Raw genomic sequence first — 92,777 nt, 5'->3', positions numbered from 1 at the left:
CCATTGCCATTAAATACAATTCTTTTATGCTTATTATATCTATCTTTTACAAGAGATATAACAACTTCCTTAATAGATTTATTTTTTAATTCTTTTACTATTGACTCACATTCTTCTTTACTTGTAAAAGTTTTAAAAACGATGTCATTAGAGATTATTTTAGCAAGATTTACTAAACTTTCAGGTGCTTCAATATAATCAACAAAAGCAACTTTATTATTTTTTACATCAATTTCTTTTAAAAGTTCTATATAGTCAGAAATATTATTTTCAATTTTTTTGAATCTATTTTGCGTTCAGTTTCAAGTACATTTCCACATATAGTGTGTTTTTCTAAAATATATGATTTAGATTGCATGAAAATAATTCTCCACTTAATCTTGTCACTATAAAAAAAGGATTAAGCAACGTCAATCACTTAATCCCTTAAAAATTTGAAAACTCAAACTTTCCTTCCTTATATACAAAAATCCCGAAATTCACTGATGAGAATTTCGGGATTTTGCTTTTCTATTGCTTGTTTTGTTTTAATTTGTAGGTCGCATATGCTTTTAAAGAAATCGTTCCAAAAATAGCGACGGTTAATAAATTTAGAATACTTGCTATCCAGCCTTGAGTAAATACAATGGTTGTAGAAGACTGATAGAATAAAACATCTAAGGTTGGGGCAATCAACCCAAAGATTGCAATATTCACTGCCGCTTGAACCACGTTAAATCGAATCATATCGTGTTTTGAAAACACTCCTTGTCGAAGGCTACTTCTTCGAATCGCAAAACCAAATATAAAACCTAACGCCGCTGAACTTATAGCCCATGAAATCCATAAATGATCCGTATAGATTAAATCAAACAATACATGCCCAGTGAAACCGACAATGGCTGCTGGAATCGCGCCTGCAACACCTGCAAAGAGCGCAAGGTAGCCATATGCCAATTGTATATATACTCCCTCAATTGGTGTTGTAATCGATGTTAATGTCATTAACGCTGTCATAATTCCAATCCCAAGAATGGTATAGAGAATCGTTTTAAACAGTCCGTCTTTCACAATAACCCTCCTTTGCCTATTTCGATGTTGGCTCTTCTCCAATAATACGTACTTCTGGCTCTAGAGCAACACCGTCTTTTTCTAAAATCACTTTTTGAACATAACGGATTAAATCCATATAGTCCGTTGCTGTTCCGTTATCAATATTCACCATAAATCCAGCATGCTTTTTAGAGACTTGCACGCCACCGATTTGATGGCCTTGAAGTCCAGCGTCTTGGATTAGTTTTCCTGTAAAATGCCCTTGGGGACGTTTAAACACGCTGCCGCAAGAAGGATACTCAAGCGGTTGTTTAGTCTGGCGTAAATGCGTTAATTCCGCTACTTTTTGGTCAATCTCTTCTTGAACGCCCTCTGTTAATCGGAACCCTACTTCAATCACTAGATCGCCTGTTTTTTGAACAAGGCTATGACGATAGCTGAAGTCTAAGTCTTCGTTGGTATAAGTTTTGAATTCCCCATCCGGAGTAATCACTTCCACGTACTCAACGACTTCACTTACTTCACCGCCGTATGCCCCAGCGTTCATGAAAATCGCTCCACCGACACTTCCTGGAATGCCACAAGCAAATTCCAAGCCTGTTAATCCATTTTTTGCCGCTTCTTTTGACACATCAATTAAGGCTACTCCGCCTTCAGCGACGATTTGTGTACCCGATACCGTTAAATGAGACATATCGTTTAACATAATCACAGCACCGCTAATACCGCCATCTTTAATAATGACGTTCGATGCGTTTCCTAGAATCGTCGTTGGAATATTTTTTTCGCGAAGCCAATGCATCACTGCGCTTGCTTCTTTTTTATTTTTTGGAAAAATCAGAATGGCAGCACGGCCACCTGTTTTTGTAAATGTATAATTTTTAAGTGGTTCGTTGTAAAAAACTTTTACATTCGGAAACTCTTTTGAAAATATTGTATAGTCCATACTATTCTCCTTAATCGTAATCCTTTTAATACTACTATTCTAATGAGTTTACGTCAAATGTTAGGAAACCTTGAGGAGCTTTTGCCGTAACGATTTTTTCGCAAATTAAGTGGCTTAACAAGCTACTGTTTGCCGAAACTGGGTTTTCTGATTTTGTCTGAACTGCAATGATAAAGCTATGAATAATCGTCTCAAATCCACGTTTGTACAATGTAGAATCCCAACTCGTAAATCCATCCAGAACATCATCTTGACCTTGCGTAATTACTAAATCAGTTAAGTTTCTGAGAGAATAGGTTCCGCTAGTACTTTGCACTTCAATTCTTTCTAAGTTTGCTCCTGAAGTTTCGTTAAATTGAACCAATGCTGTTTCATTTTCATTTTCTAGGTAGACAGTACATTGTTCTAATACCCCGTCTTTTTTCTTATAGAAATAAGTACCATTCGTTGGAAGAGAATCCATTAAGTATAGTGCTGTATCTAAAGGATGAATAAAAACATCAAAGACTCTAGTTCTTGTATCTTGAGAAGCAACCGTACAGTTCTTTTCTGCAATAATTCTCTTCTTGTCTTCTACACTTTTTAAGACTTCTACTTTAGGAGCAAAACGTCTATTAAATCCAGCCATGATGAAGGTATTGTGTTTTTTTGCTAGTTGATATAATTCCATCGTTTTTTCATAACTAGGAGATACTGGTTTATCGATATAAACAGGAATTCCTTTTTCTAAAAATTGTTTTGCCACCTCAAAATGAGCTTTCGTAGACACATGAATAAAGACTCCATCTAAAGGAAATTGCAATAATTCTTCAATCGTATTGCAAGGAATACATCTCCCTAACAATTTAGATTCTCGATTCAACACTTCTTGATTTCGAGTACACATATACCATTTGACATTCCCAATCGAACGCATCACAGGTAAATACGCTTTTTGACTAATCGCTCCAACACCAACAATCCCAATATTTAACATTCTTTATCCTTCCCATTCTTGTAGTAATTGATGAACCATTTGAGCAGAACGTTTCCCTGCTTGAACGATAAATGTATCAAAATCAACAGCAGAGGTCCCACGCTCTGGAATATCTGAAATCGCACGAATCACAATAAATGGAACTCCAAATGCGTGACACGCTTGTGCGATTGCGGCTCCTTCCATTTCAGACGCCATCACATCTGGGAAGTGCTTTAAAATATGTGTTCTTTGCTCACGAGTATGGATAAAGCTGTCAGAAGAAACGATAAGGCCAGTATGGCTCTTTAAATCCACCTTAGCAATCGCTTGTTCAATGGACGGTAAGAAGTCCTGGTTCATGGCAAAACGCGCTGGCATGCCCGGCATTTGCCCGTAAACGTAATTAAAGGCTGTTACGTCAGCATCGCAGTATGCCAGTTCCGTTCCAATGACGATATCTCCGATTTCAAGAGAAGATCCAAACCCACCGGCAGAACCCGTATTCATCACCAAGTCAACTCCGAAACGGTCAATTAAGATTCCTGCAGCAAGAGCTGACATCACTTTTCCAATTCCAGATTGGACAAGTACGATTGACTTTCCAACAAGTGTCCCTTCAATAAACTCCCAATTGGCAACGGTTGTTTTCTTCTCAATGGTCATCTCTTCTTCGAGCAGACGTTTTTCTTCTTCCATTGCCGCAATAATTCCAAATTTCATTCTTTCACCTCATCATTATCGTTCAATCATCTTCGCCATCAAGATAATATCTTCATATCCGTCACCGATTTTTACACCGTTCTTAAGTTGCCCTTCTTCTTCAAATCCACACTTCTCATAGAGGCGACGGGCCTTTTTATTGATAGCTACGACCTCAAGTTCAACACGAGAAAGAGTTGAATAATCCCTCACCCAATCAAGCATTTCTTCCATCATGACGGTCGCAATTCCTTGGCCCCAGTATGATTTCAGTACACTGATTCCTAACTCTCCCCGGTGTGAGAATTTAGGATGTAAGCTACCCGCAATGGAACCGACAGCGATAATGGCTTCTCCATCTTTTGCCAGTAACATATATTGGTTTTCGTTCTCATAGAGCGATTCGATAAATAGTTCTTCTTGAGCGACAGAATACTTCAATCCCTCTGGCCCAAAGGAAAGAAAATCTGTTTCACTCCCTACTTTTTTACTATAATCTAGTAGCGCTTTAGCATCGTCTTTAACCGGAAGCGCAAATGTAATTTCTCGTTCTTTACTCATTACTGGCCTCCAATGTTTGAATAAATTCCTCGTACTCTTTTCCATGTGGGACTAAGCGAATCACACGTTTGGACTCGTCGTCTTCTACACGGTCGATTTGAACCTTTAAGAATGTCGAAGGAAGTTCATCTTCGATATACTGCGCCCATTCAACGACACACACACCGCCCGCATAGAAGTACTCTTCGAGGCCTACTTCACTGGCACCGCCACTTTCTTCAATACGATACATATCCATATGAAATAGCGGAAGTCGCCCTTTACGGTATTCGCGAATCAATGTATAGGTTGGGCTCTTAATGACACGGTCGATGCCTAACCCAAGGGCAATTCCTTTTGTAAGAGTCGTCTTTCCAGCTCCTAAATCTCCTTCTAGAATGACGCAGCTATTTTCAAATAACAGTTCTCCTAGACGCTTGCCTAGTTCCATTGTCTCCTCTTGTGATGTTGTATGTATTTCAAACATGATGATACTCCTTCAAACTTGATTCGTTTGTCATGCATAAAAAAAGAGCCAAGACAAACTGTCTTAGCTCATTATAGCATATTTCGCTTATTTTAGAACGCGTCCTAAAAATTCTTTTGTACGGTCTACTTGAGGATTTTCAAAGATTTGTTCTGGCGTTCCTTCTTCTGCGATAACTCCTTTATCCATGAAGACAACACGATCACTCACTTCTTTGGCAAATCCCATTTCGTGTGTTACAACGATCATCGTTAGCCCTGTGTGCGCTAAGCTTTTCATTGTTTCTAATACTTCGTTAACCATTTCTGGGTCAAGTGCTGAAGTTGGTTCGTCGAAAAGCAATACATCTGGTTGCATCGATAATGCACGCGCGATAGCCACACGTTGTTTTTGACCACCTGATAATTGACGAGGTTTTGCATTAATGTACGCAGACATTCCTACTTTTTCAAGGAATTCTTTTGCGATTTTTTCTGCTTCCTCTTCTGATTTTTTCAACACTTTCATAGGTCCAACGATACAGTTTTCTAACACGTTTAAGTTGTTAAATAAGTTAAATTGTTGGAATACCATTCCTACGTGTGTACGGTATTCGTAAATGCTCTTGTCATGTTCAAGAATATTTTTGCCATTGTAGGAAATTTTTCCTGAAGTTGGTTTTTCGAGTAAGTTGACACAACGCAAGAGGGTTGATTTACCAGAACCACTTGATCCGATAATCGTTACTACTTCGCCTTGTTTTACTTCAAAAGAAATATCTTTAAGAACTTCATTAGTACCAAAAGTTTTACTTAAGTTTTGAATGGAAATTACTGCTTCGCTCATTATACATTTCCTTTCTGTCTAGTTTTTTCTTCGACTGCTGACATTGAATTTGAGTTCAATGGATCTGAATAAATCACTTCATAGTTATCTGGACCGTCTAATTTACGCTCGAAGTAACGTAAAATACGAGTCACCGTGAATGTCATGATGAAGTATAAAATTAGTGTGACAAAGAATGTATCGAAGTAACGGAAGTTTTGACCCGCAACTGTTTTTGTCGCAAAGTACAATTCTGAAACTGAAATTACGTTCAATACAGAAGTATCTTTGATGTTGATAACGAACTCGTTCCCTACTGCAGGAAGGATGTTACGAAGTACTTGTGGGAAAACAACATAGCGCATTGTTTGCCAGTGTGTCATCCCGATAGCTTGGCTGGCTTCAAATTGTCCTTGATCGATAGAAATAATCCCACCGCGAACGATTTCTGACATATAAGCCCCTGTGTTAATCGATACGATGAAAATCGCAGCGAATGTGACATCTAAGTTGATTCCAAACATTAAAGCTGTTCCATAATAAATTACCATCGCTTGTACGATCATCGGTGTTCCACGGAAGAATTCTGTATAACAGTTTAAAATGATAACTGCAATTTTTAAAAGGATGCGTTTAGATCCTTTTTCTGGAAGTGGAATTGTTTTAACAAATCCGATAAACATCCCGATTAATGTCCCAATAATTGTACCAATAATTGAAATATATAGTGTAATCCAAGCACCTGTTAAAAACATTTGCCAGTTCTGTTGAATGATTTTTACAATCCAATCAATACTCATTTATTTTCCTACTTTCTATAAATTGTATGTATACGCCACACGAGGTGGCGGTGTGTTATGTTTGTTTTCTGTATTCTGCGATTTCCTTGGCGCAGTTTTGTAGTTGAGCTCGCCATCGCAGAAATGGCGTGCGTTTCCCGAAACGTCCGAAGAACGTTTCACGTTCCTTCCGGCGTTCCGGTCCAACGTTCCATTTCTGAGCGCGATGTCTCACATCCTACTCAGCAGCAGGTTGATTCTTAATTGCTTCTTGCATGATTTGTTGACGTTCTTCACTAGAAATTGTTTTTAATGCTTCGTTAATTTCTTTTGTTAGTGAGCTATCTTTTCTCACACCAACAGCTGTTTGTGTGTCTTCTGGTGATGTTTTGAATCCATCTGATAATTTAACCATTACGAAGTCGCTGTTTGCTGCTTGAGCAGAAATTGCTTCTGGTAATTCAGAAACGTAAGCGTCAATTGTTCCAGATTGTAAAGCTACACGCATTGCTGGGAAGTTATCCATCGCAGTTTGTTTGTCGACACCAGGAATTTGGTCAATTACTGAGTAATGGAAAGTATTTAATTGAGCCGTTACTTTAGCACCAGAGAAATCTGCTAACGAAGTAGCATTTGCATATTTAGAACCTTTTTTAACGACTAATACTAATTGTGAATCATAGTAAGAATCTGTGAAGTCGATTGTCGCTTTACGTTCTTCAGTAGGACTCATACCAGCAATGATTGCATCTATTTTACTTGAAACAAGAGCTGGTGTTAAGCCATCCCACTCAGTTTTAACAATAACTAATTCTTTTCCTAATTGTTTAGCTACACGTTTTGCGATTTCAACGTCATAACCACCAGCGTATTGGTCTGTCCCTTGAATTTTTACCGCACCGTTTGAATCGTCGTTTTGAGTCCAGTTGAATGGTGGGTAACCAGCTTCCATCCCAACCACTAATTGGTTTTGATTTGCTGTCCCTTGACTAACAGGTGTTCCACACGCTGCTAATCCTACTGTCATTGCCAAAGCTGCAATTGCGCCTAAAATTTTTTTCATTTTCTTTCTCTCCTTCTCGATTATCAAACTGGTTCACTCATCACACAAAAAAAGGAACCACGAACAAAAGCCGTGATTCCCCATAAAAAAGTCATAAGTAGTCATTCTTTTGCCCGGTAATTGATTGCACTTCATGAGTATCTGGGCAGATATCATGACAGTGACTGACCTATTATGACCAGCCCCCAACGTTTTCACGTTTCGGCGAAATCCCCTTTCCAGTTTCCTGTACTCTTGTCATCCGCACCTCAGTTCAATAACCATTTGATTTAATTGTTGAACATAAATTAACACATATTTTTTTGAAAGTCAACCATATATTTTCATTTTTTTGAAAATATCTATCAAAACTCCTTTTTATCTCCTCCACCTTCTCTAACATTATGCCTCAGAAAAGCATTATATATTAGTCGATGAAGCAACAGATATATTAAATCCGCAAAGATTTAGAGTAATTATTTCCCCTTTTCCTCCTCCACTGACAGGCTACCTTAGAAATGATTATTTTTTGCACTATAAAATAAATGATTACGAAGGAACTTCGAGTTTCTATAATCGCAGTGGTGGGAATCGTATTAAATGCGAATTAGTAGGAGTTAGGAATTTATTCCTTACTCCTACTTTGAGGCTTTAAAGGTGAGAGACCTTAGGCTCGAACCAGTACCCCACTACAGCGATTATTACAGAAACCGAAGGTTCCGGAGTAATTATTTATTATATTTTATATTCTTCTCAGCACAAAAGGAGTGCCTCATTTCTGAGGCACCCTGTTAGATGAATTATTTATTCACATTTTCCCATTGCCAGCTCACAACTTCAGGAATATCTTCCCCGTGTTCACGGATGTAGCTGTGGTGGAATTCCACAGTCTCGTCCATTTTCGCAGCAAATTCGCTAGCTTTGTCACCGTAAACAGCAACAGCAGCGTCTTTAGCAACGTGGAATCGGTCCATTTCAGATAATACACGCATATCGAATGGAGTTGTGATATCTCCGTTTTCACGGTATCCGTGGATATGAACGTTATGGTTGTTGCGATCAAAGAATAAGTCACGAATCATACCTTCATAACCGTGGAAGCAGAATACAACTGGTTTGTCAGCAGTAAATAATTTATCAAATTCTTCGTCAGATAAACCACGTGGGTCCACTTTTGGAGAACGTAATTTCAAGATATCTACTACGTTGATGAAGCGAATCTTCAATTCTGGGAATTGTTTGTGCAAGATTGAGATACCTGCTAATGCTTCTAAGTTTGGTTCAGTACCTGCAGCAGCGATCACTACGTCTGGTTCTTCTCCTTCTTTCACCGTTGAAGCCCAATCAATTACTTTGTAACCTTCACGTACCAACTCTTTAGCTTCTTCTACAGAATAGAATTGTGGACGTGGGTGTTTTGAAGAAACGATTAAGTTAATTTTATCTTCTGAACTTAAAGCTTCAGCCATAACAGCCATTAAACTGTTTGTATCCGCTGGTAAGTATTCACGTACGAATTCAGGTTTTTTCTCAGCTAAGTGTGTTAATAAACCTGGATCTTGGTGAGTATATCCATTGTGGTCTTGTTGGAACACTGTTGATGTTGCAATCAAGTTTAATGATGGATAGTTTTTACGCCATGGAGCGTGAGTTTTAGCTTTACGTAACCATTTGAAGTGTTGAGTAATCATTGAGTCCACTACACGTAAGAATGATTCGTAAGATGCGAAGAATCCGTGACGACCTGTTAATACATAACCTTCTAAGAATCCTTCAGCTTGGTGTTCTGATAATTGTGAGTCGATAACACGACCAACTGGTGAAATCCATTCATCATAGCTTTCGTCACGACGACCAACCCATTGACGGTTCGTTGCTTTGAAGACTTCATTTAGACGGTTAGATTTAGTTTCGTCTGGTCCGAAGATACGGAAGTTATCTGGGTTTGCTTTTACTAAGTCAGCAGCAAATTTACCAAATTCAATCATATCTTGTTTTTGGATAGCACCTGGTTTAGAAGTATCAATTGCATGTTTAGTCCAATCAGTAATTTCCATTGGTTTTACAACCCCTGCGTTAGTGATTGGGTTCATGCTCATACGACGTGGGCCTTTTGGAGAAATTGCAGCAATTTCTTCTACTAATTTACCATTTTCATCGAATAATTCTTCTGGACGGTATGATTTCAACCAGTCTAATAAACTATCGATGTGTTCCATAGTTTCTCCAGATACTGGAATTGGAACTTGGTGAGCACGGAATCCTCCTTCGATTGGTTCATGGTTCCATTCTTTTGGACCTGTCCAACCTTTAGGAGTGCGTACTACTAATACTGGCCAATGTGGCATTGTAGCTTCTTCAGCGCTCTTAGCACGAGCTTCTTTTTGAATTGCTTGAATTTTTTCAATTGCTTCATCTAATTTAGCAGCCATTAATGGGTGAACTTTTTCAGGATCTGTTCCTTCTACGAAGATTGGATCCCATCCTAAACCATTGAAGAATTGTGTTAACTCTTCATCCGTACGACGAGCTAAAATAGTTGGGTTGTGGATTTTTCCACCGTTTAAGTAAAGGATTGGTAAAACGGCACCATCGTTTACTGGGTTGATGAATGTGTTAGAGAACCAACCTGCTGCTAAAGGACCAGTTTCTGCTTCTCCGTCACCGATAACTGCCGCTGCAATTACGTTTGGATTATCTAGGATTGCACCTGTAGCATGTGATAATGAGTAACCTAATTCTCCACCTTCGTGAATTGAACCAGGAGTTTCTGGAGCCGCGTGAGACGCAATTCCTCCAGGGAATGAGAAGATTTTACATAATTGTTTGAACCCTGCTTCATCTTGAGTGATTTGTGGGTATAACTCTGTGTAAGATCCATCTAAGTAAGAGTTAGAAACCATTACTTGTCCACCATGACCTGGTCCTTCAATGTAGAACATATCTAAGTCATATTTATTAATAGCACGGTTTAAGTGCGCATAAATAAAGTTTTGTCCTGCGATTGTTCCCCAGTGTCCGATTGGATGAAGTTTAACGTCTTCTTTTTGGATTGGACGACGTAAAAGTGGGTTATCTTTTAAGTACATTTGAGCTACTGAAATGTAGTTCGCTGCACGCCACCAAGCATCCACCTTTGCTAAGTATTCTGGTGTATCAAATTGTGTCATGTATTTTCTTCCCTTCTTGTTTTTGGTTTCCTAAAAAATCAGAAAAGCCGATTCAAAAAATTATCATTTTTTAATCGACAAGTATTTACCATAGCCTGTAGCCTCTGTCAAGAAGAAGCATGATATCTTATAGTAATTACGTTATTTATCTTTACTTTTTAGGAAATATTCCTGTTTTCGAAACGGATATTAAAAATCGAAAACGTTCATAACCACATTTATTTGACTGTTTTTATCTCGATTTTTTGATCATTTAATTCATCGAGCACTCTATATTACCATTTTTTATGTTCATTCCGCAATAAAACATTCATAAAAAGTATGATAGGATCAAAAAAATCCGAGGTTTCCACCCCGGATTTTCCATATAATAAGGAGCATACAGATCTTTATTTAAAATATTGAAGAAACTCTCCGTATCCTTCCTCTTCGAGTTTATCAACTGGGATAAAGCGAAGAGACGCTGAATTAATGCAATAACGTAGTCCACCTAATTCTTTTGGACCGTCTTCAAAGACGTGTCCTAAATGTGAATCTGCTTTTCCACTTCTTACTTCAGTTCTTTTACGGCTTAGTTTGTAATCTTCTTTCTCCGTTAGAGTTGTATTTTCAATTGGTTTTGAAAATGATGGCCAACCACATCCTGCATCAAATTTATCTTTTGAGCTGAAAAGTGGTTCTCCACTGACGATATCTACATAGATTCCTTCTTCGTAGAAATCATCATATTCTCCGGTGAATGGCCTTTCTGTGGCTTCATTTTGAGTCACTTCATATTGAATTTCTGTTAAACGTTTTTTTAATTCTTCTTTTGAAAATTCCATCGTGGTCTCTCCTATTCAAATTGTTGTCGTTTCGATTGATGTGGATCTTGAATTCTCTTGAAGAGATGTTCCAAATCCTTATTCGTTAAATGAACGAGTACAGGTCTGCCGTGCGGACAGTTATAAGGATTTTTACATTTGGCTAAATCCACTAATAACTGGCGTGCTTCCCATTCACTTAAGTGGTGGTTGGCTTTAATCGAACCTTTACAACTCATCATAATGGCTGTAGCTTCTCTTAATTTAGCAACCGTAATCTTCTCGTCGGCTAGAATAAAGTCGATAATTTCTTCAATAATCGCCTTCTCCTGTCCCTTCTTAATCCACGCTGGATGTGATTGAATTTGGAACGTATTTTGCCCAAATGGTTCCATCTCAATTCCAAACTCTTCAACAAAAGATAAACGTTCTTCCAATTTCACACTATCTTTTTTCGAGAACTCTAGTAATATCGGAACCATTAGTGGTTGACTCACTCTTCCTACTTGACCGATTTCCACTTTGAACTGTTCATATTTAATCCGTTCTTGGGCGGCATGTTGGTCAATCATATACAAGCCTTTTTCGTTTTGTGCAAATAAGTAAGTTCCATGCATTTGTCCAAAATAATGTAATTCTGGGAATTCTTTTTCAAATGGTTGAGCGTCGATTTTCTCAGCCAATTTCAAGTAGTCTGCATGGTCATCGTGGCTGTCCACGAGTTTTTCTTGAAGGACAGGTTCAACTACTTTCCTTACTTGAATAGGCGCATCATCGACCGGTAGAACTTCCACTTCTTCTCTTACATTTTCTGAATAAGAAGGTGTTTCTACGCGAGTAGGCTCCACAATAGGTGTCTTCAATTGCCACTCCAAAGTTTGTTGGACTGGTTTTGGTGCCTCTATGCGATTTTCTTTGCGTTTGAAGGATAAGTCTTCGATTGACTCAGGAATCCGTTGTACACCCTGTATTGCCTCTCTAATCGCCTTTTGAATGACCTGTGAGAGTTCTTGTTCTTTACTAATTCGAACTTCTTGTTTCGTTGGATGCACGTTCACATCGACGAGTTGTACGTCCATTTCAATCGAAATAATCGTAATCGGGAATCGTCCCACCATCAATGTTGAGCCGTATCCTAATGTAATGGCCTTTGCGATAGCCATGTTTCGGATTGGTCGTCCATTAATGAAAATTGATAAGTAATTGCGGTTCGAACGTGTGAGTTCTGGGAGCGACGTATATCCAGAAACTTTGAAATCTTCGTCTTCTCCACTAAAAGGTAACATCTTACGCGCATTTACGGGTCCAATATTTCCAGCAACAGCTTGTAGTAAATCCCCTTTCCCAGAGGTTTGCAGTAACAGATTGCCATCATTTTTTAACACAAAGGCAATTTCTGGGTGACTAAGGGAAGCCTTACTCACCACATCGGTAATATGCGCTAATTCCGTTTGCAATGTGCGAACGAATTTCAACCTGGCTGGTGTGTTATAAAACAAATCTTCAACAAGGAAAGTCGTTCCTTTTAATGGCGGAACGGTCTTCTCTTCTTTGATTTCACCAGACTCAATCGTCAACTCCACGCCGCTGTCCTCTCCGGTTGAAGTCGTTAGCGTCACTTTCGATACAGCCGTAATACTCGCCAAGGCTTCCCCACGGAACCCAAGCGTACGGATTCTAAAGAGTTGTTCCGGCGAATAGAGTTTACTCGTTGTATGACGTTTAATCGACATACGAGCGTCCTCTTTCGTCATCCCGATTCCATTATCTTGAATGCGGATTTTGCGAAGTCCACTCTCTTCGATGTCAATCTCGATACGAGTACTCCCAGCGTCGATCGCGTTTTCGAGTAATTCTTTCACCACAGAAGCAGGTCGTTCAATCACTTCCCCTGCTGCAATTTGGTTTGTCAGTAATGGATTTAATTCTTTAATTGTTCCCATACACTACTCACCCTTTTCCATTTGTTGCCATTTATACAGGATGTTCATCGCATCCATTGGCGTCATGCTCATTAAGTTTAATCCTTTAAGCTCGTGAACCCATTCAGGAACCGTCGCTGTTTCCTCTTCAAAGAGCGATACTTGTTCCACATAGGTGCTATTTTCATTTGCAGCCCCTTTAGCTTCTAAATGATTTAAAATCGTGCTGGCATTTTCTAGCAGCTCACTTGGAAGTCCAGCCAGTTTAGCCACATGAATTCCGTAGCTCTTATCGGCAGGTCCTTCTAATACTTTATGCAAGAAGACCACTTCGCCATTTTCTTCAACGGCTCCTACATGCACATTGCGTAAATCTGCATATTTTTTGCTGAGTCTTGTTAACTCGTGATAGTGCGTTGAGAATAATACTTTTGCAGATAAATGCTCATGAATATATGTGATAATCGCTTCAGCAAGTGCCATTCCATCATACGTAGCTGTTCCACGTCCGATTTCGTCAAATAATAATAAGCTTGTTTCGTCTGCATTTCTTAGTGCGTGGTTTGTTTCCATCATCTCTACCATGAATGTACTTTGGCCAGAAATTAAATCATCGGCTGCCCCAATACGCGTAAAGATTTTCGTGAAGACTGGAATCGTTGCACTCTTAGCAGGTACAAAACATCCGATTTGCGCTAAGATGACCGAGAGTGCTAACTGTCTCATGTAAGTTGATTTACCAGACATATTTGGACCTGTAATGAGAAGAATGTGTTCCTCTGGACTCATTGAAATACTATTAGGTACATATGTTGATTGTCCCATGACCTTTTCAACGACCGGATGGCGACCATCTTCAATCCAAAGTCGACGGTTCTTCATCGAAATGGTAGGTTTCACTAAGTGATAACGTTCGCTCACCACACTGAAGGCTTGTAAGACGTCGATGGTTGCGACCGTTTTTGCCAATTGTTGCAACTGGGCGGTATAGTGTTTCACCTGTTCACGCACTTCTACGAATAATTGATATTCCAGTGCGCTTGATTTTTCTTCCGCTTCTAAAATCAGCGTTTCTTTTTCTTTTAACTCAGGCGTAATAAAACGTTCCGCATTCGCCAGCGTTTGTTTACGCTCATAACGACTGCTATCGAGTTTCGATAAATTCGATTTTGTGACTTCGATATAGTATCCAAACACCTTGTTGAAACTAATCTTTAATGAACTAATGCCTGTTTGCTCCCGTTCTTGTTGTTGCAATGCGGCAATCCATTCTTTCCCATGTTTCATCGTATCGCGGTACGTATCCAAGGTAGCGTTATACCCTGAACGGATAATATTTCCATCTGAAATCGTCAGTGGCGCATCCTCATCGATGGCACGGTCGATTAAATCATATAACTCAGGAATATCGAATAAGTTTTCTCCAAGAGCACTCCATTCTTTAGAGTCCAAGCTATCGACAATCGATTTAAAGATGGGCACTTGTCCAAGTGTTTGTTTGAGTTGTAAAAGGTCACGCGCATTGGCGGTTCCAAATGACACTTTCCCAACAATGCGTTCTAAGTCGTACACACGTTTCAATGTTTCGATAAAGTCTGTACGTTCGAAGTAATGTTGGTTCAATGTTTCCACAAGTGCATGGCGTTTTTGAATTGCTCCTTCTAATACTAGAGGTTTTTCAAGCCATTGTTTGAGGAGACGTCCGCCCATAGCTGTTTGCGTCTCATCTAAAAACCAGAACAGCGAGCCATGTTTTTGATTAGCACGAATCGTCGTCGTTAATTCTAAGTTCCGTTTTGTCTCATAATTCATTGAGAGATAGAACTCGCTTTGATACGCCTTGGCCTTTTGTAAATGCGAAAAGCTTCTCTTTTGAGTGAGTTTCAAATAGCTTAATAGATTTTGCAAACATCGAATAGAAGCCTCATCTTCTAGTTCTGAGACTAAGTCTGTGCAGTCTTCGATGTCAATTTGGTCTTTTTCAATGGTTGAAATTAAGATTTGCATGCTTGTAAAGAGATGGCGAAGTTCTTCTGTCACATCGCTATCGATAAGAACAACTTCACGACACATCAAGGTTGAGCATTCGCTACGTACTTCTTCCAAATTCTCGAGTTGTGTCACTTTTAATTCCCCTGTAGACACATCGACATATGACAGTGCATATCGTTTTCCAACAAGCGGTAAAATCGATACTAAGTAATGGTTTTGATTTTGCGCTTGGTATTCGGTATACGTCCCTGGCGTCAAGACTTGAACAACGTCTCGTTTCACCATTCCCTTTGTTAGCTTTGGATCTTCCAACTGCTCACAGATAGCTACTTTCTTTCCAAGTTCAATCAGGGTTTTAATATATTCTTTTGCGGCATGATGAGGAACTCCACACATTGGAATTGGGTCCTCTGCATTTTTATTTCGACTGGTTAGTGTAATTTCGAGAAGTCGTGCTGCTTCAATCGCATCATCATAAAACAATTCATAGAAATCACCTAGTCGATAGAACAATAAGCAATCAGGATACTTTTCTTTAATCGAAAAATATTGTTGCATCATCGGTGTGTGTTTCGTTTTTTGTGGCATTTCTGACTCTCTTTCTAATCTTTTTATTCAAAAAATGGTGCATCTGGAGTAATACGAATCGGTTGAATCGATTTCGCTTTTCCCGTTTTATCATCAATATCAATTAAACAAGCACTTAGCTGACCTTCATCATCTTCTGCCACTTCAAATCGTGCCGGTAATTGGTTGAGAAACTTTGTAATAATAATATCGCGGTCCATTCCGAGAATTCCGTTATACGGACCTGTCATGCCCACATCACAAAGGAAAGCTGTCCCTTGCGGAAGAACGCGGGCGTCGTTTGTTGGCACATGCGTATGTGTTCCAACGACGGCAGATACTTTCCCGTCTAAGTACCAAGACAATGCTTGTTTTTCACTGGTTACTTCAGCATGGAAGTCGATAAAGATAATCGGCGTTCTCTTTCTAGCTTCCTCAACCGCCTCTGTAATTTTTGCAAAAGGATCATCCAGCGTATTCATAAAGACGCGGCCTTGCAAGTTAATGACTGCCACTTCTTTGTCGTTACATTTTACATAAACGATTCCTTTCCCTGGAACGCCTGCTGGATAGTTCAGCGGTCGTACCATCTTTGTGGCATCTTCAATGAAATCAAAAATTGCTTTGTTATCGAAGGCGTGATTTCCAAGCGTTACTACGTCTGCACCAGCCTGCAATAACTCCTTGTAAATCTTCTCCGTAATTCCTTTTCCATGGGCAGCATTTTCCCCATTAATGACAGTGATTTGCGGTTTATATTTTTTCTTTAATTTGGGGACGTATTGTGCGACCATCTCTCTTCCAAGAGATCCGACAACATCGCCAACAAATAATAATTTCATAAGAGTGCCTCTTTCTAAATCAATGTAGCTCTATTTTACCATAAATTAAGGCTGGAAAATACCTAGATACAACCATGCACTAGGTATCTTAAATTAACAACTATGTTAATTTTACATTACTTGCAATAACACCATATAAATAACCGTTGGAACAAAGATACTGAGCAATGTATTTTCCTTCCACCATTGCAATAAGACGACAATCGATACGGTATAAGTTCTGAAATTCAAAATGGTACTTTTACAACAGATGGGTAAACTAATTGTAAAGGCTTATTTTAATTCTTTCATACATTCTCCTAAAAATAAAAAAAGATTGAAAGTCCACTACTTGTGGGCTTTCAATCTTCATTTTAACCTATTTTTATAAAGATTTAAATGTATTCACTACGTTTTCTACAGTGAATCCTAATGTTTCCATAACTTTATTTCCGTTACCTGATAAACCGAAGCGGTCGATCGTCACAGTAGATCCGTCAAGGCCAACATATTGTCCCCATCCGAAGCTTGCACCCATTTCAACGGCTACACGTTTACGAACATCGCTAGGTAATACTGATTCACGGTATTCTTTTGGTTGTTCTTCGAATAAGTTCATTGATGGCATTGAAACTACTGATACATCAATTCCTTCTTCAGCTAGAACCTTTTGCGCTTCGATGGCAAGAGCCACTTCAGAACCTGTTGCAATCAAGATACCTTCTGGTGTATCGCATTTTTGAGGACTTACTACATATGCCCCACGTTTCACACCTTCGTATGCTAATTCCTGTGAATGTTCAAGAACTGGTAAATTTTGACGTGAGAACACGAGTACTGATGGACGGTCTTTTGTTTCTACGGCCACTTTCCATGCAGCAGATACTTCGTTCCCATCAGCAGGACGAATCACGTTTAAGTTTGGCGTTGCACGGAAGGCTGCTAATTGTTCGATTGGTTCATGCGTTGGTCCATCTTCCCCTACTGCGATAGAGTCATGTGTATACACATAGATTGCTGGTAGGTGAGAAATGGCTGCAACACGCATTGCTGCTTTTAAGTAATCTGCGAATACAAAGAATGTACTACCATAGACACGGTTTCCACCATGAAGAAGCATACCGTTCATCGCAGCTCCCATCGCAAATTCACGAACCCCAAACCAAATATTTCTTCCACCATAATTTTCTTGAGAGAAGTCTGTATCTGCTTTGTTCATTGTGTTGTTTGATGAAGAAAGGTCTGCAGACCCACCCCATAAGAATGGAATATGTTTTCCTAATTCTTGAATCGCAGCTTGGCTTGTCACACGAGAAGCCATTGCTGGGCTACCAAATTCATAAGAAGGCAATACTTTTTCTAAGTCTACTTCAATATTTTCTGCAAAGCTGTCTTCGAATTCTTTTGCAAGTTCTGGATAAGCTTGTTTATAGCCTTCGAATAATGTTTTCCATTCGTTATAGTCATTTTCGCCTGTTTGTACTAATAATTTATCGAAACGATGTTGTACTTCTTCCGGCACTTCAAATGGTCCATATTCCCATCCATAGTTTGCTTTTGCTTCTGCAATGCCCTCAGGTCCTAAAGGCGCCCCGTGCACTTTATTTGTTCCTTGATTTGGAGCACCGTAACCAATAACCGTTTTCACTTCAATAATCGTTGGCTTTTCTTTTTGGCATTGCGCTTCTTCGATAGCTTCAGCGATTTCGTCTAAATCATTTCCATCTTCAACGCGAATATAGTTCCAACCTAATCCTTTAAAGCGTTTCTTGACATCTTCAGTGAACACTTTATTTAAAGGACCATCTAAACAAATGTCGTTTGAATCGTATAACACGATTAATTTGTTTAATTTCAAAGTCCCAGCAAGAGAGGCAGCTTCGTAGGAAATACCTTCCATTAAGTCCCCGTCACCACATAATACATAAGTGTGGTGGTCTACGACTGGGTAGCCTTCACGATTGAATTTCGCAGCAAGGTGCGCTTCAGCCATGGCCATCCCAACTGCATTTGCAAAGCCTTGTCCAAGAGGACCTGTTGTTGCATCTACCCCATCTGTGTCATGGACTTCTGGGTGCCCAGGTGTTTTGCTTCCAAGTTGGCGGAAGTTTTTCACATCTTCAATTGATAAGTCATAGCCCGATAAATGTAATAAAGCATATAACATTGCAGATCCATGACCTGCTGATAATACAAAGCGATCGCGATCTACCCAATTAGAACGTTTTGGGTTTACTTTTAAATACTTAGACCAAAGTACATAGGCCATAGGGGCTGCACCCATTGGAAGACCAGGGTGTCCTGAATTCGCAGCTTGAATGGCATCCATACTTAGTGTACGAATCGTATTCACTGCTAGTTGATCGGTTTTATCAAACATACAATCACTCCTTAAAAATAGTTTTCCTTAGTAGGAACTTACTTCTCTATTTTACTAAATTCGAACATTCTTTTGCAACCGTTATTCTAATCTTTAATAAAATAAAGTAACCCCTTGCAAAGTGGATTCAATTTTACTAGAGACACGAGTAGTCAAAAACAAAAAGAGGCTGAAAACTTTCAACCTCCCTATCCTTATTCTTCTCCTCGATTATGTAATCCTTTTTCTTTTTGGATTGCTTTTAGTTTTTCTGGAGTCACATCATTTCCTTCTTCGTCAACAATTTTTAATCCTTCAATATGATTACGCATACCTCCACGAAAAGCTTCTAGATACTCTTTGCGTAGGAGTTGTTGTTCTTTTTCTTCTGTAGGCGTTAATTTTCCTTCTTTTTTCTTTTTAGCTAATTCATTGATACGACTAATCTTTTCTGGTGATAACATTTTTTCCTTTCCTTTCCTCTTATTCGTCCCTAGTGTATCATGATTTATAAAAACTTCCTAAAAATCTGATTTGTATACGAACATTTGTTTGATTTTCTGATGTCGTGTGTGATAAACTATTTTTAAAGAAGGAGATGTTCCGATGACAAATTTAAAAGATTCAAGACAATTAGATGTTTTACAGTTTATTTATAAAGAAGTTCAAGAGCACGGTTATCCGCCAACAGTGCGTGAAATTTGTAATGCTGTTCAGCTTTCTTCGACTTCTACCGTTCATGGCCACTTGTCCAGATTAGAAAAAAATGGATTCATTCAGCGCGACCCAAGTAAACCTCGTGCGATTGAATTAACTATGGCAGGATTAAAGGCTATTGGTGCAAAGGCAACTGCTATTCCAATGCTTGGTGTGGTTACAGCGGGTGAACCAATTCTTGCTGTAGAAGAAGCTAGTGACTTCTTTCCGATTCCACCCGAATTACAAAACGAATCTGACGATCTTTTTATGTTGCGTATTAAAGGGGACAGTATGATTAATGCTGGAATCTTTGATGGTGACTCTGTCATCGTTCGTAAACAATCAACTGCAGCCAATGGGGAGATTGTCATTGCGATGACCGAAGAGGATACTGCTACTTGTAAAAGATTTTACTTGGAAAAAGACCACGTTCGCTTAGAACCTGAGAATGACATAATGGAGCCAATTATTCTTCCAAATTGTACTATCCTAGGAAAAGTAGTTAGCTTATACCGTAGTCGTATTTTCTAAAGCAAAAATCCGCTCAATAGAGCGGATTTTTTTGTTTTAGTTAAGGCTTCATCGTTACTTTCCCAACTTCTGATTTTCCAGCTAGTGACCCTTCAGTCGCAATAGAAAATGTATCTAATTTATCCATATTCGTAAAGAGGACCATCATTGCCGTATCTTTACCTGCTTCCTTTAAAGCCTCTAAATCGACAGTGCATAAAACTGTATTCTCATCGACTTTTTGACCAACTGTTACCGTTGTTTTAAACGGAACCCCCTTTAATTCAACTGTATCAATTCCCATATGAACCAACACTTCAAGTCCTTCAGGAGTTTTAATCCCTATAGCATGTAGTGTTGGAAAGACATTTACAATTTCTCCTTTAACAGGTGAAGTAATCACTCCACTCGTTGGAAGTATCGCAAAACCGTCTCCCATCATTTTACCCGCAAAAACGGGATCATTCACTTGCGTAATTGGAACTATGTCTCCTGATGTTAGAGCATAAACTACTACTTCTTTATCGTTTTTATTCTTTTTAAAAAATCCAAACATTTTATCTTCTCCTTCTTTAATCAGGTTGAATCGCATGCAATGTATTTGAAAAAATAGAATGCTTTCTTTCCTTATCGATTTCCTTGTAATAACTATACAATATATCAACCACCACTAAAATCGAAAACTGTGGTGAAATTGTCGTTCCTTGTTCTAAAGCGTTTTTCATCGCAATGAGTACCAATTCATCACATTCATGCGACAGTTCTTCGCTCTTTTTAGAAGTGATTAGAACTGTTTTAGCACCTTGTTTTTTTGCGATGTTAACTGCATTTACTACACTCTCATTTGCTGAAACCGTAATCCCGATGACAAGACAATCTTCATCGACTAACACACGATTCATAAGCATTGTATGTAAATCCGTAATCGCCTCACAAATCATCCCAAGTCTCATAAACCGAAATTTCATCTCTAATGCAGCTAGTCCCGAGCTCCCTTGACCATATATATATACCCGTTTAGCACTACTAAGCAACTCACAAACTCGAATTAATTGAGCTTCATTCACAAGAGAAAAGGACTTCGACAAAAGCTCTGCATAATCTTCAAGAACAATTTTAGTCGAATTAATATGAAGCGTCGATTCTTCCTTACTTCTCTTTTCATAATCATAAATAAATTGTCGATATCCGTTATATCCGCATTTCTGGGCAAATCTTGTCAGTGACGGAATGGAAACAAATAAGCGATTGGATACTTCTTGAGCGGAAAGAGACACTCCTTCTGGAATCGGTTCTAGAAAATACTGTGCAATTGTCTTTTCAATAGGTGTTAAAGTATCGTAAATAGACTCTATAATGGGAACCACTTTTTTTTCGAATGACAACACCTACATCTCCCCTTTGCATTTGCTTTTTTAATGATAGCATACAATGTGATAGCATACAATGCCTATTCTTATTGAAAATTAAAAGCAGGAAAACTAGACACGAGGGCTAGTTTTCCTGCATTAGTTAAGATTGATTACTAGTCATCTACACCTAAAATTTCATTGATATTATTTTTATAAAGGATGGCTTTAGCTCCATAAATCGCTTGAATTCCACCTTTAACTTCAAGAACATCAACTGCACCGATTTCTTTTAATGTTGCTTTATTAACTTTTTCAACATCTTTAACAGATACGCGTAAACGTGTGATACAAGCATCGACATCTTCGATATTTTCTTGACCGCCCAAAGCATCAATAATACGTACGCTATCTTGTTTTAAGCTATCTTTTGTTTCCACAACTGGTTTTTCATCACTAGCTAAATCATCTTCAACACGTCCTGGTGTAGCGACATTGAATTGAAGAATAAACCATCTAAATACAACATAGTATAAAGCGCTCCAAACAAGACCAAATGGAATTTGTAATAACCAGTTTGTCTTATCATTTCCTTGCAAAACACCGAACAATGTGAAGTCAATAACCCCACCTGAGAATGTATTACCGATTGAGATATTCAAAATATCTGCGATGAAGAAACTTACTCCATCAAGGAATGCGTGAACAACATATAGTACTGGACTTACGAATAAGAACATGAATTCGATTGGTTCTGTAATACCTGTGATGAATGAAGTTAATGCAACCCCGAAGAATAAACCGGCGTATTTTTTACGACGATCTTTAGGAACACAGTGGTACATCGCTAAGCAGGCTGCTGGAAGACCAAACATCATCGTTGAGAAACGACCAGCGAAGAAACGAGTTCCTTCAGTAAATAGTCCAACATGATTTGGATCCGCTAATTGAGCAAAGAAGATTTTTTGAGCCCCTACAACAGTTTGGCCAGCTACAACTTCCACTCCACCTAATTCTGTAAACCAGAACATTGGATAAATCATATGGTGTAAGCCTACAGCACCACATAGACGCATTAAGAATCCATATAAGAATGTACCAATCGGACCAGCTTGTGAGATATATCCACCAGTAGACACTAATAATTGTTGGAATGGTGGCCATACTAAGAAGAAGATAGCTCCCACAAAGATAGACGCAAATGATGTTACGATTGGAACAAAACGGCTACCACCGAAGAAACCAAGTACTTGAGGTAATTGAATATTGTTATAACGGTTATGTAACCATACAGCTACTGAGCCGACTACAACAGCACCTATAACCCCAGTGTCAATGGAAGCATCTTTTGCCATAAATAATCCAACAAGAGCTTTAATTGTTGCAGTCATTACTAAGTATCCTGTAACCCCTGCAAGAGCAGCCGTTCCTTTGTCTCGTTTTGCAAGACCAATACATAGTCCGATACATAATAATAATGCTAAATTGGCAAATACGACTTCCCCAGCAGAACTCATTACTTTAAAAATTGCTTGTAATACTTCGTTATTTAATACAGGATAGGTCGCAACTGTTGTTGGATTTGATAATGCTCCCCCAATTCCTAAAAGCAAACCAGCTGCCGGTAAAATGGCAATTGGTAACATAAATGCCTTCCCTATTTTTTGTAAGACTTTAAACATATGGTTTTCCCCCTAAACTTAAAATGAATAATTCTTATCTTTCCTAGTGTTGATGAATCGCATCAACAAATTTTTTTGTGATGAGTTGTGGACGTGTAATCGCAGAACCCACAACCACACTATAAGCGCCCAACTCTAGCACTCTTTTCATCTTTTCTGGTGTGTCAATATTTCCTTCTGCAATTAAAGGATGTTTGATTTGTTTCAAAACAGTTCTTAGTATTTCGAAATCATTCGCTTCAATTTTATCGCCGTTACTTTGTTTCGTATATCCCACTAAAGTACTTCCGATAAAATCAAAACCAAGTTCATCAGCATGAATCATTTCTTCTACTGTAGAACAATCCGCCATCAATAATTGATCAGGATATTTTTCTCTAATTTCCTTATAAAATTCGTCCAACGATTGTCCATTTGGACGAGTAGATGAAGTCGCATCAAGTGCAATAATATCTGGTTGAACCGTCATAAGTTCATCTACTTCCTTCATCGTAGCAGTAATAAAAACATCTGAATCGTTATAATCTCGTTTAATAATTCCAATCACTGGTAAATCTACAGCTTCTTTGATTGCTTTTATGTCCACTACTGAGTTGGCACGAATTCCCTTTGCTCCTCCTTCCTTTGCAGCAACTGCCATACGAGCCATAATATAATCACTATGCAATGGTTCATGCGGCAATGCTTGGCATGATACAATTAATTGACCATGTATTCTCATAAACAGCCTCCTTTTTAAAACCCTTTCATATCTATCAGTATACTAGTCGCAGAAACCATTTTCAATACACAACGTTTTTTTAGTAAGTAGTTTCAAAAACTGCCTTTATCATTTGTTTCTTTATCCTTTTTTCGAAATTACTTTCATTCCAAACCATAGTGAGTACATTAAAAAAGATGCACGGAAAATTCCATACATCTTTTCGTTTTAATTCTTTTTATTATTCATATTAATGAATCACTAATAACAGTAGCCAAGCCTACATTTTTATTAACTGATGTTTGAATGCATAAATCGTTGCTTGCGTTCTGTCTTCTACTTCCAATTTTGATAAGATATTGGAAACATGCGTTTTTACTGTTTTTAAAGTAATAAATAATTCATCGGCAATCTCTTGATTTGATTTTCCTTGTGCAATTAAAAGAAGAACTTCTAATTCTCGTTGAGTCAAATCATTATGAGGGAAATGTTGTTGTTTCTTTTGGATTCTATTCACTAATTTATCAGTCACTTGAGGTTCAAATACGCCGTCCCCTTGATAAGTATCACGAATAGCTTTAGCAATTTGAGAAGCCGAAGAAGTTTTTAAAATATAACTTTTCGCACCCGCATTGATGGCTGGAAAAACTTTCTCATCATCAATGAAACTAGTTAAAATAATGATTTTTGCTTCTGGCCATTGACGTAAAATTTCTTTTGTCGCTTCAATTCCATCCATCTCAGGCATGACTAAATCCATTAAAATGATGTCCGGTTTATAAGATAAAGCTTTCTCTACCCCTTCTCGACCATTCTTTGCTTCAGCAATAACATCGATATCATCTTGCATTGATAAATAAGAAGACACGCCTAATCGTACCATTTCATGGTCATCTACTAATAAAACATTAATCATAATTTCCCTCCAAATGACGACCAAGCGGAATTTTGATTTCTATTGTTGTCCCTTGATTTGGGAAACTTACAATCTTCACTTGTCCACCAAGTCCTTGTACTCTTTCTTTCATATTATTGATTCCATAACTACCAGGATGAATGGCCTCAACGTTAAAACCAACACCGTCGTCTTCTATTTTAAAGATTACATTTGAATCTTTCTGTCTTAAGTAAACTTCTAAATGTTTGGCATGAGAATGTCTTAGAGTATTCGAAAGTAATTCCTGGGCAATTCTAAAGAGATGATCTTCAACCCCTTCTGGCAAAGTAACATCTTCTATATCCCAATGAATTTTCATTTGCACTTTCGTTTGTAATTCCACTAATAAACCTTCGATTCCGGATTTTAAGGATTTATTTTCTAACGAAATTGGTCGAAGGTGTAGTAATAATGCACGCATTTCAGACTGAGCTTGGGAAAGAACATGTTCAATCATAGATAGTTGTTTTTGTTCTTTTTCATCAAAATGTTGCTTTCTTTCATTCAACGCTGAAATCATCATCATTGCTGCAAATAATTGCTGGCTTACAGAGTCATGTAATTCTCTGGCAATCCGTCTTCTTTCTTGTTCAATGACTTGTTCTTTCGTTTCTTCTCCAACATACTGCGGTTTTCTACCAATTTCTTGCAATTCTAGAGATACCGTTTCAATCTGATTCGATATCGCCATTGATTGAGCATAAAATGCTTTTAAATCTAGAATTGTTGCTTCATTCAACCAATTAGATTCATCTTTATCTTTTACCAACTGAAATTGAGCCTTTTGAATCATTAACAGCTGCTCTGTAATTTTTCTTTCTGCCTGGCGATTTAATCCATATAAGATAATAGCAGAAACTAATGCTAAAAATAGAAGTATTAAAAGAAATAACGTGATAGTCCCCAGTGTTTCCTGAAAACTAATCTCTTCTAAATGATCAAAATTAAACCATTTTCTAAATAGAAATATGAATACTGTACTGACAATACTATAAAGAGCTGAAAATAGAAGCCAGCTTTTGAGGATTCGTTGCTTCATGCTTCAATCACCTCAATTTTTCCAGCTACAATTGTCGTATAGATTTTAATTCGCTTACTCGTTCTTTGATAATCTTTACTGTATAGTTGGATCGACTCATTGCTTAGGGTATAAGTTTGCTTTTCAAACTCTAATTCTCCAGCGAAACTATGATGGTGAATCATGACACCGACTCCATACGGAACCAAAATTCGAACTCGTCCAAGTCCTTTTCGTATTACAATTACATTTTCCTTTGCCGGAAGAATCGTATTTCCTAAATCAATAATGGTATCTCCAACTAATTGTCCAGCGTTAATATCGTTCCATTCATAAGGTTCATTTCCAATGATTTGAGATCCTATCCAATCGAAACGTTTAATTTTCTCTGAATCAATCTCTTCCTCTCTAGAATTCACGAAAATATATTCTTGCTGATTTTTTCTTTGAAAAATAGTCGTTATCGTAGAAAAAGATGAACTATCCTGACTAAGTAATAGAATGAGTAATGCCCCTATCATGCCTAACCAAATCCCAGCCGTAGACAATAAAGGCAATACCATAAATAAACCACCAAAACATAAGCCTAAATTTCTCATAAATTTAACACGTCTAAAAAGAACTAAACTACTTACGATAGTAGCAACTCCAAGTGCAAAGATGATAAATAAACCCATTCTTGTAGTAATTTCAATGGCTGAAATCATTGTCCCTAGTAACAATACAATGAGCATCTTTTTAATATTTTTCATCTTCTCACCTCCATATAGGTATTAGTATATCATCTTCTCACTTACAATCCTATCACGAAATAATTTCAAGACCATCAGTCTAAAGAATGATATACAAAAAAAGCTAGGAAGTCTCCTAGCTTTTTAATATGAATTAAGCAGATTGAATATCAATAATTCTGATCTTCATTTCTCCACCTGGAGTTGGAATCACTACCTCTTCATTTAATTTTTTACCAATAATCCCTTTGGCAATTGGAGAATCATTTGAAATCTTACCTTCAATTGGATTTGCTTCTGCACTACCAACAATTGTATAAGTTTCTTCATCTCCATCTGGTAATTCGATAAACGTAACTTTTCTACCTAATGATACAATATCTTTTTCAACATTGTTATCGTCAATTATTTCAGCAAAACGAATCATTTTTTCTAATGTTGAAATACGACCTTCAACAAAAGCTTGTTCATCTTTAGCTGATTCATATTCAGAGTTTTCTGATAAGTCACCGTAACTACGAGCAATTTTAATTCGCTCTACAATTTCTTTACGTTTAACGACTTTTAATTCTTCTAATTCGGCCTCAAGTTTTGCTTTTCCTTCAAGCGTCATTGGAAATACTTTTTCAGTCATACGACTCTCCCCTATATTGTTTTTTAGATTATCTCAATCTACAATGCTAAAACTTTAACATTTTATAGTGAAGATTGCAAGCCCTATTCATTATTTTTATATGATTTTAAGAAATTTCAGTGAATTTTTTGTATAAAAAAGACCTTTGAAACAAGTTCAAAGGTCCAGAAATTAAGATAATTCTCTTAAAATAGAAGCTATTTTTGTAGTCATTAAGTCAATTGCAACTGTATTCGATCCACCCTCAGGAATAATGATGTCTGCGAATTTTTTAGTAGGTTCAATAAATTGATGATGCATTGGTTTTACAACAGACATGTACTGATGAATGATTGAATCAAGTGTTCTACCACGTTCCACCATGTCCCGTTTAATGCGTCGAATAATTCGAATATCATCATCTGTATCTACATATACTTTGATATCCATCAAATCACGTAAACGTTTATCTTCAAGAATAAGGATCCCTTCAATGAGAATGACATCTTTTGGTTCTTGATGAATTGTTTTATCACTTCTTGTGTGATTTTCGTAATCATATACGGGTTCTTCAATCGATTCAAAATTGATTAATTTATTCATATGTTCAATTAATAAATCTGTATCAAAAGCAAATGGGTGATCATAGTTTGTTTTTAAACGTTCTTCAAACGGCATATGGCTTTGATCTTTATAATAGTAATCTTGATCAATTTTTACGATCGTTAATTCCGGGAAATTCTCCAAAATTTTTCGGCTAACACTTGTTTTCCCACTTCCTGAGCCACCAGTAACTCCGATAACAATTGGCTTTCTCTTTTCCATGACCTTACTCCTTATCCACATATTTAGCTTTTAATTCTAAATGTTCTTCATACGTTTTCGCAAAATAAATTTCTTTCGTATGAATATCCGCTACAAAGTATAAATAATCCGTTTTTTCAGGTTCTAATGCGGCTACAATAGAATCCTCACTTGGACTATTATAAGGTCCTGGGCCTACACCATAATTTTGGTATAAGTTATATGGAGAATCAACTTCTAAATCTTTCAATGATAGAGCTTCTTTATGTTCTCCTAAAGCATATTGCACAGCAACGTCTGTTTGAAGCATCATGCCTTTTTCAAGACGATTATAGAAGACACTAGCGATCTTCTTACGATCCTCAAGTTTAACCCCTTCTTTTTCGATTAAAGAAGCTAAAGCCATAATTTGTTGTAAAGTATAAGGACTCGCTTCAATTTGGGAGTAGTATTTTGATAAAACTTCATCTGTTTTAGCCACCATTTCAGTAATTAACATTTGAAGTGTTTTATTATCGTTCATATCATAAGTTGCTGGGAAAAGAAATCCTTCTAGAACATACTTCACATTATATGAATTGTATGACTGAGTTAATAATTTAGGATACTTTTGAACTAACAATTCAATAAAACTACTATCCTGAACTTTAGCCATAAAATCTTCAGCTGAGTATTTCGTTGATTTAGCAACTTCTTTAGAAATATCACTCAGCTGCTCTCCTTCTCGGATCACAACCTTCGTTGCGTTCAAGTTTTTCTCTTTTCCTTTACCCGAAAGCTCTTCAATAATTTCATCTAAAGTCATGCTTTTTGAAACTTGATAAGCTCCTGCCTTAAATCCTGCGACATTTTTAAATTTTAAATAGAACGTGAAAAATTTTGAATTACGAATAAACTCTTTTTCCTTCAAATGATTCGCAACATCTTTAACAGATTCCCCTTGATTAATTTCAAATTCAACCAATTCTGTTTGTTCGCTATCTACAGGTTTTACTTCACCATTAATGTAGTTCCAAGTAAAGATTCCTCCAATTAGAACAATTGCTAGAAGTGCAATCATGAAATACTTCATAATCTTTTTAATAATAGACGTTTCCTTCTTTCGGATATCTCTTTTAGAATCCGTCTCGGAAATTAAGGAATGCTTTTTATGTTCATTTTGAGACATTGTTTTCCTCCTAAGATAGTCACATAAGGTAACCATAGTTGTAGTTATTATACCCTATTATTATAAAAAAATGAAGAAACTCAATTAGAAAAGGGAGTTAGAACCTTCATATAACAATATTTTAAGCTAGTTTATATTCTAAAAAACAAAAGACCAAGGCAACCCTTGGTCTTTTTGGATTATAAATCTTCTTCTGCTAAGAATGTGTTTAATACTTCTTCAATCATATCCCATTCAGCTTCTGTTTCGATTGGGTTTAATTGACCTTCAGTACCATCTTCAGCTTCTACATATGAGAAAGCCTGTAATTCTACTTCTTCACCTTCAGGAATTCCTGCTGGATAGCATAAAACATATGATTTATTGTAATCTTCTGATTCAAAAGTAAATAATACTTCGTGTAAAATTTCGTTTCCTTCTTCGTCAACGATTGTAATATGTTCGTGACCTTCGTGTCCTTCTAAGTGATCATGTTCATGATCGTGTTCGTGATGTGAATGTTCTGTCATTTTCTTTCCTCTTTCTTTTATTGATTTCCATTTAAATCTAAATAGTTTTGTAAAATCATGACTGCAGCGAGCATATCAATGACTTGCTTTCTTTTTTTTCTTGAAACATTTCCTTCTTCTACAAGCATTCTTTCAGCTTGCATCGTAGTAAGGCGCTCATCATGAAAAATAATGGGAATTTGGAGTCTTTTTTCTAGACTTGCTCCATATCGTCGAGAAGCCTCTACTCTTGGACCTTCCGTGTTATTCATATTTTTTGGTAGACCTATCACAATTTTCTCAACACCGTATTCTTCTACCAATTGAACTACACGTTTAAAGCCAAATTCAGAAGCATTTTCATTTATCGGAATCGTTTCAACTCCTTGAGCAGTCCATCCCATTAAATCACTAACGGCGACTCCCACAGTTTTACTTCCGACATCTAAGCCCATCAATCTCATATTAGGCATCTCTTCCTGTAGAACGAATATAATGTCTAATGAGTTCTTCCAAAATCTCATCTCTTTCGTGACGACGGATTAAATTACGCGCATCTTTATGTCTAGGAATATACGCTGGATCCCCAGACAATAAATATCCTACAATTTGATTAATTGAACTATATCCTTTTTCATTCAACGCATCATACACGATAGTTAAAGTTTCTTGAACGCTTTTTTCATCCTTTTCATTAAACTTAAATAGGACTGTTTCATCTATTGAACTCATACTGACACCTCATTTCAATATATATACTTATATTACAAGATTTTCAGCAAAACTACAATCGATACTTACCGATTCTTAAACTTTTAGAAAGCCTTTCCTTTGCTTTCACAATAAAAACCTTCCTTAAAACTCATTCATAAGCTTAAGGAAGGTTTCCAAATTTTGGTCTTATTTAGCTAAATATTCTTTAAGCAATTCGAATGCTTGTGGAATACCTGCAGGGTTCTTACCACCTGCTTGAGCCATATCAGGACGGCCTCCGCCTCCACCTTGGATAGCTGGAGCAATCGCCTTAATGATATCGCCTGCTTTTAATCCTTTCGCATTGGCCTCTTTCGATACCGCTACTAAGAGATTCGCTTTATCCGCAGAAGCAGTACCAACTACGAAGATATCGCTAGCACCTTTTTGTCTCCATGTATCTGCTAATTGACGTAATTCATCCATCTCTTTATTTTCTAGAGAAACGGTAATGAATGAAGTTCCGTTCACTTCTTCTACGTTATTGAAGACATCTGCTACTTCAGATTTCATGATTTTAGCTTTTAGTTTTGCAATTTCTGCATTTGCTTCCTTCAATTCTTGGCCCAAAGTTGCAACGCGATCTACAACGGAATCCAATTGAACAGCTTTTACTTCACCCGCTACTTGTCTTAGTAAGCTTTCGTGATGGCTTAATAAGTCAAATGCTTCCTTACTTGTGACAGCTTCGATACGACGAACACCAGCACCGATACCTGATTCAGAAACAATCTTGAATAATCCGATTTCTTGAGTATTACCAACATGGATACCACCACAAAGTTCGATTGACCAGTCACCAATGTTGACCATACGAACTAAGTTGCCGTATTTTTCGCCAAAAAGTGCCATTGCCCCACGGCTCTTCGCATCTTCAAGTGTTGTTTCAACAGTCACTACTTCTAAACCAGCCCAGATTTTTTCGTTTACGATACGTTCCATTTCAGCTAATTCTTCAGAAGTTACTTGACCAAAGTGACTGAAGTCGAAACGTAATCCAGTTGGTGTTACAAGAGAACCAGCTTGGTTTGCATGTGTTCCTAGAACATCTTTCAATGCTTGATGTAATAAGTGAGTTGCTGTATGGTTCTTGATGATTTTTGCACGTTCATCCGCATCAACCACTAATGTATAAGTTGAGTTTACTTGTAAGTCTCCTATCACTTCTACTGTGTGTAATGGTTGTCCATTAGGAGCTTTCTTCACTTGTAATACATTGGCTACAACTGTACCGCTGGCATCTTGAATGGTACCGTGATCTGCTAATTGTCCACCCATTTCAGCATAGAAAGGTGTACGATCGAATACCAATTGAGCATGTGCATCTTTATGCGCAGATTCTACTAATTCATCATCGACAACGATGGCTTTTAACACGCCTTCTTCTGTTGTTGAAGCATATCCAACAAATTTGCTCTCTACAGTGATATCACGTAATACTGCAGATTGAACATTCATTGATGTTTCTGTATTACGAGCAGCACGTGCACGATCTTTTTGAGCTTGCATTTCTGCTTGGAAACCTTCTTCATCGACTGTGAAACCATTATCGCTAGCGTATTCTAATGTTAATTCATATGGGAATCCATAAGTATCGTATAGTTTGAACGCATTTTCGCCAGAAAGTGTCGTTTCGTTTGAAGATTTCATGTCTGCAAAAATACTTTCTAAGATGGCTAAACCATCGTGAATGGTTTCTTGGAAACGACCCTCTTCGTTTGCAATCACTTTTTGGATGAATTCCATGTTTTCAGTCACTTCTGGATAGTAGCTATGCATAATTTGTGCGACTGTTGGAACTAATTTGGTTAAGAATGAACCTTGAATCCCTAAACGTTGTCCATGCATTACAGAACGACGGATTAAACGACGGATGATATATCCACGACCTTCGTTTGAAGGAAGCGCGCCGTCTCCAATTGCAAAGCTTACCGCACGAATGTGGTCAGCAATAACTTTAAATGAAACATCTAACTCTTTAGAGTCATTGTATTTCTTACCTGCACTTAAGCCTTCTAATTGCTTAATAATTGGCATAAATAAGTCTGTTTCAAAGTTTGTTGGTGTATCTTGAATTACTGATACCACACGTTCTAGACCCATCCCCGTATCGACGTTCTTATGTGGTAATGGTGGATACGTTCCGTCTGGCATATGGTTGAATTGAGAGAATACTAAGTTCCAAATTTCTAAGTAACGTTCATTTTCTCCACCAGGATAGTTTTCTGGATCATCTTCTGCTAAGTTATTATATTTTTCTCCACGGTCGTAGAAAATCTCAGTATCAGGACCACATGGACCTGCACCGATATCCCAGAAATTATCTTCCACTGGAATGATATGATCTTCTGGAAGACCTACTTTATCCATCCATAACGCTTTTGTTTCTGGATCTTTTGGATAATAAGTTACGTATAGGCGGTCTGGATCAAGTCCTAACCATTTTTCACTTGTTAAAAATTCCCATGCCCATGGAATCACTTCTTCTTTGAAGTAGTCCCCGATTGAGAAGTTCCCCATCATTTCGAATAATGTATGGTGACGAGCTGTGTGCCCTACGTTTTCGATATCGTTTGTACGAATACTCTTTTGAGCATTTGTGATACGTGGAACTTCTGGTGTTTCAGTTCCATCGAAGTATTTTTTAAGCGTGGCAACCCCTGAGTTAATCCATAATAATGTTGGATCATTGACAGGAATTAAGCTTGCACTTGGATGCACCTTATGTCCTTTTTCTTGGAAGAAATCAAGGTACATTTGACGAATTTCGCTACTTGATAATTTTTTCATCTTCATTCTCCTTCTTTTTGTAAATAAAAAAACTGCCCCATTGCTGCAAGGGCGTCCTACCGCGGTACCACCTTGCTTACAATGAAACAGCTGTTCATTCATCTCTAATTCCGTTAACGCTGGAAGGACGTTTGTATTTCTACAAAATTTTCAATCGGGAGCACGATTTTGATGGCTATTTTCACCAGACAAGCCTCTCTACTATGTAAAATCTCAATCCGATTGCTTACCTTTAGAAGTATACGAAAAGAGCCTTGTTTTGTCAACTATTGCAAGTCTTGTTGCCTTTTTATCGGAATGCGTAAATAGACTTTTGTATACTCATTTGATTTTGAGTCAATCGTCATCGTAAATGCTTCCCCAAAAAATAATTTCAAACGTTCAGTAACATTTTTGATTCCAATACCACCAAGTTGTTTCGTTGAAGTGGCTTCTCCAGTCATTCCTACTCCATTATCGGCAATGCAAATTTCAATCCATTCATCAATCTTTAGAAGTGTAATATCAATTTGCCCTGGTCTATCGATTTCTTTAATTCCATGATAGATTGCATTTTCTACGAGAGGTTGAATAACAATTTTTGGAATCATAATCGAAGGAATTTCTTCTGAAAAATCGATTCGATAATTTAACTTATCGCCATATCTTTCCTTTTGAATAAATAAATATTGTCGTACATGCTCTATTTCTTGTTGTAATGTTACTAATTCATTTCCCGCATTCAGCGAAAGTCTAAAACAATTAGAGAGTGCTTTTGTAATTTCTACTACTTTTTTATGGTCTTGAAATTCAGCCATCCAAATAATAGTCTCCAGAGTATTATATAGAAAATGCGGATTAATTTGACTCGTTAATGCCTTTAATTCATAAACTCTGGTTAGTGCTTCTTGTTCTTTTTCATCCTGCATGAGTTTTTCAATTTTCTCTAACATTTGATTGAAACTAGCAGCCAACACTTGGAATTCTTGCGCTCCGTTCTCCTGTGCTCGAATCGTAGTGTCTCCCTCTTCAACTTTCTTCATGACCTGGCCTAATTGTTTTACAGGAAGCAGTTGATAACGCATCAGAGCATAAATTCCAAACATACAAATCATTAAACTAACAATCCCAACAGCACTCACAATCGCAAGCAATTTGAACGACGTCTCTTTAAAACTACTAAACGAGCTTACCCCAACTAAGACCCAATCACCGTTTCCAATGGTACTCTTATGAACGAAGTAATCTTCAGAGACCATCGAATCCATCGGACTATTGGAGATATCTTGAACGGACATTTGTTTTTCTACCGACTCGAACACTTCAGAATCCGGATGATAAATAATCGTGCCATCTTTTTCAATGACAAAAGCATATCCATTTGTTCCTAAAGAAAGTTCTTTAACATACTTTTCTAATTCTTGATAATCTACATCTAAACGAATCACACCAAGATGTTGTCCATCTTCTCCTTTTATTTCCTGACTAATAGAAATAACCACTTGATTACTATTATTCTTCGTCGATTTGATAGTAGGCGTGTTTGATTTTAGGATAGCTTCTTTATACCATTCTTGCGCCATCATGTTTGTAGATGTTACCATCTCTTCGTCCATGCCAGTCTTTAAAATTCTACCATCCTTTGTCACAAATAGGATGGCTCTAAATTCTGGATGACTCTTTAAAATAGTATCAAACAACTGATGAATTGCATCCTTGTTGTTTGCATGGTCGTTTTGGGCATAGGTTTGAATTTCTTTTGATTGGGCCAATGCTATTGAGGTTGATTTTAAATTACTAACATATTGCTCAATATATTTTGCACTCGTATCTATCTCATGAATCGTATGCTCTTCCACTTCTCTATGAAACAGTTCACTACTTTGAACCCAATAGAAGCTACCAATGATGACTACAAGTACACATAGCATTAAACTCAGATATCCAAATAAACGTGTTGCTAAAGACTTGTTTCTCATACATTAGCTCCGTTTCTAAATTTTTTTGGAGTAACTCCCACTATTGATTTGAATCGGTAGGAAAAATAATTCATATCTTCAATCCCTACGGCTTCTGCTATCTCATATATTTTCATATCGGTAGATAATAAAAGTCTTTTCGCCATTTGAATGCGCTTCTCTGTTACATATTCTTGGAAAGACTTACCAAGTTCCTTCTTTATAAGCATACTTAAATAATTCGAACTAAATCCTAATTGTTTTGCCAGTTCTACTAGAGATAATTCCGGATTAGATAATTGCTCTAAAATCAATTTCTCAAAATGAATAGATTCAGATTGACTGGTATTCTTACTGGCTAATTCTAATAGTCTTCTTTGTTTTTCTTCTTCATTCAATTTTGAGACAACTTTTATAAGCATGGATTCAATTTCTGTTTTTGTAACAGGCTTTAGAATATAATCATCGACCCCTAATTTGACTGCTGATAGCAAGTAATCCACATAATCATATCCTGTTAAAAAGATAATTCTTAATTGTGGAAATTCAGATCTTGCTAATTGAGCCAAAGTAATTCCATCCATTTTTGGCATATTAATATCCGTCAGCAAAATATCAGGCGTATGCTCTTGAATCATTGCTATCGCCTGTTTCCCATTTTCGGCCTCTAGAACGCTTGATATCCCCAAACTTTCAAAATCAACAAGAGAAGCAATCCCTTTTCGAATAACCGGTTCATCTTCTACAATCAAGATTGAATACATAAAATCCCCTCCTGCTCCTATTATACTCTTTCATCGAATGATTTCGAGTGCATTTCACTTAAAAAAGTGCTTTAAAAGAGAGAAATCTTCATCAGTAATCCCTCTCTTCTAAAGCACCTCATTGTTATTCAACAAAATTTTTCAAATAGCCATATCCTTGAGCATCCATTTCATCTAGAGGAATGAACTTAATGGAAGCACTATTAATACAGAATCGTAATCCACCTTTATCACTTGGACCATCATCAAACACATGACCTAAATGAGAATTTGCAATACGACTTCTTACCTCCACTCGTTTCATATTAAAACTATTATCTTCATGATAAGTGACTACTTCTGAAGAAATTGGCTTCGTGAAACTTGGCCATCCGCATCCAGAATCAAATTTGTCTCGTGAAGAAAAGAGTGGCTCTCCTGTTGCTACATCCACATAAATTCCTTTTTCATGATTATTCCAATATTGATTTGAGAATGCTAATTCCGTACGGTTTTCTCTAGTTACGGCATATTGTTCCTTCGTCAATGTTTTCTTTAATGTTTCTTCATCAGGAAGTGGATACTTATTCACATCAATCACTGGATCATTAGCTTTTCTCACATCGATATGACAATAGCCGTTGGGATGTTTCTTTAGGTAATCTTGATGGTAGTCTTCAGCAACCACGAAATGACGTAGCTTTTCTGTTTCAACTGCTAATTTCTTTCCAAACTGTTCTTCTTTTTCTTTCATGACTTCTTGTATAATTGCACTATCCGCTTCATCTACATAATAAATTCCTGTACGATATTGGCGACCAACATCATTCCCTTGCTTATTCACTGAAAATGGATCAATCACTCTAAAGTAGTATAACAATAATTCTCTTAGAGAGATCTTATCGGCATCATAAGTCACATGAATCGTCTCTGCATGATCTGTACTGTGGATGAGTTGATAATTAGTTGTTTCAACATTCCCATTGGCGTAACCACTGACAACATCGATGACCCCATTGATTCTTGAAAAGTATTCCTCAAGTCCCCAAAAGCATCCACCTGCTAAATAAATTTCTTTCACGTTTGTTGCCTCCTTTTTTGTATCAGATTTATTTTCTTCTTTTTCAATCAGATTCGTCACCTTTTTTGAGATAGATTCTGATTCAGAAGAACTGACTACTGTATTTCCTTTACCAAAATACAAAGCTCCCGCTAAGAAAATAAGAAATACAACAACTGCAATCATTAATTTTTTATCCATTCTGCTCCCCCCTCCTCTAGAGTGTTTCTAAAGTCTTCACGATATCCTCATTCGTTACGTGACCGGGTTGAACTCTTACTACTTTTCCATTTGCATCAATAAAAGCTGAAGATGGGTATCCAACGATTCCTAATTTCTTTAAAAACTGACCGTCATTATCTACTAAAACTGGAAGAGTTTTGTACTCTAATCCTGAAAACCATTCCTTGAAGTCCTCTAAACTCTTTTCACGATTCACACCTGGTGCAACAACGGTTAGAACGACTGCATCTTTAGGAGGCATGTCCGCTAATTGATTGATATCTGCAAGTCCTGCTAAACAGATTGGGCACCAAGAAGCCCAAAATTTTACATAAATTTTCTTTCCCTTATACTCTGCAAGAGAAACTTCTTTTCCATCTAGAGTTTTAAATGTATAACCACTCACTTCATACATCCCCATTTTTCCATTCATTGAATCTTTATTTTCTGTCTTTTGCTCGCTCATCATTCCCATTTCTTCAGTAGTAGTTTTCATATCCATTTTATCCATACCCATTTGTGAGTTTTGACAAGCGGCTAATAAAAATGTACTAAATACTGCTAACATTAATTTTCTTTTCATCATGATTTCTCCTTTTCATTAGTGAAGTATTTGTGGCAGCTGTGCCCAAATAATAGCTAAGCCCATCAACACAATCACTAAACCACCAAGTTTTTTTAATAACATTAAACGTTTTTTTGCAAGATTGAAGACTTTAAATGCTAAAGTTGAAGCAATCGATAGTATTAAGAACGGAATCGATAATCCAAGAATATAGAGACATAATAAAAATACTCCATAATAAGGACTAGCCTGTTGTGTTGAAATGAGTGACAACACCGCACTCAGTACAGGACCTACACAAGGTGTCCAACCAAAACTAAAGCTAAGCCCCAGTAAGTAACTACTCCATAAAGACTTTTGATTCTTCATCTCAAACTGTACAGTCTTTTGTTTTTGTAAAAATAAAAATTGAAAGAATTCCATCTGATGTAAACCTAAAATAACAATCATGACTCCTAAAGAAATATTGAACCACGCATTGTATATCAAGCTTCCTAAGATAGTTGCTGCAAATCCGAGAAAGAAAAAGACTGTTGAGATTCCCGCTATGAATATCAATGTCCGAATAATTGGTTTCCAATAAATAGAAAACTTACCCAGTTTAATATGCGCTCCATCTTGTTCACTCATTAAGACTCCAAAATATACTGGAAATAGCGGTAAAACACAGGGTGAAAAAAACGATAAAAGCCCCGCCAAAAATACGCTACCCATAAATACTAAATCCATCTTACCCCTCCTTCATCTGTACTTAGTATACACCTACCCCTAATAAAGAAATATAGATTTTCTATCCGAAAAACTTGAATATGATACGATATCTTATGTTTAACTAATTGAAAGAAAGACCTTATTGAATAAAAAAGCCACGTGAGCTCTCACTCATGTGGCTAGAATATTTACATTAGAAGAATAAACTATTATTCTTTTCTGCTTGATAGTTTTGACGTACTCGGTTACCTGCACCTGGTTCCACAGTTTCTAACGCTGATTCAATAATTTGTAATGATTCATCGTATTTGAATGTGTGGTTGAATTGGTCAAGGGCACGACCAATTGCTGTTTCGATTTCAGGATGGGATAAACGGTAACGGTTGGCATGTTGAATCATATACTCCGTTAATTGAGCGTTATCCACAATTTGCTCTGTAAGGATATCTAATTTCTCAACATCCTCTTCAATCACGTTATTTGCGGCGTTAATTTCACTCATATCTAACTTCACACGATTCATCTTTTGCCATAATTGCTCAATACGGTTGCTTGTGGCAAAGAATAATTCTAAGTATTCTTTTGGAAGACCTGGTAAGTGGTACTTCTCAATCGTACGTTTCATATTACGTAAGTCTAATTCGAAGACATCTAATCCATCACGAATCGCTTTTTCTTGGCTACGTAAATCAGATAATGTATTCACTAAATCCGTTTGATCTTCATCAATACTATTTAATTTATCAAGAACGAGTTCGTAATGTTCTTTTACAACGGAGTAAGGTACTTGATGATTTTTCATCGCCTTGCTGTAGTATTGAATAGCTTCTTGTTCTTTTTCTAATTGTTCAGCAAATTCTTGAACACGAACAAATTCATTATTCGATAAAATATAATTTTGTGATACACGATCAACCTCAATATTCACATAACGGTTGCTTTGTAATACTTGGTTCAATCGTTTTTCAACTTGCGCTTTGTTACGGTATACAAATTCACGTGCTTCAATTTCTGCTTCCATCACATCGTAAAGTTGGTCGATTTCACGAGCTACTTTATCTAATTGTTGACGAGCTTCCTCTAATTCTGTAGCAGCAATATGGTTACGAGCCACTTGAATCGTTTTTTCAATGCTCTCAATTTCATCAGGAATAGAAATTTTTGAGAATTGATAATGTTCTTCAACCATTCTCTTGTAGCCTTGTTTTAAATCTTCCACTTGTTCATTATAGACAGTATCAATTTCTTTTAAGAGTTGAGGAACTTGTTCCACGATGGATTCAAATTCTTTCATCTCTTTCTCAATACGACCAAGTACTTCCTTAGCTTCTAAGTGGTCTCCTTCGTTTGTTAAAGTATTAAACTTTGCGAAGTCTAACTCTAAGTATGCTAAACGTTTTTCTAAAGTCTCTAAAGCCTCTCCAAACGAAAAGCTATGTGCTAATAAATCTTTTCTCATTGAAGCATAACGTTCTTGTAATAAATCTAACTCCGCTCTATTTTGCTTCTCACTATCTAATAATTTTTGTAATGCTGAATAGATTTTATCAACTTCTGCTTTTGTTTCTTCTATTAAGTTCTCAGCTTGTTGAGTAACTTGTCTCCCCTTAAAGAAGTTTAATTTTTGAATATATTGTTCTGCACTTACTAGAGCAGCTTCAATTTCAGGAAATCTAAAACGTGTGATTGTTTGCCAAGTCGCTTGCCATGTTTCGTAAGTTCTCTTTGTTTGACCTGTTAGATTTAGATTCTTCAAAGTATAGAAAGTATCCGCAATTGGCACTGCCATTAATTTATCTTTTTTCTCAGATAATTCCTCAATCACTTTATTTTGTTTTCTTGTTAAATAGATTGCTGTTCCATATACTGCAGCACCCAGTACTACAATCAGCACTAGAAAGATTATAAATCCCATGCTTTAGCCTCCAAAAATGAATAATTTACAGTTTTCACACATAATATCATTAGTAGTATAGCACGTTTTACAAATGAATAGCAAAGAACTTTTAAGAAATCATGGGATTTTTTGTCATTCTAATGGAAAAAGAAAAAGTGGATGAAGTTCATCCACCTTTCCCAAAAATTTTACTTAATTAATTCATAAATCGCTTCTGCATATATTGCTGTAGATCTGAATAAATCCTCTAAAGCGAAGAATTCATTTGCTTGATGCATTGTATCGATTGAGTCCGGGAATAGCGCACCATATGCTACACCACGTTCGAAGATACGTCCATATGTTCCACCACCGATGGATTGTTCATGTGCGGGTAATCCTGTTTGACGGTGATATATATCTAATAATGTTGACACTAACTCATCTTCTGGAGAAACATAGTGAGGGACTTGTGCTTTACCGTGAGCAACCGTGAACCCATATCCTGAAGCAACTACTTCTGTCTTAATTTCAAGTCCTTCCGCAGTGACCCCTAATGGATAACGGAAGTTTACTACAGCTACCCCACCTAATTCTGGAGTATAAGTGAAGATTCCGGCATTAGCTGTTAATGGTCCCATCACTTCATGGGTATAAGCCACTTTTAAGTTTTTACCTTCTGTATCTTCATGTAATACTTCTGCAGCAAATGCTAAATATTTCTTCGCGTTGCCTTTGAAGTTGAATTGGTTTAAGAATTTCGCTAAGTGTGTACCAGCATTGATTCCTTTATCTGGAGTAGATCCGTGTGCTGATTTACCAACCATATCAAGAACTACTTTTTCATCTACAACTTTAGCAGAACCTTCTACTGGGTTTACTGCTAAATATTTGTTGAAACGATCCACCAATTCTTCTGCATTTGGAACAATAATTTCCGCATGCGCATCTTGAGGAACCATGTTTTCACGTAAGCCTGCATCAAAGCTTAATAATTGGTAATCCCCTTCGGATGCTTCACCTGGAATATCATAGTGTAATGACAGAATTCCTTTTTCCCCGTTAATAATTGGAAATGTTGCATCTGGCGAGAAACCAAAGTCTGGCATTTCTTCTGTTTGGAAGTAACGGTCCATACATTTCCAACCGGATTCTTCGTCTGTTCCGATAATGAAACGAACACGTCTAGAAACTGGTAATCCTAATTCCTTAATGATTTTTAGCGCGTAGTAAGCTGCCATACTTGGCCCTTTATCATCACTTGATCCACGTGCATAAATACGATCATTTATAATTTGTGGTTCAAACGGATCTGTATCCCAGCCTGTCCCAACTGGAACAACGTCCACGTGACCTAAAACTCCAAGAGTTTCTTTAAAGTCTGGATTTGGTGCAAATTCGATATGTCCTGCTAAGTTACCAACTTGTTTTGTTGTGAAACCATCACGTTCACCGATTGCTAAGAAAGCTTCTAGTGCTTCTTTAGGACCAGGACCTACAGGCGCTTCCTCTGTCGCTTTTGAATCATCACGTACACTGTCAATACGTAATAATGTAAATAAATCTTTTAATAAATCTTCTTTACGAAGTTCTACTTCTTTTTTCCAATCAATTGTCATCCAATCGCTCCAATCTCTATCAAGTAGATTCAATAGTTTTATCTTACCATTTTTACAAAGGGATGAAAAGCGGTTAAACCCTTTCTATAACAAATAAAAGCCTAGGATTTCTCCTAAGCTTTCTGTTCGTCATTGATTTCTAATGATTGTCGTTCTTCTTCTGTTAGTAGTCTACTCTCTCCTAAAGCAAGTCCCTTATCTAAGCGTAATGGTCCCATCGTGAGTCGCTCTAAATCGACAACGGTTTTCCCACAAGCCTTTACCATCCGTTTCACTTGATGGAATTTCCCCTCTTTCAGGTGAATCTGAATAATCGATTCATCCTGCGATGTGCTAAGAATATCCAAACGTGCCGGCATGTACTCCGTCCCATCCGATAACACAATGCCCCTCTCAAAAGTAGCGGCATCTTCCTCTGTCATCACGCCATCAACTCTTGCTTGATAGATTTTTGTGACGTGTTTCTTTGGTGAAAGAAGACGGTGTGCCAATTCTCCATCATTTGTCAACAGTAATAAACCGTGCGTATCGATATCCAAACGCCCAACAGGAAAGACTCCTTTTTTTAAATAAACGGGGTCTATTAAATCCAGAACCGTCTTATGAAGATTATCTTCTGTGGCACTAACGACTCCTTTAGGTTTATTCATCATAATATAGACAAACTCTTCATACTGAATCTTTTCGCCATCGAATAAAATCTCATCGGTTTCAGGATTCACTTGAACTTTTCCATTCGTTACGACTTTACCATTAACGGTAATTCTTTTGGCCTTTAATAAAGATTTGACCTCGGAACGAGTTCCAAGGCCACAATCTGCTAAACATTTATCTATTCTCATTATTTCATCCTCAATTTACGACGAATGCCACCGATACGAGCGCCAAGCATCTCATCTGCTAATCGATTCTTCAAGGTAATCAACCCGTATGTCGCTACTCCGACAAGACCAACTACAGCAACTGCAATTAAAGCACGTACTTTACCACCAATTGGCATGACTTGTTTAATTGCAAATAATGTAATCGCAGAAGCCACAGCCATTGCAAAAGAAGCAAGAAGCACTTGACCAAATTTCTTCAACACATAATTCAAATCGAATCGAGTCAATCGAAGAACGTGACGACACATATACAGTGTAGCCACGAAGAACGCAACCGAACTTGCAATTAACGGACCTGCTCCACCAAGGAAGTACATCATCATTGGTTGCCATAGCAATTTAATAATCACTGTAAATCCTAAAGCTTTAATTGCGATGATATGTTGTTCCATCGATTGTAAGATGTATGTGAACGTTACAAATAATCCTAAGAACAGACACATGACACATGAGACGATTAGTAAATACGTTCCAGTTGGGTCTGGTGAATAGAACACATTATAAATTGGTTCCGATACAATCGCCATCCCGACAGAAGCTGGAATCATAATATACGCAAATAATCCAAGATTATTCGCTATGACGAGTTTGACTTCTTCACGATCATTCACAGAATAATGAGCCGCAAGCAGTGGTAATGCCGCGGTTGAAATACTCATCGCTAGCGAAATAACGATCATAATAATCTTATTCGCATTAAATCCAAATAAAGTGATGAGTTCTTTTCCTTCCTCAAAAGAGTAAGTCGTAAAGATTGGCACAAAACGTTGGAAGGTTTCCTGGTCAATCAAACTGATGATTTGGATACTTGAAGTAACTAATACGAACGGTAGAGCTTCACGCATCACTTCAAAAATAATTTTCCAGAAACTTAATGGACGTTCAGGACGACCTTCCTCCATTAATTCCATCATTCCTTTATGGTCGCGGAACATCTTATACGCTAAGTATAAGAACGCGATAACAGCTCCCACAAAGGCAGCAAAGGTTGAATGGGCTACTGCAAGAACATATCCGCCAGAAACGACACGCATTACAAAATACGTTAGTCCTAACATATATAAGATACGAACTACTTGTTCCCATAATTGAGATTTAGCAGAAGCAGCCATCTCATTATATCCTTGATAGTATCCACGCATTAAGCTAAGCGGTGGAATAATGAGTACTGCAGGCGTTAACGAACGGATGACCAAAATACTATCTGCAATCTCTTCAGGAGTAGCTCCTTTTGCAAACAGCGGCGCTGCAAAATACATTCCTGCTGCAAAGACAAACCCTAGGAACGTCATAAAGAGCATTGTTCCTTTAAACAATCGCCAACTCGTTTTATAATCTCTTCTTGCATGGTTGTCCGCTACGATTTTAGAAATCGCAACTGGAATCCCTGCTGTTGATATTTGTAATACTAATGCATAAATATTATAGGCGATAAAATATAAGTAGTTCGCATTATCCCTATCGGCACCCATCCATATTCCCCAAGGAATGATATAAAGCGCTCCAAGTAATCTTGAGACGATATTCCCAATCGTTAACCAAGATGAACTTTCCAAGAGAATTTGTTGCGAATTCTTCTGATTTCGAATTTTATCACTTAGGCCTACATAAGGCTTTCTTTTAAACATATATTGATAAATCCTCTTTCTTAAATTATACCAACCATAAGAGTACATTATTTTAAAGTAAATTGCTAGCATTCTTATGAAACCTTAAGCAGTTACTAAACTTTGCATAAAAAAGAACCGAGCCCTTTAGCCCGATTCTTTCTATTGATTTGATTAGTCTAATAAACTTGTTTGTCCTTCTTCTTCCACTTCAACAGGAACTGCTACTCCAATGCCATAGTGAGCACGAACTTTTTGGTTCAAGTCAGAAACGACTTCAGGATGGTCTGCCAAGTATGCTTTTGCATTCTCACGACCTTGACCAATCTTCTCGTCGTTATAAGCGTACCATGCACCGCTCTTCTTCACGAAGTCGAGGTCTGCTGCCATGTCGAGTAATTCCCCAAGTTGAGAAATTCCTTCTCCATACATGATATCCACAACAGCTGTTTTAAATGGTGGAGCCACTTTATTTTTAACAACTTTAATTTTAGTTTGGTTCCCTAAAATTTCCGTACCTTGTTTGATTTGGTCTGCACGACGTACTTCTAAACGAACTGTCGCGTAGAATTTCAAGGCACGTCCACCAGGTGTTGTTTCAGGATTTCCGAACATAACGCCCACTTTTTCACGAATTTGGTTGATAAAGATTGCGATTGTTTTTGTTTTGTTAATGGAACCTGATAATTTACGTAATGCTTGAGACATTAAACGAGCTTGAAGCCCTACGTGAGATTGTCCCATGTCGCCATCGATTTCGGCACGTGGAACTAACGCAGCAACTGAGTCAACGATCACAATGTCAACCGCTCCTGATGATACTAACGCATCTGCAATTCCTAATCCTTGTTCCCCTGTATCTGGTTGAGATAATAATAATTCATCAATGTTTACGCCTAAAGCTTTTGCGTATTCTGGATCTAGAGCATGCTCAGCATCGATAAATGCTGCTACTCCACCACGTTTTTGCACTTCTGCAACAGCATGAAGTGCAACGGTTGTTTTACCTGAAGATTCTGGTCCGTATACTTCGATGATACGTCCACGTGGAAATCCACCTACGCCTAATGCGATATCTAATGCAAGAGACCCTGAAGATACTGTTTGAATTTGTGTATCTACTTTTTCTCCTAATTTCATTACGGCACCTTTACCGTAGCTCTTTTCAATTTTCTTCAGCGCATCTTCCAATGCTCTTTGACGATTTTCATTTTCTGCCATGTTTTAATTCCTCCACGAATTTTAAGTCAAACATATTGTACACTATGTTCTATTCTATGCGCAAGCAATATACGAACGTTTGTTCTTATTTTGTTCGAACTTGTTTTAATAAATATTTTCTGAGTAAATTCCATCCATGTTGTACCGCGAATTCACGGTTATCGTTACGATTACGCGCAAGGTGTAATTCAAGAACTTCAACGTTTGTTTGAGAAGCTAATGCGACGAAAATCGTCCCGACTTCTTTTCCTTCCATTTCACTAGGTCCTGCAACTCCAGTAAATGAAATTCCTAAATCACTTTGATAATGAAGTCTTGCTTGCTCCGCCATAGCTTTGGCACATTCTGCACTGACCATACCGTATTTATCTAGCAAGTTGCTATCGATACCTAGTTGCGTTTCTTTAGATTCTCTTTGATAGGCGACTGTTCCACCTTGGAAGTATGCCGAGCTTCCTTCGAACGCCACGACACTAGCTGCAAACAATCCACCCGTTAAACTTTCAGCAGAGGAAATTGTGAGTCCTGATTCTTTTAATAACTCAACAGTGACTTCCTGTAATGTATTGTGATCCCCATATCCATAAAAAAATTCTCCAACTTGTGATTGGATAAGTAATTCCATTCCATCAAGAAGGTCTTTGCACTCTTCTACTGTTTCCCCATTAGCCGTTAAACGAAGCATCACTTCGAATTTACCAGCATATGGCGCAATCGTTGGATTTGTTTGTTCTTCAATTAGATTTTCTAAAATGGTTACAAGACGAGATTCCCCAATTCCAAAGAAGCGTAAATAACGAGACTCGAATAAATCTACCTTGCCCACTTTCTTTCTTAAGAAAGGGAGCACTTCTTTTTGCATCATCATTTTCAATTCATTTGGTGGTCCAGGTAAAACAATGAATTGACGGCCATCTTTTTCAAAACCGCACCCTACTGCAAGGCCGTTATGATTTTTAAAAACGGTACCGCCCTCGAATGCGAGTGCCTGTCTACGATTATTTTCACTCATATCTCTATGAGAACGTACATGAAAATCAATCACTTTTTGAAGAGCTACCTCATCTTCGACTAGTGGTACTTCTAAAAATCGAGCCAGTACTTGTTTAGTAATATCATCTTTCGTTGGTCCAAGACCTCCAGATAAAATAATCAACTCACTTCTTGAAGCAGCTAATTCAATCGCTTCAAACATTCTTTCTTCATTATCCCCAACCACTTGTTGATAGTAAGTTGGTATCGAATTTTTCGCCAATTCTTGAGCTAAATACGCGCTATTCGTATTTACAATTTGACCCATAAGTAGTTCAGTTCCGACTGCTATAATTTCCGCATTCATTTTTTCGCCTTCCTTACACTCTTTTTTGTAAAAAATATAAAGCCCAAAACAATAATGTTTCAGGCTTCATTTGTTATTCTGTTTTAGTAAATGAATCCGCAAATACATGTCGATTCTTTACAAAATAATCCAAACCTGAATAGATTGTAAATACTAAACAACTATATAATAAGATTTGTCCAATTGGAACGCCAATTGGCTTAAAGAACAAATCATCCGTCAACAGAAAAATAATCGCCAACATTTGAGTAGCTGTTTTCACTTTTCCTGGCCATGCCGCGGCCATAACTTCTCCGTCAGTCACTAGTAATAGTCGTAGACCAGTTACTGCTAATTCACGACAGACAATGATACTAACCACCCATGCTGGGGCTAAACTAAATGAAACAAGCATGATGAAAGCCGTCATCACTAACATTTTATCTGCTAAAGGATCTGCAAACTTCCCAAAGTTTGTTACTAATTTGTATTTGCGTGCTAAATAGCCATCAAGATAATCTGTAAAACTAGCTATCGCGAAAATAATCATTGCCAAGAAGTGTACAACATTGATTTGTGAACCTAAAAGATTCATCGCACCGAAGGCTTCACTTGGCAAACTCATGAGAACGATAAATACCGGGATCATGAAAATTCTCATTACGGTTAATTTATTTGGTAAATTCACTGAGTTTCTCCTATTGTACTGTAATATAAATTCTATTTGCAGTTGAACCTTCTGGAATTTTTAGTTCAACTCCTCCAACGGTAATCGTTCCTAAAGGTGTATAACCAAAATCCATACGAATGGTTGTTGTTCCTTCTGGAATAGAACCAGAAACTGTTTGCCCAGTACTTGGTACGCCATCTGCAACAACTGTTCCATCTGCAGAGATTTGAGCCCAAAGATCTGTTCTTGCTTGGTTCAACACTTTAACCTCTAGAGGAAATTTACTTACTTGAGCAGTATAGTATAAAGCATTCCCATTCGCGTATGAGTAATTTACACTAGTAACCTCTGGAGTTTTTGTTGTTGTAGTAGCAACCGTTGTTTCTTGTACAGCACTTTGCTGAGTCGTTACTTGTGTGGTAACTTGATTATTTCTTTGACTACGAGTGTTTAAAACCGCTTGTCCAATAGCAAAAATAATCGCTACTATGAACATTCCCAATAAAATTGTAGGGAAATAATTCTTTAAAGTATCTGATATTGAAGACCATTTACTTTTATTCTTATTTAAACGTGTGCGATTACTTGTTACTGAAGTCTGAGCAGTTGTAGAAGTCGTTGTTTTAACAATTGCTTGTGGAATTTCTGATGCATGTTCTTCTAATAAAGCTGCACCGTCTAAACCAACTGTGTCCGCAATCTGTTTAATGAACGCACGTGTATAAAAAGCACCTGGCATCAAGTCAAAATCATTATCTTCAATTGCAATTAAATAACGTTTTTGAATTTTTGTAATTTGTTGCAAGTCATCAAGAGTATATCCTTTTAATTGCCTTGCACTTTTTAAAATTTCTCCGATTGTTTGTGTCATCATTTCACCATCTTTTCATTTTCTCATTGAAAAGTATACCATATCTTGAAAATGAAAAAAACAAAAGAAGTTGCTATCTAGCGTTTAGTTTATTTTAAAAACTGAATAATTAGTGTATCTTCTTTCGTGTGGCCATTTGGAAGGTATGCCTTTAACATAAATTGATGTGCTTTCTCGTTCCATTCTACCCTCACTGTGCCATTAGAAAATTGAATATTATCCGGAAAAGTCATTTCATCCCCTTTAAAAGAAAGCCTTTGACGCACTGTTTGACTCGCCATCTCGAGCAATAAATCCATTCGATACCCATCTTCTAGAAGGCGATATTCAAGAGTGTTATGGGCATGAATTCTTAATAGAGCAATGATGAGGAAACTAGCAATAGCAAGGAGTGCTAAAAACTGAAAAAGTAATGTTCCTTTTCTTTTAGGGTTTGTCATTTTTCTTTTCCTTTACCTCTTTCACTTTGATGTAAATAACACGATTCTTTGGTGCAAAATTTAATCGAAAAGTATTCCCTTGATTCAGAGTTGGTGACATCAATAATCTGCTACCATTTCTTTGAATGGATAAGGAGTGAATGCCGTAGAGAAATGGTTGGTGTCCTCCACTTCCTCCTGATCCTTTATAAATCTTTCCTCCGTCCCTCCAACTAGAAACTAATGTAATCACCTCTGTTTTCTCAGATGTCATGTTTTCAAAATATGCAATATAAGGATTGTAGCCGTTAAATGACTTCAGTCTATATCCAGCATAATTATAATTCATCTGTTGTACTGCTACATGCCATTTAATATCATCAGGAACATTGAGTCGATCTTTGATTTTTAAAAACGCTGTGCAAAGTCCCATAAATGCCACTAAACTAATAGAGATAATGACAAGAGCCAAGAGGTGTTCAATGAGAAGAAATCCGGACCTTTTTCTCGGTAATTGCATTGATTCGGAACACCTCCTTATGTTCTCCACAAGATACTGTTACTATTGTTGGCGAGCCTGTTGAATTTACTTTTTCTAGTGTAACTTTTTTCATCTTTTGAAACTCTTCATTTGGTAATTTATCTAAAGCTATAGGATACGTAGCGCTAGCTTGTAAATCCATTAGCTGTGTAGATGCTGCATCCAAAAAGCATCCTTTTAGTTGTTGCCGGCGGTACAGTTGCCCTACCGTAAAACTAATTAAGGAGACAATAACCGATAAAACCATCAGCCCTATTAACGCTTCAAGCAATACATATCCTCTACTTGTTGGTAATTTCAACATGGTACTTAGCCTCCCCTAATTGAAAAACATAAGTGTATCTGCGATTCTGCCCATCAAAAGTCACTGATGAAAACTGACTTACATTCCCACTATAAGGTTTAAAACTATATGTTTGGATAGAATAACTCTTCATTGTTTCTGGAAAACGAATCTTCCTATCCAACTCTCTAGCTCCATGACAATTTAATTCCACTAGGCCACCCGAAACTGTCACAAATGAACCTTTGCCCGTTGAAATAGCTGTAATCTGTGCTGTATCCATCACTTGCTCAAACTCTCTAAGAAATACTTCTTCCTTCCAATTCACATATGACTGACTAATCAAAGGCGGAGTCAGTATCACTAAGAAACAAGCAATCGCCAGCGATATTAAGCATTCAACAAGCGTAAATGCTCTTTTCTTCATAATTATTGAGCATCAGGCGTGATAAGCTTAGGATCTACCTTTTTATAAGCTTCCATTTGTTTTTGATCAATATACTTTTTGTTAAGCAATTCTTCTACCGTCGGAACTTCTTTTGTATTATTTTGCAGCATATACGATTGTTGTTGAGTCTTGACTACATTCACAATTGCTTCGTCAGCTTTCTCTTGTGCAGTCTTTCTTTGTTGTGCAATATTCGGAATAATCAGTAGCATCATCAAACCAATAATAAAGAGGCACACGAGTAATTCAATTAATGTGAAGCCTTTTTTCTTTGTTTTCATTTTAATATCCTCCAATCATAGTTAAAGTCGGTAGTAATAAGATGAGATACATGGAAACGATGAGAAACCCAATTCCCATTAGGAGTATTGGTTGTATCCATTTGATTTTCTTTTCGATTCCTTTTGAAAATTCTTCAAGCATTTGATCAGCGTAAACCTTTAGTTGGACATCTAACTGTCTAGTCTTCTCTCCTTCTAATACAAGCCAAATAAATTCTTTTCGAAATAGCCCTATTTTCTCAAGCGCACCCGAGAAAGATTCTCCTCGGACTAGTTTTTGTTCAATTTTTTCAGCAAGGATTTTTGAAAGGTTACTCGTTCCATCCTTCTTCATTTCTGCAACCATGGTTAAAAGAGATTGTCCATTCCTTAAAAAATAAGAAAATTCTCTTGCATACAAAAAGGTGACATATTGTTGAACACTCTGCCCAACAATCGGGAAATGAATCAGACTTAGAAATTGATGATACGAATCCTTTTGTTTCCAAAAAGAATAAATAAGAAGAGAGAATGTCATTCCAACTCCTAATATAATGAGAGAGATTTGCGGTAAATTCTGGAACCACAGCCATATCCAATATAGAAATCCACTTTGTTTTAATTGTTCCTCTTGAATCATACTGCCTAACTGATCAAGTAATAACACTCGGATACAAAGAATCATCCCAATGACAAATATAAAAAGGAAGGCTGGATAAATCATTGTTTGATGTATTTTTTTCTTTTGTTTTTGTTTCCGCATTAAAAATTCTCCAATAGAATTACAAGCTTTCTCAAAGCTTCCAAATTGCATTGATAAATAAATTTGAGAAGTATGAGTTTCTGAAAATCCAATCTCTCTCAAACATTGATCAAACCGATATCCTTCACTCAATAATTTTCTCATCTGTTCTATCTGACTTTTCTGTGCATCAAATAAATACTCTAAAAATTTTAAGGACTCATCTAAACTAAACCCTTCTTGTAATAGATGAGACAATTGAAGTATGAATCTAGCTTGTATGTCCGCTTTCCATTTCTTAGATAATTTGATAGGTTTCGTAAGTTTTTTCAGTAATATATCCCAATGCATAAGCCTTTCTTAACACCTTATTAAAAGGATGAATCCTTTCCTCGTCTCTTTCAAACTGATTCTTGTTTAAAAAGTCCGAAATTTTACGATTCGTTTCAATTTCAAAAATCGTTCCTCTTTTTTCTCCATTCGCTAAGTGATTACAATAGATTTGGCATTCTTGATGACACAGGGCGCAGTATCTTGGAAGTAAACGTTGTGAGCAAATTGCGATAATCGTTTGTTCTAACATCGTCTTACTAACTCCAAGTTCTATTAGTCTAGAGATGACACCATTACAATCTTTTGCATGCACCGTCGCTAAAATTAGATGACCTGTTAAGGCAGCTCGAATAGCCATCTTTGCGGTCATTTCATCTCTAATTTCCCCAATGAGAAGAATATCTGGATGATGTCTTAAACAGCTTTTAATTAAAAGTTCGTAAGTAATCCCAGCTTTTTCATTAATTTCCGTCTGAAGAAACATAGGTTCATGATATTCAACTGGATCCTCCATTGTAATGACTTGTAACGTCTTTTCATTCATTCTTTCCCTAAGTAAAGAATACATGGTACTTGTTTTTCCCGAACTAATAGGACCAGAAAATAGAATTAGTCCACTTTTATATCTAAAAAACTGTTCTAATAATCTCCAATCCTTTGGAAAGTAGATTGTCGCTTGAATAGAAGAATTCTCTTTTTGGGAACGATGTAATAGTCGAATGACCATTGATTCTTTTTGCTTAAAATTAGTAATAATAGATATACGTAACTCAATGATTTGATGCGCTGAAAATTCAAAAGTCAGTGATCCACTTTGAGGTCGTCTTCTCTCCCCAACATCCATCCCCGCTTGATATTTCAAATATGAAATAAACTGTTCAGCAATCTTCGTTGAAACTTTCCTTAGCTCTTTTAAACCATTAACATCTCTTAAATAAAATACATACTCCTCTCCAATGGGCAATAAATGAATATCATCCAATTGGTGGGAAATAGCTTGTTTAAAGATTTCCTCGGCTAATTCATTCATTTCCATATCTCTTCCTCCACTCTTTGACTAGTCATAATGAGCTATGCAAAAAGGAATGAAAAAGCCCCTCAAAATAAAAAAACGTTGAAGAGTTTCTTCAACGTTTTTCTCTCTATTTAATCTTCTTCAAAGTTCCTAAACCGACACCGAACATCGCGCCTAACGCATCAATAAACACATCTTGAATTAAAGGAGTTCTTCCAGGTGTGATTCCTTGATGGAATTCATCAGTAATTGCATATAAAACAGTTATAAAAATAGCTAAAAATTGAGGGAGTCCTTTCTTTCGAACATGAACAGTTAATCCTCTTGTCCATTGGTAGCCAATAAAAAAGTAGGCTAAAAAATGGGTTATTTTGCGAATAAAAAATTCAACGAATTGAGCATAGCCTAATGAAGGAATACTAATCGTTTGTCCCGCATATTCAAACTTAATCTTTGAAAGCAATTCTGAAAATGGTTGAGAGGGCAATCCCTTTTGAATCGTCGATACTAAGGATTGATCTTTGTAGGACATACTAGAACTAACAAATATTAGAACCATCGCTGCAATTGCCAAAGTAATCGCAATTGTTCCTTTAGTTTTTTTAGACATAAAACCTCTCCTTCTCTTAAACTTTCTCCATTATGAAAGACACTCCCACCTAAGTCAAGTCTATTTTAAAAATCTTAAATTCGACAAATATTAACTAAAAAATAGATAAATATTCATATTGACGACTAAAAATGTAAGCGTTACAATAAAAGAAAAAGAGCTTTAAGGAGGGTAATACAATGGAACGTTATACGCAGGATTTAAGTTTGTTAGTGAAACAGATTGAATTACTTGAGGAGCAACAACAAAAGTATTATTTTTTCTATAATTTATTTTCTCCAGATCCTAATCCTTATAATAAGGCATTTGAAGAAATTATTGAGTATTTAATTAGTTCTAGTGAAGCTACTTTTTTAATCCATCATTTTGAAGATTTTTCTCATACGCTTTCTATCCAGCAACAAAAACAATTTCAAAAATTGAATGATTATTATCTTCGTCATCAGTTTTCTACTCACTGTTTTCATAAGCCTTATTCTGAGGCTTTGTACACATTAACGGCACTGTGGATTAAGGGACTTCGTGGAGAAAGCATCATTACTTTATTCCCGTACTTAAATCTTCTAAGAGAATTTTTCCATTTAAAATATCAAAAACAATTAAACATGAAAGAAGTGAAATATATGGATGTTCTCAAATCCATATATGGCGTAGAACTTACTGAATTTTATTATCAGCATATTAAAGAGAGTAAAGCTTCTTTTTTACGTTTGTATAGAGATTATATAGAAACCTTTCCAAGTGAATACATTCCAATTCAACACTTAAATTTAAGTAAAGAGGATACTATGACCGTTTTATACGATATTATTCGCATAGCACAATCTGTTATCTCGAAACAAACCATTCTTATTAATTTCGGTCCAAATCCTTTTCCAACCATCTACCAAAACGAAGAGACGATTTATCTTAATTTAGGAATATTTACGGACTTTGTTAGTGCTCTAAACCAATGTCTAAAATTACTAGGAGAAGTTTTTATATTAGATTATAATCATTCAGCTACAACAGATGATAAAAGTGAAACAGAACAAAGATTTATGAAACACTCCATTATTGGCTTTTGTACACTACTTCCCTTATTAACAGATAGTCTTACAAAAGTAATCGTCAATAGAATTTTCCCAGAAAAAAACGGGGATCCTACCTTTCTTGAAAAGATTCATGAAGAACTGACTTTCCATTACTTTAAAACAAATAAAGTTCATAATAGTATTGAAAGTTATCAACCCCTCCAGGAAATGCTAAAATATTTCATCGAACTAGAAATTGAAGAAGAATGGTTTGATAAACAATTTGATTCTCTCGATCTATCACATCAATGGAACATGCGTATTGAACATTATTTAAATAAAACTCCTCATTCTCATGTCGAGGGCGTCTTGAGACACTCCAATTGGACAAAAGGAGAAATAGGAGTAGCATTTGGTAAACTATCCGGGTATTTTTCTATATTTTGTAGTGGTTTACCAAAGGAACCTTATGACCACCCTTTTTCAGAGTTTTTAGAACATTTTTCTGGAGGCAAACTTCGTTGGTGGAGACCGAAATATCAATTGTACAGTAAGCTAAAAATGAACGAGGAATCCTATAAATGCTGCTGGGTATTCTTTAAACAAAAAATCAATCATTTTAGATAAATTAAAACCACATCAACAAATTTGTTGATGTGGTTTTGTTTTATAATCCTTCAAACCTTTTTGGACGATCTGCGGGAATTTTCTTAGCAGCATGTTTTTGTAGCCACACAATATGATACCACCGATTAAATTTGCAACCACAATTTTCAAAACGTCCACATTCGTTAAACCCTAAATATTGGTGATAGGATAAGCTATTATTCGTTAAATACTCATCCTCCACTTCCGGCACCGCTACACAAGCGTATATGTTTTGATAGCCTAATTTCAATAGTTGTTTTTCAAGTTCTGTATATAATAACTTGCCAAAACCTTTTCTTTGATGTTCGAGGCTGATATAAATACTAACCTCCGTTGACCAGTCAAATGCTGCCCTTTGAGAAAACCTTCCAGCATATGCATAACCAACAATCTCTTCTCCCTCCTCTAAAACTAGATAAGGAAAAGACTCCAATGTGTTAGCAATTCGATTTTGAAATTCCTCTATACTAGGGACTACTTCTTCAAATGTTATGGCCGTCTTCAGGACATACGGTTCATAAATTGCTTGAATAGAATGAGCATCTTCTACTGTTGCAACTCTTATATTCGTATTACCCATTCTCTGTTACTAATTCCACCGGAGGAACATTGACTCCTTGTAATAGTTTTTGAATAGGACATACACGTTCAGCAGCCTCTAGAATTTCTTTCGCTAATTTATCTTCCCTTGTTGGCATAAAAACTCGGACAGATGGCAAGAATAAATACCCTTCTCCAACAGGATCTTTTGTTAAATCCACTTTCACTTCGACTCTACATTCATGTTCTAGATTCAAACCTTTTTCAACAATGCCAATGGAAGCGTTTAGACAAGTTGCATACGCCAACGCAAATAATTGCTCAGGATTGGTTCCTTTTTTTTCGCTTAAAGGAGATGAAATATCCACTCCCCAGTTTTTTTCACCATTTCCCTCAATAAACGATTTCCCATTTAATCCATCTACGTTCACAGCTGTTGTAGTGTAAATAGTTTTTTCCATAAAAACACCCCTAATATTCTTATGATTGAACAATAGCATATTTGGAACAAAAAAAGCTATCATAACAACTTGTTACGATAGCTCTTATCTAATTATAACCATTCATTATATTTTTTTATATACGCTTTTTTAACAACCGTTACTAAGAACATGTATCCTGCGATAATGAGAATCAATGCAAGGAAATAAAGTCCATTGAGCGGTGCAAGTTTTAATGGCCCTGCTAGTGGTGTGTAAGGAAGAACCGTTACAACAAATAAAGCAAATAAGGATGTCACTAGCAAAGAGAATGCTGGTTTTGAATGTACAAATGGTAATTTTGGTGAACGTAACATATAAATAACCATCGTTTGAGACCACATAGATTCGATGAACCAACCTGTTTGGAAGACCATCAAGAAGAATGCTGGATTAGTTGATGTTGCATAACTACTTCCAGTAATCATCGGTGCAATTCCAAAGAACATAATCGCAAATGTGATAATGTCAAAGATGGAACTCGTTGGTCCAAACCAAGCCATGAATCGCGTGATTGAGCTTGCTGTCCATGCGCGTGGTTCTTTTAAGAAATCTGCATCTACATTATCAAATGGCAATGCCACACAGCTTAAATCATAGATTAAGTTCAATACGATTAAGTGAACTGGTGCCATTGGTAAGAATGGTAAGAAAATACTTGCGAATAATACAGAGAAAATGTTCCCGAAGTTAGATGAAACGGTCATCTTAATGTATTTTGTCATATTCGCATAAACTTTACGGCCTTCAATCAATCCTTTTTCAAGAACGAGTAAGTCCTTATCTAAAAGAACAACATCTGCTACTTCTTTGGCAATGTCCACAGCACTATCTACAGAAATACCGACATCGGCTACTTTTAAAGATGGCGCATCATTGATTCCGTCACCCATGTAACCAATCTTATGACCTTTTGCTTTCAGCAAATGAATAATACGTGCTTTTTGGTCTGGAGATAATTTTGCGAAGATCGTTGTTTCTTCAGCAACTGTTGCTAATTCTTCATCACTCATATCCTCAATTTCCGTACCTAGTAAGATTTTATCAACTGGTAATCCAACTTTTGCACAGACTGTTTGCGTTACTTTTTCATTATCACCTGTAAGAATCTTCGTAGCTACGCCATGCTCTTTCAACGCTTGAATTGCTGGAGCTGCTGAAGGTTTTGGTGGATCAAGAAAGGCTAAGTATCCCATTAGAATCATATTCGATTCATCTTCCACTGTGAAGGCATGGTGAGTATCTTGATATTTCTTTTGACTCACCCCAAGCACACGAAGCCCTTGTTCATTTAAGCCACTCACCGCTTCTAGGATGGATTTGCGGATGTCATCTGTAATTGGACGAACTTCTTCTCCGTCTTTTACATGCGTAGAGATACTAAGCATTTCTTCTAGTGCCCCTTTAGTTACAAGCACTGCTTCGTCGTTTTCTTTCACAATAACGCTCATACGACGACGTTCGAAGTCAAATGGCAATTCATCAATCTTTTGATAGCGCGTTGCTAAGTTTTGTAACCCTTCGTGTTCTTCGGCTTCTTTTTCTGTACGTGTAATAATGGCACGGTCTAATAAGTTTTTAAGACCTGTTTGGAAATAGCTGTTTAAATAAGCAATTTTTAATACGCCTAAATCTAAATTTGCATGGATATCTAATGGATATTCAAGAATAATTTCATCTTGCGTGAGCGTACCTGTTTTATCTGTACATAAAATATCGATAGCCCCTAAATCTTGAATCGCGTTTAATTTTTTAATAATAACTTTTTCTTTAGCCATAATTACGGCTCCTTTTGCAAGGCTGGCTGTAATAATCATTGGCAACATTTCAGGAGTTAACCCCACAGCAACACTTAATGCAAATACCCCTGCTTCTAACCAGTCGCCGTCTGTTAATCCATTAATCAAGAATACAACTGGTACCAACACAAGCATTAAGCGAATCAATAGCCATGAAATTTTATTCATTTCTTTCTCGAAACTAGTTGGTTCTTCAAATGTATTCAATGTTTTTTCGATACGACCAATCATCGTATCATTACCCGTTACTAAAATAACTGCTAAGGCACTACCGCTGACCACGTTTGAGCCCATAAAGACAAAACGTTCGCTCTCAAGTGCTTGTTTTTTCTTTTCATCTTCATCTGGAACCCAGATTGATTTTTTCTCAATGGATTCACTTTCACCAGTTAAGCTGGATTGTTGGATAAAAAAGTCACGTGTTTCTAATAATAATGCATCCGCTGGTAACATGTCCCCAGCGCTTAATTTAATAATATCTCTAACTACTAAATCTTCAATCGGAACTTCCATCTGTTCGCCATCTCGAATAACCGTTGCTGTATTGACGATTAGACTAGATAAGTTACTAGCCGCCTTGTCACTTTTCATTTCTTGCACAAATCGAATCGTTCCTGACACAGCCACGAGCACCACGATAATGATGGAAGTTGTTGGGTCTGCTTCACCTGGTTTTGCTAGAATCACATTCGTGAATAATGAGATTACCGCAATCACTAATAGAATTACCGTAAATGGATTGATAATCGATTCATAAATCTTTTTCCAAATTGGATCTTCTTTAGCTTTCGTAATTTTGTTTTCTCCATAGTTTTCACGGAGCGTTTCTACTTGTTCTTCACTAAGGCCTTTTACAGATGTTCCTAAAGCTTCTAGGACCTCTGCCATTGGTTTCATTAGTGCTAAATCGAATCTTTCTTTTGCTGTTTTCATAGTCTTCACCTCTTTTTAGATTAGGCGAAGCTCCGGGTGATCATCACACTCTTCCCTTCGCTCATTGATTTGTTTCGTTTGACTCTCCGGTCCAGGCATATAATCACCTCTTTCTAGAACTTTTGGGTAAATGAAAAAGCACCTTGTCATAGCTTAGACATGACAAGATGCTTACCAAATAAACAATTCTCATTTTTCGTCCAAGCTTTAACATCATGGAGCAATGTAATGACATTAGTCTCTGCCTTCACGACAGCGACTGCTAACCAACGAATAGTGTCTCCACTATTTTGCGGTAGTCATCCGTATCTCCATGGTAGTCTCACCTACCGATTTACTATATTCAAGGTAACATTAAAAATAGTGTTTGTCAACAAAACGATTTCAAAAAATATGTATATTCGAACTTATTAGTAGTATAATGAAATAGAAATGGAGGGATTTCAATGAAGAAACTGACAGCATCATTCTTAATAGCTCTTACTTTAGGGGGCTGTTCACTTTTCCAAAAGAAAGAAGACTCAACCACTACAACTGGGACACAAATTCAATCCACAACCACTACAACTTCAAACACAACAATTACAAAACAAACCACAACTAGTTCTACAACGGAACCTACTACTGCAGTTTCAACGACAGTAGAACAAAAGGAAGCAACCCTACCGGTTCCCGAAACTGTATCTACGGAAAAAGCAGTCATTCCAGCGGAACAACCAAAACCATCCTCAATGGATCTTCAAGCGATAAAACAAGGAGACTTCCGAAGCGTGGAAGGAACTTGGAGAAACTCTGCTGGGTGGGAAATTCACATCGACAAAGATGGTAAAATTTCGAGTAGTCACGGTAATTTGAAAGTTGGAATTACCAAACAACAATATCAAGAAGGGCTTTTAAACTGGATTATGGTTCCAGAAAACAATGAGAAAACTTTTGTTGGAGGTGCGGTATTCTCCTTTATTCCCAAAAATGTAGAACTGACTTATGGATTACTTCCTGGTGAAAAAGATCAATCGGACATTTCAAAAGATCGCATTTTCGGAACACAAACCGTTACTGATGGTAAAACAGTTAAAGCCATGATGTATTACAAAGTGGATTAATAATAACAAAAAGAGCTAGTTCAATGAACTAGCTCTTTCTGTTTAGTTTTCTCTTTTTTTCACTTTTCCATTCCATGCTTCAAAACCATGTTTTAAAATGAAAATATTTGTATATCCATTTTTCTTTAGACGGTAGGCACAACGACCTGCGATAGAAACGCCATCTTCATACAAATAGATTGGTTGGTCTTTACGCAATTCCATGAAACGTTCTTTAAATTGAGAATATGGAATGTTACGTGCTCCTAAAATATGAGCTGCTTTGAATTCGTCCTTTTCACGTACATCGATTAATTGTCCATGACGTAAATCCTTTCCGAACTCTTCAGCACTAACCACTTTTGCAGCAGATTGACGCATCCAAATTAATACAAATAAGTAAATTCCGTAAGCCAATAATAGACCCAAAATAATATACAACATGAGACTAAACTCCTTCAAAAATAATTTTAATAAGACAAGAGATATTGTATCATGTTTCTTCTAATCTTTCAAAAGCACTAAAGAAGCTGCTCCAATGACTCCTGCATCGTTCCCAAGTTCTGCTAAACGTAAATGTGTAGTTTCGCGGACTTGTGGGAATACTAATTGTTCATATTCTTTATGAACGCCTTCTAACAAGAATTCTCCTGCCGCGCTCACCCCACCACCGATGACGATGAATGATGGATTTAACATATTCGCAACGTGTGAACATGCAATTCCTAAATATTTAGAAAAATGACGAATCACAATTAAAGCGAGTGGATCGTTTTGTTTTGCTAAATCAAACACATCTTTAGCACTCACATCTTGTCCATCATCGATTCTTGCTTTTAGTTCTGAATCTCCTGCATATTCGTCGGCATAACGACGTGCTAAATTGACAATTCCTGTTGCACTCGCTACCGTTTCAAGACAGCCTTTTTTACCGCAAGTACATGCAAATGGACGATTACTAAAATCAACAGTAATATGTCCAAGTTCACCGCCAGCACCAGCTACACCATGAATCAGGCGATTTTCAGCGATAATTCCGCCGCCGACACCTGTTCCAAGTGTAAAGAAAGTTACGTCCGGTTGGTCTCCACCTGCACCCATCCATTTTTCACCAAGTGCAGCAACGTTAGCATCATTATCAATGAAGAAAGGAATTCCAAGTGCGCCTTCAATTTTTTCTTTCAATGGTTGTAATGTTTTCCAATTTAAGTTATAGGCACCAATAACTGTACCTTTCTCTCTATCCACAACACCTGGAGAACCCATCCCGATTCCTGCAAAGTTTTCATTCGTTAAATCTAACAACTCTAAGCGATGACGAATCGTATCAATGATGTCATCCACAATATGACTTCCTTCATCTAAAATATTTGTAGGAATCGACCATTTTTGTTGAATTTCACCTTCAAGTGAAATAATCGCAAATTTGATGGACGTTCCACCCAAATCAATACCAATAATTTTCTTTTCCATTGTATTCACTCCATGAAATTTGTATATGCTTTCATTATAACAGCATTATCTTTTCATTCCTAGCCAAAATAGTAAAAATGCAATGACAAAATACGCTACAATTCCCACAATGCGTGAAGCCGGTTTTGTGAGTCGGTCTCCTCTAAAGCTAATCGCTGTCATCACTAAATATCCACCAACGAGTCCTCCTATGTGTCCATAGTTATCGACGGCTGAATTAATAAACCCAAGAACGATATTGATAATGATAAGTCCTGCATATTGCACTCCCATTTGCTGGAAAGATCGAATATATCCATGTTTGCGTGATAGATAAACCACAGATCCCATGAGTCCAAAGAGCGCCGTACTTGCCCCTGCAGAAATACTTGATGAAAACGCAAAACTAGCCAGGTTTCCCATGATACCGGATAAAAGATACACAACAAGGAATCTCCAGTGCCCAATTTCGTACTCCATCTGACGACCAATCATGTACAAGAATACACTGTTAAATAAAATATGTTCCAATCCAATATGTAAGAAAATTGGTGTTAGGAAGCGATAATATTCATGCTGATGAATAATATACGGATTGAATTTCGCACCAAAATTAACAAGCACCTGTCCATTTGTTGAACCACCCGCTAGCGTCATCACTACAAACAGCGCTGCTTGAATCGCAAGAAATAAATAAGTGAAACTAAAATTCTCATTCATATTGCGCTTCATCCGTTCTAATTTCCATGGATTTATTTTAAACATCTCGAACCACTCCTTCACTTGTAATAATCGTTGGAATATGAATGTCCGTTTCATATACTGGCCAGTCTACAACAGACGTCACCTGAGTCGTATACGCCATTGAAACGATGCGATAATCGTCTACCTTTTGCAAGGTTCTATCGTAATAGCCACCGCCAAATCCGATTCGGTCCCCTTTTGTACTATAAAGTAAACCAGGAACAATCACTAAATCTAAATCTTTTGCTTCAAATATTGGATGATCGCTGTCAATTACAGGTTCTAATGATCCAAAAGAAGTCCGTTTAAAAGTAGTTTGTTCATTCCATTCCACAAAAACTAATGTCTTGTCCGGCATTGTGACAGGGACAAATAATTGTTTGCCCAACAGTCTAGCTTCTTGTATCACTAAATCTAATTGAAATTCAATTCTCATTGGCATTGTTACAGCAATTGTTTTAGCCTCAATCCATTGTGGCATTCCTTTAAGCCACTCTACCACTCTTTTTTCTTCTGCGTGTCGTTTCCCTGGGGTCATTTCTTCGAGTATTCTCTTTTGCTGAGCGCGTTTTATTTTTTTTACTTCTTTTTGATAGGATTCAAAGAGTTCAGTAAATAACTTCAAGAATTCAAGTTCGACCGCTCGCATGCTTCTTTCTTCCAAAATGGGGCTACTTAACAACGGTGCCTTTTCCACCATCGATTCATCCGTTAAAATCACCGGTAATTCATTAGAGAGCATTTCATGATCAATCGCCCATACTTTTGCCCATTCTTTTTCTTCTAAATGTTGCAAGAAGAATTTCTCTTTAATCACTTCGAATAGATTGTTTTCTATGACTTCGTACTCTGGCAATTGATTCTTCACTGGACGAATTAAGTCAGCGATATAAGCTTCAGTTGCATCATGCAGTAAACAAGCAAGGACCGTCCCTGTTTGGTATCCTCTAGCAATGGCTTCTTGTGCACAGTTAATGCTATGTAATCCTACTGAATAAAAGAAACGCAAATGTCCGTTTCCTCGACACATCATACTTAAGGCATGAGCAATATCTTCAATGGCAACATCGTCTGAAACCATCTCAAGCGGATTAAATACGCGCCCTGTATATGTATTCATCAATAATCTTTTGTCTTCCATATGTTCCTCCACGGTTGATGTCAGTTTATTTTATCACTGAATCTACGCATTTTAAAAGGATTTAGGCATTTCTTAATGATTCTGTTCCTTATCTCAACATAAAGAAAGATTCCTTGCGAATCCTTCCGGATCTCTTCATAATAGCTGTAACGTTGCACCGGTGTAAGCCAAAGTCTTACACCTTCGAAGCTACAAATGGGAGTAAGACCAAAGACAAAACAGGACTCACAGTGTGAGTCCTGTTTACTTTGTAGTCTTACCTCCGCAAGGCTGATTAGAATTAAGCGAATCACAAGTGATGAAGCTTGATTCAATCAGCTACTGCGTCTACCTTTATAAAATTTTTAACTACGAAGCAAACTCCTACTCCCCATAAGCACAGTGGTTGAATGGAATGAGCTTTGCTGTAACCAGCTAGCTCATTCCTATTCAACTTTGTGGGGGAAAGAAAACGAAATACTCTAAATACATAAATATATTTAGAGTATTTCTGTCTTTCTCCCTAACATTCGATGCACTTCACGTTACTGCTATTATAGAATCCGTAAGCTTCTACGGAATCTTATCTTTCTAAGGTTGATTCTAAATAAAAACACAGATCCGGAGAAATCCTAATCTGTGTTTTGTAAAGTTCTTATTGTGGGTGTTTATCACGGTATAGTTCAATTAGCTCTTGCGCTAATAACTGAACGATTTCTGTTGATGCCATTTGATCCTCTGCATGCATGAACAACAATGAAAATTCTGTTTTTTCTCCACCTGCTTCTTTTTGAATCAGCTCTGCATGAATTTTATGTGCCTCAACAAAAGCTTCCTCTGCTTCCTTCAATTTTGCATTTGCGTCTTCAAACTGTCCTTTTTTGGCCAATTGAATGGCTTCTACAAATGAGGATTTTGCTGCACCACTATTGGCAATCAGCTGGAAACAGATGAGTTCCATTTCTTCTGTCATTTTATTCTCCTATCAATACAAGTGCTTGATCTAATACTTTTGGACCGTTCATCATTCCGTAGTCACGCATATCAATGGCATCAACTGGAATATCCCCTGCGATTTCTTTCACTGCTGGTAACTCATAACGAATTTGTGGTCCAATGAGAATAACATCTGCTTCATGGATATTCTTTTTCGCTTCTGTAATCGATTTTGCTTCGATTGAAACTTCAATCCCACGTTCAGTCGCACTTTGTTGCATCTTTTTAACGAGCATACTTGTCGACATGCCTGCATTACATACTAATAAAATTTGTTTCATAATTTTATCCCTTCATTTCTTGTTCAACAACTTTGTCATTAACTTTGATAAATGGAATGTATAGAAGAACTCCAAGTGCAAAAATGACTAATTGAACTAGAATTGCTCTGAAGTCCCCTGCTGTTGCTAACCATGCATTTAAGAAGACTGGTGTCGTCCAAGGAACTTGTACAAATGCTGGGCTCATAAAACCTGCAACTGTTGCTAAGTAGCTGATTAAAATACCAAGAGCTGGCACCGCGATAAATGGAATTGCTAATGAAATGTTATAAACGATTGGGTAACCGAATAATACTGGTTCATTGATATTGAAGAGTCCAGGTCCAAATGATAATTTAGCCACGTTTTTAGAAGCAGCGTTGCGGCTTACTAAGAATGTTGCAACTAATAAACATAATGTAGATCCACTACCACCCATTAACGCAAATGTTTGTACTTGAGATAAGTTGATGATGTGTGGAATCGCTTGTCCATTGTTTGCTGCAGCGATATTTTCAGTAATGTTAATTAATAGTAATGGTTCTAGAATTGCACTGTAAATAACTGCTTGGTGAATACCGAATAACCATAACATATTCCCTAGAGAGTAAATAATGATTACCCCAATTAAACTTGTACCGATATGACGAATTGGTTCTTGGATGAAGACTGTAATAATTGAGATTAAGTTTGTTCCAAATAGGTTGAATAATAATGCTGATACAACCCCGAATAATGAAATAACAGTCATTACTGGAAGTAATACGCTAAATGATTTACCAACTGCCGGTGGAATATTGTCACCAAGATTAATTTGTAATGCTTTTACACTAGATAATTTGATGAATAATTCTGTTGCAAGAATCGCTACGATAACCCCTGCAAACATTGCGCCTGTACCTGTGTTGTTAAATGAAAGAACACCTGAAATATTCACGGCATCTTTTGCTCCATCAGGAATAGCAGAAACTGTATTTGGCATCATAACAATTAAAGAAACTAATGATAGCATTGATGCTGCCAAAGGATTTTCGAAGTCTCTGTTTTTTGCTAAGAAATAACCAACCATTACGGCAATAATAATACCTGAGATACTTAAAGTACCGTTTGCAATTGTAATTCCCCAATATTGGAATTTCGTTAATGTATCCCCTTGGAAAATCCACTTAAATACTGTGTTGTTCAAAAGAACAATTAAACCTGCCAAAATATATAATGGCATTACTGTCGCAAATGCATCTCTGAGGGTTTTTAAATGAATTTGATTCCCCAGTCTACCTGCAAACGCGGCAAATTTATCAATAAATTTTGAGTTTTTCATCTGAATATCTCCTCTCTTTATTCCTCAATTTTTATTTCAAAGCCGTTATTGTCGCTGACGTTACGATACCATCTTCCACTACTCTTGATGGTTCTCTTTTGCGTTTCTAAATCTACAGAAATAAATCCATAACGATTCTTATATGCATTATTCCAAGACCAGCAATCAAAAGCAGTCCATGTGTGATATCCAAAACAACGACTACCTTCTTCAATCGCTTTATGTAGCCAAGTGAGATGTTCTTCGTAAAATTCAATACGATACACATCATCAATGACTCCATTTTCTCCAATGAAGCGACCTTCGTTTTCAACACCCATTCCGTTCTCACTAATGAACCATGGGATATTGCCATATTCTTCCTTCACAATCATGGCGATATCATAAATGGCTTTCGGGAAGATTTCCCATCCACGATATGGATTCATGCGACGCTCAGGCCATTCGTACTCTTTGAAGTATTGGTCTGGCATCCAAGGTGTTTTGTACTCCTCTGGATTTGGTTGTGCCTGAACGCGTTTTGGATGATAGTAATTCACCCCAAGAAAATCGACCGTATTTTCTCGAATCAGCTGCAATTCCTCTTTGGTATAACTCCATAACACACCGTCCTCCTCTAGTCGTTTCACCAAGGTTTCAGGGAATGTTCCTTTCACCGCTGGATTCAAGAAGACTCTGTTAAAGAAATCATCTGTAAATTGACTTGCTGCTATATCTTCCGTGGAATCACTTTTTGGGTAAGCAGGTGTTAAGTTCAAAATAATCCCAATTTTGCCATCCAGTTTCAATGTACGATACAGCCCGATCACTTTGGCACTGGCAAGGTTTAAATTATAAATCACTTGAACAGCTTCTTTCCCTTTCCCTTTAAGGTTTGGATAATGGAATGCATATAAGTATCCTGCTTCTGGAATGACCATTGGCTCATTGAAAGTTGTCCAGTAACGAATCTTATCGCCAAAACATTCGAATGCTGTTTTGGCAAATTTCACGAATAAGTCCACGACATGTTTACTTTCCCAACCGCCATATTGTTGAAGTAATTCAACCGGCATATCGAAATGATGTAAATTCAACACAAGTTCAATATCGTTTTTCTTTGCTTCTTCAATAACCGCATTATAAAATTCCACAGCCTTCGGATCAGCTTCACCCGTTTCGAAGTCCTTAATCAAACGGCTCCATTGAATCGAAGTCCGGAATGAATTAAATCCAATCTCCTTCATCAAACGAAAATCTTCAGGATACGTATGATAAAAATCACTCGCCACATCTGGTCCGACACCATTAAAGAAAGCTTCTGGAGCAGTTCTAAACCAATAATCCATCACATTTTCATGCGCCTTGTCAAACTGCCCTTCAGTCTGTGGTCCACTCGAAGCAGCACCCCACCAAAATCCTTGAGGGAATCTCAGTTGTTTCTTCATAATTAACCTCCTTTCTGTAAGCTGTTTCACGTATAGTATATCACATTTTTAACATTTGTCTAGACATATATTGTAAATAGTGTTCAAAATATCGTTTTTGCCTATTCATTCTACATTTGTTATAATATGGCTAAGTTTAGAGAAAGGATGACATTCGATGAGCGTAAAGTATTTACAAATTTATCATGCGATTCGTGAAAAGATTTTAAGCAACGAATACGCCATTAACCAACAATTACCCGATGAAATTACATTAACGAAAGAATTTAATAGCAGTCGAATGACGGTCAAAAAAGCACTAGACTTGCTCGTTTCTGAAGGCCTCATCTTCAGAAAACGCGGCCAAGGTACCTTTGTCCTCTCTCGCGGTACGTCGAAGCGAAAACTCATCGTTCCAGAACGAGATATTAAAGGACTAACGAAAATTTCTGAGGATACACACTCTACCGTTGAATCAAAAATCATTCATTTTAAATTAGAGTTTGCTTCTGAATTCCTTGCAGAAAAATTACAAGTACCGCTGCAAAGTCCTGTTTATAATATTCATCGCCTTCGCATCATCGACGGTAAACCATATGTATTAGAACAAACGTATATGAGTACAAGCGTCATTCCAGGGATTACCGAAGAAGTTCTATTAAACTCCATCTATCAATATATTGAAGGTCCACTAGGCTTACGCATTGCAAGTGCCACAAAAATCTTACGTGCAGCACCAAGCTCCGAAGATGAGCAAAACTACTTACAATTACTTCCAACAGAACCTGTCTTTGAAGTAGAACAAGTGGCCTATTTGGATAATGGAACTCCATTTGAATACTCGATTAGCCGTCACAGATACGATCTATTTGAATTCAATTCATTTGCACTAAGACATTCATCATAGGAGGCACATTATGACAAAACCAATCTTTTTAAATGCCGTACTGCAAGAGAAAATCTGGGGTGGAACAAAATTGCATTCGCTCTTTAACTTCACTCTTTCTTCTGACAAGACCGGTGAAGCGTGGATTATTAGCGCGCATCCTAATGGAATTTCAACCATCAAAAGCCCCGCAGAATATGAAGGACTTGGGTTAGATGAACTCTATAAAACACATCCAGAACTCTTTAATGGGCAACAATTAGCAAGCTTTCCTCTTCTTGTTAAGTTGCTAGATGCTAGTGATGACTTATCCATTCAAGTGCATCCAGATGACGAATATGCACTAGAACATGAAGGCGAATATGGAAAAAATGAATGCTGGTACGTGGTTCAAACAGAGCCAGGCGCAAAAATTGTATACGGACATACAGCGATGACTCCTGAAGAATTTGCAGAGAAAATCGACAATGAAGCTTGGAGCGACCTATTTACTGAAGTTCCTGTTACAGCTGGAGACTTTTTCGATGTTCCTAGCGGGACGATTCACGCAATTGGCGGCGGTATTGTTATTCTTGAAACGCAACAAAATTCAGATACGACTTACCGCGTCTATGACTACAACCGCACCGACGATGCTGGTAACCCTCGTCCACTGCATATTCAACAAACAAAAGACGTGACGACGATTCCGCACCATGTCCCAACGACAAACAGGCAAGAATTGACAACGGAGACTGGAACGAGAACGACATTTGTAGAAAACAAGTTCTTCACAGTTTGGAAATACGATATCGATGGTGACTACAGCGATGCACTCTCTTCTACTTATCATCTTGTAACGGTGTTAGACGGAAAAGGAACGCTCACAGTCGATGGAACAACATACCCCATCGAAAAAGCAGATTCCTTTATTCTTCCTTCGGGAACACCAACACTTTCGATTAACGGATCTCTACAACTGATTGTTTCTCAGTCGAACCAATAATAGTAAACGCAAAAAGGTCAGCAGGGAAAACCTTGCTGACCTTTATTTTTTATGCATTCAATTGTTTTGTAATGTCTACGATTTCGTCGATTAAGCCACCGATTGTTGCAATCGTATCTTTAAGCGGAGCATCTGTTGAGACATCCACGCCTGCTGCTTTCGCAAGCTCTTCTGCACTCTTTGTTCCACCCATCTTCAAGACTTCCACCCAAGTATTTGCGACACTTGAATCTTTTTGAATCATTTTCGCCACTTGTGTACCGATGGTTAAACCAGCTGAGTAAGTATAAGAATATAGGCCCATGTAATAGTGCGGTTGACGCATCCATGTTAACTCTGCGCCTTCTGTCAGAACGACTTCTGGTCCCCAGAATCTAGCTAATGTTTCTCTAAATAAATCGTTTAATGTATCGGCATCCAAGCTTTTACCTGCATCCACTAAGCGGTATACTTCGCGTTGGAAGTACGCTTCTAATAAGTGAGTGACAAAGTTGTGGTAATAAGTTTTGGCCACCATTTGAGAAGAAATCCAACGTTTCATACGTAGGTCATCACCTGCTTTATTCTTCAAGTAGAACTCAACCAGTAATTCGTTCGTTGTGGATGGAGCTTCTACAAAGTACATGCTTGGACGACCATCTAGAATATTTTGGTTTTTGTACGCTAATTGGAAATGTCCTGCGTGTCCTAATTCATGCGCGAGTGTCATACAGTCATTCATATCTTCTGTGAAGAACATTAAGATAAATGAGTTTGCCCCGTAAGGTGATGAACAAAACGCACCCGTACGTTTACCAATTGTTTCAGCATAGTCAATCCAACGGTGCTCAAAAGCTTCCTTCATAATCTTGAGGTAATCTTCCCCTAGTGGTTCTAATCCTTCTAAGATATATTGTTTTGCTTCGTCATACGTTACTTTGGCTGCGTAAGTCGGATCGACTTCAAGTTTCAAGTCTTCATAGCGTACTTCGTCTAATTGATAAATTTCTTTCAATAGACGTGCGAATTTACGCATATGTGGCGCTAATTCTTCCATAATAACGTCGATTTGGCGGTCATATAATTCACAAGACACTTTTTGACGGTCTAATAAATAATCAATCACTGAATCGAAGCCACGCAATGTTGCCATTGTTTTTTCTTTTTGAATTTGTGTATTATACGCTGAAGCAGTGCTATGTTGGTATTTGCGTAATGTGTCGCTAAATACTTTGAACGCTTCACGACGAATCGCTGTATTTGGTTCAGATTGCATACGGCCTTCAAAACTGTTGTATGTCATCGGAATCACTTGTCCATCTGCTTCCACGTCTGCAAAATGCATATCTTTAAATTTAATATCGTTGTACGCTTGGTAGCCAGCATCTAATGTATTTCCTAGAGCTGCTAGAGTTGCTTCGACGTCTTTTGATAATAAATGTTTTTTATCTTCTAAGAGACGTTCGATATATAAGACATCTTCTTTATTAGATCTCGCTTCTTCTAATACTGCATTATCCAATTGGCTTAATTCAGATTCGAAGAAACTTAATTTAGCGTCTAATCCTGCTAACACTGTACGTGTTTGTGCTGAACGTGTTTGTGCTTCTTTATCTTTTGTATTCGCGCTCACAGCAAGGTTGCAATACGCAGAAATTTTACCGCGTTGTTCTAATAATTCACGGTACGTTTCTAAACCAGCATTCACTTGTTGTGCTGTTGTAATTTTTCCTTCGTATTCTTTTTGAAAAGCATCCACTTTTCCTTTAAGGTCTTCTAACGCTTCATTAAAAACTTCTTCTGTTTCAAATAAAAGCGTTAAATCCCATGTTTGATTTACGTCTACTTGACTTCTTTCAATCATACTCTCACTTCACTTTCTAAAATCGTACTCCCATTGTACCATAGTTTTCATCTAATTTTCAGAAATTTTTAATTTATTTCAATAAAAAAAGTGCTACAGCCTTGAGACTGTAACACTCTGCATTTCTTATTAACGTAACGCACCAATAGCACGTGCGATTTCTTCATTAGAACTTCCTGGTTTAATCTCAAAAGTTCCAGTCCAGATATTTTCAGCAATATTATTTGTTGTTAAGTAATCAACAAATTCTTTGGCACTCTTAATCAATCCGGCTTTTTCTAATTTTTCAGCAACATCATTTGATGATTCACCTTCTTCTACTGTAATAGATACAGGTTTTGAAGATTGAGTAGTTGATGCTTCTGTTGTTGAAGCTTGAGTCGTGGCTGAAGCACTTGTTGTTGATGCTTTACTACTTGATTCTTTTTCAGCTAATAAAGATTCGTAAGCGGCTTTATAGCTTGCTTCATTTGCTCCTTCAGTAACGATTGGCAAATTCACTGCATCTAATTGGCTTTTCAATGATTGCGGAACTAATGGCCAAATCACCGTTACCAATGCTAAAATTAACGCTGCTACTAAGAAGCCCATTCCTAAAGAACGAAATTTCGTTTTACTCATGTTCTTCTTCCTCCTTATTTCGCATCTGCTTCAAAATAATTATCAATCACTAATTGTACTGTTGAAACAGGTACATTTAATTGCTCAGAAATTGTTTCTACTGAATTTCCATGGCTAAATAATGTAATAATTTGTTGTTTAGTTACATTGTGAAGACGACCAGATTCTTCTACAGCAACTTCTTCTACTGTAGTTACTTCTTCTTCAACAGGAGTCGTTTCTTGAACTTCCTCTACAACTGGTTTTTCAGCTACACGAACTTCTGCTTGTTTTGCAGCGCGAACCTCTTCGTATGTTGGCTCAACTGATGGTCCTTTATAAACAGTTGTCCCTTCTAATTCTTGAATTTTTTTCTTTAATGAATATACTTCACGATTTAATTCTAATAAACCTTCCGCTAATTCATCAATCTCCTCTTCATTTTGATTATCCTTTAAGAATAGTGAAATGAATAAGAAAAATACTGCTAATGCTAATAACGCTAGAACTACAACCCATACGTGCATTTTTTCACCTCATTAAATAATATTTTTTCCTTTCATCCTATTTTAAATAATGTTAGAGAAAATATCAAGGTTCACGGCAGACTTTATCATTTTGTTAAGCATTTGTCATATAGTGAAATATATGGATACTTTACTGAAAAATAAAAATCTTTACCTTATTTCATCCGAAAGGAATGGCCAGGTAAAGATTATTATTTAGGCGAATGCTTCATTTACTGATTGATTCGTTTTTCTTTTTGACTTAAAATTAATAAATTTTCTCGAAGTTCTTGCTCCATTTGTGTCAATTCATATTCTGCTTTTCTACGTTTTTGTCTTCCCTCTTGTTGAATCAAGATGGTTTCTTCTAACGTTTCAATTAAGTCTTGTTGTGTCTTTTGAAGTGTTTCTAAATCGATAATACCACGCTCATTTTCACGAGCTGTTTCAATCGTCGAAATTTTCAACATTTCGGAATTCTTTTGAATTAATTGGTTCGTCGTTTCAGACACTTGTCGTTGAGCCGTAACTGCATCTTTCTGACGAAGTAAGGTCATTGCAATCGCAATTTGATTCTTCCATAAAGGAATCGTTGTTGTAATAGAAGATTGAATTTTTTCTGCTAATGTTTGATTCGTATTTTGAATTAAGCGAATTTGTGGCGCTTGTTGAATCGTCATCTGGCGCGTTAATTTCAAGTCATGATTTCTTTTTTCCAAACGATCAAGGAACTGATGCAAATCGTTAACGGTTTGTACGTCCATTTGATCTCCTGTTTCTTGCGCTTTCTTCATGGCTTCAGGAATTAATTGTTGTTGCATTTCTTCAATTTTCAATTCCCCTGCAGCAATATAGATGCTTAATGCTTCAAAAAATTCTTTATTCCGTTGGTAGAGTTGTTCAAGAGATAAATTATCATTTAATAAGCCATTTTTTTCATGGTCTAATTTCACAGCAATCTTATCTACTTGTGATCCAACTTCTTGATATTTCGATTGCATTTCATAAATAGATTTTTTCACACGTCCAAAAATTTTACGGAAAATATTAGAGTCTTCCGCCACTAAATCTTGTGGATTCGTCTCATTGAGGCGCATCATCAATTCATTTAATGTGTCGCCAATTTCCCCAGTATCTTTATTTTGAACATGGGCAAGCATTGAATGCGAAAACTCTCCAAGTTGCTTTTGAGCTCCTGCACCATAACTAATAATGGCTTGCATATTCTTTTCATCAATTTGTTTCGCTAAAGCTCGAGCTTGTTCTTGTTGTTTTTGGGGCAATGAATCAACCAAAGCCTTTTGTGGTTCCACTTGTTCTTGTGGAAAATCAGCCGAAACATCTTGTAAACTTGTATTTTTCACAACATCCTCTCCAAAGGGATTTTGAATGAGGGCATCTACCATGCTAGTTTTTTCTTCTGTCATTTTATTTTGCTCCTTTACCTTTTTCTAGAATCTTTCGAGTGACATAGTCCATCTCTGCTTCAGAATCTTGAATTCTATCTTCTTGAAAATGTAAATAATCTTCTTCTAACTTCTCACAGGTGAGTTCAATCTTTTCAGCCAACTCTTGTAATGTTTGATAAGTTTCACTGCCTTTAACAGGTTGTTCACTCATCTTCCGGTAGCTCGTTGTCATTTCTTTTAACGAAGGTACACAAGTATGGACAAACAAATCCGCATCTGGTAACTTTTCTGGATTTGCCACAAGTTCTCTAAAGTAATCCTTCATTGTTATTGAAGTATTATAGCGATTCGCAATAATTCTGAGTTTTGTATATCCTTGGATATTGTCCTCAATTTCGTTGATTTGATCTTTTACGACCGACATTTTTTGTCTAAAATACTCAATATCTTGTTTGGAAAGTCCTGATTGTTCATACCTTTCTTGTACTTTAGTGGAAGTTTTTTTTAAAGGTTTGTTTGTTTTTTCAAAAAATGATTGAACTTCCATCTCTCGAGGAAATAGAATAAAAAAGAAAATGGCAAGTAATAAAATAGATACTACTATCCCTTTTTTCATTGAGCCATCCACATAATCCGCCAACCTAAACGTTAACAAGATAAAAAAGGCCAATTTTGCTAGTCTAAACCACTGTTTCATGACATTCCCTCCTTATAGCATTATTGTATCATTCTTCGTTTGTTAAACATGGTACTTAAGGCCGATTTTTATATGATTTTTATTCAAAAAAACTGAGCCAAATTTCTTCGACTCAGTTAATTTTTGTTATTCTTCTTCAGGAACAAGCGCTTCAGGGAAGTGTTCACGCACAATTGCTGCACAACGATTACATAAAGTTGGAGCATCTTCTAATGTTCCTACTTCAATTTTCACAGCACGGCAACGTTCACATGTTTCGCCTTTGGCATGTTCAACAACGACTTTCACGCCTTCGCCTTCAAGTGCATTTGCTGGAGCTTCAACGCCTTCTGAAGCAACCTCTAATTCACTTACGATGAATAATTGAGCGACATTGGTGTTTAAGCCCTCTAATAAAGCACGAACTTCATTAGATGGGTAAAGCGTTACTTTTGCCTCGAAGTTCTTACCGATTAATTTCTCGTTACGAGCTTCTTCTAAAGCTTTCAAAGCAGTGTTACGAACCTTGAAGAATTCAGCCCATTGTGCTAATACTTCTTCTTTGTTTTCGTAATTTTCTAGTGTTGGAAATTCAGCTAATTGAACATAGGCTTCTTCTTCCTTCAAATATTTCCAAACTTCTTCACTCGTGTGAACTAAGATTGGGCTTAGTAATTTCGTTAATTTCACTAAGATATCGTAAATCACTGTTTGCATTGCACGACGTTCGTAGTTATCTTCATGTTCGATATACACAACATCTTTTGCAAAATCTAAGTAGAATTGTGATAAATCAACTGTACAGAAGTTCATCACTGTTTGATAAATGGTTGAGAATTCATATTTTTCATAAGCTTCTTCAATTGCCTTCACAACATCATTGAAACGAATCATCATGTATTGGTCAACAGAACGTAGGTCTTTAAACGCTACGGCATGTTTAGATGGTTCGAAGTCTGTAGTGTTCGCTAACATAAAGCGCATTGTGTTACGGATCTTACGGTATGCTTCAGATACTTGGTTTAAAATTTCAGTACTGATACGTACGTCTGATTCGTAGTCTACAGAAGATACCCATAGACGGATAATGTCTGCCCCTTTTGTTTGCATTTCTTTTGCTGGTGAGATGACGTTCCCTAGGGATTTACTCATCTTCTTGCCTTCTCCGTCCATTACGAACCCTTGAGAAAGAACCGCTTTATAAGGCGCTTGTTTATGAACCGCTACACTTGTTGTTAAACTTGAGTTGAACCATCCACGGTATTGGTCTGATCCTTCTAAGTATATATCAGCTGGGAACTCTAACTCTGGACGAATACTTAATACACCAGCATGGGAGCTACCTGAGTCGAACCATACATCCATAATGTCCATTTCTTTTGTAAATGTTCCATTAGGACTGCTTGGATGTGTGAAACCTTCTGGTAATAGATCTTTTGCTTCACGCTCGAACCATACGTCAGAACCGAATTCTTCCACTAATTTCGCAACGTATTCAATTGTTTCTGGAGTGATAATTGGTTCTCCGTTTTCACCGTAAAATACAGGAAGTGGAACACCCCATACACGTTGACGAGAGATAACCCAGTCGCCACGGTCACGAACCATGTTGTAAATACGTACTTGTCCTGATGGGTGGTACCATTTCACATCATTTTCAATCACATCTAAGATATCTTGACGGAATGCATCAATCGACGCAAACCATTGTGGAGTTGCACGGAAGATGACTGGTTTCTTCGTTCTCCAGTCATGTGGGTAACTATGCACGAAGTAGCTTAGTTTTAGTAATGATCCATTTTCAGCTAATAGGTCTGTGATGACTTTGTTTGCTTTGGCATAGAACATTCCTTCAAAACCAGGAGCTTCTGCAGTGTAATGTCCTTGGTTATCCACTGGTGATAATACATCTAAGTTGTATTTACGTGAATAGTAGAAGTCGTCTTCCCCGTGTCCAGGAGCTGAGTGGACTAAACCAGTACCGGCATCAAGCGTTACGTAGTCTCCAAGCATTACAAGTGATTCACGTTCGTAGAATGGATGCCATGCTGTCGCATATTCCAATTCAGTTCCACGGAATTCTTTTAATACTTCAACAGATTCCCAACCTAATGTTTCAGCAAGAGAGTTCACAAGTTCTTTTGCGACTACAAAAGTACCTTTGTCTGTTTTCACTTCTGCATATACATAGTCAGGATGCACGAAGATTCCTAAGTTTGCAGGAAGTGTCCAAGGAGTTGTTGTCCAAATAACAAATGATGCATCTTCTGAAACAACACCTTTTCCGTCTTTCACTTTGAACGCTACGAAAATTGATGGACTTTCTACATCTTTATATTCAATTTCTGCTTCTGCAAGTGAAGATTCACTTGATGGAGACCAGTAAATTGGTTTTAACCCTTTGTAAATATAGCCATTCTCAGCCATTTTACCAAATACACGAATTTGTTCTGCTTCGAATTCAGGTTGAAGTGTTAAGTATGGTTTATCCCATGTACCTGTAACCCCTAAACGTTTGAAATCTGCACGTTGGTTGTCCACTTGACGTAATGCGTACTCCGCACATAATTTACGGAATTCAGCAATCGATAATTTTTTACGGTCAACCCCTTCAGCATTCGCAAGAGCTTGCTCTATTGGAAGTCCGTGTGTATCCCATCCTGGTACATACGGCGCACGGAACCCGCTCATTGATTTACTACGAACAATAAAATCCTTAGAAATTTTATTTAAAGCATGTCCCATATGAACAGCACCATTAGCATAAGGTGGCCCATCATGAAGAACGAATGATGGTTTTCCTTCATTCTTCGCTTGACGTTGTCCATAAACATCAGCTTCTTCCCATTCTTTTTGATACTCTACTTCTTTTGTTGGTAAATTCCCACGCATTGGGAATTCTGTTTTCCCAATTTGTAAGGTTTCTTTCATTTTCATCAAATTTCCTCCTTATTTTCTATTGCAATCATTTTTCCTAAAAACATAAAAAAAGCCCCTGCAAACAGCAGGGGCGAAATCAATTCCGCGGTACCACCCATATTTACAAATGACATTCATTTGCCTAGGTAAATTGTTAACGCCATTTAAGCGACCCTTCTTAATCTATCATGTATTTCAGAAAAGTTTCCAAGAGATGATTCTCATTATAAATAGGGACTGCCAACCTTCCACCTACAATCGGCTCTCTACAAAGTATATTTACACAAGTTGTTCTCTTCATTGAATAGATAAATTTTACGCTATTTCAAATAATTTTGCAACATTTTGCTTTTTTAAAGGAGAAAACCGGCTCACATTGTGAACCGGTTTGAGGGCAGACTACTTTTACAAATGCTTTGGACCGATTAGGAGTGTCCAATGCATTCGATGTTTTCGTTTGTTCCTAGTCTCTTTTACCTTTTTTAGGAACGGCTAGGCCTAATCCACCAAGAGCTGCAAGAATTCCTCCAAGGATTCCTGGAGTTGCATCTGCTACCCCTGTATTTGGTAATGTTTCTTTTGCTTGGCCTGCTGCTGGTGAAACTGGAGCTGGTTTATTTTCTCCTGGTTTTTCACTTGGAGCAGCTGGTGTTGCTGGTGAAACTTGTGTAGTAGGTGTTGCTGGAGTAGTTGGAGTTGCTGGAGTTTCACTAGCAGCAACTTTAAATGTAACTGCGTATAAACTGAAGTGTTTAACGTTAAGTGTAACAACATTGTTTTCTCCATTAGAGAATGCAACTTTTTCTTTCACTTCTTTCGTATCACTTGTTACGAAGTAAGCTCCATCTACTTCTTTAGCAACAGGGAATGTGACTTTCGCATCCCCTTCAACACGAACTGGTTTATCATCTTTGTCAACGAAAGTAATTTCATAACCTTGATATTCTTTTCCTTCAAGACCTTTAATTGTTTCGTTCACTTTTTCAACTTTAAGTTTCTTGATGTTCTTATCAAGAAGTTTAGTTGGTACTTCAACGACTACTGGCGTATCTCCGTTTTCGTCTTCGAATTTCGCAATACCTTTTTCCTTATCAACTGTTACCTTCACACCATCTGTTTCGTAAAGAGGTAATTCTACAGCTGGTTGATCTGGCGTTGGTTTTTCTGGATTTGGAGTTGGTTTCTCTGGATCCGGAGTTGGTTTCTCTGGATCTGGAGTTGGCTTCTCTGGATCTGGAGTTGGTTTCTCTGGATCTGGAGTTGGTTTCTCTGGATCTGGAGTTGGTTTCTCTGGGTCCGGATTTGGTTGAGGCTCTTCCGTTTCCTTCACTTCTTTCAACTCTTCCACTAATCGTTGAACCGCATTTGGTGTCAATAGATTTTGTCCAGCAAGTCCTTCTTTATAAGCAATGAGACCAGCTAAGTATTCTTTCACTTCTTTACGGTCAATTTTACTTACTCGATCGATTTCTGCTTTAAGCGCTGACTCATCTACTGGAGTATCGGCTTCTACTGGTAATACAAAACGTAATTCTGCAGCAGAAATATGTCCATAGTCCCCATAAGTTTCATTACCAGTAAAGATAGCTTTCTTCACTTTAATTGGAGCACCAAAATTAACAACTTTCGTCTTAGCATCATTTCTCCAACCTTGGAAGCTAAAGTGATGTTCCTTGTCATTTTCATCAATAACTGTTAAACTTCCGCTCATCACTCGTCCATTTGCACCAGATTGTCTTGGTACATATTCAAAACGAGTTGATTCTAGTGGAGTCTTAAATGTTACTTTAAGAGATTGTCCTAAACTGTCAACTCCATATGGTGTATGCCACAATGTATTTGGATTATTATCAAACGCATAGTATGGATTATCTACATTTTCATAAGGAGCTTCAATTCCTCCGTCTTCAATATCATCCCAAGTAGGAGTTGTACGTTTTTCTTGAAGAGCGTCTTTTGCTTCTTGTACTCTTTGTACTAAAGCTTTTGCATCTTCAATACTAATATCATCTTCAGCTTCTAATAGAGCAGCAACTGCATCTTTATAAGCATTTAGAGATTCAGATTTGTAATTTCCGTTAACGACTGGTGTGTTCTTTTCAAATGCATCATCAACAATCATCTTACCAGTTAGTTTGATTTCTTCAATTTCGAGGTTATCCATCATGAAGTCTTTATAACCTTTAAAGTTGATTTCGTTATTATTTGTGTCACCTTTTGTATCGGCACCACGAGCATTTGAGTAAATACCAACCCAAGTGTTTCCACCTTTCTCACCTGTTACGTAGAAGCTTACTCTCTTAGGTTTTGAAGATTTTTCCCAAGTATTTTCTAAATCATATTTCGTTAATTTACTACGACGGCTATTTTCTCCATTACCAATTACGAATGAGTATGCCCCATTAGACCCTGCTTCGTAATCGAAAGTTACTTTATAAGTTTTACCTTCTTCAAAGCGGAAGTTTTGAGGAATTGTTTGGTAAACAAGTTTATCATATCCTGATAAACCATTAGTCTTCAATGACCAATCCCCTTCGATAACATCATTTACTTTCTTACCATTCCATCCACGTTGAGTATATGGTTCATGTTTTTCGGATAAGTGAGTTCGGTTATCTTGAACCCCTTCTACATCCCCAACTACGAATGGGAAGATTCCTTGAGGTACTTCTTCAAAGTTTTGTTTGAATTTACCAGAACCTGTATCATGTTTTTCACCATACATAACTGATTTATTTTCAAACACACGAATTTCATCGAAATAAGTTGCTTTTTCATCAGCATCACGACCAAGTTCTAATGTAACGTTAGAAACATCATCCCCTGTAGTAAAGTATACATACATATTTTGGAAGTAACTTGTGTTATCCACCGTTGCATTCTTCGGAAGTGTGTTATGCGCATGTGCTTGTACATAGTTCTTCGCAATAGATTTATTCGTGTAATTTGAAATTACTTTATCACCAACACGAACAGTAATATCCGCACGAGCATCACTACGGTTATCTACCCCAACATAAACTGCATATTTCGTATTTGGTTTCAAATCAGTTAATCGTTGTTTCAAGGTTACTCTTTGTTTGTTTCCTTGAATACGAAGCATTTCATTTGCACCTTGAGATTTCACAATTTCAGCATGCTCTGCATCTCCTGTTTTTTCCCAATGATCTAATGTTCCACTATTAAATCCTTGGTCAGTGATATGCAAGCCTTCACTCCATACCATTGTCTTCTTGCCTTGAGGGGCTTTATAAAGTACATAAGGTTGATATGCGTCTCCTGTAATTTGAATCTTTCGATCTGCACCCACAGTTAATTCAACAACATCTTGTTTTCCTTGGTCTGTTAAGCGATAGAGGTATACTTTATCTCCAGTCCAATCTTCAGGAAGTGTCCATTCAGTTGTTCCTGTTGTGTTTGTAAAGAAGTACATTTTTTCTTTGTCACCTGTTAAAGGTTTACCATTTTCATCCCAGTTCCATGGAACTAAATAGCTACCACCATTTTCGATGACACGGCCATTTAATGTCGTCACACGTTTACGGTAATCTGGACTATTTGGATCATTAGATTGACGAACAATTTTCACTTCGTCCCCTTTGTCATTTGTTAAATGTACTTCCATTTCTGGTGTCCACTTATAGTTTTGACCGTTGTCGCTCATTGCAACTGGGTTTCCATTAATCCATTTAGATACTTTGTAGTGTTGGAAATACTTCGTCATAATGTTGTTTTCGAAGAGGTTACGAATATATCCTTCGTAATCGCTTCGACCTTGCCATCCTTCGAAGTCTTTCATGTTATATCCACCAAGTAATGGATAATTTGCAGCCCCACCGTATTTTGGATAGTCACCCACCCATGAGTCTTTTTGGTGGTTACGGATGAATCGAGTGATATTTGAGTTGATCCCTTTGAGTGTATATCCACCGTAAGTTAAGTCAGCTGCCCAGTGTTGGAATGTTGAATCATATTCCGCACCGAAGCCCCACTCGATGGCCATACGCCAACCTTGAGAGTTTAGTTCTTTTGCAAGTACGTGAGTTGGCCAAGCAGAGTTATCTCCTGATTGTCCGTTACCCCAAACGTCCACATAAATGAAGTCTAAGTCAGCGCCAAGTTTTTCTCTTAATTCTTTCCAACGTTGTAGACGGTTATGAGCTAAGTCATAGCTAGCATCAATATTAATTCCTTGGTCTAGCCAGTTCCAACCATACATGTAAGTTCCATCTGGATTCTTACGAAGAATAGCTTCACTAAAGTATTTAGACTCTGGATATGTTTCAGAAGCGTTTACGTGAATACCAATTTTAGCACCGTATTCTTTTGCTCTTGCTAATAATTTCTTGAAGTCTTCAACCCCACCAATTCTCTTACCGATATCTGCATAGTTTAAGTGACCTGAGTCGTGACCTTCACTACCATATCCTTTAAGAAGGATTGATTGTCCTAAGCCATCTGTGTGTAAGTTAATCTTCTTAATACCATCTAGGGTCATTAAGAATGGGTTTTGCGCTTGAGAAGCGAAGTTCATCGCAATACGATAAGCGACTAAATCTGGAACAGATTCTGCCCCTTTTGGATTGTTCATGATATTACGATATGCAATCGCACCATCTTGCCAGTCCACGACATTATCTTTATTTAAGTCTTTTGTAATGACAACTTTTGAACTTGGTAATTCTAAAGTATATTCAGGATATACCAAATTCTTATAAGCACGTTGATACCAATAAGGTGAACTTTGAATTCCTAAGTAGTTCACACCTTCAACTCTTTGTAATGCAGTAGTCAAACGTGCAAAGTCATTTCCTTGATAAGTGAATTGTGAGTTACTCCAAACTGATGCTGACAATTCATTTGAGGAAACAAATCCATACATAAATCCGTAAGTATACTCATTCATTTTTCCAGAATGTAAATCTAAATGGTAATCTCCAGATCTATGAGTGTTTGTAGACATTTGTGCCCCATCAAATTTGGCATTTTGTTTGTTAGATCCTACTGAAACAAGTGTATTCCCAGGAAATTCAATGGTTTGAATGAGTTTACGAACATTGTCTACCGGTTTGCCCATTTCAACGTTATTTTTATTGACTACTTTAGTAACGTCAAAATGCATTTCGTTTCCAACTAATTGTAATTTAACAGTAATCTCAGCATTGATGAATTCATCATCATTTCTTACTGTCATCACATACTCAGCTGTTTTATCGTCAATTTTACGATATTGAACTTCTGGTTTAACTAAAACGCCATTGATAGACATTTTATCAATTTTTTGAACTTGACCTGTTAATGTTTTACCATCTAATTCATATTCTTTCACACGTGGAAACGCAGTATCAATAATCGCTTTTAATGTTTCAGATTGTAGCGTTTCATAATGAACATCTTGGTCGTTTCTAGCAAGACCATCATCCACTGGATTATTTGGTTCATTATCTTGTCTTACATTTTCTTGGTTATCTGCTTTAATCGATACTGAAGTTAATTCTGTTCCCCATGTACCTGCTTTCAAGTAAACTTTCTTGATGCCCGCTAAAGCATTTTTCACTGCCTCTGGAACAACCTCAGTACTAAATAAGTTTTGTCCATTATTCGTTGCGTTTAATTGACCATCTTTTTTATAAACAATAGAAAGATGATTTTCTTCACCAATAGCAGGTGCTTCTACACGAGTCTTGCTATACCATGTGTTTACACCTGGTCCTTTATATTGCCAGAACCAACCACCTTTGTCATATCCTACAAAGATGTTGTTGTCATTATCTTTATACTTTAGATAGACACCAAATCGAGTTTCAGCAGGTGCCGTATTGGCTTTAAAAGTTAAATCAATGTTGACATTTCCTTCTTCATCTGCTTGTAAGCCTTGTTTTTCGAATAAAGCTTCATTGGCTCCGTTGTCATTAGATGATGTTGAAGTTAATTTATTGTAACGAACGCCACCTTCTTCAACAACCTCTACTTTCCCTTTTACTCTACTAGAAGAATCCCACTCTTTCGTTGGAGCTGTTTTCTCAGTTGCTTCTCTATTTTCTCCAGTAGCAGCTGTTGCAGCTTTTTCTTCTTCAGATTTTTTCTCTACTGTTTTATCTTCTTTTTCTTTTGCTTTTTCAGCATTAGCATCTGTTTCAGTTTTACCCGTTTCAACATGTTCAGTTGCTGTTGCTTCAGTAGCTTCTTTTCCAGTTGCTTCTGTAACTGTTTTTTCTTCGGAGCTATTCTTAGGAGTCTGCGTGTCTGTTGCTGTTACTTCAGATACCGCTTCACCTGATTTCTCCTCAGTATTTTGTACAGCTTCATGATTTGGTCCATTTTCAGTTGCAGTTGCAACGACTTCTGTTCCAGCTACTTCACTAGCAGAAACAGGTTGAAGTGTGCCAAAAAAGAAAGCCCCAATAATCACAGAACAAGTTCCGACCGTGAGCTTTCTTATAGAGAAGCGCTGTCTCTTCTCCATATTTTTATGTTTATACATAATACCCCTCCTTAATATTATAAAAACGTTTACATAAATAATTTTAGCATTTTAATAAGCTTGGCACATGAACGTTCTTGCTCTTTACTTATACTTTTTTGCTCTTTTTTAAACCGTTTCCATTTTGTTTATTGTTTAACAAAATTTAAATGCAAAAAAGTCCTTAGCACAAATAGTGCTAAGGACCTCATTTTATTTTTGTCCCATATCTTTGACTTTCATAATACGGGTAATGCTTGCGCGTTCATTTTCTTCAAGTTTCATTTCGATAAAGTAAATCGTTTCTTCTAATTGTGGGATCAATCGATATTCAAGGGCGTTTACACGACGTCTTGTTTTCTCAATTTCATCTGCAAGAAGTTGGCAAGTTTTTTCAATCTCTGTCAACTCTAGTAGATCATTTAACACATCTGAGATTTCCTCTACAGAATCATCAATCTCACTATTTGAGTTCAAGTAACCATATTTGAAGTCACTTTCCTCATTTTCATCTTTCACAGTGAAATTCATTTCTGGAACATATACACTCATAATGTTCTTTTCTTGAAGATCTAAGGATACGCTTTGTGGCGGAATCGCCACAAGCTCCTCAATGAACGCTTCTTCTAATGTTGCTTTCGCAAGAACGAAGCTCTTCATTCCTTCTACGAGACGAGTTTCAACCGCATCACGTAACGCATTATTTTTTCGAATTAATTCGATGAACTGACGCATTAACTCATCTTGTTTATCCTTTAGGAGTTTATGCCCCCTTTTTGACACGACAAGACGATGCTTTAATTTCGTCAATTCCATTCGGGTTGGTTTGACATTCAATCGTGTCAAAGGAATCACTCCCCTTCCGGAAGATATTCATCTAATAACTCATCCTTAATCCGTTTCAATTCCGTACGTGGAAGGATTGATAAGAGTTCCCACCCAAGGTCTAATGTTTCTTGGATTGAACGGTTCGTGTAGAAACCTTGTCCAACATATTCACGTTCAAAGCGTTCTGTGAACTCTACATATTTCTTATCGGTTTTCGATAATGCAGATTCTCCTAATACAACTGCAAGTTCTTTGGCTTGTTTACCAGTCGCATAAGCTGCGAACAATTGGTTCATCGTTGGGGCGTGGTCCTTACGAGTTTTTCCTTCACCTGAACCTTTATCTTTTAGACGAGATAATGAAGGTAATACATTAATTGGAGGTTGAATCCCTTGTTTATCAAGAGCACGGTCCAAAATGATTTGTCCTTCTGTAATATATCCTGTTAAGTCAGGAATTGGGTGAGTAATATCATCTTCAGGCATTGAAAGGATTGGAATTTGAGTTACAGATCCCGGTTTACCAACGATACGTCCTGCACGTTCGTAGATTGTAGAAAGGTTTGTATATAAGTAACCTGGATATCCACGACGTCCTGGAACTTCACGACGAGCCGCTGAAATTTCACGAAGCGCTTCACAGTAGTTAGTCATGTCCGTCATGATAACCAATACGTGCATTCCTTTTTCAAACGCTAAGTACTCAGCTGTTGTTAATGCGATTTTTGGAGTCGCAATACGTTCAATGGCTGGGTCGCTGGCTAAGTTTAGGAACATCACTGAACGGTCAATAGCCCCTGTCTTACGGAAGTCTTCCATGAAGTATTCCGCTTCGTCGAAGGTAATTCCCATTGCAGCAAATACTACCGCGAATTTTTCGTCACTGTTTAATACAGTCGCTTGACGTGCGATTTGGGCTGCTAACTCTTTATGAGGAAGTCCGGAACCAGAGAATACTGGTAATTTTTGTCCACGAACAAGTGTGTTCAAGTGGTCAATAGCAGAAATTCCTGTTTGAATAAATTCATCCGGATAGTCACGAGAAACTGGGTTAATCGCTTGTCCGTTTACGTCTAAAGTCGCTTCTGGAAGGATTTCTGGACCATTATCCATGACGTTCCCCATTCCATCGAAAATACGACCAATCATGTCTTCAGATACGTTTAATGATAATGGTTTACCACGGAAACGTACTTTTGTATCACGAATGTTAATGCCGCTTGGTCCTTCAAAAATCTGAACCATCGCTTTATCTTCGTTTACTTCCAGTACTTGTCCATGACGTAATTCACCATTTTGTAATTGGATTTCAACCAACTCATCATATTTAACGCCTTCGACTTGTTCAACCATCATTAAAGGGCCAACAACTTCACTAATCGTACGATACTCTTTAAGCATGTGTCATCCCTCCATGTTGAATTGTTTTTTCGATATCTGTTTTAATTTGCTCTCTGATTTCATCGAAACGAGCCATTTCAGATTCTGGAATATATTTTGAACGTGCAATACGGTCACGTACATCTTCTGTTCCGTCGATAATTTCCGCATAGTATGAACCAAGTTTCATCGCACGGCGCGCTTCTTTTTCAAATGTCAAGATAAGTTCTAACATGCGATATTGTTTCTCACGAGATGAGAATGTATCGACATCGTCAAACGCATTTTGTTGTAAGAAGTCTTCACGAAGCATTTTAGCTGTCATCATTGTTAAACGGTCACGTTCAGATAATGATTCAAGACCAACTAAACGAACGATTTCTTCTAAGCTTGCTTCTTCTTGTAATGTGTTCATTGCATGTTGAACAAATTCAGACCAGTTTGAATGCACATTCTCATCCATGTATTTACCCACTTCTGGATCATACAATGAGTAAGAAGTTAACCAGTTCATAGATGGGAAGTGACGTTTTTGCGCCAATGTTGCATCTAATCCCCAGAATACTTTCGCTACACGTAATGTATTTTGTGTGACTGGTTCTGATGTATCTCCCCCTGGAGGTGATACGGCACCGATTGCTGTAATGGTACCTTCACGGCCATCGCTACCTAATGTTTCAACACGTCCAGCACGTTCGTAGTATTCTGCGATACGGCTTCCTAAGTATGCTGGGTAACCTTCGTCCCCTGGCATTTCTTCTAGACGTCCAGACATTTCACGAAGCGCTTCTGCCCAACGTGAGGTTGAGTCTGCCATGATAGCTACGTTATATCCCATATCACGGAAGTATTCCGCAATAGTGATTCCTGTGTAAATAGACGCTTCACGAGCCGCTACTGGCATGTTAGAAGTGTTTGCGATTAAGATCGTACGTTCCATGATAGATTCACCAGTTGTTGGGTCAATCAATTCAGGGAATTCGTTCAATACGTCAGTCATTTCGTTTCCACGTTCCCCACAACCTACGTATACTACGATATCCACGTCTGCCCATTTCGCGATTTGGTGTTGCACCACTGTTTTACCAGCTCCGAATGGCCCTGGTACAGCTGCTGCTCCCCCTTTTGTTACTGGGAAGAAAGTATCGATAACACGTTGTCCTGTTAACATTGGAACTTCCGTATTTTTCTTTATTTTATATGGACGACCACGACGTACTGGCCAACGTTGAATTAAGTTGAAATCACGTACGCCTGATTCTGTTTCGATTTGGTACACTGTATCTTCAATTTTGAAGTTTCCAGCTTCCACTTTTACTAATTTACCTTTAACACCATATGGCACCATGATTTTATGTTGTACAACTTTTGTTTCTTGTACATAACCAATAATGTCTCCGGCTTCTACTTCTTGACCAACTGTAGCAGTAGGAACGAATTCCCACTCTTTTTCACGGTCTAGAGCATCCACGTTTGTTCCGCGGACTAAGAAGTCACTTTGCGATACTTCTTTAAATTTATTGAGGGGACGTTGAATCCCATCAAACATTTGAGATACAATCCCTGGCGCCAATTCAACAGATAATGCTTCCCCTGTTGTTTCAACGGGTTCTCCTGGTCCAATTCCTGAAGTTTCTTCATATACCTGAATGGATGCGATATCTTTACGCATTTCGATGATCTCACCGATAAGGCCTAGATGACCTACGCGACAAATATCTTGAATATTCGCATCTTCCATTCCTTCAGCAGTCACAAGAGGACCTGATACTTTTACGATTCTTCCGATCTTCACTGAGGTACCTCCCTTAGTTTAGTGATTGGTTGGTTATAAGATGTTTTGTCCAACCGCTTTTTCAACATTTTCTTGAATTCTTGATTTTCCAATTCCTAAAGATCCTTTATGGTTTGGAATGAGGATGATGGCTGGTGAAATTTCTGCATCATAACGACGAATCGTTTCCGGAATCTGACTAGCAATAGCTTCCGTTACATAAATAATCCCAAATTGATCTCCAGCAAGTTCATCAATCGTCTTTCGTGCACTTTGCGCTTCATGGCAAGGATACACGTCAAACCCTAAAATTTTAAAAGGAAGGATGGAATCTTTGTCGCCCACTACGGCAATTTTATGAGACATAAACTGGTCGCATCCTTTCTCTTAATTGTTCTTCAGTAAACTCATTGTCCACACCAACAAGTAATAGACGAAGGTTTTTCACTTCCATCTCTAACGCATGAATATACGCTAGACTAGGCAGTGGTCCAAATGGTTCAAAAGTCGCTTCTTCCAGAATGTGATAAATCAATTCTTCTTTTAATAATTCCAATGCAAAGACTGGATGTTCTTCCTGTTCTAAAATCGCAACAATCTTGTCATAGTATGGAACGTGACGATAAAGGTCAATCAGAGCTTCTGTTCCCTTTTCGAGTACTTCATCGATTAATAATGTCTTATCTACCGTACCTTCACTAGACAATACCCCAATTAAGAATGAGCGTGATTGTTTTTGCTTTGCGGCACGAATTAAGATGGTGATATTTTCCAAATCAATCATAATGTTCACGATTTGATGGATGACCTCTTGATTCATGGTACGGTCGATGAGTCGAAGATGTTTGAAATAGTAGCGATCCATAAATACATCCGCCGCTTCGAGGCGACCAAAGTTTTCAAAATCGGCATACGCTTCACGGACACCTTCAATCATGATGGCTGGGACATCGAGTGAATCTTGGGTTTCGACTAATTGATTTAATGTATCGAGAGAATAACGTCCTAACGGTACACATAAATGTTTTAAGTCTTTTCCAGAGAACTTCGATTTCAGAAGAACTTTTAGATTATGGTAAGTGTAACGAATCGAGAATACATCAAGAAGTGATGCATCTGGAATGAGTTCTAACACCTCATCATAGTTGCGCTTCAAATGGGCATCTAGGACGGGGTCAAACTGTCTTGATTCTAGAACTTCTTGTACATCTACCTCATAACTTGTCTTTTGCAAGGCTTCTAATGCTTGTTGTAAGGATTTAGATACGAGAATCCCATTCAATTGTTCCTTGGACAGTAATTGCTGTTCAAGAATACGAACGGTCGTATTCACTCCTGAATAGGCTAAATCATTCATTCCATCCCTCCTTACCCAATGAATGCTTTTCTAGCTAAGATAGGTGAATATTCTTCTTTTAAATCTTCAATTAATGCTTCGAATAAATAGTTATATTCGATACCTTCTTGTTTCAACACAAATCCTGCTTTCTTTGGAAGAGTTGCTGTGTCGATTTGAACGAAGGCAAATTGCGCAGTTAATGCGAGTTTGTCTTCATCGCTCAAACGAAAAACGGTTTGTTCTCCAAAAGTAAGAGTTGTTTGTTGTTGTTTTGGTAATTTGCGAATAGCTGACTCGATAAAGAGACGTAATGTTTCCCCATTCCAGGTTGACATTACTTGTAGAACGTCCTCAAATACACTCTCAAGAAGTTCACGTTTTACGCGCAAGACTTCTTTTTTACTTGCGTTCAAAATAGTCTGTTGCTCTTTTTCGTATTGTGATTTTGCTTCTTGTTTTAATGCCGTTTTCTTCGCCATTTCTTGTTGCGAATATTGGGCATTCATTTGATTGATGCGTTCTTCTTGTTCTTTAGTAGCAACCTCAATTCGCTGCTTTGATTCTTTTTCTAAATCCGCTAGAATAAGTTGTTTTAGTTGCTCTAAATCTTTCAAGAATACCCCTCCTCTTAACCTTTGTTAATGATAATTAAGATAGAAGCAAGTAATCCTAAGATTGCGTAAGTTTCAACCATTGCGGCAAAGATAATCCCTTTAGTAGATTCTTCAGGTTTTTTCGCTAAGATTTGTACCCCTGCTGCTGCTACTTTACCTTGAGCAATTCCTGAGAATAAACCAGTGAATGCGATTGGTAAAGCTGCCATGAATAAGTATAAACCAGCTGCTAATGTCATTGAAGCTGACATGTTAATCATGATGAAGAAGGCAACGATGAATCCGTAGATCCCTTGTGTACCAGGTAATAGTTGTAAGATTAATGCTTGAACGAATTTTTCAGGTTGTTCTTTAATTAAGGCAGCAGCTGCTTCACCGGCAATCCCTACCCCTTTTGATGATCCGATCCCTGAGAAGATAATGGCAATTGCCATCCCTAGAGCAGCAAAGATTTGCCCTCCACCATTTTCAGCGAAAAATGTTAACCAGTTTGTCATAATTATATTTCCTCCATTTATTCTGATTTTTGATGTTTTATATCAATATACTTTTCATAAGTTTTGAATGGTTTATGTGCTCTTCCTCCACCCTCATAGAACTTACCGAAAAATTCTACGAACTGAAGACGTAACCCGTGAACATATGCTCCTAGGAACGAAAGGAAAATATTCAATCCGTGTAGCGCAATGATAAGGATGATTCCTGCTGAAAAACGTGCAACTGGTGGTAAAAATCCAACCAACATATTAAATGCACTTGCAATACTTCCTCCTGAAACGGCTAATGCCATTAAACGGGTATAACTAACGATATCTGCTACATATCCACTGATTCCATATAAATTGTAGAGCCCACTTGCTAGGCCGCCCCATTTATTATCACTAGTTAGTACTGTGACAACTACAATACCAATGGCTGCAATAATCGAAATCGAAGATCCAATTGTTGCAATCCAAGAAATATTGAGTACCATTCCACCAACTACGTACAAAATGAGACCCGTTAAAATCGCAAGCCAACCAATATGACTTGTGTAGGCATCGGTATAGGCCTTCTTCTTAAGATTAGCGTAGGCACCTAGAGATAGTCCGACCATGATTTGAACGACACCGAATATAATTGAAATAATCATAATCGTGATTAAGTCATTCGATAATGATAGTGGTTGGAATGGTAAATCTGCCCCGAAAGCTGAACCAAATACGATTCCCCATAACATTACCGGGTAGCTAAGTAAATGGAAAAACTTCAAGTTTCTACACATTCCTTTATCAAAATGGAAAAATTTCAATAGTAGAAAAGTACCTAACCACAGCAAAGCTCCATATCCTAAATCAGCAGCCATCATTCCAAAGAACGCAAGGTAAAATGGTGCCGTAAATGGTGTAGGATCGAGTTCTCCATATTTTGGTAATCCATACATTTCTGTTAGATTTTCAAACGGTTGTAAAAATGCATTATTTTCTAACACAATCGGTACTTCTTCGTACTCTTCTTTAGAAATTTCGAGTGGAAGGAAAACATATTCTCCTTCTCCTAATTTTTCTCCTAATTGCTGTTCTACATCTTCTACCGCTTTAGTCGTCATCCATCCCTGAAGAACAAAAACATGTTCCCCATTCACTAATTCATTTTTTGCTTTTTCTTTTTGCAATGCATTAAAACTTGCTTCCGAAGAAAGTTTCAACTTACGAAGTAAATCTTTCTCCTCTTCCAATGAAGACAGAATGGCTTTCTTCTCGTCTAGTACGTCTTGTTGGGCTTTTAAATTTTTCTCCAACTCAATAGAAGGAGCTTCTTCAAAGGCGTACCATACAATACTGAAATGTGCTTTAGCAAGTTCCGTTTTGGCTTCTAATTGTGCCTTTCTTGGATAGGTCACAAGAAGTCCGATTTCCTCACGCGTATGATACACCTCATGAACAGAGATTAGTTCACTATTCTTCAAAATTTCTAAGTATGCATTATCCACTGCTTGAGGAATGACACCCATCTTTGTCTTCGTATAAGGATGTTTGAAAATATCTTTTGGATAAAAATCAAGAACACTCCACTTACGTAACAGCGTTTCTTTTTCTCTGAGTTCTTTTAATTCATCCTCTTTTTTGCGTAAAGAAGAACGAATATTTTCAACATGTTGAACGAGCTCATCCGTATTCCACTTTGAAACTTCCGCTTGAAGCTCAGATAGTGTAAACTGTTCCTTTGCAATTTTTAACTGTTGAATCATCGAGGGTTGCTTTTGATTTTTTTCTACAAAAGCAATCGCCGCATTAATTCCTTCGAACTTTTGTTGAAGAGTATTTACTTCTTGTTCATCGGCATCTTTCAAAACGATGGATTTTTGTGTAAATAGTTCTTTTGCCTGTTCTAGAGAGGTTACTTCTAACGATTGTAATTCTTGAATAGCATCTAATAAGTCATTTTGCTTTTCTGTAGGAGCAATTAACATGACTTTATTCATTTTAGCTATCGCCATATCTCTTCAACACCTCCTTCACAGTATCCTGAACTAAATCCTGCTTCAGATTATTGAAACGTTCTGTTAACGCATGAATTTCTGCTTGTTCTTCCTCTTTCACTTTCGTTTCAAAAGCCGCTCTCTTTTGTTGATTTTTTTCTTTCAACTCCTTAGCGTAAACTTCTAACGATTGTTCCATATTCGATTTTGCTTCATTCACTCTTTGATCTGTTGCTGCTTTCGTTTCAGAAAGCTTTTCATCGAATTTTTCCTTCAACGCTTTCGCCTCAGATTCAATCGCTAAAACAGAATTTAGAATCTCTTGACTCATGTGACACCTCCAATCCATTCGTTTTCACGAATAGTAAAATGCTTACCTTACCATTATAAACTTTCTTTTGCTAGGTATCAAACGATAATTTACCAGTATTCTCGGGCAAAACGAAACTTTATAAATAGGAAGAAACACAACTTTTTTGAAAAAATTTTTCTTTTCTATTGCTTTTTAGAACGTTTGTTCGTATAATAAGTATGCAAACAAATGTTCGGAGGTATCGAAAATGGAACAACGCAAAACACCATTCACATCATTTATCAAACCATTAATCAATAAACTACAAGTCTCTCAAGAGGAATATGAAGAAAGAGATGTGTTCTTTAAACCAAATGTTATGCCACTGATTGACGTGGTTGAACAAATTCACCACAGCTTCTACTTCAAGAAACCAATCGTACTCCACTTCGAGAAATACGATAACGCTGGGAATTTAATTACATTCACGAAGAACGGTATGATTAAGAGCCCTATTCAAATGAATAACCACTTTGTATTTTTAGAAGAAGGATCTAACATCACTCATATCTTGAATGTGGATCAAATCGTTGCTTGCATGGAATTAGATTAAACCTGCAATTACCATATATGGTAATTTGAAGTCCCCAAAAGTTAGACAGAAAATCTAACTTTTGGGGTGCTTTTTTATGAAATTAACTTATGAAGATAAAGTTCAAATTTATGAACTCAGAAAACAAGGATTTAGCTACTCACGACTTGCAGATACGTTTGGTATAAATGCTAGAAATCTTGTCTATATGATTAAATTGATTGATCGTTATGGTTTAGAGATAGTAAAAAGAGGGAAGAATATTTATTATCCTCCAGAAATAAAACAAGAAATGATTGA

General features: G+C 37.3%; 84 protein-coding genes, 2 pseudogenes and 2 riboswitches. Of the genes and pseudogenes, 7 read left to right on the top strand and 79 right to left on the bottom strand.

Annotated elements, in window-relative coordinates; translation table 11 throughout:
* The 17 genes and pseudogenes from Q0594_RS08475 to Q0594_RS03995 form a co-directional block, all read right to left on the bottom strand.
* Positions 1-233 (bottom strand): PrpR N-terminal domain-containing protein (locus Q0594_RS08475; protein ID WP_366518786.1); only part of this gene is annotated, 233 nt, incomplete at its 3' end.
* A gap of 277 nt (positions 234-510) precedes the next feature.
* Positions 511-1,050: an ECF-type riboflavin transporter substrate-binding protein gene (locus Q0594_RS04070; RefSeq protein ID WP_298729861.1), complete on the bottom strand. Its 540-nt coding sequence runs from the start codon at positions 1,048-1,050 to the stop codon at positions 511-513.
* A 16-nt stretch (positions 1,051-1,066) separates the two neighbouring features.
* Positions 1,067-1,978, bottom strand: coding sequence for a UDP-N-acetylmuramate dehydrogenase (gene murB / locus Q0594_RS04065; protein ID WP_298729859.1), 912 nt, complete (start codon positions 1,976-1,978; stop codon positions 1,067-1,069).
* A 34-nt stretch (positions 1,979-2,012) separates the two neighbouring features.
* The gene (locus Q0594_RS04060) at positions 2,013-2,954 is read right to left on the bottom strand and encodes a Gfo/Idh/MocA family oxidoreductase (protein WP_298729858.1); all 942 of its coding nucleotides are present in this window, start codon (positions 2,952-2,954) and stop codon (positions 2,013-2,015) included.
* Between the two features lie 3 nt (positions 2,955-2,957).
* Positions 2,958-3,656 (bottom strand): 5'-methylthioadenosine/adenosylhomocysteine nucleosidase, encoded by a 699-nt coding sequence (locus Q0594_RS04055; protein ID WP_298729857.1) that lies wholly within the window; start codon positions 3,654-3,656, stop codon positions 2,958-2,960.
* 15 nt (positions 3,657-3,671) lie between these two features.
* The gene (locus Q0594_RS04050; RefSeq protein ID WP_298729856.1) at positions 3,672-4,196 is read right to left on the bottom strand and encodes a GNAT family protein; all 525 of its coding nucleotides are present in this window, start codon (positions 4,194-4,196) and stop codon (positions 3,672-3,674) included.
* Positions 4,189-4,662: a tRNA (adenosine(37)-N6)-threonylcarbamoyltransferase complex ATPase subunit type 1 TsaE gene (gene tsaE, locus Q0594_RS04045; protein ID WP_298729828.1), complete on the bottom strand. Its 474-nt coding sequence runs from the start codon at positions 4,660-4,662 to the stop codon at positions 4,189-4,191. Before tsaE ends, Q0594_RS04050 begins: the two co-directional genes overlap by 8 nt.
* Before the next feature lie 87 nt (positions 4,663-4,749).
* Positions 4,750-5,487, bottom strand: coding sequence for an amino acid ABC transporter ATP-binding protein (locus Q0594_RS04040; protein ID WP_298729826.1), 738 nt, complete (start codon positions 5,485-5,487; stop codon positions 4,750-4,752).
* Positions 5,487-6,251: pseudogene (locus Q0594_RS04035) on the bottom strand (amino acid ABC transporter permease); the annotation flags it as partial. The pseudogene Q0594_RS04035 and the gene Q0594_RS04040, both read right to left, overlap by 1 nt.
* A gap of 238 nt (positions 6,252-6,489) precedes the next feature.
* Positions 6,490-7,308, bottom strand: a pseudogene (locus tag Q0594_RS04030) (transporter substrate-binding domain-containing protein); the annotation flags it as partial.
* A 116-nt stretch (positions 7,309-7,424) separates the two neighbouring features.
* A riboswitch (Lysine riboswitch) is annotated at positions 7,425-7,568 on the bottom strand.
* A 519-nt stretch (positions 7,569-8,087) separates the two neighbouring features.
* The gene (locus tag Q0594_RS04025; RefSeq protein ID WP_298729824.1) at positions 8,088-10,457 is read right to left on the bottom strand and encodes a phosphoketolase; all 2,370 of its coding nucleotides are present in this window, start codon (positions 10,455-10,457) and stop codon (positions 8,088-8,090) included.
* A 389-nt stretch (positions 10,458-10,846) separates the two neighbouring features.
* The gene (gene msrB, locus Q0594_RS04020; RefSeq protein WP_298729821.1) at positions 10,847-11,281 is read right to left on the bottom strand and encodes a peptide-methionine (R)-S-oxide reductase MsrB; all 435 of its coding nucleotides are present in this window, start codon (positions 11,279-11,281) and stop codon (positions 10,847-10,849) included.
* 11 nt (positions 11,282-11,292) lie between these two features.
* Positions 11,293-13,203 carry a DNA mismatch repair endonuclease MutL gene (mutL, locus tag Q0594_RS04015; protein WP_298729819.1) on the bottom strand — a complete coding sequence of 637 codons (1,911 nt, stop codon included), beginning with the start codon at positions 13,201-13,203 and terminating at the stop codon, positions 11,293-11,295.
* Between the two features lie 3 nt (positions 13,204-13,206).
* Positions 13,207-15,762, bottom strand: a complete 2,556-nt coding sequence (mutS, locus tag Q0594_RS04010) for a DNA mismatch repair protein MutS (protein WP_298729817.1) — start codon at positions 15,760-15,762, stop codon at positions 13,207-13,209.
* A gap of 23 nt (positions 15,763-15,785) precedes the next feature.
* Positions 15,786-16,583, bottom strand: coding sequence for a TIGR00282 family metallophosphoesterase (locus Q0594_RS04005; protein ID WP_298729814.1), 798 nt, complete (start codon positions 16,581-16,583; stop codon positions 15,786-15,788).
* Between the two features lie 364 nt (positions 16,584-16,947).
* A complete protein-coding gene (tkt, locus tag Q0594_RS04000) occupies positions 16,948-18,942 on the bottom strand; it encodes a transketolase (protein ID WP_298729811.1) in 1,995 nt (664 codons plus the stop codon).
* Between the two features lie 194 nt (positions 18,943-19,136).
* Positions 19,137-19,385 carry a DUF896 family protein gene (locus Q0594_RS03995; protein WP_298729808.1) on the bottom strand — a complete coding sequence of 83 codons (249 nt, stop codon included), beginning with the start codon at positions 19,383-19,385 and terminating at the stop codon, positions 19,137-19,139.
* A gap of 142 nt (positions 19,386-19,527) precedes the next feature.
* On the opposite strand from Q0594_RS03995, the gene lexA reads away from it, so the two are divergent.
* On the top strand, positions 19,528-20,151 hold the full coding sequence (gene lexA / locus Q0594_RS03990; protein WP_298729805.1) for a transcriptional repressor LexA: 624 nt from the start codon (positions 19,528-19,530) through the stop codon (positions 20,149-20,151).
* A gap of 40 nt (positions 20,152-20,191) precedes the next feature.
* On the opposite strand, the gene Q0594_RS03985 is transcribed toward lexA, so the two are convergent.
* The 35 genes from Q0594_RS03985 to Q0594_RS03815 form a co-directional block, all read right to left on the bottom strand.
* On the bottom strand, positions 20,192-20,686 hold the full coding sequence (locus tag Q0594_RS03985) for a PTS glucose transporter subunit IIA (protein WP_298729802.1): 495 nt from the start codon (positions 20,684-20,686) through the stop codon (positions 20,192-20,194).
* Positions 20,687-20,702: 16 nt separating this feature from the next.
* Entirely contained in the window at positions 20,703-21,518 is an 816-nt protein-coding gene (locus tag Q0594_RS03980; protein ID WP_298729799.1) for a MurR/RpiR family transcriptional regulator, read from the bottom strand.
* Between the two features lie 137 nt (positions 21,519-21,655).
* Complete coding sequence (locus Q0594_RS03975; RefSeq protein ID WP_298729796.1) at positions 21,656-23,161, bottom strand: PTS transporter subunit EIIC; 1,506 nt, start codon at positions 23,159-23,161, stop codon at positions 21,656-21,658.
* A 43-nt stretch (positions 23,162-23,204) separates the two neighbouring features.
* Positions 23,205-23,882, bottom strand: coding sequence for an N-acetylmannosamine-6-phosphate 2-epimerase (locus tag Q0594_RS03970; RefSeq protein WP_298729794.1), 678 nt, complete (start codon positions 23,880-23,882; stop codon positions 23,205-23,207).
* Between the two features lie 259 nt (positions 23,883-24,141).
* The gene (locus tag Q0594_RS03965; RefSeq protein WP_298729792.1) at positions 24,142-24,777 is read right to left on the bottom strand and encodes a response regulator transcription factor; all 636 of its coding nucleotides are present in this window, start codon (positions 24,775-24,777) and stop codon (positions 24,142-24,144) included.
* Positions 24,770-25,837 (bottom strand): sensor histidine kinase, encoded by a 1,068-nt coding sequence (locus Q0594_RS03960; RefSeq protein ID WP_298729790.1) that lies wholly within the window; start codon positions 25,835-25,837, stop codon positions 24,770-24,772. Before Q0594_RS03960 ends, Q0594_RS03965 begins: the two co-directional genes overlap by 8 nt.
* Positions 25,834-26,568, bottom strand: a complete 735-nt coding sequence (gene liaF / locus Q0594_RS03955) for a cell wall-active antibiotics response protein LiaF (protein ID WP_298729788.1) — start codon at positions 26,566-26,568, stop codon at positions 25,834-25,836. The genes Q0594_RS03960 and liaF overlap by 4 nt, the downstream gene beginning before the upstream one ends.
* A 133-nt stretch (positions 26,569-26,701) precedes the next feature.
* The gene (gene greA / locus Q0594_RS03950; protein ID WP_005605110.1) at positions 26,702-27,181 is read right to left on the bottom strand and encodes a transcription elongation factor GreA; all 480 of its coding nucleotides are present in this window, start codon (positions 27,179-27,181) and stop codon (positions 26,702-26,704) included.
* Positions 27,182-27,352: 171 nt separating this feature from the next.
* The gene (udk, locus tag Q0594_RS03945; RefSeq protein ID WP_298729784.1) at positions 27,353-27,985 is read right to left on the bottom strand and encodes a uridine kinase; all 633 of its coding nucleotides are present in this window, start codon (positions 27,983-27,985) and stop codon (positions 27,353-27,355) included.
* Between the two features lie 4 nt (positions 27,986-27,989).
* Positions 27,990-29,132, bottom strand: a complete 1,143-nt coding sequence (gene mltG, locus Q0594_RS03940; RefSeq protein WP_005605107.1) for an endolytic transglycosylase MltG — start codon at positions 29,130-29,132, stop codon at positions 27,990-27,992.
* Between the two features lie 179 nt (positions 29,133-29,311).
* A complete protein-coding gene (locus Q0594_RS03935) occupies positions 29,312-29,641 on the bottom strand; it encodes a DUF1292 domain-containing protein (protein ID WP_005605104.1) in 330 nt (109 codons plus the stop codon).
* Between the two features lie 17 nt (positions 29,642-29,658).
* Positions 29,659-30,084, bottom strand: coding sequence for a Holliday junction resolvase RuvX (gene ruvX, locus Q0594_RS03930; RefSeq protein ID WP_298729865.1), 426 nt, complete (start codon positions 30,082-30,084; stop codon positions 29,659-29,661).
* A gap of 1 nt (position 30,085) precedes the next feature.
* On the bottom strand, positions 30,086-30,352 hold the full coding sequence (locus Q0594_RS03925; RefSeq protein ID WP_005605102.1) for an IreB family regulatory phosphoprotein: 267 nt from the start codon (positions 30,350-30,352) through the stop codon (positions 30,086-30,088).
* A 168-nt stretch (positions 30,353-30,520) separates the two neighbouring features.
* Positions 30,521-33,163: an alanine--tRNA ligase gene (alaS, locus tag Q0594_RS03920; protein WP_298729780.1), complete on the bottom strand. Its 2,643-nt coding sequence runs from the start codon at positions 33,161-33,163 to the stop codon at positions 30,521-30,523.
* 266 nt (positions 33,164-33,429) lie between these two features.
* On the bottom strand, positions 33,430-35,121 hold the full coding sequence (locus Q0594_RS03915) for a sensor histidine kinase (RefSeq protein ID WP_298729778.1): 1,692 nt from the start codon (positions 35,119-35,121) through the stop codon (positions 33,430-33,432).
* A complete protein-coding gene (locus Q0594_RS03910) occupies positions 35,118-35,864 on the bottom strand; it encodes a response regulator (RefSeq protein ID WP_298729777.1) in 747 nt (248 codons plus the stop codon). The genes Q0594_RS03915 and Q0594_RS03910 overlap by 4 nt, the downstream gene beginning before the upstream one ends.
* 124 nt (positions 35,865-35,988) lie before the next feature.
* Positions 35,989-37,104: a peptide-methionine (R)-S-oxide reductase MsrB gene (gene msrB, locus Q0594_RS03905; RefSeq protein ID WP_298729775.1), complete on the bottom strand. Its 1,116-nt coding sequence runs from the start codon at positions 37,102-37,104 to the stop codon at positions 35,989-35,991.
* A 16-nt stretch (positions 37,105-37,120) separates the two neighbouring features.
* On the bottom strand, positions 37,121-37,708 hold the full coding sequence (locus Q0594_RS03900; protein ID WP_298729773.1) for a redoxin family protein: 588 nt from the start codon (positions 37,706-37,708) through the stop codon (positions 37,121-37,123).
* Between the two features lie 18 nt (positions 37,709-37,726).
* Positions 37,727-38,419, bottom strand: coding sequence for a cytochrome c biogenesis CcdA family protein (locus Q0594_RS03895; RefSeq protein ID WP_298729771.1), 693 nt, complete (start codon positions 38,417-38,419; stop codon positions 37,727-37,729).
* A gap of 175 nt (positions 38,420-38,594) precedes the next feature.
* A complete protein-coding gene (locus Q0594_RS03890) occupies positions 38,595-40,316 on the bottom strand; it encodes a septation ring formation regulator EzrA (protein ID WP_298646106.1) in 1,722 nt (573 codons plus the stop codon).
* 170 nt (positions 40,317-40,486) lie between these two features.
* Complete coding sequence (gene pepV / locus Q0594_RS03885) at positions 40,487-41,896, bottom strand: dipeptidase PepV (protein WP_298729770.1); 1,410 nt, start codon at positions 41,894-41,896, stop codon at positions 40,487-40,489.
* A 113-nt stretch (positions 41,897-42,009) separates the two neighbouring features.
* Entirely contained in the window at positions 42,010-42,738 is a 729-nt protein-coding gene (locus Q0594_RS03880; protein WP_298729768.1) for a pseudouridine synthase, read from the bottom strand.
* The gene (locus Q0594_RS03875) at positions 42,738-44,408 is read right to left on the bottom strand and encodes a polysaccharide biosynthesis protein (RefSeq protein WP_298729766.1); all 1,671 of its coding nucleotides are present in this window, start codon (positions 44,406-44,408) and stop codon (positions 42,738-42,740) included. Before Q0594_RS03875 ends, Q0594_RS03880 begins: the two co-directional genes overlap by 1 nt.
* A gap of 153 nt (positions 44,409-44,561) precedes the next feature.
* Positions 44,562-45,608 carry a recombinase RecA gene (recA, locus tag Q0594_RS03870; protein ID WP_298729764.1) on the bottom strand — a complete coding sequence of 349 codons (1,047 nt, stop codon included), beginning with the start codon at positions 45,606-45,608 and terminating at the stop codon, positions 44,562-44,564.
* 85 nt (positions 45,609-45,693) lie between these two features.
* A complete protein-coding gene (locus Q0594_RS03865; protein ID WP_298729762.1) occupies positions 45,694-46,947 on the bottom strand; it encodes a competence/damage-inducible protein A in 1,254 nt (417 codons plus the stop codon).
* A 73-nt stretch (positions 46,948-47,020) separates the two neighbouring features.
* Complete coding sequence (gene pgsA, locus Q0594_RS03860) at positions 47,021-47,614, bottom strand: CDP-diacylglycerol--glycerol-3-phosphate 3-phosphatidyltransferase (protein ID WP_298729760.1); 594 nt, start codon at positions 47,612-47,614, stop codon at positions 47,021-47,023.
* A gap of 10 nt (positions 47,615-47,624) precedes the next feature.
* Entirely contained in the window at positions 47,625-48,470 is an 846-nt protein-coding gene (locus tag Q0594_RS03855) for a helix-turn-helix domain-containing protein (RefSeq protein ID WP_298729758.1), read from the bottom strand.
* 86 nt (positions 48,471-48,556) lie between these two features.
* A complete protein-coding gene (locus Q0594_RS03850) occupies positions 48,557-48,907 on the bottom strand; it encodes a hypothetical protein (RefSeq protein ID WP_298729756.1) in 351 nt (116 codons plus the stop codon).
* Positions 48,894-49,406 (bottom strand): hypothetical protein, encoded by a 513-nt coding sequence (locus Q0594_RS03845; RefSeq protein WP_298729754.1) that lies wholly within the window; start codon positions 49,404-49,406, stop codon positions 48,894-48,896. The genes Q0594_RS03850 and Q0594_RS03845 overlap by 14 nt, the downstream gene beginning before the upstream one ends.
* Positions 49,366-49,731, bottom strand: a complete 366-nt coding sequence (locus Q0594_RS03840) for a hypothetical protein (RefSeq protein WP_298729752.1) — start codon at positions 49,729-49,731, stop codon at positions 49,366-49,368. Before Q0594_RS03840 ends, Q0594_RS03845 begins: the two co-directional genes overlap by 41 nt.
* Complete coding sequence (gene comGD, locus Q0594_RS03835) at positions 49,709-50,137, bottom strand: competence type IV pilus minor pilin ComGD (RefSeq protein WP_298729750.1); 429 nt, start codon at positions 50,135-50,137, stop codon at positions 49,709-49,711. The genes Q0594_RS03840 and comGD overlap by 23 nt, the downstream gene beginning before the upstream one ends.
* A 2-nt stretch (positions 50,138-50,139) precedes the next feature.
* Positions 50,140-50,439, bottom strand: coding sequence for a competence type IV pilus major pilin ComGC (gene comGC / locus Q0594_RS03830; protein WP_298729748.1), 300 nt, complete (start codon positions 50,437-50,439; stop codon positions 50,140-50,142).
* 1 nt (position 50,440) lies between these two features.
* On the bottom strand, positions 50,441-51,511 hold the full coding sequence (gene comGB / locus Q0594_RS03825; protein WP_298729746.1) for a competence type IV pilus assembly protein ComGB: 1,071 nt from the start codon (positions 51,509-51,511) through the stop codon (positions 50,441-50,443).
* Entirely contained in the window at positions 51,459-52,529 is a 1,071-nt protein-coding gene (comGA, locus tag Q0594_RS03820) for a competence type IV pilus ATPase ComGA (protein ID WP_298729744.1), read from the bottom strand. The genes comGB and comGA overlap by 53 nt, the downstream gene beginning before the upstream one ends.
* A 106-nt stretch (positions 52,530-52,635) precedes the next feature.
* Positions 52,636-53,118 carry a VanZ family protein gene (locus Q0594_RS03815; protein ID WP_298729742.1) on the bottom strand — a complete coding sequence of 161 codons (483 nt, stop codon included), beginning with the start codon at positions 53,116-53,118 and terminating at the stop codon, positions 52,636-52,638.
* A 179-nt stretch (positions 53,119-53,297) separates the two neighbouring features.
* Between Q0594_RS03815 and Q0594_RS03810 the strand changes: the two genes are divergently transcribed.
* Positions 53,298-54,758, top strand: coding sequence for a hypothetical protein (locus Q0594_RS03810; protein WP_298729740.1), 1,461 nt, complete (start codon positions 53,298-53,300; stop codon positions 54,756-54,758).
* A gap of 40 nt (positions 54,759-54,798) precedes the next feature.
* Here Q0594_RS03810 and Q0594_RS03805 read toward each other — a convergent pair whose 3' ends face one another.
* The 3 genes from Q0594_RS03805 to mgtA all read right to left on the bottom strand — a co-directional run bounded on the left by Q0594_RS03805 (position 54,799) and on the right by mgtA (position 58,530).
* Positions 54,799-55,359: a GNAT family N-acetyltransferase gene (locus Q0594_RS03805; RefSeq protein WP_298729738.1), complete on the bottom strand. Its 561-nt coding sequence runs from the start codon at positions 55,357-55,359 to the stop codon at positions 54,799-54,801.
* Positions 55,352-55,780, bottom strand: a complete 429-nt coding sequence (locus tag Q0594_RS03800; protein ID WP_298729736.1) for an OsmC family protein — start codon at positions 55,778-55,780, stop codon at positions 55,352-55,354. Before Q0594_RS03800 ends, Q0594_RS03805 begins: the two co-directional genes overlap by 8 nt.
* 92 nt (positions 55,781-55,872) lie before the next feature.
* The gene (gene mgtA / locus Q0594_RS03795) at positions 55,873-58,530 is read right to left on the bottom strand and encodes a magnesium-translocating P-type ATPase (protein ID WP_298729734.1); all 2,658 of its coding nucleotides are present in this window, start codon (positions 58,528-58,530) and stop codon (positions 55,873-55,875) included.
* A 184-nt stretch (positions 58,531-58,714) separates the two neighbouring features.
* A riboswitch (M-box (ykoK) riboswitch) is annotated at positions 58,715-58,871 on the bottom strand.
* Between the two features lie 105 nt (positions 58,872-58,976).
* Here mgtA and Q0594_RS03790 point away from each other — a divergent pair.
* Positions 58,977-59,633, top strand: coding sequence for a DUF6287 domain-containing protein (locus Q0594_RS03790; protein WP_298729732.1), 657 nt, complete (start codon positions 58,977-58,979; stop codon positions 59,631-59,633).
* 42 nt (positions 59,634-59,675) lie between these two features.
* On the opposite strand, the gene Q0594_RS03785 is transcribed toward Q0594_RS03790, so the two are convergent.
* The 8 genes from Q0594_RS03785 to Q0594_RS03750 form a co-directional block, all read right to left on the bottom strand.
* Positions 59,676-60,056: a rhodanese-like domain-containing protein gene (locus tag Q0594_RS03785; protein ID WP_298729730.1), complete on the bottom strand. Its 381-nt coding sequence runs from the start codon at positions 60,054-60,056 to the stop codon at positions 59,676-59,678.
* Between the two features lie 60 nt (positions 60,057-60,116).
* Positions 60,117-61,085 (bottom strand): ROK family glucokinase, encoded by a 969-nt coding sequence (locus Q0594_RS03780; RefSeq protein WP_298729728.1) that lies wholly within the window; start codon positions 61,083-61,085, stop codon positions 60,117-60,119.
* A gap of 45 nt (positions 61,086-61,130) precedes the next feature.
* Positions 61,131-61,829 (bottom strand): rhomboid family intramembrane serine protease, encoded by a 699-nt coding sequence (locus tag Q0594_RS03775; RefSeq protein WP_298729726.1) that lies wholly within the window; start codon positions 61,827-61,829, stop codon positions 61,131-61,133.
* On the bottom strand, positions 61,822-62,949 hold the full coding sequence (locus tag Q0594_RS03770; RefSeq protein ID WP_298729724.1) for a 5-formyltetrahydrofolate cyclo-ligase: 1,128 nt from the start codon (positions 62,947-62,949) through the stop codon (positions 61,822-61,824). The genes Q0594_RS03775 and Q0594_RS03770 overlap by 8 nt, the downstream gene beginning before the upstream one ends.
* A gap of 634 nt (positions 62,950-63,583) precedes the next feature.
* Positions 63,584-63,901, bottom strand: coding sequence for a PTS lactose/cellobiose transporter subunit IIA (locus tag Q0594_RS03765; RefSeq protein WP_298729722.1), 318 nt, complete (start codon positions 63,899-63,901; stop codon positions 63,584-63,586).
* Between the two features lies 1 nt (position 63,902).
* Positions 63,903-64,205, bottom strand: coding sequence for a PTS sugar transporter subunit IIB (locus Q0594_RS03760; RefSeq protein WP_298729720.1), 303 nt, complete (start codon positions 64,203-64,205; stop codon positions 63,903-63,905).
* 4 nt (positions 64,206-64,209) lie between these two features.
* The gene (locus Q0594_RS03755; RefSeq protein ID WP_298729718.1) at positions 64,210-65,505 is read right to left on the bottom strand and encodes a PTS sugar transporter subunit IIC; all 1,296 of its coding nucleotides are present in this window, start codon (positions 65,503-65,505) and stop codon (positions 64,210-64,212) included.
* 17 nt (positions 65,506-65,522) lie between these two features.
* Positions 65,523-66,932: a glycoside hydrolase family 1 protein gene (locus Q0594_RS03750; protein WP_298729716.1), complete on the bottom strand. Its 1,410-nt coding sequence runs from the start codon at positions 66,930-66,932 to the stop codon at positions 65,523-65,525.
* A 157-nt stretch (positions 66,933-67,089) separates the two neighbouring features.
* On the opposite strand from Q0594_RS03750, the gene Q0594_RS03745 reads away from it, so the two are divergent.
* Positions 67,090-67,818, top strand: a complete 729-nt coding sequence (locus tag Q0594_RS03745; RefSeq protein ID WP_298729714.1) for a GntR family transcriptional regulator — start codon at positions 67,090-67,092, stop codon at positions 67,816-67,818.
* Positions 67,819-67,828: 10 nt separating this feature from the next.
* On the top strand, positions 67,829-68,782 hold the full coding sequence (locus Q0594_RS03740) for a type I phosphomannose isomerase catalytic subunit (RefSeq protein WP_298729712.1): 954 nt from the start codon (positions 67,829-67,831) through the stop codon (positions 68,780-68,782).
* A 49-nt stretch (positions 68,783-68,831) separates the two neighbouring features.
* On the opposite strand, the gene pepF is transcribed toward Q0594_RS03740, so the two are convergent.
* The 16 genes from pepF to Q0594_RS03660 all read right to left on the bottom strand — a co-directional run bounded on the left by pepF (position 68,832) and on the right by Q0594_RS03660 (position 91,924).
* The gene (gene pepF / locus Q0594_RS03735; protein ID WP_298729710.1) at positions 68,832-70,625 is read right to left on the bottom strand and encodes an oligoendopeptidase F; all 1,794 of its coding nucleotides are present in this window, start codon (positions 70,623-70,625) and stop codon (positions 68,832-68,834) included.
* A 129-nt stretch (positions 70,626-70,754) separates the two neighbouring features.
* Positions 70,755-71,246 (bottom strand): endolytic transglycosylase MltG, encoded by a 492-nt coding sequence (locus Q0594_RS03730; protein ID WP_298729708.1) that lies wholly within the window; start codon positions 71,244-71,246, stop codon positions 70,755-70,757.
* Positions 71,247-71,260: 14 nt separating this feature from the next.
* Positions 71,261-71,752 carry a helix-turn-helix domain-containing protein gene (locus tag Q0594_RS03725; protein WP_298729706.1) on the bottom strand — a complete coding sequence of 164 codons (492 nt, stop codon included), beginning with the start codon at positions 71,750-71,752 and terminating at the stop codon, positions 71,261-71,263.
* A 212-nt stretch (positions 71,753-71,964) separates the two neighbouring features.
* Positions 71,965-73,158, bottom strand: coding sequence for a toxic anion resistance protein (locus Q0594_RS03720; RefSeq protein WP_298729704.1), 1,194 nt, complete (start codon positions 73,156-73,158; stop codon positions 71,965-71,967).
* A 1-nt stretch (position 73,159) separates the two neighbouring features.
* The gene (locus tag Q0594_RS03715; protein WP_298729702.1) at positions 73,160-73,837 is read right to left on the bottom strand and encodes a 5-bromo-4-chloroindolyl phosphate hydrolysis family protein; all 678 of its coding nucleotides are present in this window, start codon (positions 73,835-73,837) and stop codon (positions 73,160-73,162) included.
* A gap of 126 nt (positions 73,838-73,963) precedes the next feature.
* Positions 73,964-76,753: an isoleucine--tRNA ligase gene (gene ileS / locus Q0594_RS03710; RefSeq protein WP_298729700.1), complete on the bottom strand. Its 2,790-nt coding sequence runs from the start codon at positions 76,751-76,753 to the stop codon at positions 73,964-73,966.
* A gap of 445 nt (positions 76,754-77,198) precedes the next feature.
* Positions 77,199-83,219 carry a SpGH101 family endo-alpha-N-acetylgalactosaminidase gene (locus Q0594_RS03705; RefSeq protein ID WP_298729698.1) on the bottom strand — a complete coding sequence of 2,007 codons (6,021 nt, stop codon included), beginning with the start codon at positions 83,217-83,219 and terminating at the stop codon, positions 77,199-77,201.
* 192 nt (positions 83,220-83,411) lie between these two features.
* Positions 83,412-84,044 carry a V-type ATP synthase subunit D gene (locus Q0594_RS03700; protein WP_289015504.1) on the bottom strand — a complete coding sequence of 211 codons (633 nt, stop codon included), beginning with the start codon at positions 84,042-84,044 and terminating at the stop codon, positions 83,412-83,414.
* Between the two features lie 5 nt (positions 84,045-84,049).
* A complete protein-coding gene (locus tag Q0594_RS03695; protein WP_048783889.1) occupies positions 84,050-85,426 on the bottom strand; it encodes a V-type ATP synthase subunit B in 1,377 nt (458 codons plus the stop codon).
* A complete protein-coding gene (locus Q0594_RS03690) occupies positions 85,419-87,200 on the bottom strand; it encodes a V-type ATP synthase subunit A (protein WP_298729690.1) in 1,782 nt (593 codons plus the stop codon). The genes Q0594_RS03695 and Q0594_RS03690 overlap by 8 nt, the downstream gene beginning before the upstream one ends.
* A gap of 33 nt (positions 87,201-87,233) precedes the next feature.
* The gene (locus tag Q0594_RS03685) at positions 87,234-87,545 is read right to left on the bottom strand and encodes a V-type ATP synthase subunit F (protein WP_070436861.1); all 312 of its coding nucleotides are present in this window, start codon (positions 87,543-87,545) and stop codon (positions 87,234-87,236) included.
* Positions 87,535-88,536: a V-type ATPase subunit gene (locus Q0594_RS03680; protein ID WP_298729686.1), complete on the bottom strand. Its 1,002-nt coding sequence runs from the start codon at positions 88,534-88,536 to the stop codon at positions 87,535-87,537. Before Q0594_RS03680 ends, Q0594_RS03685 begins: the two co-directional genes overlap by 11 nt.
* 11 nt (positions 88,537-88,547) lie before the next feature.
* A complete protein-coding gene (locus tag Q0594_RS03675) occupies positions 88,548-89,132 on the bottom strand; it encodes a hypothetical protein (protein WP_298729684.1) in 585 nt (194 codons plus the stop codon).
* A 14-nt stretch (positions 89,133-89,146) separates the two neighbouring features.
* Positions 89,147-89,629 (bottom strand): V-type ATP synthase subunit K, encoded by a 483-nt coding sequence (locus Q0594_RS03670; RefSeq protein ID WP_005605008.1) that lies wholly within the window; start codon positions 89,627-89,629, stop codon positions 89,147-89,149.
* 17 nt (positions 89,630-89,646) lie between these two features.
* On the bottom strand, positions 89,647-91,611 hold the full coding sequence (locus Q0594_RS03665; RefSeq protein WP_298729682.1) for a V-type ATP synthase subunit I: 1,965 nt from the start codon (positions 91,609-91,611) through the stop codon (positions 89,647-89,649).
* Positions 91,598-91,924: a hypothetical protein gene (locus tag Q0594_RS03660; protein WP_298729680.1), complete on the bottom strand. Its 327-nt coding sequence runs from the start codon at positions 91,922-91,924 to the stop codon at positions 91,598-91,600. Before Q0594_RS03660 ends, Q0594_RS03665 begins: the two co-directional genes overlap by 14 nt.
* Positions 91,925-92,153: 229 nt before the next feature.
* On the opposite strand from Q0594_RS03660, the gene Q0594_RS03655 reads away from it, so the two are divergent.
* Together Q0594_RS03655 and Q0594_RS03650 are read left to right on the top strand one after the other, a co-directional pair.
* Entirely contained in the window at positions 92,154-92,498 is a 345-nt protein-coding gene (locus tag Q0594_RS03655) for a hypothetical protein (protein ID WP_298729678.1), read from the top strand.
* 76 nt (positions 92,499-92,574) lie between these two features.
* The coding region (locus tag Q0594_RS03650; RefSeq protein WP_298729676.1) for a transposase at positions 92,575-92,777 on the top strand (203 nt) is incomplete at its 3' end.

The sequence above is a fragment of the uncultured Granulicatella sp. genome (assembly GCF_938030755.1).
In the GTDB taxonomy this organism is placed as follows: domain Bacteria; phylum Bacillota; class Bacilli; order Lactobacillales; family Aerococcaceae; genus Granulicatella.
This window is presented reverse-complemented; position numbering and strand designations above follow the sequence as displayed.

Excerpts from the sequence above, each read along its gene's own strand:
- murB (WP_298729859.1), bottom strand. The coding sequence starts at position 1,978 with ATGGACTATACAATATTTTCAAAAGAGTTTCCGAATGTAAAAGTTTTT.
- Q0594_RS04060 (WP_298729858.1), bottom strand. The coding sequence starts at position 2,954 with ATGTTAAATATTGGGATTGTTGGTGTTGGAGCGATTAGTCAAAAAGCG.
- Q0594_RS04055 (WP_298729857.1), bottom strand. The coding sequence starts at position 3,656 with ATGAAATTTGGAATTATTGCGGCAATGGAAGAAGAAAAACGTCTGCTC.
- Q0594_RS04050 (WP_298729856.1), bottom strand. The coding sequence starts at position 4,196 with ATGAGTAAAGAACGAGAAATTACATTTGCGCTTCCGGTTAAAGACGAT.
- tsaE (WP_298729828.1), bottom strand. The coding sequence starts at position 4,662 with ATGTTTGAAATACATACAACATCACAAGAGGAGACAATGGAACTAGGC.
- Q0594_RS04040 (WP_298729826.1), bottom strand. The coding sequence starts at position 5,487 with ATGAGCGAAGCAGTAATTTCCATTCAAAACTTAAGTAAAACTTTTGGT.
- Q0594_RS04025 (WP_298729824.1), bottom strand. The coding sequence starts at position 10,457 with ATGACACAATTTGATACACCAGAATACTTAGCAAAGGTGGATGCTTGG.
- msrB (WP_298729821.1), bottom strand. The coding sequence starts at position 11,281 with ATGGAATTTTCAAAAGAAGAATTAAAAAAACGTTTAACAGAAATTCAA.
- mutL (WP_298729819.1), bottom strand. The coding sequence starts at position 13,203 with ATGGGAACAATTAAAGAATTAAATCCATTACTGACAAACCAAATTGCA.
- mutS (WP_298729817.1), bottom strand. The coding sequence starts at position 15,762 with ATGCCACAAAAAACGAAACACACACCGATGATGCAACAATATTTTTCG.
- Q0594_RS04005 (WP_298729814.1), bottom strand. The coding sequence starts at position 16,583 with ATGAAATTATTATTTGTTGGCGATGTTGTCGGATCTCTTGGAAGAGAG.
- tkt (WP_298729811.1), bottom strand. The coding sequence starts at position 18,942 with ATGTTTGATAAAACCGATCAACTAGCAGTGAATACGATTCGTACACTA.
- Q0594_RS03995 (WP_298729808.1), bottom strand. The coding sequence starts at position 19,385 with ATGTTATCACCAGAAAAGATTAGTCGTATCAATGAATTAGCTAAAAAG.
- lexA (WP_298729805.1), top strand. The coding sequence starts at position 19,528 with ATGACAAATTTAAAAGATTCAAGACAATTAGATGTTTTACAGTTTATT.
- Q0594_RS03985 (WP_298729802.1), bottom strand. The coding sequence starts at position 20,686 with ATGTTTGGATTTTTTAAAAAGAATAAAAACGATAAAGAAGTAGTAGTT.
- Q0594_RS03975 (WP_298729796.1), bottom strand. The coding sequence starts at position 23,161 with ATGTTTAAAGTCTTACAAAAAATAGGGAAGGCATTTATGTTACCAATT.
- Q0594_RS03970 (WP_298729794.1), bottom strand. The coding sequence starts at position 23,882 with ATGAGAATACATGGTCAATTAATTGTATCATGCCAAGCATTGCCGCAT.
- Q0594_RS03965 (WP_298729792.1), bottom strand. The coding sequence starts at position 24,777 with ATGATTAATGTTTTATTAGTAGATGACCATGAAATGGTACGATTAGGC.
- Q0594_RS03960 (WP_298729790.1), bottom strand. The coding sequence starts at position 25,837 with ATGAAGCAACGAATCCTCAAAAGCTGGCTTCTATTTTCAGCTCTTTAT.
- liaF (WP_298729788.1), bottom strand. The coding sequence starts at position 26,568 with ATGAAAAATATTAAAAAGATGCTCATTGTATTGTTACTAGGGACAATG.
- greA (WP_005605110.1), bottom strand. The coding sequence starts at position 27,181 with ATGACTGAAAAAGTATTTCCAATGACGCTTGAAGGAAAAGCAAAACTT.
- udk (WP_298729784.1), bottom strand. The coding sequence starts at position 27,985 with ATGGAAAAGAGAAAGCCAATTGTTATCGGAGTTACTGGTGGCTCAGGA.
- mltG (WP_005605107.1), bottom strand. The coding sequence starts at position 29,132 with ATGTCTCAAAATGAACATAAAAAGCATTCCTTAATTTCCGAGACGGAT.
- Q0594_RS03935 (WP_005605104.1), bottom strand. The coding sequence starts at position 29,641 with ATGACAGAACATTCACATCACGAACACGATCATGAACATGATCACTTA.
- ruvX (WP_298729865.1), bottom strand. The coding sequence starts at position 30,084 with ATGAGATTGATGGGCTTAGATGTCGGAAGTAAAACTGTGGGAGTCGCC.
- Q0594_RS03925 (WP_005605102.1), bottom strand. The coding sequence starts at position 30,352 with ATGAGTTCAATAGATGAAACAGTCCTATTTAAGTTTAATGAAAAGGAT.
- alaS (WP_298729780.1), bottom strand. The coding sequence starts at position 33,163 with ATGAAAAAATTATCAAGTAGCGAAATTCGTCAAATGTACCTTGATTTC.
- Q0594_RS03915 (WP_298729778.1), bottom strand. The coding sequence starts at position 35,121 with ATGAGAAACAAGTCTTTAGCAACACGTTTATTTGGATATCTGAGTTTA.
- Q0594_RS03910 (WP_298729777.1), bottom strand. The coding sequence starts at position 35,864 with ATGTATTCAATCTTGATTGTAGAAGATGAACCGGTTATTCGAAAAGGG.
- msrB (WP_298729775.1), bottom strand. The coding sequence starts at position 37,104 with ATGGATAAAAAATTAATGATTGCAGTTGTTGTATTTCTTATTTTCTTA.
- Q0594_RS03900 (WP_298729773.1), bottom strand. The coding sequence starts at position 37,708 with ATGAAAAGAAAATTAATGTTAGCAGTATTTAGTACATTTTTATTAGCC.
- Q0594_RS03895 (WP_298729771.1), bottom strand. The coding sequence starts at position 38,419 with ATGGATTTAGTATTTATGGGTAGCGTATTTTTGGCGGGGCTTTTATCG.
- Q0594_RS03890 (WP_298646106.1), bottom strand. The coding sequence starts at position 40,316 with ATGGGATTTATAATCTTTCTAGTGCTGATTGTAGTACTGGGTGCTGCA.
- pepV (WP_298729770.1), bottom strand. The coding sequence starts at position 41,896 with ATGACAATTGATTGGAAAAAAGAAGTAGAACTTCGTAAAGAAGATTTA.
- Q0594_RS03880 (WP_298729768.1), bottom strand. The coding sequence starts at position 42,738 with ATGAGAATAGATAAATGTTTAGCAGATTGTGGCCTTGGAACTCGTTCC.
- Q0594_RS03875 (WP_298729766.1), bottom strand. The coding sequence starts at position 44,408 with ATGTTTAAAAGAAAGCCTTATGTAGGCCTAAGTGATAAAATTCGAAAT.
- recA (WP_298729764.1), bottom strand. The coding sequence starts at position 45,608 with ATGGCAGAAAATGAAAATCGTCAAAGAGCATTGGAAGATGCGCTGAAG.
- Q0594_RS03865 (WP_298729762.1), bottom strand. The coding sequence starts at position 46,947 with ATGAATGCGGAAATTATAGCAGTCGGAACTGAACTACTTATGGGTCAA.
- Q0594_RS03855 (WP_298729758.1), bottom strand. The coding sequence starts at position 48,470 with ATGATGACACAAACAATCGGAGAAATTTTAAAAAGTGCAAGGCAATTA.
- Q0594_RS03850 (WP_298729756.1), bottom strand. The coding sequence starts at position 48,907 with ATGACAAACCCTAAAAGAAAAGGAACATTACTTTTTCAGTTTTTAGCA.
- Q0594_RS03845 (WP_298729754.1), bottom strand. The coding sequence starts at position 49,406 with ATGCAATTACCGAGAAAAAGGTCCGGATTTCTTCTCATTGAACACCTC.
- Q0594_RS03840 (WP_298729752.1), bottom strand. The coding sequence starts at position 49,731 with ATGTTGAAATTACCAACAAGTAGAGGATATGTATTGCTTGAAGCGTTA.
- comGD (WP_298729750.1), bottom strand. The coding sequence starts at position 50,137 with ATGAAGAAAAGAGCATTTACGCTTGTTGAATGCTTAATATCGCTGGCG.
- comGC (WP_298729748.1), bottom strand. The coding sequence starts at position 50,439 with ATGAAAACAAAGAAAAAAGGCTTCACATTAATTGAATTACTCGTGTGC.
- comGB (WP_298729746.1), bottom strand. The coding sequence starts at position 51,511 with ATGCATTGGGATATATTACTGAAAAAACTTACGAAACCTATCAAATTA.
- comGA (WP_298729744.1), bottom strand. The coding sequence starts at position 52,529 with ATGGAAATGAATGAATTAGCCGAGGAAATCTTTAAACAAGCTATTTCC.
- Q0594_RS03815 (WP_298729742.1), bottom strand. The coding sequence starts at position 53,118 with ATGTCTAAAAAAACTAAAGGAACAATTGCGATTACTTTGGCAATTGCA.
- Q0594_RS03810 (WP_298729740.1), top strand. The coding sequence starts at position 53,298 with ATGGAACGTTATACGCAGGATTTAAGTTTGTTAGTGAAACAGATTGAA.
- Q0594_RS03805 (WP_298729738.1), bottom strand. The coding sequence starts at position 55,359 with ATGGGTAATACGAATATAAGAGTTGCAACAGTAGAAGATGCTCATTCT.
- Q0594_RS03800 (WP_298729736.1), bottom strand. The coding sequence starts at position 55,780 with ATGGAAAAAACTATTTACACTACAACAGCTGTGAACGTAGATGGATTA.
- mgtA (WP_298729734.1), bottom strand. The coding sequence starts at position 58,530 with ATGAAAACAGCAAAAGAAAGATTCGATTTAGCACTAATGAAACCAATG.
- Q0594_RS03790 (WP_298729732.1), top strand. The coding sequence starts at position 58,977 with ATGAAGAAACTGACAGCATCATTCTTAATAGCTCTTACTTTAGGGGGC.
- Q0594_RS03785 (WP_298729730.1), bottom strand. The coding sequence starts at position 60,056 with ATGTTGTATATTATTTTGGGTCTATTATTGGCTTACGGAATTTACTTA.
- Q0594_RS03780 (WP_298729728.1), bottom strand. The coding sequence starts at position 61,085 with ATGGAAAAGAAAATTATTGGTATTGATTTGGGTGGAACGTCCATCAAA.
- Q0594_RS03775 (WP_298729726.1), bottom strand. The coding sequence starts at position 61,829 with ATGTTTAAAATAAATCCATGGAAATTAGAACGGATGAAGCGCAATATG.
- Q0594_RS03770 (WP_298729724.1), bottom strand. The coding sequence starts at position 62,949 with ATGGAAGACAAAAGATTATTGATGAATACATATACAGGGCGCGTATTT.
- Q0594_RS03765 (WP_298729722.1), bottom strand. The coding sequence starts at position 63,901 with ATGACAGAAGAAATGGAACTCATCTGTTTCCAGCTGATTGCCAATAGT.
- Q0594_RS03760 (WP_298729720.1), bottom strand. The coding sequence starts at position 64,205 with ATGAAACAAATTTTATTAGTATGTAATGCAGGCATGTCGACAAGTATG.
- Q0594_RS03755 (WP_298729718.1), bottom strand. The coding sequence starts at position 65,505 with ATGAAAAACTCAAAATTTATTGATAAATTTGCCGCGTTTGCAGGTAGA.
- Q0594_RS03750 (WP_298729716.1), bottom strand. The coding sequence starts at position 66,932 with ATGAAGAAACAACTGAGATTCCCTCAAGGATTTTGGTGGGGTGCTGCT.
- Q0594_RS03745 (WP_298729714.1), top strand. The coding sequence starts at position 67,090 with ATGAGCGTAAAGTATTTACAAATTTATCATGCGATTCGTGAAAAGATT.
- Q0594_RS03740 (WP_298729712.1), top strand. The coding sequence starts at position 67,829 with ATGACAAAACCAATCTTTTTAAATGCCGTACTGCAAGAGAAAATCTGG.
- pepF (WP_298729710.1), bottom strand. The coding sequence starts at position 70,625 with ATGATTGAAAGAAGTCAAGTAGACGTAAATCAAACATGGGATTTAACG.
- Q0594_RS03730 (WP_298729708.1), bottom strand. The coding sequence starts at position 71,246 with ATGAGTAAAACGAAATTTCGTTCTTTAGGAATGGGCTTCTTAGTAGCA.
- Q0594_RS03725 (WP_298729706.1), bottom strand. The coding sequence starts at position 71,752 with ATGCACGTATGGGTTGTAGTTCTAGCGTTATTAGCATTAGCAGTATTT.
- Q0594_RS03720 (WP_298729704.1), bottom strand. The coding sequence starts at position 73,158 with ATGACAGAAGAAAAAACTAGCATGGTAGATGCCCTCATTCAAAATCCC.
- Q0594_RS03715 (WP_298729702.1), bottom strand. The coding sequence starts at position 73,837 with ATGAAACAGTGGTTTAGACTAGCAAAATTGGCCTTTTTTATCTTGTTA.
- ileS (WP_298729700.1), bottom strand. The coding sequence starts at position 76,753 with ATGAAAATGAAAGAAACCTTACAAATTGGGAAAACAGAATTCCCAATG.
- Q0594_RS03705 (WP_298729698.1), bottom strand. The coding sequence starts at position 83,219 with ATGTATAAACATAAAAATATGGAGAAGAGACAGCGCTTCTCTATAAGA.
- Q0594_RS03695 (WP_048783889.1), bottom strand. The coding sequence starts at position 85,426 with ATGCTTAAAGAGTATCGTACGATTAGTGAAGTTGTTGGCCCTTTAATG.
- Q0594_RS03685 (WP_070436861.1), bottom strand. The coding sequence starts at position 87,545 with ATGTCTCATAAAATTGCCGTAGTGGGCGACAAAGATTCCATCCTTCCT.
- Q0594_RS03680 (WP_298729686.1), bottom strand. The coding sequence starts at position 88,536 with ATGAATGATTTAGCCTATTCAGGAGTGAATACGACCGTTCGTATTCTT.
- Q0594_RS03670 (WP_005605008.1), bottom strand. The coding sequence starts at position 89,629 with ATGACAAACTGGTTAACATTTTTCGCTGAAAATGGTGGAGGGCAAATC.
- Q0594_RS03665 (WP_298729682.1), bottom strand. The coding sequence starts at position 91,611 with ATGGCGATAGCTAAAATGAATAAAGTCATGTTAATTGCTCCTACAGAA.
- Q0594_RS03660 (WP_298729680.1), bottom strand. The coding sequence starts at position 91,924 with ATGAGTCAAGAGATTCTAAATTCTGTTTTAGCGATTGAATCTGAGGCG.
- Q0594_RS03655 (WP_298729678.1), top strand. The coding sequence starts at position 92,154 with ATGGAACAACGCAAAACACCATTCACATCATTTATCAAACCATTAATC.